52 protein-coding genes and 8 pseudogenes (2 of these 60 cut by a window edge) are annotated in these 115,343 nt (G+C 72.8%); 30 read left to right on the top strand and 30 right to left on the bottom strand.

From position 1 onward, the window contains the following. The 4 genes and pseudogenes from ACOBQU_RS09715 to ACOBQU_RS09700 all read right to left on the bottom strand — a co-directional run. A protein-coding gene (locus ACOBQU_RS09715; RefSeq protein ID WP_423625822.1) for a hypothetical protein crosses the window boundary here: on the bottom strand, positions 1-1,100 show its 5' portion. 289 nt of this gene lie to the left of the window's left edge; only the first 1,100 of its 1,389 coding nucleotides appear in the window; it begins with the start codon at positions 1,098-1,100; the stop codon falls past the left edge of the window. 214 nt (positions 1,101-1,314) lie between these two features. Continuing rightward, a complete protein-coding gene (locus ACOBQU_RS09710; RefSeq protein WP_423625821.1) occupies positions 1,315-4,800 on the bottom strand; it encodes a type ISP restriction/modification enzyme in 3,486 nt (1,161 codons plus the stop codon). A gap of 230 nt (positions 4,801-5,030) precedes the next feature. Then, positions 5,031-5,428 (bottom strand): annotated as a pseudogene (locus ACOBQU_RS09705) (DNA-binding protein). After that, on the bottom strand, positions 5,425-5,661 hold the full coding sequence (locus ACOBQU_RS09700) for a hypothetical protein (RefSeq protein WP_423634376.1): 237 nt from the start codon (positions 5,659-5,661) through the stop codon (positions 5,425-5,427). The pseudogene ACOBQU_RS09705 and the gene ACOBQU_RS09700 overlap by 4 nt, the downstream one beginning before the upstream one ends. Before the next feature lie 600 nt (positions 5,662-6,261). Between ACOBQU_RS09700 and ACOBQU_RS09695 the strand changes: the two genes are divergently transcribed. Further along, positions 6,262-6,714: a hypothetical protein gene (locus ACOBQU_RS09695; RefSeq protein ID WP_423625819.1), complete on the top strand. Its 453-nt coding sequence runs from the start codon at positions 6,262-6,264 to the stop codon at positions 6,712-6,714. Positions 6,715-7,116: 402 nt separating this feature from the next. On the opposite strand, the gene ACOBQU_RS09690 is transcribed toward ACOBQU_RS09695, so the two are convergent. Continuing rightward, on the bottom strand, positions 7,117-7,458 hold the full coding sequence (locus ACOBQU_RS09690; protein WP_423625817.1) for a hypothetical protein: 342 nt from the start codon (positions 7,456-7,458) through the stop codon (positions 7,117-7,119). Between the two features lie 671 nt (positions 7,459-8,129). On the opposite strand from ACOBQU_RS09690, the gene ACOBQU_RS09685 reads away from it, so the two are divergent. From ACOBQU_RS09685 to ACOBQU_RS09635, 11 genes and pseudogenes are all read left to right on the top strand, one after another. Then, complete coding sequence (locus ACOBQU_RS09685) at positions 8,130-9,395, top strand: DUF262 domain-containing protein (protein ID WP_423625815.1); 1,266 nt, start codon at positions 8,130-8,132, stop codon at positions 9,393-9,395. Continuing rightward, the gene (locus tag ACOBQU_RS09680) at positions 9,392-10,540 is read left to right on the top strand and encodes an AAA family ATPase (protein WP_423625813.1); all 1,149 of its coding nucleotides are present in this window, start codon (positions 9,392-9,394) and stop codon (positions 10,538-10,540) included. Before ACOBQU_RS09685 ends, ACOBQU_RS09680 begins: the two co-directional genes overlap by 4 nt. 30 nt (positions 10,541-10,570) lie before the next feature. Then, the gene (locus tag ACOBQU_RS09675) at positions 10,571-11,503 is read left to right on the top strand and encodes a hypothetical protein (protein WP_423625811.1); all 933 of its coding nucleotides are present in this window, start codon (positions 10,571-10,573) and stop codon (positions 11,501-11,503) included. A gap of 466 nt (positions 11,504-11,969) precedes the next feature. Beyond that, complete coding sequence (locus ACOBQU_RS09670) at positions 11,970-12,719, top strand: DUF262 domain-containing protein (protein WP_423625809.1); 750 nt, start codon at positions 11,970-11,972, stop codon at positions 12,717-12,719. 89 nt (positions 12,720-12,808) lie between these two features. Next, positions 12,809-13,795, top strand: coding sequence for a hypothetical protein (locus ACOBQU_RS09665; protein WP_423625808.1), 987 nt, complete (start codon positions 12,809-12,811; stop codon positions 13,793-13,795). Further along, positions 13,795-14,841, top strand: a complete 1,047-nt coding sequence (locus tag ACOBQU_RS09660; RefSeq protein WP_423625806.1) for a CBS domain-containing protein — start codon at positions 13,795-13,797, stop codon at positions 14,839-14,841. The genes ACOBQU_RS09665 and ACOBQU_RS09660 overlap by 1 nt, the downstream gene beginning before the upstream one ends. Positions 14,842-15,002: 161 nt before the next feature. Then, positions 15,003-16,223, top strand: coding sequence for a serine/threonine-protein kinase (locus tag ACOBQU_RS09655; protein WP_423625804.1), 1,221 nt, complete (start codon positions 15,003-15,005; stop codon positions 16,221-16,223). 134 nt (positions 16,224-16,357) lie between these two features. Further along, positions 16,358-19,570, top strand: a complete 3,213-nt coding sequence (locus tag ACOBQU_RS09650; RefSeq protein ID WP_423625803.1) for an SNF2-related protein — start codon at positions 16,358-16,360, stop codon at positions 19,568-19,570. Continuing rightward, positions 19,570-25,203 carry a hypothetical protein gene (locus tag ACOBQU_RS09645; RefSeq protein ID WP_423625802.1) on the top strand — a complete coding sequence of 1,878 codons (5,634 nt, stop codon included), beginning with the start codon at positions 19,570-19,572 and terminating at the stop codon, positions 25,201-25,203. Before ACOBQU_RS09650 ends, ACOBQU_RS09645 begins: the two co-directional genes overlap by 1 nt. Then, positions 25,200-32,018, top strand: a complete 6,819-nt coding sequence (locus ACOBQU_RS09640) for a DEAD/DEAH box helicase (protein WP_423625800.1) — start codon at positions 25,200-25,202, stop codon at positions 32,016-32,018. The genes ACOBQU_RS09645 and ACOBQU_RS09640 overlap by 4 nt, the downstream gene beginning before the upstream one ends. Next, positions 32,015-34,352: pseudogene (locus tag ACOBQU_RS09635) on the top strand (UvrD-helicase domain-containing protein). The gene ACOBQU_RS09640 and the pseudogene ACOBQU_RS09635 overlap by 4 nt, the downstream one beginning before the upstream one ends. Here the strand turns inward: ACOBQU_RS09635 and ACOBQU_RS09630 are convergent. From ACOBQU_RS09630 to ACOBQU_RS09620, 3 genes and pseudogenes are all read right to left on the bottom strand, one after another. Beyond that, a complete protein-coding gene (locus ACOBQU_RS09630; RefSeq protein ID WP_423625798.1) occupies positions 34,312-34,572 on the bottom strand; it encodes a DUF397 domain-containing protein in 261 nt (86 codons plus the stop codon). The pseudogene ACOBQU_RS09635 and the gene ACOBQU_RS09630 overlap by 41 nt on opposite strands. A 48-nt stretch (positions 34,573-34,620) precedes the next feature. Further along, the gene (locus tag ACOBQU_RS09625; protein ID WP_423625796.1) at positions 34,621-34,887 is read right to left on the bottom strand and encodes a hypothetical protein; all 267 of its coding nucleotides are present in this window, start codon (positions 34,885-34,887) and stop codon (positions 34,621-34,623) included. 336 nt (positions 34,888-35,223) lie between these two features. After that, positions 35,224-35,451, bottom strand: a pseudogene (locus ACOBQU_RS09620) (DUF2397 family protein); the annotation flags it as partial. Between the two features lie 237 nt (positions 35,452-35,688). On the opposite strand from ACOBQU_RS09620, the pseudogene ACOBQU_RS09615 reads away from it, so the two are divergent. Both ACOBQU_RS09615 and ACOBQU_RS09610 read left to right on the top strand, forming a co-directional pair. Continuing rightward, positions 35,689-36,336: pseudogene (locus tag ACOBQU_RS09615) on the top strand (TIGR02678 family protein). Then, positions 36,333-36,548, top strand: a complete 216-nt coding sequence (locus ACOBQU_RS09610) for a hypothetical protein (protein ID WP_423625794.1) — start codon at positions 36,333-36,335, stop codon at positions 36,546-36,548. Before ACOBQU_RS09615 ends, ACOBQU_RS09610 begins: the two are co-directional and overlap by 4 nt. Positions 36,549-37,419: 871 nt before the next feature. On the opposite strand, the pseudogene ACOBQU_RS09605 reads toward ACOBQU_RS09610, so the two are convergent. Then, a pseudogene (locus tag ACOBQU_RS09605) lies at positions 37,420-37,908 on the bottom strand (ABC transporter ATP-binding protein); the annotation flags it as partial. A gap of 964 nt (positions 37,909-38,872) precedes the next feature. Between ACOBQU_RS09605 and ACOBQU_RS09600 the strand changes: the two are divergent. From ACOBQU_RS09600 to ACOBQU_RS09590, 3 genes are read left to right on the top strand one after another with little or no spacing between them, the layout of a single operon-like run. Next, positions 38,873-45,535 (top strand): amino acid adenylation domain-containing protein, encoded by a 6,663-nt coding sequence (locus ACOBQU_RS09600; protein WP_423625792.1) that lies wholly within the window; start codon positions 38,873-38,875, stop codon positions 45,533-45,535. A 1-nt stretch (position 45,536) separates the two neighbouring features. Beyond that, complete coding sequence (locus ACOBQU_RS09595; protein WP_423625791.1) at positions 45,537-55,841, top strand: amino acid adenylation domain-containing protein; 10,305 nt, start codon at positions 45,537-45,539, stop codon at positions 55,839-55,841. After that, positions 55,796-61,948, top strand: a complete 6,153-nt coding sequence (locus ACOBQU_RS09590) for an amino acid adenylation domain-containing protein (RefSeq protein ID WP_423625789.1) — start codon at positions 55,796-55,798, stop codon at positions 61,946-61,948. The genes ACOBQU_RS09595 and ACOBQU_RS09590 overlap by 46 nt, the downstream gene beginning before the upstream one ends. A 144-nt stretch (positions 61,949-62,092) precedes the next feature. On the opposite strand, the gene ACOBQU_RS09585 is transcribed toward ACOBQU_RS09590, so the two are convergent. The 4 genes from ACOBQU_RS09585 to ACOBQU_RS09570 all read right to left on the bottom strand — a co-directional run bounded on the left by ACOBQU_RS09585 (position 62,093) and on the right by ACOBQU_RS09570 (position 64,942). Continuing rightward, complete coding sequence (locus ACOBQU_RS09585) at positions 62,093-62,650, bottom strand: flavoprotein (RefSeq protein WP_423625787.1); 558 nt, start codon at positions 62,648-62,650, stop codon at positions 62,093-62,095. Positions 62,651-62,813: 163 nt separating this feature from the next. After that, positions 62,814-63,368 carry a class IV adenylate cyclase gene (gene cyaB, locus ACOBQU_RS09580; protein WP_423625785.1) on the bottom strand — a complete coding sequence of 185 codons (555 nt, stop codon included), beginning with the start codon at positions 63,366-63,368 and terminating at the stop codon, positions 62,814-62,816. 358 nt (positions 63,369-63,726) lie between these two features. Then, the gene (locus ACOBQU_RS09575; protein ID WP_423625783.1) at positions 63,727-64,197 is read right to left on the bottom strand and encodes an NUDIX domain-containing protein; all 471 of its coding nucleotides are present in this window, start codon (positions 64,195-64,197) and stop codon (positions 63,727-63,729) included. Further along, positions 64,184-64,942: an XRE family transcriptional regulator gene (locus tag ACOBQU_RS09570; RefSeq protein ID WP_423625781.1), complete on the bottom strand. Its 759-nt coding sequence runs from the start codon at positions 64,940-64,942 to the stop codon at positions 64,184-64,186. Before ACOBQU_RS09570 ends, ACOBQU_RS09575 begins: the two co-directional genes overlap by 14 nt. Positions 64,943-65,259: 317 nt before the next feature. Here ACOBQU_RS09570 and ACOBQU_RS09565 point away from each other — a divergent pair, with 317 nt between their 5' ends. Then, positions 65,260-65,586, top strand: a complete 327-nt coding sequence (locus ACOBQU_RS09565) for a hypothetical protein (RefSeq protein ID WP_423625780.1) — start codon at positions 65,260-65,262, stop codon at positions 65,584-65,586. Then, the gene (locus ACOBQU_RS09560) at positions 65,583-65,762 is read left to right on the top strand and encodes a hypothetical protein (RefSeq protein WP_423625779.1); all 180 of its coding nucleotides are present in this window, start codon (positions 65,583-65,585) and stop codon (positions 65,760-65,762) included. The genes ACOBQU_RS09565 and ACOBQU_RS09560 overlap by 4 nt, the downstream gene beginning before the upstream one ends. Positions 65,763-65,837: 75 nt before the next feature. Here ACOBQU_RS09560 and ACOBQU_RS09555 read toward each other — a convergent pair whose 3' ends face one another. From ACOBQU_RS09555 to ACOBQU_RS09515, 9 genes and pseudogenes are all read right to left on the bottom strand, one after another. Beyond that, a complete protein-coding gene (locus ACOBQU_RS09555; protein WP_423625777.1) occupies positions 65,838-67,067 on the bottom strand; it encodes an alpha-hydroxy-acid oxidizing protein in 1,230 nt (409 codons plus the stop codon). Continuing rightward, the gene (locus tag ACOBQU_RS09550) at positions 67,064-67,906 is read right to left on the bottom strand and encodes a thioesterase II family protein (RefSeq protein ID WP_423625775.1); all 843 of its coding nucleotides are present in this window, start codon (positions 67,904-67,906) and stop codon (positions 67,064-67,066) included. The genes ACOBQU_RS09555 and ACOBQU_RS09550 overlap by 4 nt, the downstream gene beginning before the upstream one ends. Before the next feature lie 17 nt (positions 67,907-67,923). Then, positions 67,924-74,415 (bottom strand): annotated as a pseudogene (locus ACOBQU_RS09545) (type I polyketide synthase); the annotation flags it as partial. 150 nt (positions 74,416-74,565) lie between these two features. After that, the gene (locus ACOBQU_RS09540) at positions 74,566-88,395 is read right to left on the bottom strand and encodes a type I polyketide synthase (protein WP_423625773.1); all 13,830 of its coding nucleotides are present in this window, start codon (positions 88,393-88,395) and stop codon (positions 74,566-74,568) included. A 159-nt stretch (positions 88,396-88,554) separates the two neighbouring features. Then, positions 88,555-89,727 carry a cytochrome P450 gene (locus ACOBQU_RS09535; RefSeq protein ID WP_423625771.1) on the bottom strand — a complete coding sequence of 391 codons (1,173 nt, stop codon included), beginning with the start codon at positions 89,725-89,727 and terminating at the stop codon, positions 88,555-88,557. Between the two features lie 1,015 nt (positions 89,728-90,742). Continuing rightward, complete coding sequence (locus ACOBQU_RS09530) at positions 90,743-91,417, bottom strand: response regulator (protein ID WP_423625769.1); 675 nt, start codon at positions 91,415-91,417, stop codon at positions 90,743-90,745. Beyond that, the gene (locus ACOBQU_RS09525; RefSeq protein ID WP_423625767.1) at positions 91,405-92,703 is read right to left on the bottom strand and encodes a sensor histidine kinase; all 1,299 of its coding nucleotides are present in this window, start codon (positions 92,701-92,703) and stop codon (positions 91,405-91,407) included. The genes ACOBQU_RS09530 and ACOBQU_RS09525 overlap by 13 nt, the downstream gene beginning before the upstream one ends. Positions 92,704-92,932: 229 nt before the next feature. Then, positions 92,933-93,664 carry a sigma-70 family RNA polymerase sigma factor gene (locus ACOBQU_RS09520; RefSeq protein ID WP_423625765.1) on the bottom strand — a complete coding sequence of 244 codons (732 nt, stop codon included), beginning with the start codon at positions 93,662-93,664 and terminating at the stop codon, positions 92,933-92,935. Between the two features lie 204 nt (positions 93,665-93,868). Further along, positions 93,869-94,705: a hypothetical protein gene (locus ACOBQU_RS09515; RefSeq protein ID WP_423625764.1), complete on the bottom strand. Its 837-nt coding sequence runs from the start codon at positions 94,703-94,705 to the stop codon at positions 93,869-93,871. 422 nt (positions 94,706-95,127) lie between these two features. Between ACOBQU_RS09515 and ACOBQU_RS09510 the strand changes: the two genes are divergently transcribed. The 3 genes from ACOBQU_RS09510 to ACOBQU_RS09500 all read left to right on the top strand — a co-directional run bounded on the left by ACOBQU_RS09510 (position 95,128) and on the right by ACOBQU_RS09500 (position 97,882). Beyond that, complete coding sequence (locus ACOBQU_RS09510; RefSeq protein ID WP_423634374.1) at positions 95,128-96,273, top strand: MFS transporter; 1,146 nt, start codon at positions 95,128-95,130, stop codon at positions 96,271-96,273. Positions 96,274-96,620: 347 nt separating this feature from the next. Further along, positions 96,621-96,764, top strand: coding sequence for a hypothetical protein (locus ACOBQU_RS09505; protein WP_423625762.1), 144 nt, complete (start codon positions 96,621-96,623; stop codon positions 96,762-96,764). A 59-nt stretch (positions 96,765-96,823) separates the two neighbouring features. Continuing rightward, entirely contained in the window at positions 96,824-97,882 is a 1,059-nt protein-coding gene (locus ACOBQU_RS09500; RefSeq protein ID WP_423625760.1) for a sugar ABC transporter permease, read from the top strand. Positions 97,883-97,918: 36 nt separating this feature from the next. On the opposite strand, the gene ACOBQU_RS09495 is transcribed toward ACOBQU_RS09500, so the two are convergent. Next, complete coding sequence (locus tag ACOBQU_RS09495) at positions 97,919-99,073, bottom strand: acyl-CoA dehydrogenase family protein (protein WP_423625758.1); 1,155 nt, start codon at positions 99,071-99,073, stop codon at positions 97,919-97,921. 1,154 nt (positions 99,074-100,227) lie between these two features. Between ACOBQU_RS09495 and ACOBQU_RS09490 the strand changes: the two genes are divergently transcribed. Beyond that, positions 100,228-102,066 carry a CoA transferase gene (locus tag ACOBQU_RS09490; protein ID WP_423625757.1) on the top strand — a complete coding sequence of 613 codons (1,839 nt, stop codon included), beginning with the start codon at positions 100,228-100,230 and terminating at the stop codon, positions 102,064-102,066. 303 nt (positions 102,067-102,369) lie between these two features. Beyond that, a pseudogene (locus ACOBQU_RS09485) lies at positions 102,370-104,102 on the top strand (class I adenylate-forming enzyme family protein). A gap of 75 nt (positions 104,103-104,177) precedes the next feature. Here ACOBQU_RS09485 and ACOBQU_RS09480 read toward each other — a convergent pair. The 6 genes from ACOBQU_RS09480 to ACOBQU_RS09455 form a co-directional block, all read right to left on the bottom strand. Next, positions 104,178-104,999: a metal ABC transporter solute-binding protein, Zn/Mn family gene (locus ACOBQU_RS09480; RefSeq protein ID WP_423625755.1), complete on the bottom strand. Its 822-nt coding sequence runs from the start codon at positions 104,997-104,999 to the stop codon at positions 104,178-104,180. Then, positions 104,939-105,871: a metal ABC transporter permease gene (locus ACOBQU_RS09475; RefSeq protein ID WP_423625753.1), complete on the bottom strand. Its 933-nt coding sequence runs from the start codon at positions 105,869-105,871 to the stop codon at positions 104,939-104,941. Before ACOBQU_RS09475 ends, ACOBQU_RS09480 begins: the two co-directional genes overlap by 61 nt. Positions 105,872-106,004: 133 nt before the next feature. Continuing rightward, a complete protein-coding gene (locus ACOBQU_RS09470; RefSeq protein WP_423625751.1) occupies positions 106,005-106,643 on the bottom strand; it encodes an ATP-binding cassette domain-containing protein in 639 nt (212 codons plus the stop codon). 71 nt (positions 106,644-106,714) lie between these two features. Continuing rightward, complete coding sequence (locus ACOBQU_RS09465) at positions 106,715-107,245, bottom strand: copper chaperone PCu(A)C (RefSeq protein WP_423625750.1); 531 nt, start codon at positions 107,243-107,245, stop codon at positions 106,715-106,717. After that, complete coding sequence (locus tag ACOBQU_RS09460; RefSeq protein ID WP_423634372.1) at positions 107,242-109,548, bottom strand: heavy metal translocating P-type ATPase; 2,307 nt, start codon at positions 109,546-109,548, stop codon at positions 107,242-107,244. Before ACOBQU_RS09460 ends, ACOBQU_RS09465 begins: the two co-directional genes overlap by 4 nt. A gap of 35 nt (positions 109,549-109,583) precedes the next feature. Continuing rightward, positions 109,584-109,913 carry a hypothetical protein gene (locus ACOBQU_RS09455; protein WP_423625749.1) on the bottom strand — a complete coding sequence of 110 codons (330 nt, stop codon included), beginning with the start codon at positions 109,911-109,913 and terminating at the stop codon, positions 109,584-109,586. A 183-nt stretch (positions 109,914-110,096) separates the two neighbouring features. Between ACOBQU_RS09455 and ACOBQU_RS09450 the strand changes: the two genes are divergently transcribed. From ACOBQU_RS09450 to ACOBQU_RS09435, 4 genes are all read left to right on the top strand, one after another. Then, complete coding sequence (locus ACOBQU_RS09450; RefSeq protein WP_423625747.1) at positions 110,097-110,477, top strand: cell division protein SepF; 381 nt, start codon at positions 110,097-110,099, stop codon at positions 110,475-110,477. Positions 110,478-110,864: 387 nt separating this feature from the next. Beyond that, entirely contained in the window at positions 110,865-112,097 is a 1,233-nt protein-coding gene (locus ACOBQU_RS09445; protein WP_423625746.1) for an AAA family ATPase, read from the top strand. 4 nt (positions 112,098-112,101) lie between these two features. Further along, a complete protein-coding gene (locus ACOBQU_RS09440; protein WP_423625745.1) occupies positions 112,102-112,425 on the top strand; it encodes a nucleotide pyrophosphohydrolase in 324 nt (107 codons plus the stop codon). Positions 112,426-112,799: 374 nt separating this feature from the next. Beyond that, positions 112,800-113,288, top strand: a complete 489-nt coding sequence (locus tag ACOBQU_RS09435; protein WP_423625743.1) for a DUF6099 family protein — start codon at positions 112,800-112,802, stop codon at positions 113,286-113,288. 149 nt (positions 113,289-113,437) lie between these two features. On the opposite strand, the gene ACOBQU_RS09430 is transcribed toward ACOBQU_RS09435, so the two are convergent. Continuing rightward, complete coding sequence (locus tag ACOBQU_RS09430) at positions 113,438-113,686, bottom strand: hypothetical protein (protein ID WP_423625742.1); 249 nt, start codon at positions 113,684-113,686, stop codon at positions 113,438-113,440. A 262-nt stretch (positions 113,687-113,948) separates the two neighbouring features. Between ACOBQU_RS09430 and ACOBQU_RS09425 the strand changes: the two genes are divergently transcribed. Together ACOBQU_RS09425 and ACOBQU_RS09420 are read left to right on the top strand one after the other, a co-directional pair. Then, positions 113,949-114,872: an LLM class F420-dependent oxidoreductase gene (locus ACOBQU_RS09425; RefSeq protein WP_423625740.1), complete on the top strand. Its 924-nt coding sequence runs from the start codon at positions 113,949-113,951 to the stop codon at positions 114,870-114,872. Positions 114,873-115,326: 454 nt separating this feature from the next. Next, positions 115,327-115,343, top strand: a pseudogene (locus ACOBQU_RS09420) (3' terminal RNA ribose 2'-O-methyltransferase Hen1); it runs 1,524 nt beyond the window's last position.

The following is a 115,343-nucleotide window of genomic DNA, read 5'->3' as shown; positions in this document are numbered from 1 at the left end:
GCGGCGCGGGCTTCGTGCATGGCGGCTTCCCAGCGCCGCTGCCGCTCCTCGCGGGCTTGCTGGTCTGCGCGGCGTTTACGTTCCGCGGCTTCGCCGCGGAGGCCGACTTCCTGCGCGATTTCGGCGAGTTGGTCTTCCAGCGGCCGGTCGGGTAGGTCGGCCCATTCGCTGGCGCGGTGTGGGGAGCCGCCGCGGAGGATGAAACGCAGGCGGTTGGAGGGGGTGTAGTCGAAGCGAGGGATGCGCATCCAGGAGTGCTTCTTGGCGTCGGAGAGTTCCTTGTCGGTGGGGATGTGTTCGCTGCGGTCCTGTTCTTGCAGAACGAGGAAGCCGACGCTTTCGCCTTGGGCGGTGATGGTGAAGTGTGGCGGTGCACTGCGGCGTCGATGGGGTGGGGGAGCGCCTTGTGTGGGGCCGAGTGCCGCCTTATGGCCTTGTGCACCGGTGGCAGTGATGAGGGCCTGGATGATGCGTAGAGCTCGGCCTCGGATGGATTTGGTCAGGCCCATGGGCTGTGGCTGCTTTTCAAGGGCGGCCACGACGGCGTGGGGTTTGGTGAGTCTGGCGGGCACGTGAAGTGGGGTGAGTTCGGCTAGGCGCCAGGCGGGGATGTCGGCGAGCTTGATTTCGTAGCCACGGTGGGTGCGGTATCCGTAGAGCTCCTGCGTGTGGGGGATCTTGCCGGACTTGCGGGCAGCGTTGACCCGTGATCCCCAATTGACTGCGTGCGGGCCGGACTCGATGGGCTTGATGAGACAGCCATCGTTCGCGGCCAGTTCTTCGAGGAGTTGGTCCGCGTAGCTCGTACGGGCCTTCGGCCCTGTCTTGGGTCGTGGAGGTGCCGGTTTTCGGCGGGGGCGCTCAGGTGGTTCAGCGTTCTGCTCCACGGGGCGGATGCCGCGTTCGGTGAGATGCTGCCGCCCTTTGTCGGTGAGATGGGCGCTCCAGTGTCCGCGGCGTTTGGTGATTTTGACGAGCCCTCGGTTCTGCAGGGCTTGCGCGCTGACCTTGTACGTGCTGTCCGGCCAGACTCCGTCGGGGCATCCCTGGCCCACCCAGTCGAGCACGGCTTGCTGCCGTTCGTTGAGGGTCTGTTGCATGTGGTTCTCCTGCCCGGGCGTGCTGCCCCCTCCGGAGACAATGCCCGTCGCTTCCGAGACATGCGGGGCAGCTGTCGGGGACCATCGTTCGGATGAGGTGTGCTAGGCGGCTCGTCTACAGCTTTTCGATGAAGCATCGGACGGCTCGGCCAGAGGTGAACATCCAGTGAGCCATCGTTCCCACAGGCCATCTTCCTCGGCTGGGCTCCATCGGTCAGGCCGGACCGCGACGCCGCTGAGCGCGCCGGACGGGGTGTGTAGGGGAGTGCGCTGTGGGCGGCGTGGTATCTGCGGGGTCGTTCGGCAGGGACAGAGGCTCAACAGGGCCTGGCGGTTGGCCATCGACTGTGTCCATGCCGGGCAGAAATGCAGGGTCTGGACCGGTGTGAGCGTGCCGTGCGCGCTCGGGTACGGGGAGGATGTGACGTCGGGTGAGTTCAGCGACGTCGATCAAGGGGGCGGTGACAATGCGGTTGAGGATCTCTGCCTGTTGAGGTTCTAAGTCTGTGAGATGCCTGAGCACGGCAAGGACTTCAACGAGTTCCCGGCTCCAGTCGGGTTCCCAGCGCTCGGGGCGCTCACGGTCGAGTTCACTGGTTACTTTGCCGGCGGTGCGGTCACTGCGGTACGCGAGCCAGCTGTCGAGCACGTTCCGCCCGCCCGTGGAGTAGTCGCGCATGCGTGGAGTAACACCGGTGAAGATACCGCCCTCGATAACAAGGTGCTGGTGTTCGACGTCGTAGTTGACGGTCGATGGGAGGCAGTCGGATGCGATCTCCCGGGCGTACGTGATCTCGGGGTGTAGGCGTCGCCACCAGTTCCATGTGCCTGCCGGGCGGCCGTCGTCGGGGTCGATGCAGCGTGTGCCGAACGTTGAGGCCCACAAGACGTGGTGCCCAACGCTGATGGCCTCATGCCAGAGGTCGCGATTGGAGGTCAGAGGGACACGTACACCGAGGGAGTTGAGGTCATCCGCATACCGCTCAGTGAAAGCGGGGTGGGCAGTTACAGCGGCGATATAGGCGAGCAAATCCTCGGGGAAGACTTGCTGGAGGCCGTAGGAGTTCGCGAGGTGGGGCAAGAGCCCTGGCGTGATGTTGGGGGTTCGGTCGGCGTGCATGAGAGGTAGGACACGGCCACCGTTTCCGTTGAAGTAGTGCATGTCGGGGACCAGGGCCGTGAAAAGTAGTCCCGCACCTGCCTGCAGGCGTTGGGTGTGTTGTTCGACTACGAAGATTTGGCCGTTGATATCGGCTTGCCACAACTCGGGGCGGGAAAAGTCGATGACGCGGCCGTCGGGTATGAGCCATTGGCGATCCAGGGCTCTACGGGCAATGCGTATCGGAGTGGGACAGGGGCCTCGCTCGATGCGCATGCAGATCGGTGGGTGGGGATGGCCCGGGATCTGGAGGGCTTCCTTGTCCAGGGTACGGTCTCGTGTCTCTTTGAACAGTTCCTGTTTCGTTGTGGGGTCGCGTTCTTGGACGAGGCGGTTCCAGCGTCGTTGCAGGATGGTCTTGGACGGGCTGATGACCCAGTTCCGGTTGGTCTTGATGCCAGGCTTGCACCAGGGCATTAGCTCGGTGAGGGCGGGGAAAGTGTCCCAGCCGCTCTGAGGGGCAGGTGTGAAAGGGGCGAGCTTGACAGACCGGGAAGTGCGCCAGCCGGGGCCGCTGATATGCAGGTTGTGCAGCTGCTCCTCTTTGCTCTGGCGGGTCCCATGAACGGCTGCGTAGTGGACGGGTGCCAAGTCCTCCTGTCGCTTGCCTTGCCGGCGGACGAAGATGGCGATGGCCAACTCCTGCTGGACTCCAGGGAAGAAGCGGCTGTTGAGCGGAGGCCTCTTGGTCTCGGGTGTGAGGTCGATGACCCAACCCTCTGTGCAGGTGCGTCGCAGGTAGGAACGCATGCCCTGGAAGCCGGCACTGCGGATGAAGCCGCCTGTGCTGACGAAGCAGACGACGCCGTGACGGTGATCGCCGTACTGGTCGAAGACTTTGTGGGTGGCCCAGCGCCAGAAGTAGGTGCACAGGCTCTTCAGTTTGTTCTCATACACGCCTGCCGTTCCGCGCAGCCGAAAGTCGTCCAGAGGCGGGGCGCCGCGACCCGGTGAGCCCTTCTCAATCCATCCACCCTGACCCTCTGCCTGTTCGCGATGGGGAGGATTGCCGATGACGACGGTGATGCGCTCGTTGCGCTGGATCGTGCTGGCTGCCTCAGCGTCATCACGTAAGGGCCCCCACAAGGCGCCATAGCGATCGAAGAGTTCACTTGGTCGCCAGGGGTCGGCGAGAGTGTCGGCCAAGTGCAGGCGCATGTCGCGCAACCGGACTCGGGCATTGAGGTGCCGGAGCATCTGCCCCACACGCATCTGAGCGACGGCAAAGGCGCCCATCTGCTTTTCGAATCCGATCAGTCGGCTTGCGAGTTCTTGCACGGATTCGGCTCGGAAGCCTTCGTTGCCACCTTCGGACCGTTTGCGGGCGACGAGGTCGATGATGCCGGTGAGGAAGGTGCCGGTTCCCATCGACGGGTCGATGATGGACACACCGGGGTCGGCAAAGCCATCCGGGCAGTCCAGGGTGGTTGCCAATACCTCATCAACCAGGCGGATCATCTCTGTCACTAGCGGGGCCGGGGTGTAGTAGGTGCCGGAGTCCTTGCGCAGCTCGGCGTCGTACTCCTGTAGGAAGTGCTCGTAGAGATGGATGTGGAAGCCAGGTTCGCCAGCGAGGGCACTTCTCCAGTCGATGGCGTCAATGACGCGGACGAGCATGTCCAGGCTGTCGCGGAATTCCCCCTCGACCTGGTCGGTGAGGATCTGCAAGGCACGGCCCATGACGGAGTGCTCATCCCCGAGCCGTCGGCCTATCTCGTGCAGGCTCATGCCAACCAGTGCCGTGTCGTTGCCTTCCGTGGTGTCGGAACCGGCAAGCAGGAGAGCAAAGGTGACGGACTGTGCGTAGCGGTCAGCAAAGGTTGCGCGCTTGTCCCGGTCATCCGTGGTCGGGAAGAGATCAACTTCGAGTGTGGAGGCCAGGTCGGTGAACGGGCGTTGGTGGTGCGGAAGGCCCGCTTCGGCATCGAGGCGATCGTGAACGGCATCACGCAGAAGTGCGCACAGTGGGGCGACCTGGGAGACCACCTCCCGCATTGACATCAGCGGGTGGGGTTGCCAGCCGAAGAATGCGATAAGCATCGCCTCGAAGGCGGCCTCGCTTGCGACCGGCAGTCGCAGGCGGGAGCCAGCGCTGTGTAGATCACCCTCGAAGTGGATGGTGTCGCCGTACTGCCGACCCGAGCGGTACATGATCCAGATCTGGCCGTTCGTGTAGATCAGGTTGGGCAGTTTCGCCATGCCTTCCCATTGACGGCGATCACGCTGGTTCAGACCGGCTGGATGGATCGTGCTCTTGTCGGGGCTTTTCAGCTCGACATAGCCGACGATGTTGCGCGGTGTCTTTCCAATCCGCACCGCCAGGTCAGGGCGTATCCGGTGCGCGGCAATGGCCACCTCGGCATGGAGGACCGCTTGCAGCCCCAACACCCCTGCTGCGTCGACGAGAAGGGTTTCGACTGCTCGGCGGATCGCGGCTTCCTTCTGTCCGTGCAGCAACGCCTGTTTGCACGTCGCACCGAATTCGCTGACGATCCTCCGAAACCGTTCCTTGCGCTGCATCCAGCCCCCCAGCGTCAGCACACCTCCACGCCTTCGTCAACTCACGGTAACCATGGCATCACTTCTCGTCGAGGGTGCCTCTCAACCCAAGATGCCGAGTCTGGACAGCGCCTTCTGGTTCAGAGTGAGGACGTGAGTCGTCTCCGGCGAGTGCGCTGTGGGGCCCTGACTCAACTCAATTCCGTGGGGCTGGTGTTGCGGGCGGCGGGTACCGTCAGCGAAGTTCGGCACTGATGCTTGCTCTGGCGGCGCTAGACCCTTTCGGTCGCGATCCGCGCGTGGTCGGCGGTGAGCATGGCGATGTCCTCGACGTCCGAGGCCAGGATCGTGACGTGGCCAGGTGAGCGAGGGCTGTGGCGCAGAGCATGGCGTCGATGGCGTACCTGTGGCCGTGCAGTCCGGCCGTGCGTAGCAGGGTGGCGGCGGGCTGGGCGATGGCCTGGGTGACCGGCTCGACTCGCAGCCGGGGCAGCGTCCACTTCAGTGCCGCGTCATTGATTTTCGGGTGGATCACCTCGACGAGCACCGCCGCGGAGGTGATGACGGGTAGGTCTGCGTCCCTGGCAGCGGTGAGCCACTCGTGGACCTCGCGGTCGCGCTGAACGGCCTTGGCGAGGCCCTCGCTGTCCAGGACGAGGGAGCCGCTCATGCGGTTGCCCCGGTACCGGAAGTGGGGGTGGTCCCGGTGAGCTTGGCGCGCTTGGCGGCCACGGCGTCTGGATCGGCCGGGACGTTGACCTGGTCGAAGTCGGCGATCAGCTCGTCCAGGTTGTCGCGCTCGATCTGGCGTTGGGCTGCCCTCTCCAGGTACGCGGATACGCCGCGCTTGCCCACTCGCTCGCGGATCGCCTGGAGGGTGCCAGCGATGAGGGAGACGGAGATGCCCCTGCTGGGCCCGTCGCCGGGGGAGAAGTCGGTGTCGTCGTCAGCCGTGACGCGAGTATGGCATTTCTAATGCCATACGGCGACCCTCGGGGCTTGGGGCGTGCGTCAAGAGACCGCACGTAGCGGCTATAGCGCACGCAGTGCACATTGGCATCGGGTCCGTTTTGCTTCTAGTGCGCCGCTGGCCTGCGGTTTTCTTTCACGTGTTCTTGATTCACATTATTTCGATGACTCATCATGTGGAGTGTGGCGGTGCTTGAGCCTGCTGGCAAAGGTAGCTGAACTGCAGTTTTGTGCCCTCAGCGGGTCGCTCGACTCCTTTCCGGCACCGCAACAGGTGGAGTGATTTAGCAACTCCAAGATGAGGGACTGACCTGGGCTTTTCGGTCGTGGGGCACTCAGGCCTCCGTTGTCGCCAACACGGTGCCGAAGAATTCTTGACGCTCGTTCCGAGGACCACCCGGACTCCGCCGTCGGGCGGAAGGACTGGGCGCGGTTCGTGCGGTACCCGCCGGAAGTTGAAGCGTGTCTCGGCGGTCGCCCTGTTGCGGAACCGCCGGGGCCACCGACACGCCGAGATCAGTGGGCCAGGGCCATGTGCTCGACGTAGGCGACCTTCACAGACTTGATGTAGGACAGCTGGCGGCCGTCTTCGAGGGTGGTGTACTCGTCGAACTCGGTCTCGTCGGCGTCGGTCTTACCGGGGGCCAGGTGGGGCGAGCCGATGTAGGTCTGGCCGACGTAGTCGCCGTCCTCGTCGAAGGTGTTGAGGATGACGGAGTAGTTGGCGGGTTCGTACCCCTTGTTGGTGATCTTGTAGACGAACTCGCAGACCTCGTCCTCCGAGTCGCTGTAGTCGCAGGCGTTGTAGTCGAACTCGTCGGTGTCGTCGCGGTCCTCGCTGTCGCTGTACGAATCGCTGTCGTTGGTGACGAGCTTGCCGCCGGGGACCTCGCCGTGGTCGATCGGGTCGCCGTCGCAGGTCAGTGCCCACCAGGTGATGCCGCCGCGAGCAGGAGCGTGGTTGCGTCGGCTATCAGGGCACGCTGACGTCGACGGCCCGGTGAGATGGCGCTCCAGGGCACGGGGGTCGTGAGCGGCACCGGGAGCATCGGGGGAGCGAGGACCTCGCGGGTTCGGGCTCGGAGACGGTGGGCTGGGGTTCCGGCTGCTGGGACGCCTTGTCGTTCAACTTGTTCTGCCTTGACATGTGGAGTGGACGGGCTCGGGCGGGCGGATGCGGAGTCCGGTTCCGGCCAGAAGTAGCAGCGCGGCGAGTACGGAGAGACCGCAGGCGGCCCCGAACATGTCGGCGGCGGTGAGCGTGAGGAATACTCCGGCAGTTTGCCAGCCGATTCCGGAGGGCATCGGGCCCGGCCTGTGGCGGCGCCTGCGGGGGCCCCAGGCGAAGAAGCTCCGTCGTGGGAGCAAGGGCGACGAGCCGGGACGAGATCATGAGCCCGACAGGAGCGGTGTTGTTGGCGAGTTTGCCCACGCCGACGACGGTGGTGAAGCCGAAGTAGAGGATCGGCAGCAGCCACCGAGGCCAGCGCGGTCCGCGAGGGTGAGGGCGGGAGCCACATCGGTCTTGTCGGCGAGGTGCTCGAGGGTCTCGGCGTGGAGCTGCCCGGCCTCGCTGCGAGCGGTTTCGGCCGCGCAGGCGGTCTTGGTCAACTCCTCGCGCAGCCAGGTGCGTTCCGTCTCGATGACCTCGGAGATGCGGTGACGTTCGTCCAGGGGTATGTGCGGGGCACGGGCTTCGGCGCGGGCAAGTGCGGCCCGATGCCACTCCATAAGGGAGCGGTTGCGGTGCTGGCCGATCCCGTAGATGTGGATCGGGTGCCCGTCCGTGCGGTGGATGTAACCAGGTGGTTCTTCCCCTCGCCGCCGACGTACGAGCCAGCGCCGTCTCCGATACATCCGGGTCCGCCACCGTGGAGGCGATCGGATTCCTGGAGCTGCTGCTCATACCGGACCGGCGCTGGGCCCAGGACTCCGCGCTCGATGTCCACGGCAGGCAGCTCGGATGTCTCTGCAACGACCTGCGCGACCTGATCCGCCACCTCGCGGGGTGCCCTGCGGCACAGCTATCAGGCGCGCGCCGAACGGACGGCCTGGTGATCGTCGACATGCGGCTTCTCGCGGACGTGCCGGAGCCCAAGGAGGCGGGCGCCGCGGTCGAGCCGCTCAGGACCCGGCCATGGGCAGGAATGCGCAGGCTCACGGTTGCCACGGGGCTCCTCACCGGGGCAGGGAGCTTCTTGACGGCGGTTCGCCCGGCGTCAGGGAACCCGAGTCCGCGACCGGGGAGCCGAGCCGCACCTGGCACCCTCCCTGTCAGCGCCCTGCCCCCACTGCCCTGACCGATCGACCGTCACCGGCAGATCACCGACGGTAGGGTGAGGGGGCGATCGCAGCGGACGCGGTGATCCCCCATGGCATGAGAGGGAGGGCGACGAGACGACATGGCCGCGCTGGAGGAGAGTCAGGGGCGTACACGGGACCAACGGTCGGTGTTCGAGCGGTATCAGGACGCGGCGGCCGAGCCCGGGGAAAGTGATTCCTCTCTGTTCTCCGTGGAGGTCACCGCCGACGGCCGACCGACCGACATCGAGCGCGAGGAGGCCGAGGATGAGGTATTCGAACAGATCACCTCTCCCTTCGACCCTGAGCACATCGACATCGACACCCGGACGACGACGGTCGATCTGCTGCTGTCCCGGCTGCGCAACGAGATGATCGACCTCGCCCCGGACTTCCAGCGCAAGGCGGGCATCTGGACCGACGGCAAGCAGAGCCGTCTCATCGAGTCGCTGCTGCTGCGCATCCCCATCCCGTCCTTCTATGCCGCCGAGAACAAGGACGGCAGTTGGGCCATCGTCGACGGTATCCAGCGTCTGACCTCCATTGCCCGCTTCTTGGAGCCTCAGGCGGTCGGCGCCGACCCGCTGAAGCTGACAGGCCTGGAGTATCTGCGTAACTTCGAGGGGGCGAGCTTCGCGGACCTGTCCGGGAAGCTCCAGATTCGCCTGCGCGAGACCGAGGTCGTCGTCCACGTCATCCGGCGCGGTACGCCCGAGCCGGTGATGTTCAACGTCTTCGCGCGCATCAACACGGGAGGCGAGCCCCTCACTCGGCAGGAGATCCGGCACGCGCTCATTCCAGGACGGGCCCGCACGCTCCTCGCGGAGCTGGCGGAGACCGAGGAGTTCCGGCGGGCCACCGGCTACAGCGTCGTCGGCGACCGGATGGCCGACCGGGAGATGGTCCTTCGTTTCCTGGCTTTCCGGATGACCTCTCCGCACGCGTATAAGCCTGGTGACTTCGATGCTTTCCTGGCCGAGGCGATGCACCAGGTGAACCGTCTCGACAGCGCCGACGAGGGCCGCCTGCGGAGCGAGTTCCTCACGGCGATGCTCGCGGCCGAGGAGATCTTCGGCCACCACGCCTTCCGGAAGTACCGTCGGAACCAGCAGCGCAAGTCACCCATTAACAAGGCACTCTTTGAGGCGGTAGCCGTCAATCTCGCGAGTCTCGGCGGCAACGATCGCCAGAAGCTGCGGCAGATCGATGTCCTCGACGCCTTCGCGGAGCTCATGGAGGACGTCGAGTTCGAGCGCGCCATCTCTGTGGGCACCGGCGACGCCAGGAAAGTGCGGAAGCGGTTCGACGCCGTCAAGGAGCTCTTCGGGGACGCGCTCGGCAAGGGACGGAGCGGGGCCGATCAGTGATCAACCGCATCACGCTGATCAACTTCAAGGCGTTCCGGCGTCTGGAACTTCCTCTCGGTCCGCTGACGCTCCTCACCGGCCTCAACTCCTCGGGTAAGAGCAGTGTCTTGCAGGCACTGGGACTGCTCCGGCAGTCGTACGAGACGCAGATGCTCAGCCGGACCAAGCGTGCCGGGGGAGGGTTGCTGCTCAACGGAGATCTCGTGGCCCTGGGCACAGCACAGGACATCCTCCACGAAGACTTCGGGCTCGTGGAGGAATTCCCTGCTGACAGCGAGCCGCTCGTTGGCTTCGTCATCGAGGAGGACGGCGAGCAGCGCACGTGGGCCGCCGCGTACGACCTTCGTCATCCCGACCGGGACGTCATGCCCTTGGTAGAGGGGTCGGTCCGCGCGCACCTGGCCGAGCAGCCGTTCCAGTACCTGCACGCCGACCGCATCACCCCGGCGGTCACCTACCCCCGCTCCCACCAGATCGCCGTTGCGCGCGGGTTCCTTGGCGTGCGGGGTGAGCACACCGTCAACTACCTGCGGCACCATACAGATCAGGAAGTACCGACGGAGGTGCCCGACGGTCCGCTCCGTCATCGCGGCGCCAGCTCTCCCCAGCTCCTGGACCAGGCGGTCGCCTGGATGCAGGAGCTGTGCCCCGGCGTCAACATCGAGACGGACCCCATCGAAGGCACCGACTCGGTGCGCCTCTCCTACGGCTTCGGCGGCACCGCCGGCATCAACTCCACTCGTCGTCGGCGTCCCACCAACGTCGGCTTCGGCCTCACCTACGCGCTGCCCGTCGTAGTCGCCTGCCTCACCGCGACGCCCGAGAGCCTGATCCTGCTGGAGAACCCCGAGGCCCACCTCCACCCGAAGGGCCAGAGCAGGATGGCCGCACTGCTCTCAGCGGCCGCGGCCACCGGCGCGCAGCTGATCGTCGAGACGCACAGTGACCACGTGCTGAACGGTGTCCGCATCGCTGTGAAACAGAGCGTCCTGCAGCCAGAGGACACGGTCGTGCACTACTTCAGCGGCAATGGGGTGGGTGCCGAGGTCGTCACCCCCCGCATCGACAAGGACGGCATGCTCGAACAGTGGCCCGAGGGATTCTTCGACGAGTGGGAGCACTCGCTCGACCAGCTGCTGGACTGACGGCACAGCCCGACACAGGGGGAGGAAAGTGTGCCACTGCTGTTTCTGAACGAGAAGTCCTGGGGTGTGGCCTGTGACCCGGCGCGTGCCGAGCGGGCCATGGCCGACTTCGTGGATGCCGTGCGTGCTGCCGCTGCCGCGGGTGGATCGGGCACGGCGCTGGTGAGCGAAGTGGACGTCAAGATACTGGAGATCGCCGAGGGTTATCCCGTCAACAAGTGGATCGGCGCGAGTCCGCGCAACCGCGCCCTTTGGCAGCGCCTTCGGGGCTTGCAGGGCAGATCCCCCGTGCGGAGCGTCTTCCCAGCGGAGTACGCCGCCGACCATCTCGAATACCGCCACGACGGCGAGGTCGTCCTCGGACTGGGCGCCGCGCACTTCATGGACGGCATCGCCGTCAGTCTTCCGGTGGCCCGGCCGTGGCAGGTCGACCGCGTCAGCCTGGAACGTAGCGAACTCGTCGAAGACGACGACGGCACGCTGGAGATGCGGCACGAAACAGTCGACGTCCGGCATCTGTCCGCCGAGTCGCATCTCGACGGACACCTGGACTGGATCCGGGAGTCACGCCGGGAAGGCGTCACCACCGGTCCGCGGGTCTGGGACAGCCGAGCCGACCTCTACCCGCACCTCACGTTCCTGCCGCGCGTCGAGGGACAGCTCAGCGGCCTGAACCCACACTGGATCGTACCCGTACGGCGGACCCTGGAGCGGCTAGAGGAAGCCGTCGCCGCGTGGGACCCGGCGGCCATGGTCGAGCCCGAGTGGCGGACCAAGGTCAGCCCGGAGGGCGAGACCCGCAAGCGCGTGTGCCGGTTCACCGACCTGGACGGAAAAACACGCACCTTCGACATGCACGCCCGGTTCACCCCGGGTGCCGGGCGCATCCACTTCCGCTTGGTCCCGGAGGAACGGACGATCCGTCTGGCCCACATCGGCAGTAAGATCCGCCCGGACCTGTGACACTCCGCAGAAGGGGCCTCCTGGCCGTCCGGCATGTTCGCCTTTCTGTTTCTGGGCAGCGTTCACGGGGACGCCGCATCTTCGCCGATGTCTTCCAGCGCCTGTCGTTCTCCGCTCATCAGCCCACTCCGCCGCCGCATCGCGTCGGCCTGCGTGTGTCCAGGAACCTGGCCTCTGAGCGCTTGAGCGCCACTTGAAGAGCGAGGCGTTGGCGAGAAGAAGTAGATCAACCGTCCATCGTGCAAGCTGCAGGCAGGACGTCGTTCAACTGTGTTTGCCACTCGGTATCGGGTTTGCACCTGCGGAAGTCGAACATGCCATCTGGATGAGCCCGGCGCGGGACCCACTCTGTGATGGGTTTCAGCCCTGTCGGGATGTGACCTGACGTCAAGTAGACGTTGACGGGCGAAGTTTCCCTTGGTGCAATGCCTTGTCCGCGACGACGCGAGGGTGGGGAACGGGGCACGTGGCAGGGCTGGACAGTGCAAATCTCAAGACGCTTCTTGGTGACGTGGCCTCGGGAAGGCTGCAGCTCCCCGACTTTCAGAGGGAGTGGAAGTGGGAGGACGACCGTATCCGGGCCATCATCGCGACCGTGACGCTCGACTACCCCCTGGGTGTCACGATGACGCTGGAGACCGGCGGTGCCTCCCGCTTCCGTACTAGGCCGCTCACAGGTGCGGAATCAGCCGCTGAGCGGGAGCCCAGTCTCCTGCTGTTGGACGGCCAGCAGCGTCTCACGTCTCTCTTCCAGGCCCTGTATGTGGCCGATGCGCCGGTCCGGACCGTGGACACACGCGGCAAGTCGGTCCGCCGCTGGTACTACGTCGACATAGCGAAGGCGACCGGTTCACCGTCCGACCGCGACGAGGCGATCGTCTCTGTGCCGGAGGACCGGATCCTGCGCAGAGACTTCGGGCGCAAGGTCGTGCACGACCTGAGCGACACCTCTGGTGAATGCGCGGCGGGGCTGTTCCCTCTGCGGATCGTGTTCGACACGCAGAGGGTCAATGCGTGGCGTCGCGAGTACGAGAAGGTGGACGAGGCGCAAAACTTCGACTTGTGGATCAAGTTCGAGGACCAGGTGCTGCACCCCGTCAGGTCGTTCCAGGTCCCGATGATCAATCTGTCCTCGTCGACGTCCATGGACGCCGTCTGCGCTGTCTTCGAACGGGTCAACACCGGGGAGTCCCCCTCAACGTCTTCGAACTGCTGACCGCCACCTATGCAGGAGACCGTGAGTACACGAGTCGCACGGGTGATTACTACGACCTCCCCTCCGTCTGGCGTTCGATCAAGGAGCAGGTGGCGGAGCGGTATCCGGTGCTCGGCCGCCTGGAGGTGGACCTTGACGACGGCCTGGCCAACAGTGACTTCCTCCAGGCGGTGGCCCTGGTGCGGACGTGGAACCGCAAGCTGCTCGACTCCACGGTGGGCGTCTCCTGCAAGCGGCGCGATCTGCTGGAGCTTCCACTGCAAACCTTCCAGGAACTCGCTCCCCGCCTCCGGGACGCTTTCGAATGGGTCGGAGAGTTCCTGTTCACGCAATGCATCGTCCACGTCGCGGACCTTCCGTACCGAACCCAGGTGGTCCCTTTGGCCGCGGTCCGGGCGATCATCGGTGAAGCTCTCGACACCCCGGAGGCGACTCAGAAGATCACGCAGTGGTACTGGTGCGGCGTCCTCGGGGAGATGTACGGCGGCTCAACGGAGACCCGTTTCACCCGTGACGTGGAGCAACTGGTCGCTTGGATCCGCGACGACGGCGAAGTCCCCGACACTATCGCCGACTCCTTCTTCGACCCCCAGCGCTTGCTCACCCTCAAGACCCGCAACAGCGCCGCATACAAAGGCATCTTCGCGCTCCTGATCCGGCAGGGCGCTGTGGACTGGCATTACACCGACGGTCCGATGGCTCCGGGCACGCTGGTGGAGTACGGCATCGACGTGCACCAGATCTTCCCGAAGAACTGGATACGCCGGAACCTCGATGAGCGCTACCCGGCCAGCTCCATCATCAACAAGAGCCCGTTGTCGCTTCGCGCGGCCCAGGCCCTCAGCGGTGCCCCAGCCGCGTACCTGGAGCCCCTCGCGGCGGCGGCCGACATGCGTTCCGAGTGGTTCGACGATGTGATCGCGACCCATCTCATCGACCCGAAGGCCTTGCGAGCCAACGACTACGTCGCGTTCTTCGAGGCGCGTGCCGCCGCGCTGGAGGACCTGGTGTACCAGGCGATGGGCAAGCGCACCACGATCGTCCGTGGTATCGCGGACGGGGAGGGGGAGCGCTGATGAAGAAGCCGACAACGGCGGAGCTGATCGCCCTCAAAGGTGCGGAACTCGCTCTGTCCGAGCTGCTGGCGCTGTATGAGGTGCGGGTACGGCAGGCCGGCGTCATCCGGGAGATAAGCGAGTCGCTGGCCACCGCCGGGCTGACGACGCTCCCCGACTTCTCGACCTGCCCGACCCTCGCCCGAGTGCGGCTGGTACCGGTCGCGGCCACGACGATGGGCCCACCCACCGAGACGGACCCGGCGGTGCCCGCCGACCCCCTTCCGCCGGGAGCGCTGCCGCAGCGCCTGCTCCTGGGGGACCTGCCCTCGGCCGTGGGCGGCCTCCAGTGTGTGCCCCGCGGCGCCGAGCTGAGCCAGGCCACGTACCTCATGCGCTACGAGGGTTACAACCAGATCCCCGTGGTCAGCAACATGACCGAGCTCCACGGAGTGGTCACCTGGAAGTCGATCGCTCTCATGTATGAGAACGGCTGGGATCTGACTCTGGAGAATGCCATGCAGCAGGAGTCGCTGCCGGTGTTCGACAGCAGAGAGGATCTGTTCAGTTGTCTGCCCATGCTCGTCGATCATGGGTACGTGCTGGTCCGAGGGCAGGACGGCCGAATATCCGGAATTGTCACGTATCGGGAGATCATCCGCCGGTTCCAGAACACCGCCCGGCCGTTCTTCCTTCTCGGGGAGATCGAGTCGTTGCTGCGCCGCTGGCTGGGGGCCCGTCTGGACGCCGAAGCTGTTCAAGCGGTACAGGCGACCAACCGCAAGCCGGAACACCGCACCGGCAAGGTGGAGGACCTGATGTTCGGCGACTACGTCCTGCTCCTGGACGGCACTCAGCAGAAGAAGCCTGCCCTCGCGCAACGCGCGGACGCGAACTGGAACGCCCTGGGCCGTCCTGGACTGGACCGCGGCCAGTTCGTCCACCATCTCCAGCGCGTGCAGGCCATCAGGAACAGGATCGCACACTTCGACGACGATCCACTGCCGCCGGAGGACATGAGGGACCTGACCTCGTTCGCCCGGCAGCTTCGGGACTGCGTACGGTGAGTAGTGGTGCGAAGCGAGCTTCGGTCCTGGCCCGCTCCGCGTTCGCCGATGTCGGAGGCCGCGAACACGATGACGGCACTCCGGCCGCGGCGTTAAGGTGAACCTTCGGTGAAAGTGTGACGTGCCGGGACAGGTGGGCACGAGAGGGTGGCGCGGCATAGATGACTGAGGTGCCCACGCAGATCGGCCGGTACACGGTTGAGCGCAAGCTGGGCGCGGGGGGCATGGGACAGGTCTATCTGGCCTACTCACCCGGCGGCGACCCGGTCGCGGTGAAGGTGATCAGAAACGACAGACTCGACCAGGCGACCCGGGCACGCTTCGAGCGAGAGGCGCTGATCGCCCGGACAGTCGTCGGAACCAACCGGGTGGCCCGTTTCCTCGACGCGGACCCTTACGCCGACGAGCCGTGGATGGCTGTCGAGTATGTGCCCGGGCTGACCGTCCACGAACAGGTGGAGAGGGCAGGCACCCTCCCGGTGCCGCTGGTTGCCAGCCTCGGTGCTCTGCTCGCCGAGGGTCTGGAGGCGGTGCATGCCGTCGATCTGCTGCACCGCGACCTCAAACCGCAGAACGTGATGCTCGGTGAGTACGGCCCGATTCTGATCGATTTCGGGCTGGGCGCGTTCATGGACGCGGGAAAGGACACCCTCACACACGACGGCATGATCATCGGCACGGTCCGCTGCATGCCGCCGGAGCAGGCACTCGGCCGCTCCCGGGTGAAAACGCCGGCCGACGTGTACGGCCTGGGCACGGTCCTGTTGTATGCGGCGACCGGCCACTACCCGTATGACGGACCCGGCTGGCCGGCGATCGTCGCCCAGGTGACCGACGAGACTCAGCCGCCGGACCTCTCCGGGCTGCCCGAGGCGCTCGTCCCGTTGGTCACGGCGATGCTCGCCCACGCCCCGGAGGAGCGGCCCGCGCTCGCAGAGGTCACGGACCAGTGTGTGGCGCTCATGACAGGCGCAGGGTTCACACCCGTACAGGCGCGGTACGCCCTGATCGACGCCGTAGCTCCCGGCGGAGGAGACGGGCGCACCGGGCCCTCGCCGGTGGTGTGGGAGCACATCGCGGTCCAGTACGGCGACGCGCTCGACGTGCACACCCAGGTCGTGGATGAGGACGGTATTGACAGTCCACTGGACCACCCTACCCGCCTCGACCCGATCGGGGACGGGGCGCAGTCCGGCTCCTCCGGTGCGGAACGTGCGGACGAGGCGCACACGGGGCCCGCGGGCGTGTCGTCCGGCGCCGGTGCGGCTCGTACGGACGCTTGCCTGCCCTCCAAGCCTTCCCGCAGGCCCGGCCGGAAACCGGCATCGCAGAAGGTGGCCGAGGAGCTGAGAGCCCGGTACGCGATGCAATCGGCCCTGTGACATGTGGTGAGCAGGCAGGGCGGTCATGGGGAGACCGACGCGACGCGTCGGCACTTGCGGCGGTCGAGAACACCGGGAAGCGGCAGTAGCAACGTATGCGGGACGTCAGGGACGATGAAGGAACGGAGCGGTTCGTGAGCGGTGCGGGCGCGGGCGACAGCACGACGTCGATGAACCAGGGGACCTTCGATTCGGTGAACGGCCCGATGGCCCACCAGCGGACCGCACCGGATGCTCCGTCCGGTGCCGGGCCGCGCTCGCGCCGCCCCGGTTTCGCACCCGGCTCCCAGGTCGTGGTGCGCGACGAGCAGTGGCTGGTGAAGAAGGTCGCCGACACCAAGTACGACGGCTGGATGGTCGAGGTCACTGGCGTCTCCGCCCTGGTACGCGGCATGGACGCCGTCTTCTACGGGAAGCTGGACCACATCGAGCCGATCGACCCCGACAAGACCCGTCTGGTTCCCGACTCCTCGCCGAACCACCGCAAGGCGCGCCTCTACCTGGAGGCCGTCATCCGCAAGACCGCTCTGCCGCAGACCGAGCACGGGCTCGCACTGGTCGGCAACTTCCTCATGGACCAGCAGACGCACCAGCTCCGCCCCGCCGAGCTGGCCCTGTCGAAGGACAACCCCCAGCCGCGCGTGCTTATCGCGGACGTGGTGGGTCTCGGCAAGACCCTGGAGATCGGCATCCTGCTGGCCGAGCTGATCCGCCGGGGCCGCGGCGAGCGCATCCTCGTGGTCACCCCGGCGCACGTCCTGGAGCAGTTCCAGCGTGAGCTGTGGACTCGTTTCTCCATCCCCCTCGTCCGCCTGGACTCCACCGGCATCCAGCGCATCCAACAGGACATCCCGGCCGGCCGGAATCCATTCGCCTACTTCAAGCGGGCGATCATCTCGGTGGACACCCTCAAGAGCGACGTCTACGCCCACCACCTGGAGAACACCGAGTGGGACGCCGTCGTCATCGACGAGTCGCACAACCTGGTCAACCGCGGCACGAAGAACAACGACCTGGCCCGTCTCCTCGCCCGCCGCAGCGACGCCTTCGTGCTGGCCTCCGCCACCCCTCACAACGGGGACGCCGAGTCCTTCGCCGAGCTGATCGGCATGCTGGACGAGGCGGCGATCGCCGATTCGTCGTCGTACGACGTGAAGGACCTGGGGCACCTCTACATCCGCCGCACCAAAACAGATCGCGAGGTACGCGACTCTCTCAAGGGTGAGTGGGCAGACCGCGGCCCGTCCAGCCCCGTCCTCGCCAAGGCGACCGCGAAGGAGGAAGCGGTCCTGGAGGAGTTCGCCACGCGCTGGATCCCGCGCGACCCGGCCGCCTCCTCCGTGTGCGTGGACTCGATGGTCGCCTACAACCTGCTGAAGGCGTTCCTCTCCTCCCACCGCGCCTTCCAAGCATCCGTCGCTGCCCGGACCAAGATCCTCGAAAAGCCCCTGAAGGGCCGCAAGGGCCAGGACCCCGCGCAGCTGGAGGCAGCGCGGCAGATCGAGCGGAAGGCGATCGTCGACCTGACTCGGCTCGCGAACGACCTGGGCGACGACGATTCGTCCAAGCTCGAAGCCCTGGTCGATGTGCTCAAGGAAATCGGTGTCAAGCCCGGTTCGGACATCCGTGTCGTGGTCTTCTCCGAGCGCATCCCCACCTTGAAGTGGCTGGCTGAAACCGTCCCGGAACGGCTCGGCTTCCCGCGGACGACGAAGCTGGAGCAGACCGAGGAGGACTCTAAGCCCTGGAAGGCGTACGGCGGGGTCGTCGAGGTCATGCACGGCGACGCCACCGGTGAGGAGGAGCAGCAGCGCATCGTCGAGGGGTTCGGCCTGGCCACGAAGCCCGTCCGGCTCCTGTTCACCGGCGATGTGGCCTCGGAGGGCGTCAACCTGCACCAGCAGTGCAACGAGCTGATCCACTACGACCTCCCCTGGTCGCTGATCCGCATCGAGCAGCGCAACGGCCGCATCGACCGCTACGGGCAGAAGAACAGCCCCCGGTTCCGGGCGTTGGTGCTCACCAGCGACGTGGAGTGGCGTACCGATGACACGACCGGCGAGCCCCTGCCGCTCGACGACCGTCTCGTCGGCGCGAAGCTGCTTGCCCGCGAGGAGGAGGCCCACCGCATCGAGGGCACCGCGGAAGCGGTCACCGGGATCTACAAGGCGAAGGAGGAAGAGGACCGGCTCACCCGCGACCTCATCGCCGGCCGCACGGTCGAGGAGTCGATCAAGCAGTCGTCGTCGACGGCAGTCAGCGGAGTGAAGGCCATGCTCGCCAAGGCGATGGGCAACGTCGGAGCGAAGAAGCCGACGGACGACGTACCGCGTGCCACCGTGCCCAGCCTGTTCGGCACGGTCGGCAGCGCCACCGCTACCTCCGACTACTTCGACGAGGCCCTCCGCCAGGTCTGCCACCCCATCAGCCCCGACATCGCCCTCAAGCTCCGGCGCGAAGGTGACGGGACGATCGCCTTCCAGCCGCCGCCGGACCTCCTCCACCGTCTGAAAGCCCTGCCGAAGTCGTATCTCACCGAGCAGGAGATCCTCCCCACGGCGAACAGGGAGGCCCGCATCCGCCTCACCTTCGACAAGGGCCTCGCCGCCAAGCGCCTGAAGGTGGCCCGCGAGGAGTCCGACAGCCAGTGGCCGAACGTCAGCTATGTCTCCGACGTGCACCCCGTCCTGGACTGGGTCACCGACAAGGCACTAGCCGCCCTCCGGCACGACGAGGCGTTCGTGCTCGCCTTCGACCCGGACCGCGACAAGGCGGCCGACATCGATCCTGAGCTGCCCGCCGCGCTCGACGGCCCTGTCTACCTCCTCCAGGGCATCTACTCGAACAAGGCCGGACGTCCCACCGTCGTCGAGTGGATGGCCGTCACCGGCCTGCCCGGCGCCCCGCGCACCTACCGCATGGACAACGCCTTCCTCGCAGCCTGCCGGGTCGGCCCGAGCATGCCGGGGCGTGCCGCGCCGGTGAACAAGGACGCGCTCCAGCGCTGGGTGCCGACCGCGGTCGCCGAGGCGCGGCGGTTCCTGGAGGGCCGTGAGGCCGCGTACACACAGCAGATCGAAGCCGTACTCGAACCGTTCGAGAAGCGGGTCACCGAGTGGAAGCAGGCCGCGCTGTTCACCGCGGAGGCCCGCCGATCCCAGAAGAAGAAGAACGACGTGAACCTCACGGCCGACCGGCGCCGGACGCTGATCCGCTCCCTGCGGACCTCGGGTGCCCCGCTGCTGCGGCTGCTCGCCGTCCTGGAACCGCTGGACGCCACCCCCGTACCGCCCACCACCGGATCCGCCGCGACCGACCTGCCCGACGCCGGAGAGACGACCGCCTGATGAGCACCGACTTCGACTCCTTCTCCAACCGCGGCGAGTACCTGTCCGCCCACTACTTCGCCGAGCAGCTCGCCGACGGTCTGAAGAAGGGCGTGTTCGCGGCCTGGTCGGACCGCGAGTCCGACGAGAACGACAAGCGCCCGACACCGCGCGTCGCCCTGCGCGGCCTGCGCCCCGTCTACCTCGACGAGAAGTACCGCGGGTTCTTCGCAGAGCAGGCCAAGGCGGACGGGGAGGACGACGAGCACCCCGACAAGGAGGGCTTCGGAGAGCGCCTCAACACCTACGAGGACGAGGAGTGGCGCGGGCGCGTCGCCGAGTGGCACCGCAAGGTGCTCACCGCCCTCGGCTACCCGGGGGCCGGTGCCGAGGAGGGTCCGCGCGAGCTGACCGTCCACCGCGCCGGACGCGATCACACGGTGAAGGTCGCCTGGCACGGAGACGGCATCGTCGCCGTCGACTGCGGCTGGTCCGCGAGCAACGACACCGCCTTGGACGCCGACGGCTACGGTCGCCTGCTCCACCCGCTGCGGACGGTGGGCAACGGCGAGGCCTACGAGTCGGGGCACGCGCTCGCTACCTGGCTGTTCCAGAGCGAACTGGGCGGCGAGGGCGGCAGCGCCCCGCGCTTCGTCCTGCTGCTCTGCGGCGGCGTGATCGTCCTCGCCGACCGGCAGGCATGGGGCGAGGGCCGCTACCTCGCCGCCAACCTCGACGCCGCCCTGGAACGCTACGACCGCCGCCAGACCGGCGAACTGGCCACCATCGCCGGTCTGTTCAGCCACGACGCGCTCGCCCCGGCCGAGGACGGCAAGGGTCCCGCCATCGACGCCCTGGTCAAGGCGTCGCGGGACAACGCGGTAGGGGTCTCCGGCGAGCTGCGCCAGGGACTCCAGAAGTCCGTCGAGATCATCGCGAACGAGGTCCTGGCCCGGCTGGAGGAGACCGGCCTCGAACCGCGCGACCTTGAAGAGCCGGGGGAGCCCTTCGCCCGGCAGCTCACCCGCGAGGCGCTGCGCTACCTCTACCGCATTCTGTTCCTCCTGTATGCCGAGGCCCGCCCCGAGCTGGGCATCCTCCCGGCCGACGACGGCACCTACGAGGCCGGCTACTCGGTGGCCCGCCTCCGGGAGATCGTCGAGCGGGACGCCCAGCTCACGGACGAGACCGCCCGCAACGGCACCCACCTGCACGACTCCCTCGACCTCCTCTTCAACAAGGTCAACTACGGGCACCGCGAGTACGGCACGGAACCGTGGGATGAGCAGGACGGCGACGACGCCGAGACCCGGAAGAAGAAGGCCAAGCAGCGCAGTGAGGGGCGTGGGCTGCGCTTCGAACCGCTGCGGAGCGAACTCTTCGAACCGGCGGCGGTGAAGCTCATCGGCCGCGGCACCCGCGACCCGCGCCGCGACGAGGAGAGCCCTGAGGGCCCGGCCTGGCTCGATCTGCGTCTGCGTAACAGCGCCCTGCACGAGGTGCTGCGCCTGCTGACCATGAAGAAGGCCAAGCGGCGCGGTGAGCGCGGCGGCTTCATCTCGTACCGCAATCTCGGCATCAACCAGCTCGGTGCGGTCTACGAGGGGCTGATGTCGTACACCGGCATCATCGCCGAGGAGGAGCTGTCGGAGGTCGCGAAGGGCGGCGACCCGGAGAAGGGTTCCTGGCTCGTCCCCTCGCACCGGCTCAAGGAGTACGACGAGAAAACCTGGGTCCAGTACGACGAGCGGGACCGCGAGGAGAAGGGCCTGCGCGGGCCGAAGAAGTACCCGGCGGGGACGTTCGTCTACCGCCTCGCGGGCCGTGACCGGGAGACCTCCGCTTCGTACTACACCCCCGAGTCCCTGACCAAGGTCACCGTCGAACTCGCCCTGAAGCACCGCCTCGACCAGGAGAAGGACGAGGCCGGGAATGTCATCAAGACGCGGGCTTCAGAGCTGCTGAAGTACCGCATCTGCGAGCCGGCGCTCGGCTCCGGGGCGTTCCTCAACGAGGCGATCAACCAGGTCGCCGAGGAGTATCTGCGGCGGCGGCAGGATGAGTTGGGCCGCTCGATTCCGACCGCGCAGGCGTTGACCGAGAAGCAGAAGGTCAAGGCGTACATCGCGCTGCACAACGCGTACGGCGTGGACCTGAACCGGACGGGTGTCGAGCTGGCCGAGGTCTCGCTGTGGCTCAACACCATGCATCCCGGGATGCGGGCGCCTTGGTTCGGGCTGCACCTGCGGCGCGGCAACTCGCTGATCGGCGGGCGGCGGGCGGTGTACGCGGCGGAGGATGTATCGCCGCAGAAGGGCAGGCCCGCCTGGCTGAAGGACAAGGACACCCTGGCGCCGACGCGGCTGCCGTTCCGGGACAACGAGGCGGGCGGGCAGGAACTGCCGCTGCCGGACGGTGCGGTGCACCAGTTCCTGCTGCCGACGCCGGGCTGGGCGGCGGTGACACGGGCGGGCGGTGACGCGAAGAAGCTGCTCGGGCAGCTCGCCGGGGACGGCGTGCAGCAGCTGAAGGATTGGAAGAAGGGCATCCTCCAGAAGCCGGAGCGGAAGTACACGCAGTCCGGTACGCCGCGGATCGACCGGAAGACCGGTGACGAGGCCGCCTCCCAGTACACCCGGCTGCGGGACGCGGCGCGGCGCGCGGAGTTCCTGTGGCAGCTCGTCGTCAAGCGGATGGAGCTGTCTGAACGGGAGATCGCCCGCAGCATCGACGTCTGGGAAGCCGACCCGAAAGACGAGGAGTTCGCGTTCCTGCGCCGGGCCGAGAACGTCAGTGCGACACCGCAGTCGAAGGAGAAGGTCTACGCGGACCTCTTCAACGCTGTGGACACGCCGTACTGGCGGCTGAAGCAGGTGATGGACGCCTGGTGCGCGCTGTGGTTCTGGCCGGTGGACAAGGTTGGTCTGCTCGACGGTACGGACGGGGAGTACGCGGCGGAGTCCGTCGACGTGGAGGAGTTGCTGGGCGGGTTCGGGGAGCCGCAGATGCCCCAGGTAGCGGCGGAGGAGGCGCGGCCGAGCAGCGAACCTGCGCCTGCTCCTGCCGCGAGCAAGCCCGCGCCCCGGTTCGCTCAGGCGGGGCTGCTCTTCCAGATGGCCGGTGATCAGCCCTCCCTCGACGACGCAAACATGGAGGCTGAGGGTGACTACTTCTACGAGGTGCAGAAGGCCGGCGGCGCCCCGAAGCAGCGCAAGAAGCCGACCGGCCCCGCACCGAAGCGCCGCCGCCCTGTCATCCCGCTCAAGGACCTGAACGACTGGCTCGACTTCCTGGAGTCCATGCTCGGGGTGGGTCCGGTCCCCGACGGCAGTATTGGATCCGACCTCGACAACCTCAAGGACTTGGGGGAGTACGAGAAGCTGCTCCTGGACGAGATGTGGATGGACCGCACCGACCCGGAGGCGCGATACCCCTGGATGGGGGTCGTGAGGGAAATCGCGGAGGAGCAGGGCTTCCTGCATTGGGAGTTGGACTTTGCGCTCGCCTTTGCCCAGGGGGGCGGGTTCGATCTGCAGGTAGGGAATCCACCTTGGGTGCGGCCTGAGTGGAAGGAGAACTCTGTTATCGCGGAGTTCGAGCCGTGGTTCATGTTGACGGAGAAACCTCCGGCGGCCGAGAAGCAGCGGCGGCGCACGGTTGAGCTGGCCAAGGCTGAGGTGGCAGCGTACGTCCTGGGTGAAGTGACTGCTACGACGACGCTTGCCGATTATCTGGCGGCGCCACAGGTGTATCCGCTGGTTTCAGGAACGAAGCCAGATCTCTATCGCGCATTCATGTGCCAGGTGTGGGACCACACTGCGGCATTCGGCAGCACCGGGCTGGTTCACCCTGACACGCATTTCACCGGCGTGAAAGAGGCAGCGCTCCGTGAGGCGGCCTATAGTCGGTTGCGAATGCACGGTGACTTCGTCAACGCCGGTAATCGATTCTTTCCGCCGCCCGTTGGTAGGTCCAGTCACTTCGGCGTGCACATCTATGGCACCCACGGGAAGATTGACTTTAAGCACCTTTCTTGGCTCTTCTCCGTAGAGGCACTGCGACTTTCCGAGGCGCACGACGGTAAGGGTGACGCGCCGGGTGTGAAGTTTGACGGTGATTGGGACGAGCGACCGCACAGTCAGCGCGTCTTCCAGGTAGTCACGGATACTCTGTCGCATTGGCAGAAGCTTTCTGGAGAACAGAATGTCCCCGCCGAACAAGCGCGACTACTTACTCCGGTGAGCACGGCCGAGAATCCGGCTATTGAAGTGCTCGCGAGCTATCCCCTGCGGCTCGGAGCCCTGCCCCAGATCACCGTTGGGTTCGACGAAGGTGCATCGAAGAAGCCTCTATATGGCCCCGGCAAGAACCAATCATTGATCGACTACAATAGGAACCTTCAGAGTCGAGAGGATTTCCAAGTAGCTGCTTGGGGAGAAGTTATCCTCAAGGGTCCGCAGATCGGTGTCGCTAACCCGTTCTTCAAGCAGCCCAGTCAGGGAGGTGGCGAAGTGCGCGGTCTTAGTCACCTTGAGCTGCCGTCGGATGCGGTCCCGGAGTCGGAGTACCGGCGGGCTGCAGACGAGGTCACGTACAAGAATGAGCAAGATTTTTGGTTGGATCACGCCGAGCTGGAGCGGTTGCGAGTTTCCGAAGAGGTTATTCGAGCAGTTAAGGAGAATTTGGCGGAGAAGCTGGCTTGTCGGCCCAAAGATATTTCACACGAGTCAGTGTACGAGCAGCTTGTGGTTCAGGCGACGAAGCCGTTTACGGCGTTCTATCGACTTGCGTGGCGTAAGATGATTGCTCCTGATACGGAACGAGCGCTGTATGCGGCCCTATTGCCGCCGAAGGTTGCTCACGTTGACGGACTCTTCAGTCTGGCCATGCCGACGAATGAAGAGACGGCGCTCGTGTCTGGTTTCTGGGCTTCTCTCCCTCTCGACTACTTCCTTCGCACAACGAACCGTTCGCAGCTTCAATTCGCTGGAGCTAGGTCGATGCCCGCACCTGCCTCGGGCCACCCCCTAGCCCCCGCCCTCCTCCTCCGCACCCTCCGCCTGAACTGCCTCACCACCGCCTACGCCGACCTCTGGAAGGAACTCCACGACCCCACCTGGGCCGACCGCGAGCCCTGGGCGCGCCCCTGGCCCCTGATGTCCACGAAACTCAACGAGACCACCCCCACCTGGCAGCGCGACACCCCCCTCCGCACCGAGTACGCCCGCCGCGCAGCCCTCGTCGAGATCGACGCCCTCGTAGCCGTATGGCTCGGCATCGACGCCGACACGCTCGTCACTATGTACCGGGCCCGCTTCCCGATCATGCAAGACTTCGACCGCGTGACCTGGTTCGACGCCGCCGAGCGCAAGATCGCCGGTGACCGCTACACCTACGGCCACGGCCAGGACAAGGACCACTGGAAGCAGTTCGAGAAGTACCAGGCCGACCCCGCCTTCAAAGCCCACCAGGTTGACCCGGAAAACAACCCCGCCCCCCAAACCCCCGTCCCCGACGGCTACACCGCCCCCTTCTACAAAGCCGACCGCGAGACCGAGATGCGCGAAGCGCACGCCTACTTCCAGAAGCGGCTGGATGAGGCCGTGGCCGCAGGCAAGTGGGACCCGGTCAAGCAGGAGGTGCCGAAGCCGTGAGGCCGACGCTCGAAGCGGAAGGGCTGAAGGAGAGCCTGCTTCAGTACCTCTCCACCACCTACGCGCTGACCGACGAGGGTGCGCGGAAGGCGCTGCACCGGTTCCTGGGGGACGACAACTCCGGTATGTTCCGGGGGCCGTTCCTCCGCCTGCGCACGCCATTCGTCCCGGCGGACCCGTCCTGGGAGCAGTATCTCGACTGGCGACGCACAGACGGCTGGACGCCGTACGCCCACCAGGCCGTGGCCTTCGAGCGGCTGTCCTCCGCAGGCGGCCGGACACCCCGGCCGACCCTCGTCACCACTGGCACCGGATCCGGTAAGACGGAGTCCTTCCTCTACCCGGTGCTCGACCACTGCGCCCGCGAACGGGCCGCCGGGCGCGGCGGGGTCAAGGCCGTGTTCCTGTACCCCATGAACGCCCTTGCCACCGACCAGGCGCAGCGCATCAACGGGCTTCTTACCGATCACCCGGAACTCAGCAAGGTCCGGGCCGGTCTCTACATCGGTGAGCGCGCGGCCACCCGGTACGGGCGGGTGTACACAGACCGGTACGACATGCAGGTCACGCCGCCCGACATTCTCATCACCAACTACAAGATGCTGGACCTCCTCCTCCAGCGTGCCGAGGACGCCGCGATGTGGACGGGCTCCGACATCCGGTACGTCGTCGTCGACGAGTTCCACACCTACGACGGTGCGCAGGGCACCGACGTGGCGATGCTGCTGCGCCGGCTCGCCTCCGCCGTCGGGGCATCGGAGAAGGGGCGCCCCCTCGGTCACATCTGCCCGGTCGCCACCTCCGCGACCCTCGCTTCGGGGACGGACGCCGACGGAGCGCGGCAGTTGCTCGACGTGGCGACCCAGGTGTTCGGAACGGAGTTCACCGCCGATGCCATCGTCGGTGAACAGCGGCTGACTGTGGACGCGTTCGTGCCCAGCGACGACTTCGACCCGATCCTGCCCGTGCCGACCCCCGACGAGCTGGCCGCCCTGCCCGACCCCACCCTCGGTGAGGAGGAGTTCGCCGCTCTGGCGGAAGTCGTCACTGGTAGCAGAGATACCGCTCCGTTCACGCTCGGCCGGGTGCTGAAGCGGCACCCACTGACTGCCGCAGTGCTGCACGCCCTCGACGGGCAAGTGCGGTCCATGCCGGAGGTCCTGGACCTGATGTGGCGCCGGGGCGCCCAGGCATGGGGCCGGACCATCACCCTGCGCCCCGACGTGGCGGCGAAGGCACTCGCCCGCTTCGTCGCGCTGCTCTCGGTGGCCCGTGACCCGGCGTCCACGCCCAAGGAGCCGCGTCCCTTCGTGCAGGTTGAGGTCCACCAGTGGGCCCGGTCGGTGTCCCGTCTCGTGCGGGGAGTACTGCCGTGGCCCAAGGCCGAGTTCCAGTGGGACGCGGCCAGCGCGCCCGAGACCTCTGCGGAAGCCGCGGCCCGCACCGCGCCCGTCACCACCGCCACCGAGGGGCAGTCGGCGAACCTGTTCCTGCCCGCTGTGTACTGCCGTGACTGCGGGCGTTCCGGGTGGGCGGTCTTCACCCCGGAGTCCGACGACCTGGCCGTCGAGGTCGACTCGCACAAGATCCGGCGGGCCTCGGTCAGCCAGGACAAGATGCGGGTGCGTAATCTCATCGCCGCCACCGACGGTGAGGCGCGGGAGGGCTCCGGAGCCGCGCCCATGGAAGGGGCAGGCCGCGCTGCCCAACGCGCCGACGCCAACGCGCTCAGCGTGGCGGGGGCGGGACAGCTCCGCGTCCTGGACGGCCCGAAGCGCAGGCTGCGGCTGCCCGACCCGGTGGCCGACTACGACCTGGAGACCGGGAGCCCCCGGCTGGCCGGTGCCGACTCGGCATTCGTCCTCGTCTACCTGGGGGAGACCGCGACCACCGCCGCCGAGGAAGACTGGTGCCCGGCCTGCGGCTCGCGCAACACGATCCGCTTCCTCGGTACCGGCGCCGCCGCGCTCACCGCCGCCTCCATCACCCAGCTGTTCACCGGCGGGGAACTGGACGAGAAGCAGGGCGAGACGAAGACCCTGATGTTCAACGACTCGGTGCAGGACGCCGCGCACCGCGCCGGGTTCGTCGCCAGCCGCTCGTACACGTTCTCGCTGCGCGCCCTGTTCAAGAGCCACCTCTCCGAGGACACCCCGACCGCGCTCAACGACCTGATCGCCGACGTGGTCTCCGCGACCACCGACCGAACGACGCTCGCTGCCGTCGTGCCCACCGACCTCCACGACATCAAGGGCGTCAAGAAGCTCCTCTCCGGCCAGGGCCGGGGAGGGGACTACAAGACCTGGCAGCTGATCGGGGAGCGCTTCGCCTTTGAGGCGTTGATGGAGTTCGGGTTCCGGTCCCGCAACGGCCGCACCCTCGAACTCACCCGTACCGCCGCCGCGCAGGTGCGCATAGCGGACCCGACCGCCGCCGTCGAGATCGTCCGCACCGCGCACGCCGCCCCGTACGGCAAGGGCGGCCAGCTCCCCGTCCCCGACGCACTGAACGACGACCGGTATCTTGGGTTCCTCCGGATTTTCCTGGAGCGGCTGCGGACCCGCGGCGCCATCGGCCATCGCTGGCTGGACGGCTACCTGAAAGAAGCCGGAACCAGCCGCTACTTCATCTGGGGCAAGCGGCCCGTGGGTATGCGGGCCTTCCCCAAGGGCATCGCCGCGCCCGTCTTCCTGCTGAGCGCGCCGAAGGCGAGAAGCGAGTTCGACTTCGCCACCGGACGCCTTTCCTGGTACGAGCGGTGGGCCCAGCGCAGCCTCGGCCTGCCCCGCGAGCAGGCCGCAGAGTTCTGGTCGCGGCTGTTGCCCGAACTCGTCGCCGCCGGGCTGCTCGCCGCGCGCACGCCCGAGGACAGCAGCCTCAGGGTCTACGGGCTCAAGCCGGGCGCCGTCGACGTCCAGCTCCTGAAGGACAGTGAGGTCAACGAGGCGTTCGTCCGCTGCCCGAACTGCTTCTGGGAACAGACCGTCCACCCGTCCCTGCTCGGCCAGTGGGACGGTCAGAAGTGCCCCGCCTACCGCTGCCGCACCGGCCGTCTCGTCGCCGGAACCCGGCCGGAAGGGCTCGGCCGGCACCAGCGGGACCGCGACTACCGCGAGGACTACTACCGTCGGCTGTACCGCAAGGCCGGCACCTACCAGGTGATCACCGCCGAGCACACCGGCATGCTCACCCGCCCGGAACGCGAGCGGGTCGAGGCGGCGTTCCGGGACGGCAGCGGGTTCAAGGACCCCAACGTGCTGTCCTGCACGCCCACCCTGGAGATGGGCATCGACATCGGCGACCTGTCGGCTGTCGTGCTCGCCGCCCTGCCCCGCCGCGCCGCCAACTACGTCCAACAGGTGGGCCGCGCGGGACGGCGTACCGGCAACGCCTTCCTTCTCACCATTCCCGACCGCAGTCGCCGGGACCTGTACTACCTCGACCAGCCCCGCGAGATGATCGCCGGGCAGATCGTGCCGCCAGGCAGCCATCTGTCGGCCATCGAGATCCTGCGTCGGCAGTACCTCGCCCACCTCCTTGACCTCGCCGCGCAGGGTCGGCTGAAGCGCGCCGACGGGCGGACGCTCGCCGCGATCCCGCGTGAAGCGCCCGCCCTCTTCGGCCCTACCGGATACCTCGAAGACCTCGTGGAGGCCGCGCTCGTCGGCGCCACCGAGCACGTGGAGGCCTTTCTCGGCCTCTTCCCCACCGGTGTCAGCCCTCAGGCCGCCGACGAACTGCGTGATTACGCCAAGCGCGAGCTGCGCGGCACCGTCGAGGAGGCCGCACGGCAGTGGAAGCGCGGGGAGGAGGAACTGCGGCGCAGGCTCACCTTCATCGACGAGGCCGTCCGTGAACTGCACGAGGACGACGACGAGCAGCGCGTCCGCAAGGCCGAACTCGAAGCGGAGCACCGGGCCGTCGGCCGGAGCCTGATGAAACGCGGAAACGTGACCGCCCAGCAGGCCCTCTGCGACCTCGGCCTGCTGCCGAACTACGCCCTGCTCGACGCTGTCACCACGCTCAATGCCACGCTGTACTGGTTCGACGGCACCGACCCTAAGACCGGGCGGGAACGCTTCGACTCCAAGATGCGCCCGTATGAGCGGCCTCAGCGTTACGCGCTGTCCGAACTTGCGCCCGGCAACACGTTCTATGTCAACGGCTATAAGCACCAGATCACCGGCATCGAGATCGGCAGCTCCACCCGGCCCGACTGGACGCCCTGGCGCTTCTGCCCTGAGTGCGGCTACGTCCGCACCGAGAACGCCGCCGAGGACCGCAGCCCGTGCCCGCGCTGTCACAGCACCGGCATCGCCGACGACGGCTCCTGCCTTCACCACGTGATCGAACCGACCGTCGTCACCTCCCGCGACAAGCGCGACGACGCCCGGATCAGCGACGACAAGGACGACCGCGAGCAGCGCTTTTACACGGTCATCGACGCGGTCGACTTCCCGGCTAAGCACATCCAGGCCAAGGCGTCCTGGCGCCACACCCGCGAGACTTTCGGTGTCGACTACTCTCGCAAGGCGGTCATCCGGAGGATCAACGTCGGTCCGCTCCGATTCGACGCCCGCGCCGAGGAGCAACTGTCCGGACACGACGTACGGCTGGCGCCTTTCTACGTCTGCACCGCCTGTGGGGCGGCGAGCGCCGACGGCAAGCCGGTCTTCGACCACGACACCGATGCCCTCGACACCTCCGCCGTACGCAACCCCGCCGTCAAGCACCACCAGCCCTGGTGCCCGCTGCGCCGGGGCAAGAGAGGGCCAGACGCGCCGAAGCAGGAACCGGTGCTCCTCGCCCACCAGCTCACCACCGAGGCTCTGCGCATCCTGCTGCCGGCCGCGACCGTCCTCGTCGACGAGAAGGTCCACTCCTTCCGGGCCGCCCTGAGACTGGGCGTCGACCGGCACTTCGGCGGCGACCCTGTCCACCTGGACACCACCCTCGCCACGATGCCCGACGCGGCCACCGGCGAGAGGCGGCACTTCCTCGTCCTGTACGACCGGCTGCCGGGAGGCACCGGCTACCTGGACCGGCTCAAGAAGCCCGAAGCCTTCCGCGACACCCTCGCCGAAGCACGGCAGATGCTGATCGCATGCCCCTGCAAGGAAGAGGGGCGGCGCGCCTGTCACCGCTGCCTGCACCGCCACGCGGAGGAGCGCCACCAGGAAGTGGTCTCGCGCAAAGACGCGCTGGAGATCATCAACAGTCTGCTCGGTCCCGTTGACGAGGACGGCCATCCGCTCACCGACGACGAGGGAAACCCGGTCAGCCACTGGGCCACCAAGGAGATTCCGACGACCGAGGCGATCGGCCTGGACCGGCAGGTCGAGTCCGACCTGGAGGCCCGCTTCCTCGCCGCCCTGCGTACTTGGAGCACCGGCCAGGACGACGCCGCTCTGGAGGAGAGCGGTGCGCACAGCGGCCTCCTGCGGTTCGCGGGGGCCACGGCATGGCGTATGACCGCCCAGCGCGACGAGGAGTTCACCAGGACCGACTTCACCTTCGAGAGGACCGACGGCACACCCCAGAACGTGCACGTCTTCCTCGACGGCCACCGCTTCCACGCGACCCGCACGCACAACCGGATCGCTTCGGACTGCAAGAAGCGGGACGAGCTGCGCGCTGGCGGAGCACTCGTCTTCCAGGTCACCTGGGACGACCTCGAACTCTTCGAGAAGGGCGAACGTGCCAAGGCCCGCCCGGTGTGGCCGCCCTACCGGCGCACCGGCCAGGACACCGCCAAGGACTGGTACGAGGAACTCGGCGGCGACCGCGTCGACCTCGCCGACGCCGTCTTCGCCAACCCCATCGACACGCTCCTCGGCTACCTCCGCGACCCCTCCCGCACCCGCTGGGGGCGACGAGCCCAGGCGCTGGTCGGCGGGCTCCTCAGCGCGCCCGAACCGCTGGCCCAGAACGTCAACCCCGCGCAGGCCCGCGCAACCGTGCGCAGCGCCCTGGGCTCCCTCGCGAAGGGCGGGAACCCGGCGGCCGACCTCGAACCCGTCACCGGGAACGGCGAAATCCTCGTCCTGTCCGCCACCGACGAACACGGTCTGCCGCTGCTCTACACCGTCGACCCGTCCGGCGGACCGGACGGCACCGCCGGGGTCGGCTGGGGCGCCCTCGCCGTACTCGACGACCAGGACCAGGACCAGCTCGGGACCCCCGCACACAAGCTCCGTTGGCGCTCCTGGCTCTATTGGTCCAACCTCCTCCAGTTCCTCGCCTTCACCGGCGGCGACGGCGTGCAGCTCGCCGGCAGCCTGGCCGCCGACTTCGCCGTGGAGGCACTGCGGGTCTCGGGCGGCCCCGGGGAGCTGGAGACACTCGTCGCGCGGCTGCGCCCCGAGACGGCAGCCACCGGCGCCACGGCTCCTGCGGACGTCACAGAGCCGACACCGGTGGTCCGGTCCACCGCCTCCTCCTCTCTGGAGCAGGCGGTCGAAGGACTGCTCCGGGACGCGGCCTGGGACGAGGACATCCTCGAACTCCTCGAAGAGGACGAGCCCGACTCCGACCTCACCCGGCTGGCCAAGGCACTCGCCGCACGCGGCAAGAAGGCCCCGGTCTTTGGCTACGAGCTGGGCGACCGTGGTTGGCAGGCCGACTTCGCCTGGCCCGGTGCCACCAAGGTGGCGGTGTTCGTCGACCCCGACGCCCACGACAGCGAGGAACGCAAGAAGCGGGACGACGCCTACACCGGCGACGGCTGGACCGTGCGTACGGCAGCCGACTGGCTGCACCACCTCGACACCCTGCTCACCCTGCTCCCGGACACGGAAGGCACCACCCACCGATGACCGCACGGCTCAGCCTGTACGAGAAGGCCGAACAGGAGCTCTACAAGCTCGACCGCTCGGTCAAGGGCAAGTTCTACGACTTCTGTCACCGCTTCCGGCAGAACCCGAACCACCCTGGTCTCGACCTCAAGCCACTCAAGGGCGACGGCCGCGTCTACCGCGCGAAGGTCGATCAGTCCTACCGCGCGCTCCTCGCCAAGATCGGCATCGACGGTGCCGGCCGCGAGAAGTGGCTGGTCGTAGCCGTCCGGCACCGTAAGCACGTCTACGAAGAACTCTCCGTCGCGATCAACCGCATCACCGGCGAGATCGAGTTCGTCGACCTCTCGGTGGTGGGCCAAAGCGTCCTCCAGCGGGCAGGGATGACGCTCACGCCGGCCGAGCAGCCCGAAGCCACGGACGAGCGGGAGCCGACCGCCCCCGCGCCGGCCACCACCGAAACCGCGGACGACACGACCGCCATTTCCCAGGCCGAGCCGCTCCTCACCGGCGTCACCGCCGAAGACCTCCGTGACCTCGGCGTCGCCGATCAGCTCATCGACCTCGCGCTCGCGGTCACCGAGAGCACCGAACTCGACGCCCTCGTCTCCGGCGCCCCCTCCTCACCAAGGACATCCTGTACGGCCTCGCCGCCGGTCTGTCCATCGAGGAGGTACGCAAGGAGATCACCGCTCCCGTCGAAGTGAAACTCGACGAATCCGACCGGCACGACCTGGACGCGGCGCTCGCCCGCACCACGGTCACCACCATCGACGACGCTCTCAAGGACATCATCGAAGAGGGCGACTTCCGCGCCTGGAAGGTCTTCCTCCACCCCGCCCAGGCCAAGCTCGTCGACCGCCGCTACAGCGGCTCGTTCAGGGTGTCCGGCGGACCCGGCACAGGCAAGACCATCGTCGCCCTCCACCGCGTCAAGCACCTCGCCGAACAGCTGCCCCTGGTCACAACAAGCCGATCCTGCTCACCACCTTCACCAAGAACCTCACCACTGACCTGCGCGCCCGCCTGGCGTCCCTGCTCGAACCCGAACTGCTGGCCCGCGTCGACATCACGCACATCGACCAGCTCGCCGCCCGCGTCCTCAACGAGAACACTGTCGCCGGCGCCGGGAAGCAGCGCATCTACGACAACGTCGCCCTGAACACCCTCCGCCAGGTCCTCCTCGAACTCGACGAGAAACGCTGGGACGCCGAATTCCTCTACGAGGAATGGGAGCAGGTGATCCTCGGTCAGTCCCTCGGCACCCGCAAGGCGTACTTCGAAGCGCGGCGAGCCGGACGCGGGCGTTCCGTCAGCCGACCCGACCGGGCACAGATCTGGAAGATCCTGGAGCAGTTCACCACCCGCCTCGACAAGGAGGGCCGCGAGACCTGGGGCCAGGCCGCCGAGCGCGCTGCCCGCTTTGAGATGCAGCGCGCCGCCAAGATCGAGCAACGGCAGCAGTACAAGGACGAGATCGGTGGCAGGGACCTCATCCACCGCGACGACAGTTCCGGCATGTACTACCTGGGCCACCGGTACAAGCACGTCGTCGTCGACGAGGCGCAGGATCTCAGGCCCGCCCACTGGAAGATGCTCCGGGCCATGGTCGCGTCGGGCGAGGACGACATGTTCATCGCCGGCGACACCCATCAGCGCATCTACGACCAGCAGGTCACCCTGGGGACCGTCGGCGTCCATATCCGCGGTCGCGCGGCGCGCCTCACCCTCAGCTACCGCACCACCCGCGAGATCCTGAACCGGGCCATGGAAGTGGTGAACCCCAAGAGCGATCAGATTTCCTTCGACGATCTCGATGACGGCACCGACACCCTCGACGGCTACCGTTCGGTTCTGCGTGGCCCTGCTCCTGAGTTCGTCCGCTGCGAGAGCTGGGACGACGAACTCGCCCAGCTCGCCACCACCCTGCGGGCCTGGCGCCAGGAACTCGCCACCGGCGGAGCCGACGGCAAGGTCCGCGATCCTCGCGGCAACATCGCGGTGTGCGTCGCCGACCGCGAGGCCGTCAACCAGGTCATGTACTACCTGGCGACCGAGGCCGAGCTGACCGTAGCCGAACTCACCAAGGAGGGCGTCAAGGGAGACGGCGACATCCACGTCGGCACCATGCACCGCTTCAAGGGCCTCGAATACCAGAAGCTCGCCATCGTCGGTGCCCGCGACGGCGTCATCCCCCGGGCGTCCGTCGTCCAGCGCTACCGCGACACGGACCCCCGGCGTCTCGCCCGTGAGGAACTGAAGGCCCGGTCACTGCTGTTCGTCGCGGCCACCCGCGCCCGCGACACCCTGCGGATCAGCTGGTACGGCAAGCCAAGCCCTTACCTGCCCAGGTAGCGGGTGCGTGAGCCCTGCCGTCCTTGATCGGGCGGCCGGGCTCACGCTTGACGTACGACGGTCGGGCCTCCTCGACGAACTCCGCCCACGCCTCACGTGACACACGGGTGATGGGTCCGGTTACGGTCTTGGAGTCCCGGATGTGTACGACTCCCGTGTCGGCCGCGACCCTCGACGCACTGGCCCACCCTCGACTCTGCTGTGGCTGCTCTTGAACCAAGCGAGGCCAGAAGCTACGGCTGAGGACTCAGAGCTGTTCGGAGTGATCTCAGCCCACCTTTCCACGAAGTCGAGCGACTCTCGCGATGGGAGAGCCTGCGATCGGATGAACCGTGCTTGCGCACGACGCCACCGTGGACGCCGAGTATCTGATCCGCCGTCCGAAGTCCTCGCGCTCCAGGCTCGCCCGCACCCGCAGCGTCTTCATCGTCTGCCCGAACGCGGTGACCACGGTCTGGCCGGACGTGTCCGCCGTCGCCTGTCCCGCGTCGTCTGCCACCAGGGTCTCGGCCCCTGCGTCGGTCCCCTCGGTCATCGCTACGGCCCCCTGGCCCAATGTCGTCCCGACGGCCTCGTCATGCCGCGCGTCTCGTACCCGTACCGTCACCGCGCGTACAACGGGCCGCGCCGGTGCGTCAGCACTGGTCACGCTATGCGACCGAGGGCGCCGTTGACGGCATGGCGAGTCGACTCCCCAGCTCCCTCGGCGCATCCAACCCATGTGTCCCAGCGATGAGGTGAGTCGCACATCGAGATGCGATTCACCTCCACCCCACGGGGCGCCTGCCTCGCCCACCGACTGGCCGCAAACCGGTTGGACGCGTGGAGCATCCTTGTACAGCACCGATCCGCAGGCGGTCGGAGTCGCTGATCATGCCGTCGGGGTGCTCACTTCGGCCGTCAATCCGTCGTTGAGGGCGGTCAGCCGGATCTCCATCGAGCTGTCCCCGTCGGCGGCCGCGGTGGTGGTCGTGCCCGGCCGCCAGGTGGCGAGCGCGTCGCCGAGCAGCCGCAGAAACAACTGGGAGGTGAGCAGGCCGAGTTCGCCGAGCCGCGAGAGCCGCATCGGTCCGCCCGATACGAGACTGTCCCGGGCCCGCCTGGTCTCCTCCGTCTACCGGGCGGCGATCTCGGCAAGCCGACGTTTCGCCTTGCCCCGGTCGGTGCCTCGGCGCGGCCTGCCGCGGCGTTCGTAGCTGCTGGTGCGGCGCAGCTGGGGGCTGATCCGTAGCGGTCGCGCCGCACTCCACGGAGCGACCACGTAGCACCGGCATCGGTGTCTGTCCCCATCCCCGTCCCCCGATCGGGGCGGCGCTCCCCAGCGCGCGGAGGACCGATGAGCGGCCCCCTCGCCGAGGTCCTTGACGGCCAGCGGCAGTCCGACCTCCAGAAGGCCGGACGCGCCCTGCTGAAGGAGCCGCTGCTCACTGCAGAGGGACCGTCCGCCGATGAGGTCCGGCTGGTTCGCCGACATGCTGCCGGACTTCGGGAGTGGTTTGAACGTCACGTCGGCTGGACGCTGCGCACGGACGCCGACGCCGCACGGCTGCGCAAGACGCCGGGCACCCTCACTGACGCCATGCACCCGGCGCGTGAGGCCGCCCGCAGCGCCCTGCCCTTCACCCGCCGCCGCTACGTTCTGCTCTGCCTGGCCCTGGCCGCACTGGGACGGGGCGAGTCGTAGGTGGTGCTCGGACGTCTCGCCGAGCAGGTCGTCCTGACCGCCGCCGATCCCGAACTCGTAGCCGTCGGGATCACGTTCACTCTGGAGCGGCGCGACGAGCGCCTCGACCTCGCCGCCGTCCGCCTGCTGCTACGGCTCGGGGTGCTGCGGCAGATGGCCAGCGACAAGGGCGCCTATGGCAGCGGATCGGGCGACGTGCTGTACGACGTGCGGCGGCGCGTGCTGGCCAGGATGCTCGCGTCCCTGAGGGCCCCTCCATGGTCGAGGCCGAGGGCTTCGAGGGGCGTCTGGCGGAGATGACCGCGTGGACCGCCCTCGATAGCGACGAGCTCAGGTTCCGGGAGGTCCGCTGGAAGCTGACCCGTATCCCCCTGGGCGACTCGGTCCTGTACTACGACGACCTGAGCGACGTCGCGCGTCTGCTCGCCTCGATCGGGCTGGCCGCGGTCGGTGATGACGGGCTCGGCGAGGTGGTGTCCTGGGAGGCCGGTGGCCATGACACCTGGGTCTGAGCGGACGGTTGCTTCCGCGTCGGGGCGCTTACCGGCAGCGGTGCCAAGGAGAGCGCACACTACGTGGGGGGAGGAGGAGCGCGGGAGCGGGAACGTCTCGCCCGGAGCGCGGAACTGCGCGCCGAGATCGCCTGCTTGACGGCGGAGCGGGAGCAGCTGGCCGAGGAGTCCCGCGCCGTGGCCGGGCGCCCTGCCGCGCCGGACGCCGAACTCGCCGCACTGCCTGGCGACGACGACCTGCGGTACGCCCACGCACGCGTCACCGCCGCGGCCGAAGCTGTCCGCCGCGCCCGCGCCCGGCGACACGGAAGGGCCGTGGAACTGGCCCCGGCGGCTCGACGGGCCGAGCGCGCGGCGACCGAGCTTGCTGACACTGCGGCCGCCCTGAACCTCCCCCGACCAGACGACACTGGGTGCCGTTCGCCATGCGCTCGCCGACCACACCGCCCTCCTGATGGCCCTGTGGCCTGCACTGCGTGAACGCGCAGAGGCCGAGCGCGAGGAGACCGGCCGGGCGACCTCCTCGTGTCCGAACGCGCCGAGCGCGCCATGGAGGTGGCTCGGGTGGCCGCGGCAGCGGACGAACACCTCACGACGCTCCGCTCCACCCTCGGAGCGGCCGTCGCCGAGCTTCAGCAGCAATTGGAGGAGACGGCCCAGGCGGCTCGGGCCTGTGAGCAGGAACAGCGACAGGTCCGGGCGCAGTCCGGTGACGCCGACCGGCGGGCCAGCCGCGCCGAGGGAAGCATCGAGCGGCTTGCCGAGGACGTCACCGAGGCGACCGCCGCGCGAGAGGAAGCCGTTGCGGCGCTAGAGTGGTTCGCCGCGACGGGGCTGCTCGCCGTGGCGTTACGGACCGCGCCCTACATTTGTGGCGGCTGCGCGGGTCGAGGCCGGTGGTCGGCTCGTCGAGGGAGATGATGCGCGGGCCGCCGACCAGCGTCATGGCGATGTCCAGGCGGCGCCGCATGCCGCCGGAGTAGCTGGCGGCGGGCTTCCGCGCGGCCTCCACTAGGTCGAAGCGCTCCAGGAGCGAGGCGGTGACGCGGCGCCCCTCGGCGCGCGGCAGGTGGTGGAGGTCCGTCATCAGGCGCATGTTCTCCTCGCCGGTGATCAGGCCGTCGACGGCGGAGAACTGCCCGGTGACCCCGATCGCGGCCCGCACCGCCCGAGGGTCGGAAGCCAAGTGGTGGCCGTCCACCCACACCTCGCCAGCGTTGGCGGTGAGGTACGTGGTGAGGATCTTGACGACGGTGGTCTTGCCCGCGCCGTTGGGGCCGAGCAGGGTGTAGACAGTGCCGCGCGGCGCGTTCAGGTCCATGCCGTCGTGGACCGTCTTCGAGCCGTAGGCCCTGCGCAGGCCGGTGGTCGCGAGGGCGGCGGGGGCCGTGGGGTGCTTGGGCGGTGTCGGGGGTGGGGGGCGGTGTCCCTGGGGCTGGCTGGGGCGGCGGGGTCGGTGGCGTTGGCGTGCTGTTCATGCCGGACAGCAGGGTGCGGCGGGGTGGCTTCAGAGCGCCTTCAGGGGGCCTTCCATACGGTTTCAGGGGGGGCTTCGACGGGTTACGGGTTTCAAGGCCCCCGGACTCCAGCTGCCCCAAGGGGCTTTAAGGCGGAATTGGGTGTTCCGTTCAGGGGGCGGGGCGGCTCGGGTGTCGTTCCGCGGCCGGGGGGGCCGTCGCCCCGCCTTGTCCTGGCGACGGGACACGTTCCGCGCCGGTCACGGCCGTTCCGTCGCCCCGCCTTGACAGCTCCCGGCGGCGGCAATTCGACGGCTTGGGGGCGTTAAAGAGTCCTTACGGGCCGCCCCTTGGTCGCTCCTTGCTCTGGATCGGGGCCGCTTCTAGGCTCGGTGCGCGGGATGGAGGGGGAATTCACACCCGCTGCCCGACCCGCGGGCGCCGTAGCGGGAATCCGCGAATCGCTGCCGCATTTCGCAGTGGAATTCCGGCAGCATTCCGTGCTCGACCGCCTCGGTGGCCGCCGCGCGTGCCGGGCGGCGACCTTTGGATGACGTGGCGATGACCTGGGAGAGGCCGTAACTGGGGCGATCTTGACGGCAGTTGACTCCGTGGCGCGAAGGCACGAGCCTGTTCGGGCGCCAGGAGCACCGGAGCTGCCCGGCGAGCGAAGTGGCTGTTCAGCCGAACCGGACACGCGCTGTGGGCGCCCTCATTGCAGGGGCGCGGCGGATATGCGCCGCCGCCGACACCTGCGCGCCCCGCGCTTTGCCGCCGCGGCGCGGATTCACCAGTCCTGGCTTCACGTACAACCGCGTACATCGTTCAACCGCGTACATCGCTAAACCGCTGTGGGGGATGGTTGCTTTGCGTTCGTTTGAGGAGGGTGTGCTGCCGGGCGGGCCCGAGGGCACCGAAGTTCCGGTAGGGACGATTCCCGAGCTGTTCGAGCAGCGGGTCGCCGCCGTGCCCGACGCGACCGCCGTGGTCTTCGGCGACGCGGCGCTGAGTTACCGCGAACTCGACGCGCGCGCGAACCGTGTGGCCCGCCTCCTCGTCGAGCGCGGGGTCGGCCCCGAGACCGTCGTGGGCGTGGCGCTGCGGCGCACCCCCGAGTGGTGCGTGACCGTCCTGGCGGTCCTGAAGGCGGGCGGCGCCTACCTGCCGGTCGACCCGGCGTACCCGGCCGACCGCATCGCGTACATGGTGGCGGACTCCGGTGCCGCCCTCGTCCTCGTCGACGCGGGCACCGCCGCCGAGCTGCCGGAACTCTCCGTTCCCACCGTGCGCCTGGACGCCCCGGACACCGTCGCCGCCGTGGCCGCGCACAGCGCCCGCGCCGTCGGCGACGCCGAGCGCACCCGCCCCCTGACGGTCGCCAACGCCGCGTACGTCATCTACACCTCGGGCTCCACCGGGCGCCCCAAGGGCGTCGCCGTCACGCACACCGGCATCGCCAACCTCGTCGGCGCGATGCGCGAGCGGATGCGGGTCACCCCGCAGAGCCGCGTCCTGCAGTTCGGCTCGCCCAGTTTCGACGTGTCCGTCGGCGAACTCGGCATGTCCCTGCTGTCCGGTGCCACGCTCGTCATGGCCGACAAGGAGCAGCTGGCCCCCGGTGCCCCGCTGGTGGAGACCGTCAACCGGCACGCCGTGACCCACGCGGTCCTGTCGCCCGCCGTGCTCGCCGCCCTGCCCGTCGGCTCGCTGCCCACCGTGTCGAGCCTCGCCGTCGGCGGCGAGGCCAGCGCGCCCGAGCTGGTCGCCGCCTGGTCGGCCGGACGCCGGATGATCAACGGCTACGGCCCGACCGAGACCACCGTCAGCGTCACCCTCAGCGAGCCCCTCGTCGGCGACGGCCAGGTCCCGCCCATCGGCGCGCCCCTCGCCAACACCCACGCGTACGTCCTCGACGACGAGCTGCGGCCCGTCCCCGACGGCACCCCGGGCGAGCTGTACATCGCCGGTGCCCCGCTCGCCCGCGGCTACCTCGGCCGCCCCGCGCTGACCGGTGAGCGCTTCGTGGCCTGCCCGTTCGGCGCGCCGGGCGCCCGCATGTACCGCACCGGCGACCTCGTCTCGCGGGGCGCCGACGGCCAGTTCCTCTTCCACGGCCGCGTCGACACCCAGGTCAAGATACGTGGCCTGCGCATTGAACTGCGGGAGATCGAGGCCGCGTTGATGGCCCACCCGCGCGTCGCGCACGCCGTCGTGACCGTCCACGAGGGCGTCGGCACCGGCAAGCAGCTCGTCGGGTACGTCGTCCCGGCCGGGGCCGGTGACACGGACGCCGCCACGGCGATCCAGGGCGGCGGCACCGGCCATCTGGCCTTCGACTCCGGCTTCTCCACGGGGGAGCTGCGGACGTACTTGGGGCAGCGGCTTCCGGACTTCATGGTTCCGGCGGCGGTCCTGGTGGTGGACCAGCTGCCGTTGACGCCGAACGGGAAGGTGGACAAGAAGCGGCTTCCCGAGCCGGAGTTCCGGGGCGCGGCCTACCGGGCGCCGCGCACCGAGGCGGAGACGGTCCTGGCGGCGGCGTTCGCGGCCGTCCTCGGCCTCGACCGGGTCGGCGTCGACGACGACTTCTTCGCCGTCGGCGGCGACAGCATCCAGTCGATCCAGGTGGTGTCGCGGGCGCGGGCGCAGGGCGTGGAGGTCAGCGCGCGGGAGGTCTTCGAGGCCCGCACGGTGGCCCGGCTCGCCGAGCTGGCCGCCGCCCGGCAGACGGACGCCGTACCGGTCCTGGAGGAGTGGGACGGCGGCGGTGTCGGGGAGATGCCGCTGCTGCCGATCGCGCGGCTGGTGCGGGCGTGGGGGCCGGGCTTTGAGCGGTTCCTTCAGGCGATGGTCCTGGACCTGCCGTCGGACATCGACCGGGACGGTCTGGTGCGCACGCTCCAGGCGGTGGTGGACCGGCACGACCTGCTGCGCTCGCGTCTCGTGGACGGCCCCGACGGCCCCGACGGCCCCGACGGCCCCGACGGCCCCGACGGCGACGGCGGGCTCGTGGTCGCGCCCGAGGGCGCGGTGGCGGTGGCGGGGCTGGTGCGCCAGGTGGAGTGCGACGGCAGCTGGGACGACACCTGGCGGGAGAGCCTGCTGGGCGAACTCGACGCCGCAGCCGCCCGGTTGGAGCCTCACGCCGGGGTGATGGCCCAGTTCGTGTGGTTCACTCCCGCCCAGCCCGGCCGGGGCGGCCGGTTGCTGGTGGCGCTGCACCACCTGGTGGTGGACGGCGTGTCCTGGCGGATCCTGCTGCCGGACCTGGCCGCGGCCTGGGAGCACCTGCGCGAGGGCCGCGCCCCGGAGCTCGCGCCCGTGGGGACGTCGGTGCGGCGCTGGGCCCACGCCCTGGCCGAGGACGCCGTGCGCGCCGAGCGCGTGGCGGAGCTGGACCGGTGGCGGGCGATCGTCGAGGGCCCCGACCCGCTGCTGGGCGCGCGGCGCCTCGACCCGGCCCGCGACACCATCGCCACCCTCACCGAGACCCGTATCGAGCTGCCCGCCGATATCACCGAGACCCTGCTGACCGCCCTGCCGACCGCCTTCCACGGCGAGGTCAACGACGGTCTGCTGGCCGCGCTCGCCCTGGCCCTGTCCCAGTGGCGCCGCACCCGGGGCATCGACGAGCCGTCCTCCCTGATCCGCCTGGAGGGCCACGGCCGGGAGGAGGCCGCCGCGCCGGGGGCGGACCTGTCGCGCACGGTGGGCTGGTTCACCAGCGTCTTCCCCGTCCGCCTGAACGTGGCGGGCACCGACCTGGACGACGCCCTCGCGGGCGGCCCCGCCGCCGGGCAGGCCGTCAAGGCGGTCAAGGAGCAGCTGCGGGCCATCCCGGACAAGGGCATCGGCTACGGCCTGCTGCGCCACCTCAACCCCGAGACCGGCCCCGTACTGGCCGCGCACGGCCTGGGGCAGGTCGGCTTCAACTACCTGGGCCGCTTCACCGCCGGGGCCGCTCGCGCCGGGACCGCTCACGCCGGGACCGCTCACGCCGGGATTCGCGCCGGGACCGCTCACGCCGAGACCGCGGGGTTCACGCAGGTCACCGGCATACCCGAGCTGGAGGCCCTGGACGCGGGGCAGGACGCGCGGATGCCCGCCCCGGCCGAGGTCGACATCAACGCCAGCGTCACCGACACTGCCCAGGGCCCGCGGCTGGGCGCGCTCTTCACCGCGCCCAGCGGCATCCTCACCCCCCAGGAGCTGACCGAACTCGCCGAGTTGTGGGTCACCGCCCTGACCGGCCTGGCCCGGCACGCCAGCGCCCCCCGGGCGGGCGGTCTGACGCCTTCCGACGTTCCCCTCGTCACGGTCACCCAGGCCGACCTGGATGCCTGGCGCACGTCCTACCCGGGCCTGTCCGACGTCTGGCCCGCCTCGCCCCTCCAGGCGGGCCTGCTCTTCCACACGCAGATGGTGGAGGACGCCCAGGGCACGGCGTCGGCGTTCGACGCCTACCAGGTGCAGTACGCGATCCAGCTGTCCGGCGCCATCGAACCGGAGCGGATGCGGGCGGCCGGGCAGGCCGTCCTGGACCGGCACCCGGCGCTGCGCACCGCCTTCGTACGCGACGACGACGGCGACCTCGTCCAGCTGGTCGTGGACGGCGTCACGCTGCCCTGGCGGCACGTCGACCTGAGCGGCACCGGCACCACCGGCTCCGACGCGGCCTTCGAGGCGTTCATGGCCGACGACCTGAAGGTCCACTTCGACCCGGCACGGCCGCCCATGCTGCGGATGACCCTGGTCAAGCGGGACGCCGAGCGGCACGAACTGGTGCTGACCGCGCACCACGCCCTGTTCGACGGCTGGTCGCTGCCCGTGCTCATCCAGGAGGTGCTGCGCTGCTACGGCACCGGCGGTGACGCCTCGGGCCTGCCGCCCGCGCGCTCGTACCGCGACTACCTGGCGTGGCTCGCCCAGCAGGACCCGGAGGTCTCCGCGCGGGCGTGGCGGCGCGAGCTGGACGGCGTGGACGAGCCGACGCTGATCGCGCCCGGCGCCACGACCGGGCGGCACAGCTCCGGCATCGGGCAGGTCGACGTGCCCCTGACCCCGGCCGAGGCCACCGCCCTGACGCGCGGCGCCGCCGACCTCGGCGTCACCCTCAACACCGTGGTCCAGGGCGCCTGGGGCCTGCTCCTCGCCCAGTTGACGGGACGTCAGGACGTGGTGCTGTCCGCCACCGTCGCCGGACGGCCGCCCGCGCTGCCCGGCGTGGACTCGGTCGTCGGCATGTTCCTCAACACCGTTCCCGTACGCGTCCGGTGCGCGCCCGGCGACACCCTCGCCGACCTCCTCACCGGCCTCCAGGAGCGGCAGGCCGCCCTCCTCGACCACCACCACTACGGCCTCAGCGACGTCCACGAACTCACCGGCCTGAAGGCCCTGTTCGACACGCTCGTGGGGTTCGAGTCGTTCCCGCTGGACCGCGGCGGCCTCGCCGAGGCGAGCGCCGGGGCCGGGATCGCGCTCACCGGCATCCGCGCGTTCACCGCGAGCCACTACCCGGTGACCGTCTTCGTCTACCCCGACGGGCCCCACCCCCGCCTGACCGTGCAGTTCCAGCGGGACGCCTTCGACGAGGCCGGGGCCACCGCGCTCGCCGAGCGCTTCGGCCGCGTCCTGACGCAGGTCGCCGCCGACCCGGCGCGGCCGGTCCGGTCGGTCGACGTGCTCGCGCCCGCCGAGCGCGAGCGGCTGCTGACCGGCCTCAACGCCACGGCCGCCGAGACCCCTGCGCTCACCCTGCCGGGCCTCTTCGAGCGCCAGGTCGCGGCCACGCCGGACGCGATCGCGGTGACCTGCGGCGACATCTCGTACACCTACGCGGAGCTGGCGGCCCGAGCCCACCGGCTCGCCCGCGAGCTGGCCGACCGGGGCGCGGGCCCCGAGACCCTCATCGGCCTGGCCCTGCCCCGCACCGCCGACCTGATCGTGGGCCTGCTCGGCATCCTCACCTCCGGCGCCGCCTACCTGCCCATCGACCCCAAGTACCCCAGCGGGCGCCTCGACCACATCCTCACCGAGGCCCGCCCCCACCTGATCCTCACCGACACCACCACCGCCGACGTCCTGCCCGCCACCGGCACACCCGCCCTGCACCTGGACGAACTCGACCTCACCGACGGGCCCCACGGCCGAGCCCTGAAAGCCACCCCGCACCCCGACCACGCGGCCTACGTGATGTACACCTCCGGCTCCACCGGACGGCCCAAGGGCGTCGTCATCACCCACGCCAACGTCGTCAACGGCGTCATCCGGCTCATCGACCGCGTCGGCGGCGGGCCCGGCTCGCGGATGCTCGCGGGCACCTCCGTCAATTTCGACGTGTCCGTCTTCGAGACCTTCACCACCCTCGCGACCGGCGGCACCGTCGACGTCGTACGGGACGTGCTGGTGCTCGCCGAGCGGGAGCGCTGGGAGGGCGGTGTCATCAGCACGGTGCCGTCCGTGTTCAGCGAACTCCTCGACCAGATAGCCCCCAAGGTCCGCGTGCAGACCCTGGTGTTCGCCGGTGAGGCGCTGCCCGCCTCCCTCGTGCGCCGCATCCGGCAGACCCTGCCGGAAGCGACCGTCGTCAACGCGTACGGGCAGAGCGAGACCTTCTACGCCACCACCCACACCGCCGGGCCCGACGGCACGTGGGGCGGCGCGGCCAGCGCCCCCATCGGCACGCCGCTGGGGAACATGCGCACCTACGTCCTCGGCCCCGGCCTGACCCCCGTACCGGCCGGAGTCGTCGGCGAGCTGTACGTCGCCGGGAACATCGGCCGCGGCTACCTCCACCGCCCCGACCTCACCGCCGACCGCTTCGTCGCCGACCCCTACGGCCCGCCCGGCGCCCGCATGTACCGCACCGGTGACCTGGCCCGCTGGAACGCCGAGGGCCAGCTGGAGTACGTCGGCCGCGCCGACACCCAGGTCAAGGTCCGCGGCTTCCGCATCGAACCCGGCGAGGTCGAGGCCGCGCTCACGGCGTTCCCCGCCATCGCGCAGGCCGCGGTCGTCGCGCACGACGGCGGCGAGGCCGTCGGCAGGCGGCTCGTGGGCTATGTGGTGCCCGCCGAACCCGACGGGGGCGGCGGCATCGACATGGTCAAGCTGCGGGACTTCGTCCTCGGCAGGCTGCCGGAGTTCATGGTGCCCGCCGCCGTCGTCGTCCTCGACCGCTTCCCGCTCGCCCCCAACGGCAAGCTGGACCGCAGGGCCCTGCCGGAGCCGTCGTTCGCGGGCGCCGAGTACCGCGCGCCGCGCACCCCGCAGGAGGAGACCCTGTGCGCGCTCTACGCCGAGATCCTCGGCGTCGAGCGGGTCGGGATCGACGACGACTTCTTCGACCTGGGAGGCAACTCCCTGCTGGCCACGCGGCTCATCAGCCGCATGGGCAAGGCACTCGACGTCAGCGTGCCGATCCGGGCGGTCTTCGAGTCGCCCAGCATCGCCGAACTCTCGCGCACGGTGAGGAACGCGACCGCGTCCCGCCGCCCCAAGCTGCGCCGGATGAACAGGAGTGGACAGTAAAATGATCCCGTTGTCTTTCGCGCAGCGGCGGCTGTGGTTCATCAACCGCTTCCAGGGCCCCTCAGCGACGTACAACCTGCCCTTCCTGCTGCGCATGAGCGGCGACCTCGACACGGCCGCGCTGCACGCGGCGGTCCGCGACGTCGTGGAGCGCCACGAGAGCCTGCGCACCCTGATCGTGGAGGACGCCGACGGCGTCCCCGGCCAGGAGGTCCTTGGCGTCGAGGCCGCCGCCGTCGACATGCCGGTCATCGAGGTGGCGCCCGAGGACCTGGAGGCCGCCATCGCCAAGGAGGCCGAGTACGTCCTCGACCTCGCCACCGAGATACCGCTGCGCGCGACCCTGCTGCGCTCCGGCGCCCGCGAGCACGTCCTCGTCCTGCTCATCCACCACATCGCCAGCGACGGCGAGTCCATGGCGCCGCTCGCCCGTGACGTCGCCGCCGCCTACACCGCCCGCCTCAAGGGCCGCGCCCCGGACTGGGAGGAACTTCCCGTCCAGTACGTCGACTACACCCTGTGGCAGCGCGAGCTGCTCGGCGACGAGAGCGACCCCGAGTCCGTCCTCGCCTCCCAGGTCGACTACTGGCGCGGCGAGCTGACCGGCGTGCCCCAGCCCATCCAGCTGCCCGCCGACCGGCCGCGCCCGCCCCGCCCCAGCCACCAGGGCGAGGGCACCAGCCACGAGGTCGACCGCGCGCTCGTCGCCAGGATCGAGCACCTGGCGCGCGACCGCGACGTGACCGTGCCGATGGTGATGCAGGCCGCCCTGATGGTGACGCTCCAGCACCTCGGCGCGGGCGACGACATCGCGCTCGGCTCCACCATCGCGGGCCGCACCGACGACGACCTCACCGACCTCGTCGGCTTCTTCGTCAACACCTGGGTGCTGCGCGGCGACCTGTCCGGCGCCCCCACCTTCGAGCAGCTGCTCGCCCAGGTGCAGAACAAGGCCCTCACCGCGTACGACAACCAGGACGCGCCCTTCGAGCGGCTCGTGGAGATCCTCAACCCGGAGCGGTCCACCGCCTACCACCCGCTGTTCCAGGTCATGTTCACCTGGGAGACCGAGGTCGGCACCGCCCTCGACCTGCCGGGCCTGACCACCCGCATGGAGATGCTGGCGACCACCACCGCCAAGTTCGACCTGGAGTTCAACTACTTCCACGACCCGGCGAAGCAGTCGATGCTGGTGTACCTGGAGTACGCCACCGACCTGTTCGAGCGCGCCACCGCCGAGGCCATCCTCGCTCGCTACATGCGGGTCGTGCGCCAGCTCGTCGACGACCCCGCCCGGCCCGTCGCCCTCGTGGACGTCCTGGAGGCCGACGAGCGCGACTTGGTCCTCACCCGCTTCAACGAGACCGCCGCGCCCACCCCGGAGCTGACCGTGCCCGGCCTCGTCGAGGCCCAGGCCGCGCGGACCCCGGACGCCCTCGCCGTCGTCTCCGAGGACCGCGAACTGACGTACGCCGACCTGGACGCCCGCGCCAACCGGCTCGCCCGCGAGCTGATCGGCCGCGGCGTGGGCCCCGAGACCGTGGTGGGCCTCGCCCTGCCGCGCTCCGCCGACCTGGTCGTCGGCCTCCTCGGCGTCCTCAAGGCGGGCGGCGCCTACCTGCCGATCGACCCCAAGTACCCCAGCACCCGCCTGGACTTCATCCTCGCCGACGCCCGCCCGCACCTCATCCTCACCGACGCGGGCACCGTCGGCGTGCTGCCCGACGCCGAGGCGCCCCGCCTGCTCCTCGGCGACGTCGACCTCGACACCGGCGACGGCTCCCCGCTCACCGACGCCGACCGGACCGCCCCGCTGCGGCCCGCGCACGTCGCGTACGTGATGTACACGTCCGGCTCCACCGGCACCCCCAAGGGCGTGGCGATCACCCACCACAACGTCGTCAACGACGTGACGCGCCTCGCGGACGCCGTCGGCGTCACCGCCGGGACCCGGCTCCTCGCGGGCACCTCCATCAACTTCGACGTGTCCGTCTTCGAGACCTTCACCACGCTGTCCACCGGCGGCACCCTCGAAGTGGTGCGGGACGTCCTCGTCGTCGGCGAGCGCGGCGGCTGGAGCGGCGGCGTCATCTCCACCGTGCCGTCGGTGTTCTCCGAACTCCTCGACCAGGTCGACGGGAAGATCACCGCCGACGCCGTGGTGTTCGCCGGTGAGGCGCTGACCGCGCCGCTCGTCCGCAAGGTCCGCGAGGCCATCCCCGGCGTGCGCGTCGTCAACGCCTACGGCCAGAGCGAGACGTTCTACGCCACCGCGTTCTCCGTGTCCGGCACCGACGCCTGGCACGGCACCGGCAGCGCCCCCATCGGCGGCCCCCTCGGCAACGTCCGCGCCTACGTCCTCGGCCCGGGCCTGGAACCCGCGCCCGTCGGCGTGCCCGGCGAACTGTACGTCGCGGGCGTCGTCGGCCGCGGCTACCACCGCCGCCCCGACCTGACCGCCGACCGCTTCGTCGCCGACCCCTACGGCCCGCCCGGCGCCCGCATGTACCGCACCGGTGACCTGGCCCGCTGGAACGCCGAGGGCCAGCTGGAGTACGTCGGCCGCGGCGACGCCCAGGTGAAGGTGCGCGGCTTCCGCATCGAGCCCGGCGAGATCGAGGCCGCGCTCACCGCCCACCCCGGCGTCGCCCAGGCCGTGGTGACCGTCCACGACAGCCGCGGCAGCAAGCAGCTCGTCGGCTACGTGGTGCCCGCCGCGCCCGACGCGGGCGCGGGCGACGTCACCAGCCTCGGTGACCTCGACGTCGACCTGTCCATGGTGGTCTCCGCGCGCGAACTGCGCCGCTTCGCCGCCGCCCGCCTGCCGGAGTTCATGGTCCCCGCGGTGTTCGTCCTCCTGGACAAGCTGCCGCTCGCCCCGAACGGCAAGCTGGACCGCAGGGCGCTGCCCGAGCCGGAGCCCACCGGCAGCGCCTACCGCGCCCCGCGCACGCCCGCCGAGGAGATCCTCACCGGCGTGTACGCCGAGGTCCTGGGCCTGGACCGGGTCGGCGTCGACGACGACTTCTTCGCCGTCGGCGGCGACTCCATCCGCTCCATCCAGGTCGTCTCCCGGGCCCGCGCCCAGGGCGTCGAGGTCAGCCCCCGGCAGATCTTCGAGTGCCGCACCGTCGCCGAACTCGCCGAGGTCGCCTCCGCCGGGGACCAGGCCACCGTCCTGGAGGAGCTGGACGGCGGCGGCGTCGGCCGCATGCCGCTGCTGCCCGCGGGCCACTTCCTGAAGGAACTCGGCGGCGGCAGCGACCGGTTCTCCATGTCGATGGTGCTCGACCTGCCCCAGGGCATCGACGAGCCGGGCCTGACCGCCACGCTCGCCGCCGTCTTCGACACCCACGACATCCTGCGCTCCACCCTCCTGACCGACGGCGACCGCGGCGACGGCGGCGGCGACGGCCTGGAGGTCGCCGCGCCCGGCACCGTCGACGTGGCGCCGCTGATCCACCGCGTCCCCTGCGACGGCGTCTGGGACGACGCCTGGCGCGCCACCGCGCTCGCCGAACTCGACGCCGCCACCGCCCGGCTCGACCCGAGGGCCGGGTCCATGGCCCGCTTCGTCTGGTTCGACGCGGGCCCCGACCGGCCGGGCCGCCTGCACGTCGTCCTGCACCACTTCGTCATCGACGGCGTGTCCTGGCGCGTCCTGCTGCCCGACCTCGCCGCCGCCTGGGAACAGGTCAAGGCGGGCAAGCAGCCCCGGCTCGCCCCCGTCAGCACCTCCGTACGCCGCTGGGCGCACGCCCTCGCCGACGAGGCCAACAGCCCCGGGCGCACCGCCGAACTCGACCGGTGGACCGAGATCGTCGCGGGCCCCGACCCGGTCCTCGGCAGCCGCCTCCTCGACCCGGCCACCGACACCGTCGCCACCGTCGACCACCTCCTGGTGCGGGTCCCCGTCCCCGTCACCGAGGCGCTGCTCACCAAGGTGCCCGCCGCCTTCCGCGGCGGCGTCAACGACGGCCTGCTCGCCGCCCTCGCCCTCGCCGTCACCCGCTGGCGCCGGGCCCGCGGCGTCGACGAGCCCACCGTGCTGCTGCGCCTCGAAGGCCACGGCCGCGAGGAGCAGGCGGTGCCCGGCGCCGACCTGACCCGCACCATGGGCTGGTTCACCAGCATGTTCCCACTGCGCCTCGACATCACCGGCATCGACGTCGACGAGGCCTTCACCGGCGGCCCGGCCGCCGGGGCCGCCGTCAAGGCCGTCAAGGAGCAGTCCCTCGCCGTGCCCGACAAGGGCCTCGGCTACGGCCTGCTGCGCTATCTGAACCCGGAGACCGCCGACGTCCTGCGCCGCCACTCCACCGGGCAGATCGCCTTCAACTACCTGGGCCGCTTCTCGACGTCCTCACAGTCCACGGACATCCCCGAGCACCTGCGCGGCCTCGGCTTCAACCAGGCCGACGGCACCGCCGACCTCCTCGCCGACCTCGACGCGGACATGCCCGCCCTGTCCGTCTTCGACGTCAACGCCCTCGTCCTCGACGCCGACGAGGGCCCGCAGCTCAACGCCCGCATCGGCTTCCCCACCGGCGTCCTCTCCGCGGCCGAGGTGCGCGAGCTGGCCGACCTGTGGCGCGAGGCCCTCGAAGGGCTCGCCCGGCACGTCGAGCAGCCCGGCGCGGGCGGCCTCACCCCGTCCGACGTGCCGCTGGTGCGGGTCGGTCAGGGCGACATCGAACAGTTCGAGCGGCGCTACCCCGGCGTGTCCGACATCTGGCCGCTCACCGCCGCCCAGTCCGGTCTGCTCTTCCACACCATGCTGGCCGACGCCGAGTTCGACGCGTACCAGATGCAGCTCACGTTCCACCTGTCCGGCCGCGTCGAGCCCGACCGGATGCGCGCCGCCGGGCAGGCCCTCCTCGACCGGCACGCCAGCCTGCGCACCGCCTTCGTCACCGACAGCGACGGTCACCAGGTGCAGCTCGTCCTCGACGAGGTCGCCCTGCCCTGGCTGCACGTCGACCTGGGCGGCCTGCCCGGCGCCGAGCGCGACGCCGAGCTGCGGCGGCTCCTCGCCGACGACCACGCCCGGCACTTCGACCCGCTCACCCCGCCCATGCTGCGGATGACCCTGATCACGCTCGGCGACGACCGGGCGGACCTCGTGTTCACCGCCAACCACGTCCTGTTCGACGGCTGGTCGGTGCCGCTGCTCCTCACCGACCTGCTGCGCCTGTACGGCTCCGGCGGCGACCCGGCCGGACTGCCGCGGGCCCGCGCCTACCGCGAGTTCCTGGCCTGGCTCGGCCAGCGGGACCACACCGCGGACACCGCGGCCTGGGCCGCGGAACTCGCCGGGGTCGACGAGCCCACGCTGCTCGCCCCCGCCGCCGCCCCCGGCGCCAAGCCGCTCGGCATCGGCCAGGTCGACGTACCGCTGAGCCCCGAGCAGGCCCGGGACCTCGCCCGGCGCGCCGCCGAACTCGGCATCACCATGAACACCGTGGTGCAGGGCGCGTGGGGCCTGCTCCTCGGCGAGCTGACGGGCCGCCGCGACGTGGTGTTCGGCGCCACGGTGTCCGGCCGCCCGCCCGTGGTGCCGGGCATCGACGACATCGTCGGCCTGTTCATCAACACCCTTCCGGTACGGGTGGACCGGGCGCCCGCGCGCACCCTCGCCGACACCTTCACCGCCCTGCAGAACAGGCAGGGCGCGCTCCTCGACCACCAGCACGTCGGCCTCAGCGACATCCAGGGCGCCGTCGGGCTGCCCTCGCTGTTCGACACCATCGTGGTGTTCGACTCGTACCCCGTGGACACCGTCGGCATCACCGACGCGTACACGGCGGCGGGCCTGTCCGTCACCGGCATCAGCCCGCACAGCGGCACCCACTACCCGCTGATCGTGTCCGCCGACGCCGAGCCGTACCTGCGCCTCGGCCTCCAGTACCAGCACCACCTGTTCGCCCGCGAGGACGTCGAGGCGATCGCCCGGCGGTTCGCCCGCGTCCTGCTCCGCCTCGCCGAGGCCCCGGAGAGCGCCGTCGGCCACGTCGACGTCCTGGACGCCGACGAGCGGGACCTGGTCCTGCGTGCCTTCAACGACACGGCGGCGCCGACGCCGGACGTCACACTGCCCGCCCTGTTCGAGCGGCAGGCGGCGGCGACCCCGGACGCCCTCGCGGTCGTCTTCGGGGACGTGGAGCTGTCGTACACCGACCTGGACGCCCGCGCGAACCGGCTGGCGCGGGAGCTGATCGGGCGCGGAGTGGGTCCGGAGTCGGTGGTGGGCCTGGCGCTGCCGCGCTCCGCCGAGCTGGTCGTGGCCCTGCTCGCCGTCCTGAAGGCGGGCGGCGCGTATCTGCCGATCGACCCCAGGTATCCGAGCACGCGCCTGGATCACATCCTCGCGGACGCGCGGCCGACGCTGCTGCTGACGGACGTGGACACGGTCGGTGTGCTGCCGGAGAGCGATGTGCCGCGCCTGTTCGTGGGCGATGTCGACCTGACGTCCGGGCCGGGCGCGCCGGTGTCCGATGCCGAGCGCCGTGGGGTGCTCAGGCCGGATCATGTGGCGTACGTGATGTACACCTCTGGCTCGACGGGCACGCCGAAGGGCGTGGCGGTCACCCACCACAACGTGGTCAACGGCGTCACCCGGCTCGTGGACCGCGTCGGTGTCGGCTCCGGAACGCGCATGCTCGCGGCGACGTCGATCAATTTCGACGTGTCGGTCTTCGAGACGTTCACGACCCTGTCGACGGGCGGGACGCTTGAGGTGGCCCGGGACGTGCTGGTCGTGGGTGAGCGTGGCGGCTGGAGCGGCGGGGTGGTGTCGACGGTGCCGTCGGTGTTCGCCGAGCTGCTTGAGCAGGTCGAGGGCCAACTGGACGTGCAGTCGGTGGTGTTCGCCGGTGAGGCGCTGCCCGCCTCCCTGGTGGCGCGGGCGCGTGAGGCGATTCCGGGTGTGCGGGTGGTCAACGCCTATGGGCAGACGGAGTCGTTCTACGCGACGACGTTCGCGCTCCCGGCCGGGCAGGAGTGGGAGGGTCGAGGCAGCGCCCCGATCGGCGCTCCGCTGGGCAACATGCGCACCTACGTCCTCGGGTCCGGGCTCGCGCCCGTGCCGGTGGGGGTCGTGGGGGAGCTGTATGTCGCCGGGAATGTGGCGCGTGGCTACTTCGGGCGGGCTGACCTGACGGCGGACCGGTTCGTCGCCGACCCCTACGGCCCTGCCGGGTCGCGGATGTACCGCACCGGTGACCTGGCGCGCTGGACGGCTGACGGGCAGATCGAGTACGTAGGCCGGGGTGACTCCCAGGTGAAGGTGCGGGGCTTCCGCATTGAGCCGGGTGAGGTCGAGGCCGCGCTGGTGGCGCACCCGGGTGTGGCGCAGGGTGCCGTTGTTGCGCAGGGCGCGGCTGACAAGCGTCTGGTGGCGTATGTGGTGCCCGTGGAGGGCGCGGTGGATGTTACGGAGCTGCGGGCGTTCCTGGGTGGGCGGTTGCCGGAGTTCATGGTGCCGTCGGCGTTCGTGGTGCTGGAGAGGCTGCCGCTGGCGCCGAACGGGAAGCTGGACCGCCGGGCGCTGCCGGAACCGGAGTTCACCGGCACGGTCTACCGGGCCCCGCGCACCCCGCAAGAGGAGGCCCTGTGCGGCCTGTTCGCCGAGGTACTGGGCCTGGAGCGGGTCGGCATCGACGACAACTTCTTCACCGTCGGCGGCCATTCACTCCTTGCGACGCGGCTGGTGAGCCGCATCCGTACGACGTTGGGCGCCGAAATTCCCATCCGGGTGGTGTTTGAGTCGCCGACGGTGGCGGAGCTGGCCGGGCACCTGGGCCAGGGCGACAGGGTGCGTCCGCAGCTGGCGCGGGTGGAGGAGCGTCCTGAGACGGTGCCGTTGTCGTTCGCGCAGCGGCGGCTGTGGTTCATCGACCGTTTCGAGGGGCCGTCGGCTACCTACAACACACCCTTCCCGCTGCGCTTGTCGGGTTCGCTGAATGTGGCCGCGCTGGAGGCGGCGGTCAACGATGTGGTGGCCCGCCATGAGAGCCTGCGCACGCTGATCGTCGACGACAGTCAGGGGGTGCCGTTCCAGCGGGTGCTGCCCGCTGGTGAGGTGCGCGTTGAGGTGCCGGTGGTGGAGGTGGCGCCGGAGGGTGTGGCGGACGCGTTGGCGGAGGCCGCCGGGTACCGCTTCGATCTGGCGGGGGAGGTGCCGACCCGGGCCACGGTCTTCCGGTGCGGGCCTGAGGAGTATGTCCTGCTGCTGTTGTTCCACCACATCGTCAGCGACGGCGTGTCCATGGGCCCGCTGGCCCGGGACCTCGGCACCGCCTACACCGCCCGCGTCCAGGGCCAGGCACCCACCTGGCCGGAACTCCCCGTCCAGTACGTGGACTACACGCTGTGGCAGCGTGAGCTGCTGGGTGACGAGGACGACCCGGAGAGTGTGCAGGCGGCTCAGGTCGACTACTGGCGTGCGGAGTTGGCGGGGGTGCCGCAGCCGTTGCGGCTTCCTGCCGACCGGCCGCGTCCGCCGCGGGCCAGCCATCGGGGTGCGACGGTGGAGTTCCGTCTGGACCGGGCGGTGATGGACCGGGTCGAGGAGCTGGCCCAGCGCCGGGGCGCGACCGCCTCGATGGTGCTTCAGTCGGCGCTGACGGTGCTGCTGCACGGCCTGGGCGGCGGCGATGACATCACGGTGGGCTCGCCGATCGCGGGCCGCACCGATGACCTGCTCGCCGACCTGGTCGGGTTCTTCGTCAACACCTGGGTGCTGCGCGCTGACCTGTCGGGCAATCCGCGGTTCGTGGACCTGCTGGACCAGGCGCGGGAGAAGTCGGTCGCGGCGTACGACAATCAGGATGTGCCGTTCGAGCGGTTGGTGGAGGTGCTCAACCCGGAGCGCTCCACGGCGTATTCGCCGTTGTTCCAGGTGATGTTCGCCTGGCAGAACTTCAACCGGGACGACTTCGCGCTGCCTGGTCTGGAGGTCAGCTTCGAGCGGATCCGCAACGAGAGCGCGAAGTTCGACTTGTTCTTCAACATGGCCGACATCCCCGGCTACGGCGTGGTGGGGCAACTGGAGTACGCCACCGACCTGTTCGACCACACCACCGCCCAGACGATCACCGATCGGTTCCTGCGCGTCGTGGAACTGCTGGCCGCCGACCCCGAACAGCGTGTCGGCGCCGTCGAACTCGTCGAGGCCGACGAGCGGGACCTGGTGCTCCGCGGCTTCAACGACACCGCCGCCGAAACCCCCGACCTCACCATCCCCGGCCTGTTCGAGCGCCAGGCCGAGCAGACCCCCGACGCGACCGCCCTGGTGTACGAGGGCGTGGAGTGGTCGTACGCCGAACTCGGCGCCCGCGCCGACCTGTTGGCCCGGGAGCTGATCGGGCGTGGGGTGGGCCCGGAGTCGGTGGTGGGTCTGGCGCTGCCGCGCTCGGCCGACCTGGTCGTGGCGTTGCTGGGCGTGCTGAAGGCGGGCGGCGCGTACCTGCCGATCGACCCGAGGTACCCGAGTACGCGCCTGGACCACATCCTCGCGGACGCGCGGCCGACGCTGCTGCTCACCGACGCGGACACGGTCGGCGTGCTACCGGAGAGCGATGTGCCGCGTCTGTTCGTTGACGACCTCGACCTTGAGCCGAAGCCCGGCGCCCAGAAGGTCACCGACGCGGACCGGACCTCCGTACTGCGGCCGGACCATGTGGCGTATGTGATGTACACGTCCGGCTCGACGGGTACGCCGAAGGGCGTGGCGGTCACCCACCACAACGTGGTCAATGGCGTCCTGCGCCTCGCCGCGTCGGTGGGCATCGACTCCCGTACCCGTATGCTCGCCGCGACGTCGATCAACTTCGACGTGTCGGTCTTCGAGACGGTGACGACGCTCAGCCAGGGCGGCACCGTGGAGGTGGCCCGCGACGTCCTCGTCATCGGTGAGCGCGGTGGCTGGAGCGGCGGGGTGGTGTCGACGGTGCCGTCGGTGTTCGCCGAGCTGCTTGAGCAGGTCGAGGGCCAACTGGATGTGCAGTCGGTGGTGTTTGCCGGTGAGGCGCTGCCTGCGTCTCTGGTGGCGCGCACGCGTGAGGCGATTCCGGGTGTGCGGGTGGTCAATGCCTATGGGCAGACGGAGTCGTTCTACGCGACGACGTTCGCGCTTCCCGCTGAGGCCGCGTGGGATGGTCAGGCCAGTGCGCCGATCGGTGCTCCGCTGGGCAACATGCGTGCCTACGTCCTGGGTCCGGGCTCGCGCCCGTGCCGGTGGGGGTTGTGGGGGAGCTGTATGTGGCGGGGAATGTGGCGCGTGGCTACTTCGGGCGGGCTGACCTGACGGCGGACCGGTTCGTCGCCGACCCTTACGGTCCTGCCGGGTCGCGGATGTACCGCACCGGTGATCTGGTCCGGTGGACGGCTGAGGGGCAGCTGGAGTATGTGGGGCGGGATGACGCGCAGGTGAAGGTGCGCGGTATCCGTATCGAGCCCGGTGAGGTGGAGGCGTGCCTGGCCGGGCACCCGGGGGTTGCCCAGGCCGTGGTGACGGTCGTGGAGGGGCGCGGCAGCAAGCAGCTGGTCGGCTATGTGGTCCCCGCGGGCGAGCTGGTTGAGGATGTGAACGCCGATATTGACCTGACGGCTGGGGTGTCGGTGGAGGAGTTGCGCCGGTATGTGGCGGGGCGGCTGCCGGAGTTCATGGTGCCGTCGGTGTTCGTGGTGCTGGAGAGGCTGCCGCTGGCGCCGAACGGGAAGCTGGAGCGGCGGGCGCTGCCGCGGCCGGAGTTCACCGCCGGGGAGTACCGGGCGCCGCGCACCGAGGAGGAGCGGGTCCTGGCGGGGGTGTATGCCGAGGTTCTGGGCCTGGGCCGGGTGGGTGTGGATGATGACTTCTTCGCCGTGGGCGGGGATTCCATCCGCTCGATCCAGGTGGTCTCCCGGGCCAAGGCCCAGGGTGTGGAGATCACCCCGCGGCAGATCTTCGAGCGCCGCACCGTGGGCGAGCTGGCCCTGGCGGCGGTGGAGAACCGCCTCGCGGGTGCAGGCGCGGTCCTGGCCGAGCTGGAGGGCGGCGGGGTGGGGTGGATGCCGCTGCTGCCCATCGCCCGCTATATGACCGGCGAACTGGGGGAGAACACGGACCGGTTCTCCATGTCCACCGTCCTGGACCTGCCCCAGGGCATCGATGAGGCGGGCCTGATCGCCACCCTCACCGCCGTCATCGACGCCCACGACGGACTGCGCTCGCGGCTGCTCACCGACGGCGAGGGCACCCTGGAGGTGTCTGAGCCTGGCACGGTGGACGTCGCCGCGCTCCTCCACCGCGTGGAATGCGACGGCGCCTGGGACGCGGCGGGCTGGAAGGACCGCGCCCGCGCCGAACTCGATGCCGCGACCGGGCGGTTGGACCCGGCCGCGGGCGTGATGGCGCAGTTCGTGTGGCTCGACGCACCCGGCGCGGCGGGCCGACTGATCGTGGTCCTGCACCACCTCGTCGTCGACGGCGTGTCCTGGCGCATCCTCGTACCGGACCTCGCCGCCGCCTGGAACGACCTCACAGCAGGCCGCACCCCCAGGCTCGACCCCATCGGCACCTCGCTGCGCCGCTGGGCCCACGCGATGCGCGACGAAGCGCTCACCGAGGCCCGCACCGCCGAACTACCGCTGTGGCAGAGCACCTTGGCAGGCCCCGACCCGGTCCTCGGCTCCCGCCCCCTCGACCCGGCGGTCGACGTGACCGCCACCGTCGAGACCGTGCAGGTGAAGCTGCCGGTGGCGGTCACCGAAGCGGTCCTCACCAGCGTCCCGGCCGCCTTCCACGGTGGCGTGAACGATGGTCTGCTGGCCGCGCTCGCGCTGGCGGTGACACGCTGGCGCGCCGAGCGCGGCGTGGAGGAGTCGACGACGCTGATCCGGCTTGAGGGCCACGGCCGTGAGGAACAGGTGGTCCCCGGCGCGGATCTGTCCCGCACGGTGGGCTGGTTCACCAGCATGTTCCCCGTCCGGCTCGATGTGGCCGGGTTCGATGTGGCGGACGCCTTCGCGGGCGGCAGCGCGGCGGGTGGGGTCATCAAGGCGGTCAAGGAACAGCTGGCAGCTGTCCCCGACAAGGGCATCGGCTTCGGCCTGCTGCGCTACCTCAACCCCGACACCGCCCCCGCCCTCGCGGGCCGTTCGACCGGGCAGATCTCCTTCAACTACCTGGGTCGCTTCTCCGCCGAGGACATGCCCGAGGAGCTGCGCGGCCTGGGCTGGAGCATCGCCGCCGACACCGACGACCTGATCGCCGACCTCAACGCCGACATGCCCGCCCTGGCCACCGTGGACTTCTCCGCGTACGTCGCCGACACCGCCCAGGGGCCCGAACTGGCCGCCAGCATCGGCTTCCCCACCGGCGTCCTCACCCACGACGACGTCCAGCACCTCGCCGACCTGTGGCGCGACGCCCTCCACGGCCTCGTCCAGCACACGGCGCAACCCGGCGCGGGCGGCCTCACCCCCTCCGACGTCCCCCTCGTCAACGTCGACCAGGCCGCGATCGAGGCCTGGGAGCGGACGTACCCCGGCCTGTCGGACATCTGGCCGGTCACGTCCATGCAGTCCGGCCTGTTGTTCCACAGCCTGCTGGGCGCCGCCAGCGACGCCGAGGCCCGGGACGCGTACCACATCCAGCTCGTCCTGCACCTGTCCGGCGGCGTCGAACCGGACCGTCTGCGCGCGGCCGGGCAGGCGCTGCTCGACCGGTACGCCAACCTGCGCGCCGCCTTCGTCAACGACCCGCGAGGCGAACTCGTCCAGCTCATCGTCGACGGCGCCGAACTGCCCTGGCGCGAGATCGACCTCAGCCACCTGCCGGAAGCCGAACGCGATGCCGCGTTCGAGGCCGTCCTCGCCGAGGACCAGGTCACCCACTTCGACCCGGCGGCCGCGCCCCTGCTGCGGATGTGGCTCGTCAAGCTCGACGACCACCTCTCCGAGCTGGTCTTCAGCGCCCATCACGTGCTGTACGACGGCTGGTCCTTCCCCATGCTCATCCAGGACCTGTTGCGCCTGTACGGCACCCACGGCGACCCCACCGCCCTGCCCCGCGTCCGCAGCTACCGCGAGTTCCTCGCCTGGATCGCCCAGCAGGACCCCGACGCCGCCGCCCGCGCCTGGGCCGACGAACTCGACGGTGTCGAAGAGCCCACGCTGCTCGCGCCGGGCGTCACCGACGCGCAGGGGGCGCTGCGCATGGTCGAGGTGCCGCTGCCCGCCGACGACGCCCGCACCCTCGGCCGCCGCGCCGCCGAGCTGGGCATCACCGTCAACACCCTCGTGCAGGGTGCCTGGGGCCTGGTCCTCGGACACCTCACCGGCCGCGGCGACGTCACGTTCGGCGCGACCGTGTCCGGGCGCCCGCCGTCCGTGAACGGCGTCGACTCGATCGTGGGCCTGTTCATCAACACCTTGCCCGTACGGGTCGACGCGGCGCCCGGCCAGACGCTGGCGCAGCTGCTCACCACGCTCCAGGAGCGGCAGGCCGCGCTGCTCGACTACCACCACCACGGCCTCGCGGACATCCAGCGGGCGACCGGGCTGAGCACGCTGTTCGACACCATCGTGGTGTTCGAGTCGTTCCCCGTGGACCACGCGGGCATGAGCGACGCCAACGCCACCGCGGGCATCGCCGTCACCGGCCTGCGCTCGTCCAGCGGCACCCACTACCCCCTCATCGTCGGCGCCGACGCCTCCCCGCACCTGCGCATGGGCCTCCAGTACCAGGACACCATGTACGACGAGGACCAGGTACGGCAGATCGCCGGGCGCCTCGGCCGGGTGCTCCAGCAGATCGCCGCCGACCCGGACACCCCCGTCAGGGACGTCGACGTCCTGGAGCCGGGGGAGCGGGACAGGATGCTCGTGGCGTACAACGCCACCGAGGCGGACATCCCCGACCTCACCCTGCCCGGCCTGTTCGAGCGGCAGGCCGCCGCGACGCCCGACGCGGTCGCCGTCGAGGACGGCGAGCGCTCCTGGACGTACCGGGAACTCGACGTGCGGGCCAACCGGCTCGCCCGGGAGCTGATCAGGCGCGGCGTCGGCCCGGAGACGGTCGTGGGCCTCGCCCTGCCGCGCACCACGCACCTGACCGCGGGCCTGCTCGGCATCCTCAAGGCGGGCGGCGCCTACCTGCCGATCGACCCCGCCTACCCCAGCGGCCGCCTGGACCACATCCTGTCCGGCGCCCGGCCCGCGCTGCTGCTCACCGACCGCGACACCGTGGGCGTGCTGCCGGACAACGACATCCCGCGGCTGTTCCTCGACGACCTCGACCTGGAGCCCAAGAAGCGCAACCCGAAGGTCCGCGACCGGGACCGGGTGGCGCCGCTGCGGCCGGACAACCTGGCGTACGTGATGTACACCTCCGGCTCCACCGGCATCCCCAAGGGCGTCATGATCAGCCACGCCAACGTCGTCAACGGCGTGACGCGGCTCGTCGACCGTATCGGCGGCGCGGGCACGCGGACCCTCGCGTGCGCCTCGGTCAACTTCGACGTGTCGGTCTTCGAGACCTTCGCGACCCTGTCGACCGGCGGCACCCTGGAGATCGCCCGGGACGCGCTGGTCATCGGCGAGCGCGGCGGCTGGAGCGGCGGCGTGCTGTCCTCCGTGCCGTCGGTGTTCGCCGAACTGCTCGACCAGGTGGGCGGCGACCTCGACCTGGAGGCCGTGGTGTTCGCCGGTGAGGCGCTGCCCGCGTCCCTCGTGGCGCGGACCCGCGAGGCGATACCGGGCGTGCGGGTCGTCAACGCCTACGGGCAGACCGAGTCGTTCTACGCCACGACGTACGCCGTGGAGCCGGACGCCGGGCCGTGGCACGGCACCGGCGGCGCCCCCATTGGCACCCCGCTCGGCAACATGCGCTGCTACGTCCTCGGCCCCGGCCTCACCCCGGTGCCCCAGGGCGTGGTGGGCGAGCTGTACGTGGCGGGCGCCGTCAGCCGCGGCTACCACGCCCGCCCCGACCTGACCGCCGACCGCTTCGTCGCGGACCCCTTCGGCCCCGCCGGGTCGCGGATGTACCGCACCGGCGACCTGTGCCGGTGGACGGCCGACGGGCACGTCGAGTACGTGGGCCGGGGCGACTCCCAGGTGAAGGTGCGGGGCTTCCGCGTCGAGCCCGGCGAGATCGAGGCCGCGCTGGTCGCGCACCCGGACGTGGCGCAGGGCGCCGTCGTCGCCCACGGGGCCGCCGACAAGCGCCTCGTGGCGTACGTCGTCCCGGCCGACACCCGGCAGGACCTCGACCTGTTCGACGTCACGGGCCTGCGCGCGTTCCTCAGCGGACGGCTGCCCGAGTACATGGTGCCGTCGGCGTTCGTCGCCCTGGAGAAGCTGCCGCTCGCGCCCAACGGGAAACTGGACCGCCGGGCGCTGCCGGAACCGGAGTTCACCAGCACCGCGTACCGCGCCCCGCGCACCCCGCGGGAAGAAGTCCTGTGCGGCCTGTTCGCCGACGTACTCGGCCTCGAACGGGTCGGCGTCGACGACAACTTCTTCACCTCCGGCGGGCACTCGCTGCTCGCCACCCGCCTCGTCAGCCGCGTCCGCACCACGCTCGGCGTGGACCTGCCGATGCGGGCCGTGTTCCAGCACGCCACCGTCGCCGAACTCGCCGACGTCCTGACGTCGGGCACGGAGTCGCTCGGCCACACCGACCCGTTCGGCGTCGTCCTGCCGATGCGGACCGGCGGCGCGGACGGCCCCGTGTGGTTCGTCCACCCCGGCATCGGCCTGTCCTGGGTGTACATGAGCTTCGCCGGGCAGCTCGGCGACCGGCCGGTGCACGGCATCCAGGCCCGCGGCTTCGACGGCTCCCCGCTGCCGGATTCCATCGACGAGATGGTCGCCGACTACCTGGAGCAGATCCTCGCCGTCCAGCCCGAAGGCCCCTTCCGGCTGGTGGGCCTGTCCATCGGCGGCACCCTGGCGCACGCCCTCGCCGCCCACCTCCAGCAGCGCGGCCACGAGGTGGCGCTGCTCGGCCTGCTCGACTGCGTGCCCGCCGAGTGGTTCGCGCGCGACGACCACCAGGAACTGGACATGGACGAGGTGTACGCGGTGCTCCACGAGCACCTGCCGTCCCTGGCCCCCGAGGGTCCCGCGGCCGGGGCGGACGGCACCGGCGACGGCGAGCGCGCCACGCTCGTGCAGAACTCGGCCGCCATCGCCGTCCGGCACACCGCCCTGATGGCCCACTACACCCAGCCCGTGTTCCACGGCGACGCCGTGTTCTTCAACGCCACCCTGAACCCCGACGACTCGTACGCCCCGATGTGGGCCGCGTACATCGACGGCACGGTGGAGGAGCACGACATCCACTCCACGCACATGGGGATGTACCTGCCGCGCCCGGCGGCGGAGATCTGCCGGATCCTCGGCGGACACCTCGACAAGGAGTAGCCGCCGCGGCGGCGAGGACCCGCAGGGGGGCGAGGCCGCTCGGCCTCGCCCCCCTGCGGGCTCCGATGCCCCCCCCCCCCCCCCCGCACGCGTCGGCCGCGGGTCGGCCCGGCCGCGCATGCGGGCGGTGGCACTGACCGGCGGCTACTGCCCCTCGTCGGCCCCCTCGGCCCGGCGCTTCGCGGCCGCCAGCGCGGCACCCCACGGATACTCCGTCGGCCCGCCTGAGCCCGGCGGGTTGGGCACGAAGCCGCCCTCCCCGTACAGGACCGTGACCCCCTGCTCGCGCAGCTCCGCGACGCTGCGGTCCAGTTGGCGGTGTTGGGCGTACGCGGAGTTCACGCACGGCATCGTCACCGTCGGGATGCCTTTGCCGATGCCCTCGGCGGCGACGCCCACCACGAAGGTGTGGGTGAGGCCGAGGGCCCAGGAGTTGACGCTGTTGAACGTCGCCGGGGCGAAGAGGATCACGTCCGCCCTGGGCCAGGCGTCCGGCTCGCCCGGGAGCTTGTACTCGCTGCGCACGGGATGCCCGGTGAGCGCGGCGAGCCCGTCGAGGCTGTCGTGCAGCCAGCGCGCCGCCGTCGGCGTCAGCCCGAGGCAGACGTCCCAGCCGTCGGCCTGCGCGGTCTCGATCACCTTCGCCACGTCGAACAGAGGCGGCGCGGCCGAGCCGAACAGGTACAGGGTCCGTGGGGTCATGGGGCCACCCCACCGCGAGGAGTCGATCACGCGCAACGGCCCCGCCCTACGCCTCGCGGCGCTCCGGGAGCAGCGGCGGCGCCGCGACCAGGCCGTCGGGCCAGGCGCCGGGACCCTGAAGCCGACAGCGGCTGGCACGGCGGTGCCCTCGTCGGGCGGAGGGTCAGCCTCGCCGCGCCGCCACGGCGCCCGTGTACGTCTCCCGCGTCAGGTCCTCCTGGCCGATGCCGAGTTCGGCGAGTACGGCCCGGACGTCGTCCAGGGCCGCGGCCACCTCACTCTCCTCCACCAGCGTCTCGACTTCCAGGAACGTGCCCTCGATCTCCGGCACCCGCACCAGCGTGGCGAGCATCCGTCGGCCGGACACCTCGAAGGCGTAGTTCCGGCACCGTTTCTCGAACGCGATCAGCACCACGTGCCCGAGTCCGCGCAGGATCGCGTGTGCCTGGTCGGCGTCCTCGACCCGGGTCTCGTACTCGGGCTTCGACCCGGACTCGTCGTCGACCGCCGCGCCTTTGTACGTGAGTACGGTGCGCGAGCCGTCCGCGCCCCGCACGGTACGCACCCGCAGCTCCTGGCCCGCCTCCTCCAGCGAGCCGTCCGGCCGGTCGTAGTACGTGTCCTGATACACCTCGACCCGCGCCACCGCGCGCGCGTCCAGCCGCCGCACGACCTCTTCCGGCTCACGGACCCGTGCCTTCAGCTCCGCTTCGACCACCTGCGGTTCCCTCCTCGTCAGTCCACCGCCGTCAGACCACGCGCCGCGCGCCGTCGATGACCGCCTCGAACATCCGCCGAAATCCCAGGTACAGGGGGCCGTGCGGGGTCTCCACACCCGCACCAGCGGGCCTGCTCCGCCTGGTCCGACCAGGGCACCCGGTGGTGTGACGCAGAATGTGTGACAGTGTCGCGGTGAGTGTCGCATTTTCGCGGGTGGATGGTTGGGGCACGGCGGTTTCGCCGACGGCGTCGCACCGCGGCGGCCGTTTCTCGTGCCCGAGCGGGTTCCGCGGTCAGGGCCTGCGTTGCTGCTCCGCCGTCACCGGACCGCGCGGGTGCGATGTCGCGGGCCGGTCCTAGCCCAGATGGGGTGCGGGGCGGTCTTCGAGGAAGTGCTGTAGGCGGAGTCGTTGCGTGTGGTGCATCGGCAGCTCCGGCAGTTCGTCCGGGGCGACGAAGCGCAGGTCGGTCGACTCGTCGGAGAGGGTCAGTTCGCCGCCGGTCACGCGGGCGGTGAAGCACACGTTGAACTGCCTGCGCACCTCGCCATCGGAGTACGCGATGACGTGCTTCGGATCGGTGTACGTGCCGACAAGCCCCGTGATCTCGACGTCGAGGCCGGTCTCCTCCCGCACCTCCCGCACCGCCGTTCCGGGCAGCGAGTCGGTCATGTCCATCCCGCCGCCCGGCAGGGCCCACAGACCGTTGTCGCGGCGCCGCTGGAGCAGGATGCGGCCCTGTTCGTCGGTGACGACCGCGGAGGCCGCCACGACGAGCGAGTTGGGCGCGGGCGCGTCGGGGTCGTCGTAGTACTCAGTACGGGCCACCGGGCCGCTCCTCTACGGGCTGGGCCGTGTCCCACACGGCGTCGAAGCTGGTCGTGTACGTATCGAACATCCCGCCGTTCTCGGTGCGGCGGATCAGCCACACGGGTGCTCCGTAGGCGTTGACGCCCCATACGTGGCTGTTCACGAGCATCTGATCATCCGCCCGGTACAACGAGTTGTAGAGCGTCGTCCCGTGGGTGCGGACCTCGATGCCTGCGACCCGGAGGAGTGGCCGGTAGTGCAGCAGTGCCAGACGGCAGCGGGATTCGATGCCGTGCCCGTACTGTTCCTCACGTCCGCGTGCCTGCACGTTGACGCTTTCCGCGTCGCCGAGTGCGATGCGTACCCTGCACCCTTGCGCTGCCCGCTGCATGAGCAGTTCGTTCCAGCGGGGGAATGCCTCGTGCAGGTAAACGGCTGCGTAGACCAAGACGTCGATGTGCTCGCGGGCCTGTCCGACGAGGTCGGCATAGGCCGATATGGGCAGTTCGGCGCGCTGGGGGTAGAGCGCGACGAGTTCGGGGCTGACGGCTCTCGCTTTGCGGGCCTGGCGGAGTGCTGGCCACAGGGCGTGGACGTCCTCGTCGAGGTGCTCGGCGGCGAGCAGGGCGGTCGCTCGTCGCGGTACCCGGTCGAGATTGACCCATCTTTCCACGCTCTTGGGATCGACCCGCACCTTCTCGGCGAGGGTCTCGTAGGTCCAGCCTTCGGCCAACACCGCTGCCCGGAGCCGCTCGTTCGGCATGCCTGGCTCCTTCCCTACGGACGCTCCCGAGGGACGTTGTACCGCCCGTAGGACGTCCTGAAGTGGTGGATGGCGGAGGTTCCTCCGTCCCGGGCACCCCCACGACGATCGCGGGACACGTACAAGCGACCCCGGCGACCGCGCGAACGGTCCCGGGGCGTGGCCGACTGATGAGGAGTCGACATGGACGAGACTACGACAACCCCCGCCGCCCTCACCTGGCTTACAGAAGCGCGGGCCGACGTCCGCAAGGCGCTCGCCGCCTGGGATCGCGCCGAGCTCGCGACCGTCGCCGTGGGGCGGGCCTGGGACGTCGTGTGCATCCCCCAGCGCGTCGGCTGGAGCACCATCCACCGGCTGCGGGCCGAGGGCGCGCCGCTGGGGCCGGTGCTGCACACCGCCACCCACGTCGAAGTCCTCGTACCCCGGGCACCGCCTCGTCCTGGTACGCCGAGCAGGCCGCGACCCTCGGCCCCGGCGACTTCGTCGCGGCCCCGGACCCGGCGGTCGTCGCCCCGCTGACCATCCGCGCCCGCTCCTGGATCGTCGCCCCCGCCGCGCCGTTGGTCCTCACCGACCCCGACGACCTGCGCGCCGCCTACCTCGCCCCGCACGAGGTGATGAAGAGGGTGACGAGGCGATGAACGCGGCAGCGGACCAGTACGACGCCTACCGGCGGCACCTCGCCACCTGCCCGCACCGGCACTTCGGGATCCTCGCCACCTGCGGTGAGGCGGCCCGGCTCCGCCGGGTGTGGTCGGGCGACGGCGGCGGCTTCGAGCCCGCGCCGCCCCGGGCGGGGACCACCGGCGATGCGTGACGTGAGCGGGGCGCTGCGGACCTCGGCGGCCCCGCGCCTGCCCGCGGGAGGCAGGCGCGGGGTCCGCTCCCGGCCTCAGTGCGCCAACGGGCCCTCCGGTGCCACCAGTTCGCGGGTGATGTCGGTGACCGCGCGGCAGCCCGTCAGGGTCATCGCCAGGTCCAGGTCCGCCAGCAGGCAGTTCAGGACGTGCTCCACGCCCGCCTGGCCGTCCAGGGCGAGGCCGTACACGTACGGCCTGCCCAGCAGGACGGCGTCGGCGCCCAGCGCCAGGGCCTTGACCACGTCCGTGCCGGTGCGGATGCCCGAGTCCATCAGGACCGGCACCTGAGGGCCGACCGCGGCCCGCACCGCGGGCAGCGCGTCCAGCGCCGCCACGCCGCCGTCGAGCTGGCGGCCGCCGTGCGTGGACACCACCAGCCCGTCCGCGCCCGCGGCCAGCGCCCGGCGGGCGTCGTCGGGGTGCTGGACGCCCTTGATGAGGATCGGCAGCGCCGTGCGCTCCCGCAGCCAGGGCAGGTCGTCCCAGGTGAGCGTGGGGTTGGCGGAGATCTTCGCCCAGTGGACCACGGCCGCCAGGTCACCGCCGTCCGCGGGGAGCTGGGAGCGGAACACCGGGTCGCTGGTGAAGTTGGCGATGCCCTCGCCGTGCACGAACGGGATGTACCCGTGGTCCAGGTCGCACGGCCGGTAGCCGAACGTGGGATTGTCCACCGTGACGACGAGCGCCGTGTACCCGGCGGCCTCGACCCGGCGTACCAACGACTCGGCGACGTCACGGTCGTTCGGCCAGTACAGCTGGAACCAGCGCGGCTCGGGCCCCGCCTGCTTCGCCACGTCCTCCAGGGAGTGCGAGGAGAAGCAGGACAGCGCGAACGGCACGCCCACTTCGGCGGCGGCCCGCACCGCTGCCAGCTCGCCGTCGGCGTGCGCCACCGTCTGCGCGGCCACCGGCGCGAGCAGCACCGGCGCGGCCAGGCGCTGGCCCAGCAGCGACACCGACAGGTCGCGCTCGCTCACGCCCCGCCACATGCGCGGCACCAACTGCCAGCGGTCGAACGCCGCCCGGTTGCGGCGGCCCGTCGCGCCGGTGCCCGCGTCGCCCGCGAGGTACGCGTGCTTCCGCGGCGGCAGCACGGCCCGCGCCGCCTCCTCAAGGGCCGTCAGGTCCGTGGACAGGGCGGGCTTGTTCCCCGCCATCCCGGCCAGGTAGATCTGCCGGACGAGTTCGGAGCGGGCCGGTGCGGGAGCCCCCGCCTGCGCGGGGGTGCCCGTGGTCTGGGGTACGGGGGTCGTCTCGGTCATGCCCGCCCCGCCAGGTCCTCGCGGATGGAGCGGATGAGCAGCGGCGCCGCCGGGGAGTTCCGCTCGGTGAGCGCGAAGTGCCCGCCGGGCAGCGGCTCAAGGCCGTAGCCGCCCGTCGTGTGCGCGGCCCAGCCCGCCATCTGCTCGGCGGAGTTCTTCGGGTCCTCCTCGGCGAGCAGCACCGTCAGCGGCGCGGCCACGGCGGCGCCGTCCGCGCAGCGGTAGCTCCGCAGCGCCTCGCTGTCGCCGCGCATCAGGCGCACCATCTCCGCGACCGTCTCCGGGTCGTTGAGCAGGGCCTCGGGTACGCCGCCGAGCCAGCGGACGTGCGCCACGACCGCGTCATGGCTGTCGTCCTCGTGCATCGGCGCGTCCCAGCGGGCCGACGGCGGCCAGGCCGCCGACGCGAACAGCCGCGCCGGAACCCCCTGCCCGGCCCGCTCCTCCAGGGCGCGGGCCGTCTCGAAGGCCACCAGCGAGCCGAAGCTGTGGCCCAGCAGGAACAGCGGCTTGTCGTCCAGCACCCCAAGGGCGTCCAGCGCCGTCGCCGCCCCGGCCGCGAGGGTCGCGACGTCCGGGGCGAACGGCTCGGCGCGCCGGTCCTGCCGCCCCGGGTACTGGACGGCCGCCAGCTCGACGTCGGCGGGCAGCGCCGCCGACAGGGCCGTGAAGGCCATGGCCGGGCCGCCCGCGTGCGGGAAGCACACCAGGCGGGCCGCCGCGTCCGGCTTCGGGTGGAACGTACGGATCCACGTGTTGCGGGCCGTGGGTGTCGTGGGTGTCGTGGGTGTCTTGGGGGTCGTGTGAGTTGTGTGGGTGGTGTGAGTCATGCGGGTCATGTCGCGGGTCCCCGTCCCTAGGAGCCGAGCTTGGTCAGCAGGGCGCGCAGCCGCTCGGACACGGAGTCGCGCACGCCGTCGCCGAGCTGGGTCTCGGCGAACGCCGACTCCAGCCTGGCCAGTTCGTCGAGCAGGGCCTGGGCGTCGCCCGGCTCCGCGCCGGACTCATCCTCGGCCTCCCCGCCCTCCGCGGGGAAGCCCTGCTCCGCCTTCAGGTGCGCCACCAGGTCCGCCGGGGTCGGCCAGTCGTAGATGAACGTCGCGGGCAGCTTCACGCCCGTCGCCGCGCCCAGGCGGTTGCGCAGCTCCACCGCGGTCAGCGAGTCGAAGCCGATCTGGTCGAAGGCGCCGTGCGGGTCGACGACCGCGCCGGACGCGTGCCCGAGGACCGCCGCGACCTCGCCGAGGACGGTGTCTAGGAGCCGGTCACCGGTCGCCGCGCCCTGCGCGGGCACCCCGGCCCCCGCCGCGACCGGGGCGGCCTTGGCCGCCGCCCGCGCGGGCACCAGGTTCCGCAGCAGCGGCGGGACGGGCGCCCCGCTCGCCGCCGCCTCGCGCAGCCCCTCCAGGTTCCACGCGGCGGCCACGGCCACCGCGCCGTCCCTGCGGACCGCCGCGTCCAGCAGCTCGATGCCCCGCTCCGACGTCAGCGGCGCCACGCCGATGCGGCCCATGCGGGTGATGTCGGTGTCGGTGAGCCCGGCGCCCATGCCGCCGACGCCCTCCCACAGGCCCCACGCGATGGACACGCCGGGCAGGCCCACCGAACGCCGGTACTCCACCAGGCCGTCCAGGAACGAGTTGCCCGCCGCGTAGCCCCCCTGTGCCGCCGAGCCCATGGTCCCGGCCAGCGACGAGAACAGCACGAACGCGTCCAGGCCCAGGTGGGCGGTCAGCTCGTGCAGGTTGAGCGCCGCGTCCACCTTCGGGCGCAGCGACCGGTCCAGGCTCCGCGGCGTCAGCTCCGCGAGGATGCCGTCGTCGAGGACCCCGGCCGCGTGCACCACGCCGCCCAAGTGCACGCCGTCGGCCGCGAGCGCGTCCAGGGCCGCGGCGAGCGCCGCCCGGTCCGCCGCGTCGCACGCCACCACGCGCACGTCCACGCCCCGGGCGCGCAGCTCGTCGATGTCCCGCTGGGCGTCGTCCTTCGGCGCGCCCCGGCCCATCAGGACCAGGCTGCGGGCGCCGTGCCCGTCCACCAGGTGCTTGGCCACGAGACGGCCGAGCCAGCCGAGGCCGCCGGTGATCAGGGTGGTGCGGGTGGTGTCCCACGGCTCGTCCGCGTCGGCCAGGGCGAGGACGACCTTGCCGATGTGCCGGGCCTCGCTCAGGTACCGGAACGCCTCCGGGGCGCGGCGGATGTCCCACACCGAGATCGGCGGGGCCTGGAGCGCGCCCTGCTCGAACAGGTCCAGGAGTTCCTGGAGCATGCCCTGGATGCGGTCCGGGCCCGGCTCGCGCACGTCGTACGCGCGGTAGTCGACGCCCGGGTGCGCCGCCGCGACCTCCGCCGGGTCGCGCCGGTCGGTCTTGCCCATCTCCAGGAACCGGCCGCCGCGCGGCAGCAGCCGCAGCGACGCGTCGGCGAACTCACCGGCGAGGGAGTTCAGGACGACGTCGACGCCCTTGCCGCCGGAGGCGTCGAGGAACGCACCCTCGAAGTCCAGGGTCCGCGAGGAGGCGATGCGCTCGTCGGCCACGCCCGCGGCCCGCAGCGCCCCCCACTTGCCCTGGCTCGCCGTCGCGTACACCGTGGCGCCCAGGTGCCGGGCGATCTGCAGCGCGGCGGTGCCGACGCCGCCCGCGCCCGCGTGGACCAGCACCGACTCGCCCGCGCTCAGCTTCGCGAGGTCCACCAGGCCGTAGTACGCCGTCAGATACGTCACCGGCACCGCGGCGGCCTGCTGGAACGACCAGCCCTCGGGGATGCGGCACACCAGGCGGTGGTCGGTGACCGTGTTCGGGCCGACGCCGTTGATCAGGCCCATCACGCGGTCGCCGGGCTTCAGACCGGTCACGCCGGGCCCGACCTCGACGACCACGCCCGCGCCCTCACCGCCGCCGCCGTTGTCGGAGGCGTTCACGTCCACGGAGGCGTGGATGACGCCGAGGGCGAGCAGCGCCTCGCGGAAGTTCAGGCCCGCCGCGCGCAGCCGCAGGCGGATCTGGCCCTCCTTCAGCGGCTCGGCGACCTCAGGCCACGGCTCGAACGACAGGTTCGCGAAAGACGACTTGGCGACGTAGTCCAGGTACCAGTTCGGCTCGTTCAGCGGCGGCCGCAGCGTGCCGCCGGGCTGCGCGGTGGTCAGGGCCGGACGGTAGGCGGTGCCGCCGCGCAGCGCCAGCTGCGCCTCGTCGGCGGCGACCGCGGCCGTCAGGGCGGCGTGCGCGCCCGCCGTGCCGTCCTCGTCGAGCAGCGCGAACCGGCCCGGGTGCTCGGCGTACGCCGACCGCAGCAGACCCCACACGGCGCGCAGGCCGAGCCGCGCGGTCGGCTGCTCGCCGTCCACGGCGACCGCGCCGCGCGTGACCGCCACCAGGCGCGTCGTGGACAGCCGGTCGTCGGAAAGGACGAGCTGAGCCGTCGTCAGAACGTGGGCGAGGGCGGCGCGGACGGCCGCCGGGTCGGGCGTCTCGTCGGCGGCACCGGCCGCGACGGGCAGCAGGATCACCTCCGGCGCCTCCTCGCCCTCGTCCAGGGCGGTCGCCAGGGACGCCTGGTCGGCATAGCGCCGGGGGACGACGCCGTGCAGCGCCTCGTCGGCGAACTCGCCGAGCACCACCCACGCGTCCAGATCGGCCTCCGCGGGCGGCGCGGGCAGCTCGGCGAGCGGTTCCCACGTCGGCACGTACAGGCCGTCCCGGTCGCCCGCGGTGGCCGCGGCGGCCGGGCGCAGCGCCAGCGACGCGATCGACGCGACCGGCGTGCCCGCGGCGTCGGCGACGTCCACCGAGATCGCGTTGCGGCCCGCGGGGGCGAGCCGCACGCGCAGCGCCGCCTGAGCGGTGCCGAGGGTGCGCGCCCCGTTCCAGGCGTACGGCAGCAGCGTCCTGCCGCCCGCCTCGGTCAGGCCGCCGAGCGACGACGGGTGCAGGGCCGCGTCGAGCAGCGCCGGGTGCAGCGCGTACGAGCCGGGGCCCGGCTGCCGCTCGTCGGGCAGCGCCACCTCGGCGAACACCTCGTCGCCGCGCCGCCACACCGCCCGCACGCCGCGGAACACCGGGCCGTACGTGAGGCCCTTCGCGGCGAGGTCGGCGTACAGCTCGTCCAGGTCGACCGGCAGCGGCTCCGCGCCCTGCGGCGGCCACTGCGCGAGGTCGGCGGGGGCGGCGTCGCCGGTGGACTTCGCGACGGTGCCGCCCGCGTTGCGCAGCCAGCCCTCCGAGGCGTCGGTGGCGGCGTCCGCGCGCCGCGAGTGCACCGTCACCGCGCGGCTGCCGGTGGCGTCCGGGGCGGCGAGGAACACCCGCAGCTGGACCTCGTCCGCGCCGTCCGCACCGCTGTCGGGGACGATCAGCGGCGCTTCGAGCAGCAGCTCCTCCACCACGTCGTAGCCCGCCTCGCGCGCGGCGCGCGCCGCCAGGTCGAGCAGCGCCGTGCCCGGCACGAACACCTGGTCGCCGACGCGGTGGTCGGCCAGCCACGGATGCGTCGCCAGCGAGACGCGGCCGGTCAGCAGCAGGCCGTCCAGCTCGGGCAGTTCGGCGGCGGCCGTGAGCACCGGGTGGTCGAGCGCCACCAGGCCCGCCGCGCGCACGTCACCGGAGACCACCGGCTTGTCCAGCCAGTACGGGCGGTGCTGGAAGGCGTACGTCGGCAGCGCGACGCGGCGCGCGCCCTGGCCCGCGAAGACCGCGGCCCAGTCGACCTCGCCGCCGCTGACGTGCGCCCGGGCGAGCGCGGCCAGCAGCGTGCGCGGCTCGGCGTGGCGGCGGCGCAGCGCGGGGATCAGCTCGTGCGCGGCGCGCCCGGCCCCCTCGGCGGCCAGGCAGTCGGCGGCCATCGCCGTCAGGTCGCCGGACGGGCCCATCTCCAGGAAGCGCACGCAGCCGTCGGCGGCCAAGGCGCGCACCCCGTCCTGGAAGCGCACCGCCTGGCGCATGTGCCGCACCCAGTAGTCGGGGTCCGCCAGCTCGTCGGGCTCGGCGGGGCGGCCCGTCAGGTCGGAGACCACCGTCAGCTCGGGGAAGCGGAACTCCAGGCTCGCCGCGAGGGCGCGGAACTCGGCCAGCGCGGGCTCCATCAGCGGCGAGTGGAAGGCGTGGCTGACCTTCAGCCAGGTCGCCTTGCCGCCCGCCTCCTCGAACGGCCTGATCGCCGCCGCAAGCGCCGCCTTCTCGCCGGACAGCACCGTCGCCGCCGGGCCGTTGACCGCCGCAAGGGACACCGAACCCTCGTACCCGGTGAGGAGCTGGACCGCTTCCTCCTCGGAGGCGCGCAGGGCCACCATCGCGCCGCCCTCCGGGAGGCGCTGCATGATCCGGCCGCGCGTGACGGCGAGCTGCGCGGCGTCCTCAAGGGAGAGGACCCCGGCGGCGTGGACGGCCGCGAAGGCGCCCACGGAGTGCCCGAGGACCGCGTCCGGGCGGACGCCCCACGACGCGAACAGCCGGAACAGGGCCACCTCGACGGCGAACAGCGCGGGCTGGGTGTACTCGGTGCGGTGCAGCAGGTCGGCCTCGGGGGTGCCCTCGGCGGCGAACACCACCTGGCGCAGCGGCGTCGCCAGGTGCGGGTCGACGGCCGCGCACACCGCGTCGAACGCCTCGGCGTACGCGGGGAACGCCTCGTACAGCTCCCGGCCCATGCCCGGGCGCTGGGAGCCCTGACCGGCGAACAGGAACGCCGTGCGGCCCTCGGCGGCCTTGCCGCGCACGGCGTCCGGGCCCGGCGTGCCGTCGGCGAGGGCGCCCAGCTGGGCGAGCAGGTCGGCGCGGTCGGCGGGGAACAGGACCGCGCGGTGCGCGAGGTGGCCGCGGGTGGTGGCGAGGGAGAAGCCGAGCGACGCCAGGTCGGCGCTCTCGTCGGCGGTCACGTGCTGGCGCAGCCGGTCCGCCTGGGCGCGCAGCGCGGCCTCGGAGTTCGCGGACAGGGCCAGCGGGACGGCGGGCAGCGGGGCCCGCGGCTCCTCGGCGGGCGCGGGCGCGGCCTCGGGGGCCTGCTCCAGGATGACGTGCGCGTTGGTGCCGCCGATGCCGAAGGACGACACGGCGGCGCGGCGCGGCCGGTCGACCTCGGGCCAGGCCCGCGCCTCGGTGAGCAGCGACAGGGTGCCCGTCGACCAGTCGACGCTCGGGCTCGGCTCGTCCACGTGCAGCGTCCTCGGCATCAGGCCGTGCTGGAGGGCCAGCGTCAGCTTGATGAGGCCGCCGACGCCCGCGGCGGCCTGCATGTGCCCGATGTTCGACTTCAGGGAGCCCAGGTACAGCGGGTTGTCCGCGGTGCGGGCCGCGCCGTACGTGGCGAGGAGGGCGCCCGCCTCCAGGGGGTCGCCGAGCGGGGTGCCGGTGCCGTGCGCCTCCAGGAGGTCCACGTCGGCGCCGGTGAGCCCGGCGGCGGTCAGGGCCTGCTTGATCAGGGCCTCCTGGGCGGGGCCGTTGGGCGCGGTCAGGCCGTTGCTGGCGCCGTCCTGGTTGACGGCCGAGCCGCGCACCACCGCGAGCACCGGGTGGCCGAGGCGCTGGGCGTCGGAGAGGCGCTCCACGAGGAGCAGGCCCGCGCCCTCGGCCCAGGCGGTGCCGTCGGCGGACGCCGCGAAGGACTTGCAGCGGCCGTCCTTGGACAGGCCGCGCTGGCGGCTGAACTCCACGAACGAGTTCGGCGTCGCCATCAGCGTGGCACCGCCCGCGAGGGCCATCGTGCACTCGCCGCGGCGCAGCGCGTTCACCGCCAGGTGCAGCGCCACCAGCGACGACGAGCAGGCCGTGTCGACCGTGATGGCCGGGCCCTGGAGGCCGAAGGTGTACGACACGCGGCCCGAGGCCACGCTGCCGGTGCTGCCGATCGTCAGATACGCCTCGTACTCCTCCGGGGCGGGGGACAGGCGGGCGGCGTAGTCGTCGTACATGGTGCCGACGAACACGCCCGTGCGGCTGCCGCGCACCGTCGCCGGGTCGATGCCCGCGTTCTCGAAGGCCTCCCAGGCGGTTTCGAGCAGCAGCCGCTGCTGCGGGTCGATCGCGTGCGCCTCGCGCGGGCTGATGCCGAAGAACTCGGGGTCGAACTGGGCGGCGTCGTAGAGGAACCCGCCCTCCTCGACGTACGAGGTGCCCGCGTGGTCCGGGTCGGAGTCGAAGAGGTTCGCCAGGTCCCAGCCGCGGTCGGTGGGGAACGGGCCGACCGCGTCGACCTCGTCGACGACGAGCTGCCACAGCTCCTGCGGCGAGGTGACGCCGCCGGGGAAGCGGCAGGCCATGGAGACGATCGCGATCGGCTCCTCGTCGCGCTGCCGGGCGCGGGCGTGCGCGGCCTTCAGCCGCTCGTTCTCCTTGAGCGCGGCCCGCAGCGCCTCGACGACCTGCTGGGGTGATGTGGACGCCATCGTGTCTCTCTCCAAAGTTCCCTGTGTGCGTTCGCTGTGTGCGGGCGGTGGTGTACGAGCGGTTGTACGAGCGGTGGGTACGGGGCGGAGGGCCGCGGCCGGTGGCCGCGGCCGGGGTCAGGACTCGCTGTCGCCGAGGGCCAGGCGGACCAGGTCGTCGGCGGTCATCCCGTCCAGGAGGCTCTCGCTCTCCGACAGGTCGGCGGCGAGCAGCGCGTCGTGCGGGGCGTCGGGGCCGTCCGCCGCCTCGTCGGCGGCGGGTTCGGGGGCCAGGGCGGTCAGCAGCCGCTCGGCGATCGCGCCGGGCGTGGGGTGGTCGAAGACCAGCGTGGGCGGCAGCGTGACGCCGGTCGCCGCGATCAGCCGGTTGCGCAGCTCGACCGCGGTGAGCGAGCTGAAGCCGAGGTCCTGGAAGCGCCGGTGCGCCGCGACCTCGTCCTCGGCCCGCCCGAGGACGGCCGCCACCTGCGCGCGCACCGTCCCGAGCAGGATGTGCCGGTGCTCGCGCTCGGGCGCCCGGGCCAGCCGCTCGCGCAGCACGGCGGCGGCGTCCTCGGCGGGCCCGTCCCCGGCGCGGCGCGGCGCCAGGTCCCGCAGCACCGCCGGGGCGGTCGCCGCGTCCAGGGCCCGCGGGTCGAGCACCACGGCCGCGAGGTACGGGGTGCCGTCGGCGAGCGCCGCGTCGAACAGGGCGAGCCCCGCGTCGGCGGACAGCGCGCCGATGCCCGAGCGGCGCAGCCGCAGCAGGTCGGCCTCGCTGAGGCCGCCGGTCAGCGCGGACGCGTCCGCCCACAGCCCCCACGCCACGGACAGGGCGGGCCGCCCCTCGGCGTGCCGCTGCCGCGCCAGGGCGTCCAGGTAGGCGTTGGCCGCCGCGTAGTTGCCCTGCCCGGGGGTGCCCAGGGTCCCGGCGAACGACGAGAACAGGACGAACGCCGACAGGTCCAGGTCCCGGGTCAGCTCGTGCAGCAGCGCGGCGCCGGTCACCTTGGGCCGCATCACCGCCTCCAGGCGCGCGGGCGTCAGCGCGTCGAACAGCGCGTCGTCGACGACGCCCGCCGCGTGCACCACACCGGTCAGCGGGTGCGCCTCGGGCACGGAGCCGAGGACGGCGGCGAGCGCGGCGCGGTCGGCGGTGTCGCAGGCCGCGACGGTCACCTCGGCGCCCGCTGCCCGCAGCTCGGCGGTGAACTCCGCGGCGCCCGGGGTGCGTTCGCCGCGGCGGCCGGTCAGCAGCAGCCGCCGCACGCCGTGCGCGGCCACCAGGTGCCGGGCGACGAGGCGGCCCAGGGTGCCGAGTCCGCCGGTGACCAGGACGTGGCTGTGCTCGTCGAAGGCCCGGTCGGCGGCGCCGCCCGGCTCGTGGGCGCGCAGCGACGGGGTGCTCACCCGCCCGGCGCGCAACGCCAGTTGGGGCTCGCCGGACGCCACCGCCTGCACCACGCCGGGCACCGACTCGGGGCGGCCGTCGGTGTCGACGAGGGTGAAGCGGCCCGGGTTCTCCGTCTGCGCGCTGCGGACGAGGCCCCACACCGGCGCCTCGGCGAGGTCGGGGCGCTCGTCGTCGGCGACGGCGACGGCCCGCTCGGTCAGCAGGGCGAGCCGGGTGCCGTCCAGGCGGGCGTCGCCGAGCACGCCCTGGGCCAGTTCGAGTGCCGTGCGGGCGGCGGCCACCGGGTCCCGCCCGGGTCCGGCGGCCGGGGCGGCGACGACCACGGCGGGCGCCGCGGCACCCGCGTCGAGCGCCGCCCGCAGCTGTGGCAGGCCGGGGTGGGCGTCGACCGTGACGCCCGCGGCGCGGAGCACGCCCGCCAGGCCGGTGGTGTCGGCGCCGAGCACCGCCCACCGGCCCCGCGCCGCGGCCCGGGACACGTCCCGCTCGGTCCAGTCCAGGGCGAACAGGGCGGCCCCGTCGGCGGACGCGGCGGACGCGGCCGACGCCAGCGTCTCGGTGGGGACCCCGCGCACCGCGAGGGTCTCCGCGTCGAGGACCGGCGTGCCGGAGTCGTCGGCGATGTGCACGGAGAAGGTGTCCTTCGTTCGGAGGCGGGTGTGGGGGGCCGCGGCCTGGGCCGCGTGCTGGCGGATGCGCACGCGCAGCGCGGTCGCGCCCGGCGAGTGCAGGGTCAGGCCGCTCCAGGCGAACGGCACGACCAGGCGGCTGCCCTCCCCCTGTGAGCCGCTGACCAGGGCGTGCAGGGCGGCGTCCAGGGCGGCCGGGTGCAGTTGGAAGCCGCGGCTCTGCGCGTGCGCCCGCTCGGGCAGCACGACCTCGGCGTACAGGTCGCCGCCCGCCCGCCACACGGCCTTCAGGCCCTGGAACGTCGGCCCGTACGCGTAGCCAAGCTCCGCCAGTTCGGCGTGCAGGCCGTCGATGGGCACGGGCGTCGCGTCCCGCGGCGGCCACAGCGTGAGCGCCGCCGAGCCGTCCGGGTCGACGCCCTCACCCGGCTCGATCTCCTCAAGGACGCCGGTGGCGTGGCGCGTCCAGTCCTCCTTGGCGGCCGACCGGGGCCGCGAGTGGAGGCTGAACGGCCGGGAACCGTCCGCTTCGGCGGGGCCCACCATGAGCTGGAGCGCCACCGGCTCGGCGAGCAGCAGCGGCCGCTCCAGGGTGAGGTCGCCGACGCGCTCGGCGCCGCAGGTGCGGCCCGCGTACAGGGCGAGTTCCGCGACGGCCGGGCCCGGAAGCAGCGGCTGGCCCACCAGCGTGTGGTCGAGCAGCCACTGGTGGGCGCCCGGGTCGACCTCGCTGCTGAACAGCCAGCCCTGGCCCCCGGCCAGCTCCACGGCCTGGCCGAGCAGCGGGTGCCCGACGGTGTGCGGCGCGGGCGCGGTGCTCGGCGCGGTCAGCCAGTAGCTGTCGCGCTGGTAGGCGTACGTCGGCAGCGGCACCGTGCGCCCGCCGCCGAGGTAGGCGCCCCAGTCCACCGCGACGCCGTGGGCGTGGGCCTCGCCGAGGGCCAGCGCGAACCGGGCGGCGCCGCCCTCGCCGCGGCGCAGCGACGCGAGGGCCGCCACGTCCCGCCGCCCGGCGCGCGCCGCCGTCTCGGCGACCGCGGGGCAGAGCACCGGGTGCGGCGCCGCCTCCACGAACGTCTGGTGGCCGAGGCCCACCAGATGCCCGATGACCTCGTGGAACGCGACCGGCTCCCGCAGGTTGCGCACCCAGTACGCGGCGTCGAGCCCGGCGGGGTCGACCACCTCGCCGGTCACCGTCGAGTACAGCGGCACCCGGGCCGTGCCCGGCGTGATCTCCCCGAGTACGCCGAGGAGTTCCGCGGCGGCCTCATCGGCCAGGCCGGTGTGCGGGGCGTGGTCGACCGCGACGCGGCGCGCGGCGATGTCCTCGGCCGCGCAGTCGGCGAGCAGCGCGTCCAGGGCGCCGGAGGAGCCCGCGACTAGCGTGTGCGCGGGGCTGTCCACCGCGGCGACGGCCAGGCGCCCCCCGTACGCGGAGATCCGGGCCTCGGCGGCGGCGCGCGGCAGGCCGAGCGCCACCGCGCCGCCCGTGCCGGACAGGCGCAGGGCGAGCGTGCGGGCCCGTAGCGCCACGATCCGCGCCGCCTCCTCGACGGGCAGCGCGCCCGCCACGGTGGCCGCCGCCAGTTCGCCCGCGCCGTGGCCGACGACGGCCGCCGCCGCCACGCCGTGCGCCCGCCACAGCTCGGCGAGCGCCACGGACACCGCCCACGTCAGCGGCTGCGCCACCTCGGTGCGGTCCAGGGGCCCGGCCAGCTCGGCCCGCACGTCCCAGTCGACGTGCCGGGCCAGCGCCGTCAGGCACTCCTCCAGGCGGGCGGCGAACGCCGGTGCGGTGCGGGCGAGTTCGGTGCCCATGCCCGTCCAGTGGGCGTCGAGGCCGGGGAAGACGAACACGGCGTCACCGGCCTGCTGGGCGCGGCCCGTCACGGTCAGCGGGCCGCGCGCGCCCCGGCTGACCGCGTCGAGCCCGGCGAGCAGCTCGTCCCGGTCGGCGCCGACCACCACGGCCCGGTGCTCCAGGGCGGAGCGGGTGCGCACCAGCGACGCCGCGATGTCCACCGGCGCCAGCTCGGGCCGCTCGGTCACATGCGTCCGCAGCCGCTCGGCCTGGGCGCGCAGCGCGGCCCGGGTCCTGCCGGACACCACCCACGGCACCACGCCGGGGGCCGTTGGGGCGTCGGGGGCCGCAGGGGCGTCGGCGGTCTCGGGGGCCTGCTCCAGGATGACGTGCGCGTTGGTGCCGCTGACGCCGAACGACGACACCGCGGCCCGCCGCGGCCGGTCGACGTCGGGCCAGGGGCGCGCGTCGGTGAGCAGCGCCACCGCGCCCGCCGACCAGTCGACGTGGCGGGTCGGCTCGTCGACGTGCAGGGTGCGCGGCAGCAGGCCGTGGCGCATCGCCATGACCATCTTGATGACGCCGCCGACGCCGGACGCGGCCTGCGCGTGCCCGATGTTCGACTTCAACGAGCCCAGGTACAGGGGCCGTTCGGGGTCCCGCTGCCCGTACGTGGCGATCACCGCGCGCGCCTCGATGGGGTCGCCGAGGCGGGTGCCCGTGCCGTGCGCCTCCACGGCGTCGACGTCGGCGCCGTCGAGCCCGGCGAAGGCCAGCGCGTCACGGATGACCCGCTCCTGCGACGGGCCGTGCGGGGCGGTCAGGCCGTTGCTCGCGCCGTCGTGGTTGACGGCCGAGCCGCGGACGACGGCCAGGACCTCGTGGCCGTTGCGGCGCGCGTCGGACAGCCGCTCCAGGAGCAGCACGCCGACGCCTTCGCTCCAGCCGACACCGTCCGCGGACTTGGCGAACGACTTGCACCGCCCGTCCTCGGACAGGCCGCGCTGGCGGCTGAACTCCAGGAACGTACTCGGCGACGACATGATCGCGACGCCGCCCGCGAGCGCCAGGTCGCACTCGCCGCCGCGCAGCGCGTGCGCCGCCTGGTGCAGCGCGACCAGCGACGACGAGCAGGCCGTGTCGACGGTGACGGCCGGGCCCTGGAGGCCGAAGGTGTACGACACGCGGCCGGAGGCCACGCTGGGGGAGTTCCCCACGAACCGGGACGCCTCCACGTCGTCCGGCGTGACGGTCAGGCGCGAGGTGTAGTCGCTGTACATCACGCCGGTGAACACGCCGGTGCGGGTGGAGTGCAGTGACGTCGGGGCGATGCCCGCGCTCTCCACGGCCTCCCAGCTCGTTTCGAGCAGCAGCCGCTGCTGCGGGTCCAGGCGGACGCTCTCGCGCTGGGTGAGGCCGAAGAACTCCGGGTCGAACCGGTCGGCGTCGTACAGGAACCCGCCGTGCCGGGTGTACGAGGTGCCGATCCGGTCGGGGTCCGGGTCGTACAGGCCCTCCAGGTCCCAGCCGCGGTTGTCCGGGAACGGGCCGATCGCGTCGGTGCCGGACTCGACCAGGCGCCACAGGTCGTCGGGGGTGCGGGTGTCGCCGGGGTAGCGGCAGGCCATGCCGACGATGACGACGGGGTCGTCCTGCGCGTCGGCGGGGGCAGGGCCGCGCCGCCCGGCACCGGTCTCCGTGCCGGTCTCCGCGCCGGTCCGCGGGCCCGCTTCCGCCGCGATCTCCGCCAGCAGGTGGTCCACGAGCGCGCCCGGCGACGGGTGGTCGAAGACCAGCGTGGCCGACAGCGGGACGCCGGTGGCCGCCCCGAGGCGGCCGCGCAGTTCGAGCGCCGTCAGGGAGTCCATGCCGAGGTCCTTGAACGCGGCGCCCGCGGCCACGGCGGCGGGCCCGGCGAGCCCGAGCACGGCCGCCACCGTGGAGCGGACCAGGTCGGTGACGGCGCGCCGCCGCTCGGTGTCGGGCAGCGCCGCGGTGGCCTCGGCCCACGAGGAGCCGCCCGCCGAGCCGCCCGCCGGGGCGCTCACGCGGCGGCGCGCCGGGCGCACCAGACCGCGCAGCAGCTCCGGGGCCGCCGCGGCGCGGTCCGGGTCGCGGAGCGTCGCCAGCTCCAACTCGGCCGAGAGCAGCACCGGTTCACCGGTGGCGAGGGCCGCGTCGAACAGGGCGGCGCCCCGCTCGGCGGTGATCGGCGCGAGCCCGGCCCGCCGCCAGCGCGCCAGGTCGCCCTCGGACAGCGTGCCCGCCATGCCGGTCGTGCCGTCAAGGCCCCACAGGCCCCACGCGAGGGACGTGGCGGGCAGCCCCTGCGCGCGCCGGTGCTGCGCGAGGGTGTCCAGGAAGACGTTGGCGGCCGCGTAGTTGGCCTGCCCCGCGTTGCCGATGAGGCCCGCGACGGACGAGAACAGCACGAACGCCTTCAGCGGGGCGCCCGCCGTCAGCTCGTGCAGGTGCCAGGCCGCGTCCGCCTTCGGCCGCAGCACGGTGGCGACGCCGTCGGCCGTGAGGTTGGCGAGGGTGGCGTCGCCGAGGACGCCCGCGGTGTGCACCACGGCGGTCAGCGGGTGCGCGGCGGGCACCGACGCGAGCAGGTCGGCGAGCGCGGCGCGGTCGGCCACGTCGCACGCGGCGACGGTGACCTCGGCGCCCAACGCGCCGAGCCGGGCGGCCAGTTCACCGGCGCCCTCGGCGGCGCGGCCCCGGCGGCTGGTCAGGAGCAGGCGCCTGACGCCGTGCCGGGCCACCAGGTGCTCGGCGAAGAGGGAACCGAGCGCGCCCGTCCCGCCGGTGATGAGGACGGTGCCGTCCGGGTCGAGGGCGACAGCGGGGTCGCTGGTGCCGCTCAAGGCGTCGGAGCCGTTGGAAGCGCTGGCGTCGCCGGAGGCGATGGAGGCGCGGCTGAGGCGCGGGGCGTACACCTCCGCGTCGCGCACGGCGAGTTCGAGGCCGTCGGCGACCGCCGCGAGCACCGCGGTCAGCGCCCGCTCGGATACGGCCGCGCCGTCGACGTCCACCAGGGCGAAGCGGCCCGGGTGCTCGGCGCGGGCCGTGCGCAGCAGACCGCGCGCCGCCGCGCCCGGCAGGTCCCGCACGCCCTCGCCGGGCAGCGCGGCGAGCGCGCCGCGCGTGACCAGGAGGACCTTGCTGTTGGCCAGCCGCTCGTCGGTCAGGGCCGCGCGGACGACGGCCAGGGCGTCGGTGGCGGCGGTGTGCGCGTCGGCCGCCGGGTCGGCGCCGGGCTCGGGCCGGGTCAGGACGACGACGTCGGGCACCGCCGCCCCGTCGGCAGCCCCGCCGACCGTCCCGCCAGCCGCCCCGCCCGCCGCGAGCAGCGCCGCCACGTCCGCGTGGGACGCGCAGCGCGCCCCCCGCAGGCCGAGTGCCCGTGCCAGGCCGAGCGGGTCCGGGCCGAGCACCGCCCACCGCCCCGTGGCGGCGGCGCCGTCGGCGACCGGGAACGGCGCGAAGCCGTACCGGTAGAGCCCGTCCTGGTGCGTCGCCGCGCCCTGGTCGAGCCGGTCGGCGGGCAGCTCCCGCAGCGTCACCGACGCGATGGACACCACCGGGTCACCGCCCGGCGTGGTCGCGGTCAGGGCGGCGCCGCCGCGGCCCGTGGGGGCGAGCCGCACCCGCAGCGCCGTGGCGCCCGCCGCGTGCAGCGTTACGCCGTCGAAGGAGAACGGAAGCCGCAGCGCGCCCACCTCGCCGCCGTCGTCGTCCGGCAGCAGCAGCGCGTGCAGCGCCGCGTCGAGCAGCGCCGGGTGCACGCCGTACCCGGCGGCGTCCGCGTGCCGCTCCTCGGGCAGCGCCACCTCCGCGTACCGCTCCTCGCCCCGCTGCCAGGCCCCGGCCAGGCCCTGGAAGGCCGGGCCGTACGCGTAGCCCAGGTCGGCCAGGCGCTCGTACACACCCTCCGTGGCCAGCTCCCGCGCCCCCTGGGGCGGCCAGGGCTCCACCGCCCCGGGAGCGGCGGCGCCGTCGGCGGCGAGGACGCCCGACGCGTGCCGGGTCCACTCGCCCTCGTCCCACGGAGCCGCCGTGTGCGCCGCCTCCCGGCGCGCGTGGATCGCCACGGTCCGCTCACCGGAGGCGTCGGCCGCGCCGACCGTCACCTGGATGCGCACCGCCCCGTCCTCGGGCACCGTGAGCGGCGCCTCCAGGACCAGCTCGCGCAGCCGGTCGCAGCCCAGCCGGTCACCCGCGGCCACCGCCAGTTCCACCATCGCGGTGCCCGGCAGCAGCGCCGCGCCCGCGACGACGTGGTCGGCGAGCCACGGGTGGCCGCTCAGCGACAGGCGGCCGGTCAGGAGCAGCCCGTCGCCGTCGGCCGCGTCGGCGAGGCTCGTCATGCCGCCGAGCAGGGGGTGCCCGGCCGACGTGAGGCCGAGCGAGGCCGCGTCGGTGGCCTGGGCGGGCGCGTCCAGCCAGTAGCGCTCGCGCTGGAAGGCGTACGTCGGCAGGTCGGCGCGCCGGGCGCCGGGGAACAGGCGCGCCGGGTCGAGCGCGGCGCCGCGCAGCGCGGCGTGCCCGAGCGCGGCGGCGACGGTGGCCGCCTCCGGGCGGCCCTTGCGCAGCACGGCGACGGGCGCGGCGGCCCGCGCCTCCTCCTCGCCGAGGCAGCCCCGCACCATCGCCGCGAGCACGGCGTCCGGCCCGAGTTCCACGTACGCGGTGACACCCGCGTCCCGCAGCACCCGCACCCCGTCGCGGAAGCGGACCGTGCCGCGCAGGTGCCGCGTCCAGTACTCGGGCGACGCCAGCTCGGCGGCGGTGGCGACGGCGCCGGTCAGGTTGGACACGACCGGGATGCGCGGAGCGGCGTACGTCAGGCCCGCGGCGACGGCGCGGAACTCGTCGAGGACGCCGTCCATGTGGTGCGAGTGGAAGGCGTGGCTGACCTTCAGGCGCGAGGTGCGGCGCCCCTTCTCCTTCCAGGCGGCGGCCAGTTCCACGGCGGCGTCCTCGTCGCCGGTCACGACGGCGGCGCGCGGCCCGTTCACGGCGGCGACGTCCAGGCGGCCCGCGTACGGCGCCAGCGCGTCGCGCACCTCGTCCTCGTCGGCCTCGATCGCGACCATCGCGCCCCCGGACCGCGCCGCCTGCATCAACCGGCCGCGCGCGGCGACCAGGGCGCAGGCGTCCGCCAGGCCGAGCACGCCCGCGACGTGCGCGGCGGCCAGCTCGCCCACCGAGTGGCCGAGCAGGTAGTCCGGCGTCAGACCGCACCGCTCCAGGAGCCGGAACAGCGCGACCTCGACGGCGAACAGGGCGGCCTGCGTGTACCGCGTCTCGTGCAGCAGCGCGGCGTCCTCGGACCCCTCGGCGGCGAACACCACGTCCTTCAGGGGGCGCGGCAGACGCGGGTCCAAGTGTGCGCACACCGCGTCGAACGCCTCGGCGTACGGCGCGCACGCCTCGTACAGCTCGCGGCCCATCCCCAGGCGCTGGCTGCCCTGGCCGGTGAACAGGAACGCCGTGGCGCCCAGGGTGGCGCGCCCGGTGACGGCCTGGGTGGGCGGCGCCGCCGGGCCCTCAAGGACGTCCGCCGACGACTCGCCCGCGGCGAGCGCCGCCAGGCCCCGCAGGAAGCCGTCGCGGTCCTGGCCGACGACGGCCGCCGTGTGCGCGAACCGGGTGCGGCCGGACAGCAGCGTGCGCCCCACGTCGGCGAGTTCAAGGTCCGGCCGCTCGGCCACGAAGTCCCGCAGGCGCGCGGCCTGCGCGCGCAGCGCCCGCTCGGTGCGGCCCGACAGCAGCCACGGCGCCGCGGGCACGGGGGAGGGGGCGCGCTCCGCCGCGTCGGCGGCGTCCTCGGCGGGCGCCTGCTCCACGATCACGTGCGCGTTGGTGCCGCTGATGCCGAACGAGGAGACGCCCGCGCGGCGCGGCCGGTCGACGTCGGGCCAGGGGCGCGCCTCGGTGAGCAGCGACACCGCGCCCGCGCTCCAGTCGACGTGGCGGGTCGGCTCGTCGACGTGCAGGGTGCGCGGCAGCAGACCGTGGCGCATCGCCATGACCATCTTGATCAGGCCGCCGACGCCCGCGGCGGCCTGCGCGTGGCCGACGTTGGACTTCAACGAGCCCAGGTACAGGGGCCGTTCGGGGTCCCGCTGCCCGTACGTGGCGAGCAGGGCCTGCGCCTCGATGGGGTCGCCGAGCCGGGTGCCGGTGCCGTGCGCCTCGACCGCGTCGACGTCCGCGACGGTGAGGCCCGCACTGGCGAGCGCGTCGAGGACGACCCGCTCCTGGGAGGGGCCGCTGGGCGCGGAGATGCCGTTGCTGGCGCCGTCCTGGTTGAGCGCCGAGCCGCGCACCAGGGCGAGCACCTGGTGGCCGTTGCGGCGCGCGTCGGACAGCCGCTCAAGGAGCAGCACGCCCGCGCCCTCGGCCCAGCCGGTGCCGTCCGCGGCGTCCGCGAACGCCTTGCAGCGCCCGTCGGGGGACAGGCCCCGCTGGCGGCTGAACTCCATGAACAGGCCGGGGCTCGACAGCACGGTCACACCACCGGCGAACGCCAGGTCGCACTCGCCGTCGCGCAGCGCCCGCGCGGCCAGGTGCACGGCCACCAGCGAGGACGAGCAGGCCGTGTCGACGGTGACGGCGGGCCCTTCCAGGCCGAAGGTGTACGAGGCCCGCCCGGAGACCACGCTGGTGAAGTTCCCGGTGATCAGATAGCCGCTCGCGGTCTCGTCGGCGGCGTCGAGACGGGGGCCGTAGTCCTGCTTGATGGCGCCCATGTACACGCCGGTGCCGCTGCCGCGCAGGGCCGCCGGGTCGATGCCGGACCGCTCCACGGCCTCCCACACCGTCTCCAGGACCAGCCGCTGCTGTGGGTCCATGCCGGTGGCCTCGCGGGGGCTGATGCCGAAGAACTCGGCGTCGAACAGGTCGGCGTCGTGCAGGAAGCCGCCCTCGCGGGCGTAGGAGCGGCCCGCGCGGTCCGGGTCGTCGTCGAAGAGGGCGTCGAGCGGCCAGCCGCGGTTGGCGGGGAACGAGGACACGGCGTCCCGCTCGTCCGCCACCAGCCGCCACAGGTCCTCCGGCGAGGCCACGCCGCCGGGGAAGCGGCAGGCCATGGAGACGATCGCGATCGGGTCGTCGTCGGCGCCGCGGCCCCTGCGGGCACCGGCCCGCGGCGCGGCGGCGGTGCCGGTCAGGCGGTCGGTGACGCGCTCGGCGATCGCCCGGGGCGTGGGGTGGTCGAACAGCAGCGTCGCGGGCAGCTTCAGGCCGGTCGCGGCGACCAGGCGGTTGCGCAGCTCCACGGCGGTCACGGACTCGAAGCCGAGGTCGACGAAGGCGGCGTCGGGGTCGACGCCGGTGCCGCCGGGGCCCAGGACGAGGGCGGCCTCGGCGCGCACCAGGTCCAGGACGCGGGCCAGGGTCTCGTCGCGGTCCGCGCCGCGCAGCCCGGTCTCGTCGGGCTCGTCGTAAGTGCCGTACGAGGTGGCGGTGGTGGCCGTGGGGTACGCGGCCCGCGCGGCGTCCGGGCCGGGCGCGCCGGGGGCGGGTGCGGTGGCGGTGGGCCGCTGGAACGCGTACGTCGGCAGCTCCACGGCGGTCGCGCCCTCGGGGAAGGCGGGGCGCCAGTCGACGGGCACGCCCGCGGTGTACGCCTCGGCGGCGGAGGTCAGGAACCGGCGCGGCCCGTCCTCGCCGCGGCGCAGGGTGCCCACGACGGCGGCGTCGGAGCCGGTGTCCTCGACGATCTGCTGGAGCGCCATGCCGAGCACCGGGTGCGGGGTGATCTCGATGAACGCGTCGTGGTCGGCGGTCAGTCGGCGCACCGTGCGCTCGAAGTCGACGACGCCGGTGAGGTTGCTCATCCAGTACGCGCCGTCGAGCACCGGACCGTCGACGCGCTTGCCGGTGATGGTGGAGTACATCGGCAGCGTCGGCGTGCGCGGCTCGATCGGCTTGAGCAGGGCGAGGATCTCCTCGCGCAGCACCTCCATGCGCGCGCAGTGCGGCGCCAGGGCGATCGGGATGCGCCGGGCCTGCGCGCCCTCGGCGGTCAGTTCGGCCTGGAGTTCCTCGATGGCCTCGACATCGCCGGAGACGGTGAACAGCCGGGGCCCGTTGACCGTGGACACGAAGAGGCGGTCCGGCCAGGCGGCGAGGCGCGGCGCGACCTCCGCGACCGGCAGCGGCACCGACAGCATGGTGCCCTGCCCGACGACGCGCAGCATCGCCCTGCTCCACAGCGCCACGACGCGCGCGCCGTCCTCCAGGGACAGCGCGCCGGACACCACGGCGGCGCTGATCTCGCCGTTGCTGTGCCCGACCACGGCCGTGGGCTCGACGCCGAAGGACCGCCACAGGGCCGCGAGGGACACCATGACGGCGAACAGGGCGGGCTGGGCGACGTCCTCGCGCTCCAGCGAGGCGGCGCCGGGCGCGTCGCGCAGCACGGCCTCCAGGTCCCAGTCGACGTGCGGCGCGAGCGCGGCGGCGCACTCCGCGATACGCGCCCGGAACACCTCGGAGGCGTCGAGCAGGTCGCCCGCCATGCCGGTCCACTGCGGGCCCTGCCCGGGGAAGACGAACACCACCCGCTCGCGCGCCGTCGCGGCCCCGCTGATCTGCGCGGCCGTACGGCGTCCCGCGGCGAGCGCGGCCAGCTCGGCGGCGAGCGCGTCGCGGTCGGCGCCGAGGACGACGGCGCGGTGCTCGAACGCGGTGCGCGTGGTGGCGAGGGACAGGCCCAGGTCGGCGTCGGACGCGGGGCTGTGCGCGACGTGGGCGAGCAGCCGCTCGGCTTGGGCGCGCACGGCGGCGGCGGTGCGCCCGGACACCAGCCACGGCAGGGCGCCCGCCCGCAGCCGGGTCGTCGCGGCGACCTCGGCGGTGTCGGGGGTATCGTCGGGCCGCTTCGGCGCGGCGGCCAGCACGACGTGGCAGTGGGTGCCGCCGGTGCTGAACGACGAGACCCCGGCGAGCCGTTCGCCCTCGGGCCAGTCGCCCACGGTGTCCTGCACCCGCAGGTGCGGCCCGGCCAGCGGCGCCGCGGCGGCGGGGCCCGGCGGCAGCTGCCCGTGGGTGAGCGCCAGGACGACCTTGACCAGACCGGCCACGCCCGCGGCGGCGCCCAGGTGCCCGAGGGCGGCCCGGGCGGAGCCCACGCGCAGCTCGGCCCCGGCGGGGCGCCCGGCGCCGAGCACCGCGCCGAGCGCGGCGGCCTCGGCCGGGTCGCCGTCCGCCGTGCCGGGGCCGTGCAGTTCGACGTAGCCGACGGCGGCCGGGTCGGCACCGGCCCGCTCGTAGGCGCGGCGCAGCAGGTCGCGCTGGGCGTCCTCGTGCGGGGCCGCGGGGTGCGCGCCGCCGTTGGTGACGGCGGAGCCGCGCAGCACGGCGTGCACGCGGTCGCCGTCGGCGTGCGCGCGGGCGAGGGTCTTGAGGACGACGACGGCGCCGCCCTCCCCGGCGGGGGCCGTCTGGTCGGCGGTGTCGCGCGGCGCGACGCCGCCCGCGAGGGCCACGTCCGACTCGCCGTTGCGCAGCGACTGGCACGCCATGTGGACGGCGACCAGCGACGAGGCCCCTCCGGCGTCGACGGTCAGGCTGGGGCCGCGCAGGCCGAGGGCGGCGGAGACGCGGGGGGCGATGAGGCCCCGCTCCGGGCGGTCCGCGGCCTGGTCGTGGGCGCCGGGGGCGTCGGGCGCGGGGTGCGCGGCGTCGGCGTCGGCGTGTGCGGGGGTGGCGTGCGCGGCGTCGGTGTGCCCGGGGGAGGTGTGCCCGGCGGAGGTGTGCGTGGGGGTGGCTGTGCCGAGGAAGACGCCGGTGTCGGCGTCCTTGAGGTGCGCCGGGACGATGCCCGCCCGCTCCAGGGCCTCCCAGCCGAGTTCGAGGGCGAGCCGCTGCCGCGGGTCGAGGAGGGCGGCGTCGCCCGGGTCGACGCCGAAGAAGTCCGCGTCGAAGGCGCCGACGCCGTCGAGACCTCCGGGGCCGCCGCCGTGGCCGTCCGCGACGGCCGCCGCCCCGTCCACCAGCAGCCGCCAGTACGCCTCGGGGTCGGCGGCGCCGGGGAGGCGGCAGGACATCCCGACGACGGCAATGGGTTCCCCGGCAAGCCCAGCATCGCTGCGGGTGTGGTCAACAGACATGCCATTCCTCACTGAAGACTGAAGGTCAAGCGGTGGTGGGGGACAGCTCCGGTGGAGGGCGGAGCACCGGTGCCACGGCGTCGGGGCACAGCAGGGCGACGAAGGGGCGTACGGCGGGCGCCCCTGGGGGCGCCGGGAGCGCTGCGGGCGCCGGGGCGCCTACCAGGCGACGAGGAGGCGGGACAGGCCGCGGGTGCCCATGCCGTCCTTCCAGACCGCGGGCTCGGGGACGTCGGCGAGGCGCAGCCCGGGGAAGCGGCGCACCAGGCGGGCGAAGACGATCTGGAGCTGGACGCGGGCCAGCGGGGCGCCCAGACAGCGGTGCAGGCCGTGGCCGAAGGTGAGGTGGACGCTGTCCCGGCCCTCCGGGGCCAGGAGGTCCGGCTCGGGGTAGACCTTGGCGTCGCGGTTGCCGTTCAGGAGGGAGACCATGACGGCGTCCCCGGCCTGCACCAGGGCGCCGCCGAGCCGCACCGGCTCGGTGGCGACGCGCGAGAAGCTCAGCGGCGTGGTGGGGGAGACCCGCATCAGTTCTTCGACGGCGGCGTCCACCCGCTCGGGGTGCCCGGCCAGGTCGCGGTAGGCGCCCGGCTGGGAGAGCAGCACGTGCGCGGAGGTGGCGATCTGGCCGACCGTGGTCTCGTACCCGGCCATGAGCAGGGTGAGCCCGAGGGTGATCAGCTCGCCCGGCGACAGCTCGCCGCGGTCCTGCGCCTGGATCAGGGAGCTGAGCAGGTCGTCCTGGGGTGCGGCGCGCTTGCGGGCGAGCAGGTCGGCCATGTACGCGCTGAGTTCGAGCCGCTTGCGGCCCTTGACCTGCGGGGAGCTGGCGGAGATGTCGAAGAGCACCTCGACCCAGTCGCGGAACTTCGCGCTGTCCTCCAGGGGCACGCCGAGCAGCTGGCACAGCACGTCGAGCGGCAGCGGGTTGGCGAGGCCCTCCATGAGGTCGGCGCCGGGGCCCGCCGCTTCGAGCCGGTCCAGGTAACGGTCCGTCAGGCGCTCGATGTCCGGGGCCATCGCGGCCATCTTGCGGGCGGTGAAGTGGCCCGTGACGGTCTTGCGCAGCCGGGCGTGCTCCTTGCCGTCCATGCTCATCATCGACTCGGGCACGGGCTGGGCGTCGTTGAACGTCGGCGCGTCGGGCCGGACCGCGGCGGCGCGGCTGAACCGCTTGTCCGCGAGCACGAGACGGCCGAGCGCGTAGTCGCGCACCAGCCACATCTTGTCGCCGGTGGGCGTGACGATCCGCCGTACGTCGTCGGGCTCGGCGCCGTCCGGCGCGAAGAACTCCGGCAGTGGGCCCAGGTGGTGGTACGGGCACTGCGTCATGGGTGTGCTTCCTCCCCGTGGTTGTCGGCTGACAGGCAGCCGGAATGCAGCGCTCCGCCTGCTGCGGAGCCTCGGTCTCCCGGTGCGGCGCCGCACGTACGGGCCCCGGGCGCGCGCGGGGTCGCCGCCGCGGCGGGACGGCCGCTCGTGGCCGGATCGGCCGGGCCGTTCGCGACCGGCCCGGCAGGGCCGCTCGTGACCGACCTGGTCGGGCCGCCCGTGACCGGCTTGGTCGGGCCGCTCATGACCGGCACGCTTCGGACCCCGTGCCGCGGCCTCGCGGCACCGCCGGGGGCTGCCCCCTTCACCCTCACCTCATACGCCCTGTGCGAGCGCCCGGTCCGGCCGCCCGGGATCTTGGCTGCTTTCCCTTCAGATAAAGGCCGCCGATGACAGGGGTGTCAACTCCATGAGGCACTCCATGAGACACCGGAACGGGCCGAACTCCCCCTTTTTCTCCTGTGTCACGAAGAGGGCTTCGGGGAGGCGCCGGACGAACTCCGACGGTGAGCCCGAACATACCCTCCGGCCGGGAAAGGGTGAACCGAAAGCCGCCGACTACAGGGGTAGTTGGGGGTGTGATCCCGGCCGCCACCGGGCCAGGGCCGTCCCGTCAAGTGTCCCGTCGGCGTTGTCCTGTCAACGGGACACACGGCGGACGCGTCGGGGGTGCGCCACTCCCGCGGCATTCGTTGAATCCTCAATTCCGTGGGCGCCGTCGACGGGAAATCCTTGACGCTCCCATAACGGCCCCCGCTTTCCGCGTTCCGCGCGTTCCGGCGATTGCGCCGCGCGTGTACGGCGGTGTTCTCCAGATGGCCGCCGAGCCGTTTACGGAACGGCTACGGAACGGCTACGAACTCCTGTGCCGTCAGATGTGTCGTCAGCCGCGCCGCCAGAAGGGCGCGTTCCGCAGGCGGCGTTCCGCCGGGGTTCCGCCGGGGTCCTGTCAGGGTTGCGCCCGGGTACCGTCAGGGGCCCGCCCGGATACCATCAGGGCCTGTCCCGGATCCCGTCAGGCGCGCGGCGGTTCGCCCGCGCCGCGCAGATGGGCCAGCACCGCGAGGACGCGCCGGTTGCCGTCGGCCGGGTCGAGTTCCAGCTTGGCGAAGATGTTGCTGGCGTGCTTGACCGCCGACGCCTCGGTGACGCCGAGCCGGTGCGCGATCGCCTGGTTGTTCAGGCCCTGCGCCATGAGGGCCAGTACCTCGCGCTCGCGCGGCGTCAGCCGGTCCAGCGGGTCGCCCTGCGCCTTCCGCGCGAGCAGCACCCGGACGACCTCCGGGTCGATCACGGTCTCTCCCGCGGCGACCCGGCGCAGCGCGTCCAGGAACTCCTCGACCTCGCCCACCCGGTCCTTCAGGAGGTACCCGAGCCCCGCGACGCCCGCCGCGCCACCGCCGAGCAACTGCGTGGCGTACGCCGTGGCGACGTACTGCGAGAGCACCAGGACCGGCAGCCGCCCGTGGCGGGCGCGCAGGTCGAGTGCGGCGCGCAGCCCCTCGTCGCGGAAGCCGGGCGGCATCCGCACATCGGTGATCACGACGTCGGGCCGCTCGTCGTCGACGGCGCGCGCGAGGGCCCCGGCGTCGCCGACGGCGGCGACCACCTCGTGCCCGACGCGCGTCAGCAGCTCCACGAGCCCCGCCCGCAGCAGCACGGCGTCCTCGGCGAGCACTACTCGGAGCACGGCACCTCCACGCGCAGTTCGGTCGGCCCGCCGTCCGGGCTGGACAGGGTCAGACGGCCCCGCAGCACGGCGAGCCGGTCCGCGAGGCCGGTCAGGCCGGTGCCCCGGGCGGGGTCGGCGCCGCCGCGCCCGTCGTCGGTGACGGCCAGCGTGAGCCGCTCGCCGTCCAGCCTGCCGACGACGGTGACGCGGGAGGCGCCGCTGTGCTTGGCCGCGTTGGCGAGGGCCTCGGTCACCGTGAAGTACGCGGTGGTCTCCACGGCGTCGGGCAGGCGGCGCGGCAGGTCGATGTCGACGGTGACGGGCACCGGGTGGCGCAGCGCGACCTCCGTGACGGCGGCGGCCAGGCCGTGGTCGGTGAGCACCTGCGGGTGGATGCCGCGCACCAGCTCCCGCAGCTGGTCCAGGGCGCGGCGGGCCTCGGCGCGGCCGCGCTCGACGAGTGCGGCTGCCGCGGGGTGCGCGTCGCCCAGCTCCATCCGGGCCAGGCCGAGCGTCATCGTCAGGGCGACGAGCTGCTGTTGGGCGCCGTCGTGCAGATCGCGCTCGATGCGGCGCCGCTCGGCCTCGAAGGCGTCGGCGAGTCGCACCCGGGACCGGGTCAGCTCCAGGACGCGGCGGCTCAGCTCCTCGCGCGGCCCGAGCAGGAACCGCGCCGAGGCGACCTGCGCGCCGGTGAGCAGCCCCGCCGCGTACGCGGCCACCGCGAGCAGCGCGACGCCCGCCACGCTGAACGGCAGCCCCGCCAGCGCGTTCGGCACCGCGCGCCCCGGGATGATCATGACGGTCTCCGGTGCGAGCGCCGCCACGAGGACGGGCGTCGCCACCAGGGTCCCCGCGAGCGCCACGAGCAGCGTCACGCCGAGCCCCGCCGCCGCGAAGACGCCCGCGAGCAGCCAGGCGTAGCCCAGCTCCCGCCAGGTCGCCCGCTCCCGCAGCCGCGCCCGCAGCCACCCCCGCACGCCGCTCGCGGTCAGCGGAGGGTGCGGATCCGCGACCGGCGCGGGCTCCACGAGCCGCAGCCGCCGCCGCTCGAACCGTCCCAGGGGTACGCCGCTGACGGCCACCCCCACCAGGACGGCGAGCCCCACGCCCACGACCGAGAGCAGCACCCCGGCCGCGCTCAGCACGACCAGCGCCACCAGCAGCCCGAAGCCGAGCAGCGACCCGCTGAACAGGAACGCCCAGCACCGCACCGGCCACGACGACCACAGGAACCGCCACGGCCCGCGCATCGCCCGCCACACGGCGGTGCCGCCCTCATCCCCTTGGGGCTCCCCGGACATCGCCGTGCCTCCCGAGAAACCGCTTGCCATGGACCGTCGGGAAGCGTAGCCGACCCTTCCGCACACCCGCAGCCGCGGACGGCGGGCGAGCTGGGCGAGGGGCGTTCCCCTTGGTCCAAGGGTCACGGGTGGGCGGGTGGGAGAGAAACCCGCCGCGCCAGCGGCGGGAACCCCCCACAACCCGCACCCGGAGGGTCACGGCACCCGGAGGGTCACCGCACCCGGAGGCTCACGCGGCGGCCAGCGCCTCCATCAACGTGGCCCGCGCCCGCGCCACGCGGGACCGCACCGTCCCCACGGGACACCCCATGGCCGCGGCGGCCTCCGCGTACGGCTGCCGGAGGACCTGCGTGAGCACGAACGCCTCCCGCCGCTCGGCGGGTATCGCGTCGAGGAGTTCGGCGAGCGCGATGCCGTCGTCGAACCCGGGCAGCCCGCGCGGCTGCGCCCGCTCCGCCGCGGCCTGCCAGTCGTCGCGGTCCGCGAGCCGCGGCCGGGCGGCGGCGTGCCGCAGGCTGTCCACGACGGTGCGCCGCGCGATGGACAGCAGCCAGGTCCGCGCCGACGAGCGCCCCTCGAACCGGTGCAGGCTGCCGAGCGCCCGCAGGAACGTGTCCTGCGCGAGGTCGTCGGCGGCCTGCGGGTCGGCGCTCAGATGTGCCACGTACCGCAGCACGTCGCGGTGCAGGGCGCGGACGAACCGGTCGACGGCCTCCGGGTCGCCGTCGCGCGCCGCGAGCGCGAGCCGGGTGACGGACTCGTCGGCGGCGTCGGTACGCCGCCCGGTGCCCGGTGCGCCACCAGCGGAGAAGCCACCCGCGGCCGAGTCACCGACGGCCGAGTCACCGGCGGCCGAGCCACCCGCGGCCGAGCCACCGGCAGTCGAGCCCTCACCACATGAAAAATCATCACTTTTCGCCGTCTTCAGGGCAGGAGAAACCGCCACAGCAGAAGCCGTCACCAGATGTCCTTCCAGAGTCCTTGCGGAAATCCGAGTTCGGGATCCGGCCGCGCCGTGCGGGGCGCGGCCGGTGAGAGGTGCCGTACGGCCCGCCGCCGGAGAGGGCGGCACGGGCCGACGCCCGGTGCGCGCACGGCAGGCACCGGTACGGCGCGCGACGCGCGCCGTACCGCCGGTGGCCGTGGCGGGCCGGGATGCGGGCTGTCAGACGACAGCGGTCCCGAGGGGCGGACCCCGTGAGGTGATGGCGTGGACGAGGAGCAGCCTGCGCGCGGTTCGGGCGCCGTGGTCGCGGCGCGGGCGCAGGCGGGGCCGGTGCGGGGGCGGCGGAAGCCGCAGCGCGAGCCGCAGCGGCGCGGCGAGCCAGCCCGCGACGGCCCGCCCGATGCGGAACGCGGCGCGCTCGCCGTACGCGAGCCAGAGCCCGCACAGCAGGGCGGCGAGCAGGTGCGCGGCGAGCATGCCGAGCGGCGACATGCCGCCCATGTCGTGCCCGCCGTGCATGCCCGCCATGCCGTCCATGCCGTCCATATCAGGCATGCCGGGCATGGAGTGGCCCATGGCGGCCATGTCGTGCCCGCCGGGCCCCGAAGTGACCGTCTCCTGCATGCCCATGGAGTGCCGGACGTGCCCGGCGGCCTCGTGCAGCCGGTCGCCGAGGCCCGCGTCGGTGACGGCGCGCACGGCGTCCGCCTCGGACATCGGTACGTCGCCGCCCGCCCCGCAGAGCAGATGGCGCGCCCACTGCTGGGCGAGCGAGGCACCGCCGCTGCCGGGCGGCCGCGTCGCGGCCTGCGCGAGGGAGAACCACGCGTGCAGGGCGGCCTGGGCGACGACGGAGGCCGCCGTCACGGCGCACACGCCGCGCTCGCGCCCGGCGAGGAACCAGGCGCCGCCGAACGTGCCGCCGCCCGCGGCGGTCAGCGCCCACCAGGGCAGGGGGGACGCCGACATCAGCGCGTGGCCGGTGGCCGCGAGCAGCACGCAGGCGGCCGCGAACACCGCAGCCCGTACCGCGCGACAGCTTCGGCCCCCAGTCATGGCGGGGCTCATCTTTGCATCCCGCCGCACCACCCCACGGCCGGGCCCGGAGTATCCCGCCTCCCACCCATCCTGTGCCTCACGTCACACCAATCCCCGGGAACTGACCCGAACATGCCTCCGACTCCTGCTCCGCCCGGACTGCCCGGAGACGCCCCGAGGGGGTGTCCACCGGGAGTGCGGGCATGCCGCAAGGGGTGCCGGGCGGCGGTCGACCGGCCAGGGCTCGGGGCGGGCCCCGCACGATGACGGACAGTCCGACGCACGCGTGGTGAGGGAGAGGCCGAGTGGGGAATCGGGACGCGGGACCCGGCGAGGGCCACCGGGCGGCGGGCGGCGGGACGACCGGTGACCGGGCGGTCGGTGGGGGCGTCACCGCAGGCCGGGGCGCCGGTGCGCCCACCGCGTTGCTCACCTGCGCCATGGCGTTCTCGATGCTCCAGCTCTTCCTCCTTGGCGCGCTCGGCCCGCGCCTCGTCGACGACCTCGACGTCGCACCCACCACCCTCGGCCTGACGACCACGCTCGGATTCGGCACGGCCGCCGCGCTGTCGCCCGTGGGCGGGCGGATCGTCGACCGCGTGGGGCCGCGCCGCGCGCTCGCCGCGCTGCTGCTGCTCTCCGCCCTGGCGCTGGCGCTGATCGGCACGGCTCCGGGCCCGGGTCTCCTGCTCGCGGCGGTCGCCCTGGGCGGCGTGCCGCAGGCGCTCGCCAACCCGGCCACGAACAAGGCGATCCTCGCCACCGTGGCGCCCGCCCGGCGGGGCGCGGTGACCGGGGTCAAGCAGTCGGGCGTGCAACTGGGCGCGTTCGCCGCGGGCCTGCCGCTCGCGGCACTCGCCAGCTGGCTCGGCTGGCGCGGGGCGGTGTGGACGGCGGCGGCCGCGGCCGCGCTGACGGCGGCTTGGTCACTGCGAGCGCTCCCCCCGCCGTCCGTCAAGCCCCTCGCCGCCGCCACGCCGCCCGCGCGCCCTGTCGAGCCGCCTCCACGGGGCGGGATCGCCGGGCTCGCGCTGTTCTCCCTGCTCCTCGGCTGCGGGATCGCGTCCGTCAACACGTACGTGGCGCTGTACGGAACCCGCCGTCTGGACCTCGGCCCGGGGGCGGCGGCCGCGCTCGTGGCGGTGCTCGGCGTGGCCGGGATCGTGGGGCGCGTCGCCTGGTCGCGGGCGGCGCGGCCCGGGCTCGCCGAGTGGCTGCCGGGGTGGCTCGCGGCGGGCTCCGTCGGCGCGGCGCTGCTGCTCGCGGCGGCCGAACAGGCGCGGCCGCTGGTGTGGGTGGCCGTGCTGGCCGTCGGCGGCTGCGCGGTGTCGGCGAACGCGGTCTCCATGGTCCTGGTGCTGGCCCGCGCGGCGCCCGGCCGGGCGGGCCGCGACTCGGCGCTGGTGTCCGCGGGCTTCTTCACCGGCTTCGCCGTCGGCCCACCCCTCTTCGGCCTGCTGGCCGACGCGGGCCACTACGGCCCGGGCTGGGCCCTGGTGGCAGCGGAGTTCGCGGCGGCGTGCGCGGTGGGCCTCCACTGGGCACACCAGCACCGCGCCCCCCGCCGGGAAGCCTGCGCCCCCTAGCACGAACGGCCGCGCGGCACGCACCACGGATGCGCGTACAGGTACCGGAGCCGGATGCGCTGCCACCGGGGAGAGCCCCTGAAACCGCTCGTCAGGCAGACCAAAGACCTCACGGGTCGTGAGCGGGTGTCGGCCAAAGCGCAGACAGGGGCCCCGCTCGGTGCGGCGGACACGTAGCGGACACATAGACGAGTCCGCCGTCCACGGTGCGGCGCTCTTCTACGACGACCTCAACGGCCCTCTCTGGACGGCGTACGCACGGAGTCCCCGTCCCCGAGCCGGGAAGCTCCGAGAGGCACATTCCGAGAGGCACATTCTGAGAGGCACATGGGGAGAGGAGACAAGACATGGTGGCGACTCACCGCACCGCCCCCGTGGTGGACATCCGCATCGGCGGGTGCCGCTTGACCATTCAGCGCGTTCCCGTATGGCTCATCACGCTGGTCACGACGGCAACGGGAACGGGCGTGGCCTGGTGGACGCGCCACTGAGCAGGGTAGCCGCCGTCATCCGCCACCACCCCACCCCGCCCCAAGCCCCCAAGGACCCCATGACCACCCCCACCTGGGCCCACACCGCCCTGGCCTCCGTGCTGGCCCGCGCCGCCCGCACCCACACCGAAGCAACCCCCCGCTTCCCGCTGTCCGCCGCCCCGGACACGGGCCGGTGGACGACGACGCGGAACGGGTCGTGGACCGGTGGCTTCTGGGCCGCCCTCCTGAGGCTCCGCGCCCGCCACACCCGCGCCGCCTCCGACCGTGCGGCAGCGGCGGACTGCACCGCGCGCCTCGCCCGGTGGGCCACCGCCGACACGGCGACCAGGGGCCTGATCCTCTGGTACGGAACCGCCCTCGCCGCCGACGACCCGGCCGCCACCGCCCTGAAGGCCCGCGCCGCCGAGGCCTGCCACGCCGCCTACGACCCCGAACTGGGCCTCGTCCCCTGGGGCGAGGCCTTCGGCGGCCCCCGCCACGTGGCCCGCGCCGACGCCGCCCCGGGCCTCGTGCCGCTGCTCGCCACGGCGGGCCCGCGCCCCGCGGCGACCGCCGCCGCGCACCTGCGCCGCCACCTGGTCCTGTGCCGCGCCGGTGCCCTCGCCTGGCGCCACGAGCCCGCGACGGGCTGGCGCCCCCTCACCGACCCGCCGCCCGGCTGGAGTCGGGGCGAGGCCTGGCTGCTGCTGGCCGTCGCCGACGCCCTGCTGCACCTGCCGCCGCGCCTCAGCGACCGCTTCCACGAGGAGGCCCGCCGCCGCACCGCCGCCCCCGGGGCCCTCGTCCCGCCCGCCGACCGGGCCGACCCCGACGGCCCCCTCGACACCTCCGCCGCCGCGATCACCGCGGTCGCCCTGCTCAAGCTGGGGCACCTGCCGGGACCGGAGGGCGCGGCCCACCGGCGGCGCGGCGAGGCCGTCCTGCGGAGACTGGTGGAGGCCCACCTCACCCGCGGCTCCGCGAACGGCACGGCCCGCCCCGCCGGAATGCTCCTGGACGGCTGCCACGACGCCGCGTCCGGCACCGCCGTCCGGCACGAACTCATCTGGGGCGACTTCTTCCTGGCCTTGGGGCTCGCCCTGCTGACGGGCCTGGTGGACGCCCGGGAGATCTGAGGACCCGGCACGGCGGGCGGCCCCCGGGCCCCAGGGCTAGCCCCGGGACTCGTACGCGTCCAGGATGCGCCGCGCCACCGACGTGATGTGCACCTCGTCCGGCCCGTCCAGGATCCGCGCCGCGCGCCCCGTGCGCAGCAGCGCGGGCAGCGCCGTGTCGGGGCCGAGTCCGGCCGCGCCGTGGATCTGCACGGCGGCGTCCACGACCCGTTCCAGGGCCCGGGCCGCCGCGACCTTGGCGAGGCCCACCTCCACGTGCGCGTCCTCGCCCGCCGCGAGCCGGGCCACCGCCTCGTGCACCAGCGGACGCGCCGCCCGCAGGGCCAGGAGCGACTCGAAGACATGACCCTGTACGAGCTGGTGGCCGCGGAGCGGACCCCGTGAACCGCCGCGCGTCACGGCCCGCTCCGCCAGCAGGTCGAAGGCCCGCTGGGCCTGCCCGAGCCAGCGCAGCGCGCGCAACGTCCGCCCCACGGCGAGCCGTTCACCGGCGACGGCGAGGCCCGCGCCGCGCTCGCCGAGCAGATGGTCGCCGGGCACGCGCACCCCCTCCAGCGCGATCTCCCACTGGCCGCCCGCCCCGAGCACCGGCAGCTCGCGCACCACGCGGAAACCGGGGGACCGGGTGGGTACGACGAACAGGGAGAGCCCGGTGCGGTCGGGCGCCGTCCCGTCGGTGCGGGCGAGCACGGTCACCAGGTCGGCGCGCGCGGCACCGGACGTGAACCACTTGCGCCCGCTGACGACCCAACTGCCGTCGGCCCGCGGCGTCGCCGTGGTGGCGGTGAGGTACGGGTCGGTGCCGGGGACGTCGGGCTCGGTCATGGCGTAGCAGGCGCGCAGCTCGCCCGCGACGAGGCGGGCCGGGTACGCGTCGCGGACCCGCGCGCTCCCGTGCCGCCACAGCATCAGGACGTCGAGCAGCGAGGCCGAGCCGAGCGCGGCGGGCCCGTGGTCGCTGGCGCCCTCGGCCTCCGCGAGCGCGGCGTACGCCGCCAGGCCGAGCCCCTGCCCGCCCAGCTCGGCGGGCAGCGGCAGCGCCCACAGGCCCTGCGCCCGCGCCCGCTCCTGAAGCTCCCGCAGCGCGCGCTCGGCGCCGTCCCCGCCCGCGTCGAGGACGCTCTCACGCGGGAACACCCACTCCCGTACGAACCCCGCGACCCGCGCCCGAAGCCCATCCCCCGACCCCACTGCCCCAACCGCTTCCGTTGCCACCACCACACCCCTCGTCTCCGCCGCGGCCGTTCCTTCCGCTGTCCGGCTCGTCTCCCCGGACGCCTCGGGCTCCGCTGGCTGCGTTGCCCTTGCGGCAGGCTTCGGCTCTGCCGCGGCCGTTCCTTCCGCTGGCCACGGCGGCGCCCCGGTCGGCCCCGGCCCCTCAGCCCGTGCCGTCCTGTTCGCTCTGACCGCACCTGCCGTTCCCGCAGCTTCCTCTGCCCTTGCGGCAGGCTTCGGCTCCGCCGCGGCTGTTCTTTCGGCTGTCCGGGTCGTCTTCTCGAACGCCTCGGGCTCTGCTGTCGGCGCTGGCCTGTTGGCTGTGGCTGCCGCTGTTTCGGCTGCCTCTGCGGCTTCCGCTGGCTCCGCTGCTCTTGCGGCAGGCTTCGGCTCTGCCGCGGCTGTTCTTTCGGCTGTCCGGGTCGTCTTCTCGAACGCCTCGGGCTCTGCTGTCGGCGTTGCCCTGTTGGCTGCTGTCGCTGTTTCGGCTGCCCCCGCGGCTTCCGCTGGCTGCGTTGCCCTTGCGGCAGGCTTCGGCTTCGCCGTGGCCGTTCCTTCCGCTGGCCAGGACGTCGCCCCGGTGGGCCCCGGCTCCGCAGCCCGTGCCGTCCTGTTCGCTCCGACCGCACCTGCCGTTCCCGCAGCTTCCTCTGCCCTTGCGGCAGGCTTCGGCTCCGCCGTGGCCGTTCCTTCCGCTGGCCAGGACGGCGCCCCGGTCGGCCCCGGCCCCGCAGCCCATGCCGCCCTGTTCGCTCCGACCGCACCTGCCGTTCCCGCAGCCCCCGCAGCTCTCGCGGCTTCCGCTGCTCCTGCCGCAGGCTTCGGCTCCACCACGGCCGTACCCCCTGGCCCCGCGACCCCGGCCGACCCCTCGGCCGCCCCCGCCCTCGCCGAGTACCCGGCCCCCGCCGCCGACCCCGTCAACCCCGCCGTCTCCGCGCCCTTCCCCACCCTCTCCACCCTCTCCACCCTCTCCACCCTCTCCTCGACCTTCTTCTCGGCCTTCCGCACTTTCCCCGCCTTCTTCATGAACCCGGGAACCCGGCGGCCCGGGCGCCCGACTGTCTCTCGGAGAACTGGTCGGGTGCCGAGGGCACCGGGTTCCCGCTGGGAGAGGAGAGGCGACGTACATGACGGACACAGCGTCACAGGCCCTTGCCGTACGGGCCGTCGCGCGGCCCCTGGAGGGGCTTCGGTGCGAGGTCGGCGGGCCGCCCGCGCTGACCGGGCTCGTGGGTGAGCACCTGCGGCTGCTCGGGGCCACCGAGGCGCGGGGGCGGCGGGACGGGGAGGCGGAGGGCCGCGTGACCGTCGCCGGGGGCGGCTTCGGCCCGGTCACGGCACGCGTGTCGTGGGCGGACCCGGCGCTGGGGCCGTCGCGCGACGCGGTGGCGGCCGGGGCGCCGCCCGCGGCGGTCGACGGCGTCCACGACGAGGCCACCGCCCAGGCCGCCACCGGCGTGATGGCCGTGCACGGCCGCCGCGACGGCGCCCCGCGCGGCCTCGCCGCCGACTACACCGCCACCACCGCGGGCGTCCTCGCCGTACAGGGGCTGCTCGCGGGGCTCCTCGCCGAGGCCCGCGGCGGCACGGCGGCAACGCCGACCGTCACCACGAGTGCCACCCGCGCCGGGCTCCTCGCCGTCTCCCAGTACCTCGCCGCCACCGGCGCCGACGAGGGCGAGGCCGCCGAACTCGCCCCGGGCGGACCGCCGTTCACGTCCGCCGACGGCACCCTCTTCGAGCTGGAGACCCTCGACCCGGGGGCCTGGGCGGCGTTCTGGCGGGCCCTGGACGCCCCCGCCGACGCGATCCGCGCGGGCTGGCGGCCCTTCCAGTTCCGCTACGCCACCGCCTGCGCGCCCTTCCCCGACGCCCTGCACGCCACCACCCGTACGGCCGCCTGGAGTCGGATCCGGCAGGCGGCGGCCGCGTCCGGCGCCGAGGTGTGCGCGCTGCGGACGCTCGCCGAGCGCGCCGCCGAGCACGACGGGGCGCCGCCGTGGACGTTCACCCCGCACGGCCCGGTCGCCGCCACCCCGGCCCGCCAACCCGCTCAGCCCGGGCGGCCGTTGGCGGGGCTCACCGTCCTGGAGGCGGGCCGCCGCATCCAGGCCCCGCTCGCCGCGCACCTGCTGCGGCTGCTCGGCGCCGACGTCGTACGGATCGAACCCCCGGGCGGCGACCCGCTGCGCGGCATGCCGCCCGCGTGCGGCGGTACCTCCGCCCGCTGGCTCGCCCTCAACCGCGGCAAGCCCGCCGTCGAGGTCGACATCAAGGCCCCTTCCGGGCGCCGCCGCCTGCGCGAACTCGTCGCGGGAGCCGACGTGTTCCTGCACAACTGGGCCCCCGGCAAGGCCGCCCGGCTCGGCCTCGACGCCGCCGACCTGGGGCGCGTGAGCCCCGGCCTGGTGTACGCGTACACCAGCGGCTGGGCCGACCGCGTCGACGACGCCCCCATGGGCACCGACTTCATGGTGCAGGCCCGCACCGGGGTCGGCGCGGCGGTGCGGCCCGCCGACGAGCCGCCCGCGCCCTCCCTGATGACCCTGCTCGACGTGCTCGGCGGGCTGCTCGGCGCGGAGGCCGTCCTCGCGGGCCTGCTCCTGCGGGAGCGCGCGGGCGGGCGCGGGGTGCGGGTCGACTCCTCGCTGCTGGGCGCCGCGGACGTGCTCACGGGGCCCGCGCTGCGCCGTGCGGAGCGGGCTCCCGCCGGGTTCCGGCGGCCGCTGCGGGCCGCGGACGGGTGGGTGGTGGCGGGCGACTCCTGCGCGCGGGCCGCCGCCGCGTACGACGTACGAGGGCTGGGGGCGGGGGAGGCGGTGGAGTTGCTGCGGGGGCACGGGCTGGTGGCCACCGCGGTCGTCGCCGACCTGGCGGCACTGGGCGCCGATGCCCGCTTCGCGGGCGCGATCGCCCCCGACGCCTTCGGTGCCCCCACGGTCCCGGACCCCTGGACCTTCGCCTGACCGTACAGCGCCCTGCCGGGGGCTCCCCGACCCCGCCCCTTCCCGAAACCAAGGGGCTTTGCCCCTGGCACCCCCGTAAGTCGGCCTTCGGCCTCGTCCTCAAACGCCGGACGGGCCAAAACGTGCCGGTCGCGGCAGAGTTCCAGCCCGTCCGGCGTTTGCGGACGAGCCGTGAAGCGGCAATGAAGCGGGGTGCCAGGGGCTGGCCCCTGGTTTCGGAGAAGGGGCGGGTCTGGGGCGCACCCGCGAGGGACCACCACCCGCACACACCCACCAACCCTCCACCCACCCCAAGGACCCCTCATGCGCCTCCCCGACCTGCTCCCCACCCCCCTGCGCCGCACCTGGGCAGCCACCGGCACCTGCCCCGACCTGGACCTCTACAGCCTCTTCCGGTCACGCCAGATCGCCGACCCCCACCGCACCGCCGTCATCGACACCAAGGGCCCGCTCTGCTACACGGCCCTGGACCGCAAGGTCCGATGTCTGGCCGTCGGCCTCAGAGGGCTGGGCATAGGCCCGGGCGACGTGGTCGGCGTGCAGCTGCCCAACGGCCGCAACGCGGTGATAGCCGACCTGGCCTTGGCGGCCCTGGGCGCCATCGCGCTGCCGTACCCGGTGGGCCGCGGCACCCCCGAGGCCCTGAGCCTGCTGCGCCGAGCCGAGGCGACAGCCGTCATCGCGGCGGCCGAACACCGCGGCGCCCGCCCCGCCGAGTCCCTGGCAGAGGCCCTGCGAGGGCCCGCCGCGCCGCCCGCCTTGCGGCACGTGATCGCCGTGGGTCCGGGCCCGGTGCCCGAACGGGCCACCGCGTACGCGGAGTTGCTGCGCCACGACCCGGCCGCGTTCACCGCCGAGCGGCCGGACCCGGACGGGCCCGCGCGGATCCTGGTGTCTTCGGGCTCCGAGGCGGAGCCGAAGATGGTCGCGTACTCCCACAACGCGCTCGCCGGGGGCCGCGGCAACTTCTTCGCCTCGCTGATGCCCGACAAGGACACCCCGCCGCGCTGCCTCTTCCTCGTGCCGCTGGCCTCGGCGTTCGGCTCCAACGGCACCGCCGTCGCGCTCGCCCGGCACGGCGGCACCCTCGTCCTGCTCGACCACTTCACCCCGGGCGCGGCGATCGCCGCGATCCGCGCGCACGCGCCCACGCACGTCCTCGGCGTACCGACGATGGCCCGCATGATCCTGGACCACCTGGAGGCAGAGGCAGAGGCAGAGGATGGGGCAGAGGCGGAGGATGGGGCGGAGGCGGCGCCGGGGCGGGAGCGCGACGGCGGGCCCCTGCCCGCCCCCACGGCCCTGGTCCTCGGCGGCTCCCCCTGGACGCCACCACGGCCGCCCGCGCCCGCCGCGCCCTCGGCTGCCCGGTGGTGAACCTGTACGGCTCCGCCGACGGCGTCAACTGCCACACGGGTCTTGACGGCCACCCGGAGCACGACACGGCGTACGGAGTCGTCGCGGGCCGCCCTGACCCGCGTGTCGCCGACATCCGCGTCGCCGACCCGGCCACCCACGAGCCGCTGCCGGACGGCTCCGTCGGCGAGATCGTCGCCCGCGGCCCGATGACCCCGCTGTGCTATGTCGGCGCCCCGGAGCTGGACGCCCGCTACCGCACTCCCGACGGCTGGGTCCGCACCGGTGACCTGGGCCTGATCGACCCGGACGGCGTGCTGCACGTCGTGGGCCGCCTCAAGGACGTGGTGATCCGCGGCGGCGCCAACATCAGCCCGGCGGAGGTGGAGCGGGAGCTGACGGCGCATCCGCTGGTGCGGGACGTGGTGTGCGTCGGCGTACCGGACCCGGTGATGGGGGAGCGGCTCGCGGCGTGCGTGGTGCCGGGCCCCGGCGCCGCCGACGGCGGCCCGCTGACCCTGGAGTCCCTGGGCGCCCACCTCGCCCGGCGCGGCCTCGACCGCGCCAAGCACCCCGAACGCCTGCTCCTGGTCGACGAGTTGCCGCTGACCCCGGCGGGCAAGCCGGACCGGTCGGCGCTGCGGGAGCGGGCCGCGGCGGCCGTACCCGCCGGGGCGTGACGCGCGCGGCGCGCAAGCACGGAGGGGCGCTCCCGGACCAGGCCCGGGGGCGCCCCTCGCGCGTGGCGCGGCCGACTACTCGGCCTTCATCGCCTTCTTCAACTGCGCCGCCGCGTCCCGGTACACCGGCAGCAACTCCAGGTCGTCCTTCGGGTAGTTGACGATCCGCAGCTGCTCGGCGCCGGTTCCCGGCAGGACCGTCCCCGTCGACATGTGGGCGTTGTCGAGGACGAACGCGGGCTTCTTGCGGGCGAGTTCGGCGACCTGGGAGGCCTTCACCGGCTCCGGCCCGTAGGTGCCGACGGTGCGGGCGCCCGCCATGCGCGCGGACCACGTGGTGAACACCTGGCTGACCACCGCCGGGCTCCTGCCGTCCGGCCAGGCGGACTTGAGGTCCTTGGACAGCTTCGCGTACTCCCGCTCGAAGGTCTTCGTCCACTTCTCGGCGGCGACCTCGGTGCCGAACAGCCCGCCGAGCCGCGTCACTTCGCGCACGGCCTTGGGCGCGTCGTTGTCCAGGTTCACCTGGACCAGCTCGGCGTCGGAGCCCGCCGCCTCCTTGATCTTGTCGGCGTACGGCTCGAACGGCGCGTACAGCACGAAGTCGGCCTTGGCGACGGCCGCCAGGTCGGAGGGCTTGGGGTCGTAGTCCGGCGCGTGGTGCGTGGACGGCGGCACCAGGACGGTGACGTCCTTGGCGCCCGCCGCCTTGGCGAACGCGCCCTCCCACGTGGTGGTGGCGACGACGACGGGCCCGCCGCCCTCGCCCGCGTCGGTCTTCTTGGGCTGGTTCTCGTCGGCGCAGGCGGTGGCCGTGACGGCGAGCACGGCCGCGCTCAGGGCGAGGGCTCCGACGCGGACGGTTCGGTAGGGGAGGGGGACGCCGGTGCGCGGCATGAGGTGAGGCTCCGTTCGACGGTACGAGGGTTGGGGGAACCGCGGAGAACGCGGGAAACGAAGGGCACGAGGTGCACGGCGAGGACGACCGCCCCCGCGAGCAGGACCAGGACGGGTCCGGGCGGCCAGTCGAGCCAGAGGGCCAGCAGGAACCCGGAGGTGTTCACGGTGACGCCGATGGCGACGGCCCACAGCGCGATGGTGGTGAGCCGGTTGCCGAGGCGGCGCGCGGCGAGGGCGGGCAGCAGCGTGAGCGCGTCGACGAGCAGCGCGCCGGTGAGCTTGATGGCACCGGCCACCGCGACGGCCACCAGGACCAGGAGCACCAGGGTGAGGCGGCCGACCGGCACGCCCGAGCACTGGGCCAGCTCCCGGTCGTGCAGCAGCAGCGCCAGGTCGCGCCGCCGCCACAGGAACAGCACGGGCACGACCACGGCGAGGGCGCCGACGACCAGCAGGTCGGCCTCGCCCACGGACAGGATCGACCCCCACAGCAGCGCGAACGCGCCGGAGGCGTTGACGCCGGACACCGACAGGACGAGCAGCGCGGCCGCGATGGCCACGCTCATCAGCAGGCCCATCGCGCCGGACAGGCCGTCCGGCGTCGCCGCGAGCGGGGCGACGCCCGCGCCCGCGAGCGCGCACGCGCCGAGCGCGCACAGCATCGGGTCGAGGCCGGTGAGCAGCCCCACGGCGACGCCGAGCAGCGCGACGTGCATCATCGCGAACCGCACCGGCATGATGTCGAGGCCGACGATCACCACGCCGATCACCGGCAGCCCCACCGCCGCGAGCGCCAGCGCCGCCGCGGCCCGCCGCACGGGCAGCAGCTCCCACATCACCCCGAGGTCAGCCGTGGCGAGCGCGTTCACGGCGCCACCTCTGGACACGGCCCGTCCGGCGTTCGAGGACGAGCCGCGAAGCGGCGATGAACGGGGGTCCAGGGAGCGGAGCCCCTTGGTGTCGGGAAGGGGCGGGCTTGGGGGCCACCCGGCAGGGCACCGCTCACGCCCGCACCTCCCGCAGCCGCCCCGCCGCCATGTCGAGGACCCGGTCGCACCGCCCCGCCAGCGCCCGGTCGTGCGTGACGACGACCAGCGTGACCGGCAGCGCCGTCAGCGCGTCCGCGGCCTCCTCCTGCCCGGCGAAGTCAAGCGCCGCGGTGGGCTCGTCGGCGAGCACCACGCCCGCCCCGGCCGCCACGCAGCCGATCGCCCGCGCCAGATACGTACGCTGGAGCTGCCCGCCGGACAGCGTGTGCAGCGCCTGGCGCCGCAGCGCCCCCACGCCGAGCCCCGCCGCGGCCTGTGCCGCCGCCTGCGGCGCCCCGCTGGAGTCCAGCAACTCGCCCGCGAGCAGCGGGAACCGTCCCGCCACCGGCTTCTGCGGCACCCACGCGCAGACCCGCCGCCGCCACGCCCGGTCGGCGGCCGACGCCAGGCCGCGGCCGTCGACGAGGATCGTGCCGGAGCCCGGCCGGTGCAGGCCGAGCAGGGCGCGCAGCAGCGTGGACTTGCCGGAGCCGTTGGTGCCGGTCAGCGCCACGCGCTCGCCCGCCGCGACGTCCAGGTCCACGCCGTCGACGGCGACGACCCGCCCGTGTCCGCAGGTCAGACCCCGCACGCGTACGTCGAGACCGCCCATCGGCCGTCACCCGCCTTCCCTGCCTTCGGAGGTTGTGGTGTTCGAAGGCAGTAGTCGGACGGGCGGCGCCGTCAGTTCCCGGGTCTGACCACCACGGCCGTCACGCGCACCTCCCCGCTGTGCCGGAACCGCAGCACGAACGGCATCCGCTCGCCGAGCCGCGGGGCCCGCTTCGGGCGGAGCATGACGTCGAGCCCGTCGGGCCGCATGGTGATCCGCCTGCCCGCGGGGATCGTCGCGGAGTCCACCATCCGCATCGACTCGACGTTGCGGCCCGGCCGCTCCACGGTCCGGCTGAGCATGACGTCGTCGGCGCGCGGCGACCGCACCGACAGGAGCACGTCGTCGGACGTGCCCGAGTTGGCGATCCGGAAGAACGCGGCGGTGTCCTTGACGCTGCCGTACGGCAGGAAGACCCGCCCGTCCGTGACGGAGATCCGCGCGGGCCCGCCCGCGGCGCCCGACGCCACCCAGGCGCTGAGCCCGCACAGCGCGACGGCACAGGCGAGCACCGGCGCGAGGACCGGCGCGAGCACCCCGGGCAGCGCGCCCCGCGCCCGCGCGTACACCCGCCCGTACGCTCGTTCGTACCGCGAGGTCACCGGAGCGCACCCCCTCGCGCAGCCCGAGCCCGAGCCCGAGCCCGAGCCCCAGCCCCCGCCCTCGTCCGCGCCCCCGCCCGCTCCCGCGCGCCCCGCGGCACCGGCTCCCACGTACGCAGCCGCAAGCTGTTCGCGACCACCAGCAGCGAACTCGCCGACATCGCGACGGCGGCCGTCATCGGGCCGAGGCGGCCGACGGCGGCGAGCGGCACGGCGAGCGCGTTGTAGCCGAACGCCCAGACCAGGTTGGCGCGGATCGTGGCCAGGGTGCGCCGGGCGAGCCGCACGGCGACGGCCGCCGCGCCGACGTCGGAGCCGACGAGCGTCACATCGGCCGCGCCGATCGCCGCGTCGGTGCCGCAGCCCATGGCGATGCCGAGGTCGGCGCGGGCGAGCGCCGCCGCGTCGTTCACGCCGTCCCCGAGCACCGCGACCCGGCGGCCCTCCTGCCGCAGGCGGCGTACGAGGTCGGCCTTGCCCTCGGGGGTGCAGCGGGCGTGGACCTCGGTGATGCCGAGTTCGGCGGCGACGGCGTGGGCCGTCGCGGGGCGGTCCCCGGTGGCGAGCACCGGCTCCACGCCGAGGCGCCGCAGCCGGTCCACGGCCCGGAAGCTGCCGGGCCGCAGCACGTCGCCGACGGCCACGACGGCCTGGTCGACGCCGTCGACCCGCACCAGGACGGCGGTCCGCGCCGCCGCCTCGGCCGCCTCCACGGCCTTCGCGAGCGCGCCGGTCAGCGCGTCGCCGGGCACGCACACCTCCACGTCGTGGCCCGCGACGGTGCCGCGCACCCCGTGCCCCGGCGTGGCGCGGAAGCCGGTGACGTCCGGAAGCGGGGAGCCGTCCGGCGCGGCTTGTTCGGCGTACGCCGTCAGCGCGCGCCCCAGCGGATGCTCCGAGCCGCGCTCCACCGCCCCGGCGAGCCGCACGACCGTCTCCGCGCCGAGGCCGCCCTCGGCGGCGGTGACGTCGGTGACGGTCATCCGGCCCGTCGTCAGGGTGCCCGTCTTGTCCAGGACGACCGTGTCGACATGGCGCAGCGTCTCCAGGGCGCGGGGGCCGCTGACGAGGACGCCGAGCTGGGCGCCGCGGCCGGTGGCGGCCAGCAGCGCGGTGGGCGTGGCCAGGCCGAGGGCGCACGGGCAGGCGACGACCAGGGTGGCGACGGCCGCGGTGACGGCGGCCTCGGGGTCCGCGCCCGCGCCGAGCCAGAACCCGAGGACGGTCACCGCGAGGGTGAGGACCACCGGCACGAACACGCCCGCCGCGGCGTCCGCGAGCCGCTGGGCGCGCGCCTTGCCAGCCTGGGCGTCCGTCACCATGCGGGTGATGCGGGCCAGTTGCGTGTCGGCGCCGACCGCGGTGGCGCGGACCACGAGCAGGCCGCCCGCGTTCACCGCGCCGCCCACGACGGCGTCGCCGGGCCCGGCGTCCACGGGCTCGCTCTCGCCGGTGACGAGCGACAGGTCGAGCGCGGAGCCACCGGACACCACCACGCCGTCCGTGGCGACCCGCTCCCCGGGCCGCACCGTGAACTCCTGGCCCACGCGCAGCTCGGCGACCGGCACGCGTCGCTCCGCGCCGTCGGCGCCGCGCACCGCGACGTCCTTGGCGGCCAGTTCGGCGAGCGAGCGCAGCGCCGCGCCGGTGGCGCCCCGCGCCCGCGCCTCCAGGAACCGCCCGGCGAGCACGGACAGCGGCACGCCGACCGCCGCCTCCAGATAGACGTGCGCGGTCCCGCCGCCCGCCGAGGGCAGCACCTCGAACGGCATCCGCATCCCCGGCTCGCCCGCGCCCCCGAGGAACAGCGCGTACGCCGACCAGGAGAACGAGGCCACGACGCCCAGCGACACCAGCGTGTCCATGGTCGCCGCGCCGTGCCGAAGCCCCCGCAGCGCCCGCCGGTGGAAGGGCCACGCACCCCACACCGCGACCGGCGCGGCCAGCGCGAAGCACAGCCACTGCCAGTTCCGGAACTGCCAGGCGGGCACCATCGACAGCGTGAGCACGGGCAGCGAGAGCAGCGCGGCCACGACCAGCCGCGTCCGCTCACTACCCGCGCGCTCCCGCTCCGCTTCCGGACTCCGTGCGCGATCCGGTACCGGATGCGGTACGGGTTCCGGGGGCGGCGGCAGCTCGGCGGTGTACCCGGCGCGGACGACGACGGCTACCAGGTCGTCCGGCGCGGTGCCCGCGGGATGCGTCACGCGGGCGCGGCCGGTGGCGAGGTTCACGCTGGCACTGACGCCGTCCAGCCCGCCGAGCTTCTTCTCGACGCGGTTCACGCAGGCCGCGCAGGTCATGCCGCCGATGACGAGGTCGGTGGTGGTGTCGCCCACTAGTGCCCTCCGTGCCCGCCGTGCGACCCTCCGCCGCCACTGTCGCCGCCGTCGCCGCTGTCGCCGTCCGGTGAGGAGGACCGCATGCCGGGCGCGACGGGCCCGACGGACGACCCGACTTGGTACGAGACGGCGAAGACCACCAGGAGCAGCACGAGGAACCCGAGCAGCGCGGGCGGCGGGCGCCACGCCCGGGCCCTGTCGGGTGGGGCGGACGAAGCGGGCTGAGCGGATGAGGCGGGCTGAGCGGATGAGGCGGGCTGGGCGGACGAGGCGCGCTCAGCGGCGGACGGGGGCTGGGCGGACGGGGGCGGCGGCTCGGCAGGCATGGCCAGGTGGTCGTACGCGCCCGCCCGGAAGTTCCCGGAACCGTTCGGCGCTGACCGGGCGTCAGCAGGCGTACGAGAGATGTCCCACTCGCGTCGCGCACGTGTCGCGGTTGGGCCGAACGGGTGAGTTGGGTCAGAATTGCCTGGCCAGACGTTGAGAACGAGCCAGGACGGGGTTGCTCTGTGACCAGCAACGAAGCCACCGACGAGCAGTGGGAAGGGCTGGCCCAGGTCGTACCGCTGCGCGGGCGCAACGAATGGCCGTCGTGGCCGGGGCACCGCTCCCTGCCCGACGCCGAGACCGAGGCCCGGCGCCGCTTCATCGTCACCCGCGTCAACGTCTTCGCGGACGCCCGCGAGGTCGCCGAGTACCTGATGTCCCGGACCCCGGTCCTGCTCGACCTGAGCGGCGCCGAGGCCGAAGTCGCCAAGCGCGTCCTGGACTTCAGCAGCGGTGTCGTCTTCGGCCTCGGCTGCGGCATGCACCGCGTGGAGAAGAACGTCTTCCTGCTGTCCCCGCCGGACACCGAGGTGCAGGGCCTGGTGGAGGCGGCGACCGTCTGACGCCGGGGGCTTTCGGGGGTCGCTTCCCGGCCTCGCCCGCGGTCCGGGCTCGGCCCCGGTGCGCGCCCGCCCGCTGGCTGGCTGACGCGGGAGGCCGCTCCGCTCCGCTCGGCGCCGAGGGGCGCGGCCTGGGGCCGGTCGGCTGCCGCCGCCGTGCGCCCGGCCGGGTGCCGATGGCCGCCGCCCCGCGCCGCGGGTGCCCACCGCTCGGCGCCGACGGCCGCCCCGCGCCACCTGTCGGCATGGCGTCGGCGGCCGACCCGCGCCGCCCTTCGCCGCCGGTCAACTGGCCGACAAACGTACCGCGTTGGCCGGTGATCGCCCGATCGGGCGAAGGTCGCTTGGCCAAAACGGTTCGTCTGATCCACCGGCCCATAGCGTCCGGCCATGACTGTGCACTCCCGCGGGGCGCTCGCGCGGGTACCAACGGGCAGGGACAAGCCGTGCGTCACCGAGCTGCGGCTCTCCGCCTTCGCCGGACACCGGGCCGCCGCCTTCCCGCTCGGTCCCCTCACCCTCTTCGCCGGGCCGAGCGGCAGCGGCAAGACCAACGCCCTGCGGGCCTACGAGGCGCTGGCGCGGCTCGGCGGCGGCGCGGACCTCGTGGAGGCGTTCCCGCAGCCCGCCCGCTGCGTGCCCGAGCAGGCCCGCGCCGACCGCCAGGCACGGCGCGGCTTCCGCATCGGCTGCACCGTCGACGGCCCGGCGGGCCCGGTCCGCCTCGACCTCGCCGTCCAGGCCGAGCCGGAGCTGCGGATCGCGGGCGAGCGGCTGACCCGCGACGGGCTCACACTCCTGGAGACGGCCCTGCGCGACCCGGGGCGCCGTACCGTCCAGGCCTCCTGGCACACCGCGGGCGCGGCGCCCGTGACGCGGGCGCCGCTGCCCGACGACCGGCTCGGCACGGCGCTGCTGCCGCTGCGGGTCGCGGGCAAGACCGACGGCCAGCGGCTGGTGCTCGCCGCCGCCGAGCAGGTGGTGGTCGCGCTGCGCTCGGCGTTCGCGTGCGACCCGAGGCCCGGCAGCATGCGCGACCCCCTGCCCGCGGGGCGCCGCGGCGAGGGGCGGCTCATCGGCGACTGCCACAACCTCGCCGAAGTGCTCTGGCGCACCCGCTCCGAGTGCGGCCACCGGCACGCGCAGCTCGTCGCGGCCCTGCGCGCCGGGTGCGCCGGGCCCGTCACCGACGTGCTCGCCGAGCAGACCCGGGACGGCGGCCTGCGCGCCGTCCTGGACCGCGGCGACGGCCAGCGCACCTGCGCCGGGCGGCTCGGCGACGGCGAACTGCGCTACCTGGCGCTGGCCCTGGTCCTGCTCACCGGCCCCCGCGTCCTGGAGGTCGACCCCGTGGCGGAGGTCCCCGAGGCGTACCAGAACCTCACCGTCCTCGCCGACGGGTTCGACCGCTGCCTCGACCAGCGCCAGAAGCGGGCCCTGGCCGACCTGGCCGCGCGGGCCTGCGCCCGGGGCCACATCCGGTTGATCGGCACGGTGGCCGACGCCGCGTGGGCCGCGGCGGCGGACGGCGTCACGGTCATCGACCTCGACCCCGCCCCCTCCGCGGCGGTGCGCCCCCGGCAGGGCCACGCCCTCCGCCCCCGCCCCCATGTAGTTGACTGACCCCGTGACCGATCTAGACGTAGCGGGACTGCAGCGCAGGCTGGCCGAGTTCGCGGCAGCCAGAAAGTGGCAGCCCTACCACACCCCCAAGAACCTGGCCGCCGCGCTCAGCGTGGAGGCCTCCGAGCTGGTGGAGATCTTCCAGTGGCTGACCCCCGAGGAGTCGGCCCGCGTCATGGCCGACCCGGACTCGGCCCACCGCGTCACCGACGAGGTCGCCGACGTCCTCGCCTACCTCCTCCAGTTCTGCGAGGTGCTGGGCATCGACCCGCTGAAGGCGCTCGCCGAGAAGATCGACCGGAACGAGGAGCGGTTCCCCAAAGCGTGACGGCGAAGCGCCCCAAGCCGTGAAGGCGAACCGCCCCGCGCGCCCCCGCGACCACCGCGCCGCTCCCGAGGCGCTCGGCCCACGGGCCGCCCGGCGCACGCCCCGTGGGCCCCGGTCACCGCGCGCCCCGGGCGCCCGCGGGGCCCAGCCGCCCCGCGAGTCCGCCGTGTCACCACCCGCTGGACACTCCAGAAGCCCCGCAAAAACACCTTCTTGTCACTCTAAGTAGTGGATGCATTGTCCACAACCGGCTTTCTGTCCACAGATTTCAGGCTTCCTCTGGCTTTTCGAACCGAAGGCGCTCACTGTGGGTAGTGAACAAGGGAGTGCGGTGTACGTGCCGCGAGTGGGCGCGGGATGAATGGGGACGGCGCATGGATGCGATGCGGCTCATCGAAGCGACCAGGTGCGCCCTGGCGCGGAGTCAGGACCCCGCGGCCACCGTCGCGGAGGTATGGCAGTCGCACGCCCTGGCCCAGGCGATAGGCGGCCGCCTGGCCGTCGGCGGGCCACCGGAATTACGGGGTGAGGCGCTGGGCCTGAGCGAGCTGAGCGGCAGAGGCTGCGGCCTGCTGGACCCACCCCCGCCCGGCACGCGGATACGGGCGGGGTGTCTCACGGGCATAGCGGACGCCCACGACACCCTGCTGAGCCTGGGCGCCCTCCTGGGGGAGGCCGGTATCTCCCTGGTGTCCGTGGCCATGAGCGCCGACGACGAGGGGCTGTACTGGCAGTGCATGGAAGCGATCGACGCCGCCGACGAGTCCCGCGACCGGGTCCTGGAAATGCTCCGCCGCCTGGCGGCCCGCGAGCGCAACCTGTCGGGGGAGGGGGCGTGCGGAAGAAGCGGGGGACCGGCGTGACGCCGGACGGGCGGCGCCGGGCCCGCCGCTCCGGGACGGGGGCAGTGCTCCTGGCGGGCCCGGCCTCGTCTGCCCCGCCTTCACGCGCCGGGCGTCGCCCCCCTCGGACAGGTCCCGCCCTCCGCGGGGCGAGCGCCCCCTCCGGTGATTCAGGACCGCCCGGGCTCCTCCGCCACCGCCGCCCCCCGGCCGCCCGCGGACTGCTGGAGGTCCGCGTCGAGCTGCGTCAGGTCCGCGTTGAGCGCCGCCATCAGCTCCTCCATCTGCTGGAGCAGCCCCTTGGGCGCCCCCGGCTGCCCGCCCGGAGGGTGGGGGCGGGCCTGCTCGGGCACGCCCTGGTCGCGCACCGGCTCCGCGAGCGGGTCGTGCGCCTGCTCGGGCACGGCTTCCTGGGACATCACGGCCTCCTCGGCCCGCGCCCCGCCAGGCCGGAACGAGCGGGCCGGACAGGGCAGTTGGTGCTGGGGGCGCACCGGCATCGGCCGCCGGCGCGGGCGCCGGGCGGTCCGGCTCCGCGGAGCCAACGATCACCGGCGCGGGCCGGTCACTGGCGGGAACGCGCCCCGGCCGCCGGGTTGACGGTTTTTCACCCGACCGGGGCGGGCCGGGATCGGGGGAAACGGTGAGGTTGACGGGCGTTCGACCGTGCAGGATGGGGGCATGGATCTGCGTATCTTCACCGAACCCCAGCAGGGCGCCACCTACGACACGCTGCTCACCGTCGCCAAGGCCACCGAGGACCTGGGCTTTGACGCCTTCTTCCGTTCCGACCACTATCTGAGCATGGGCTCGGTGGACGGTCTGCCGGGCCCCACGGACGCCTGGATCACGCTGGCCGGGCTCGCCCGGGAGACCCGGCGGATCCGGCTCGGCACGCTGATGACCGCGGGCACGTTCCGGCTGCCCGGCGTCCTCGCCATCCAGGTGGCGCAGGTGGACCAGATGTCGGGCGGGCGCGTGGAGCTGGGCCTCGGCGCGGGCTGGTTCGAGGACGAGCACCGGGCGTACGGCATTCCGTTCCCGAAGGAGAAGTTCGCCCGCCTCGAGGAGCAGCTGGAGATCGTCACGGGCCTGTGGTCGACGGAGGTGGGCAAGACGTTCACCTACGACGGGACGTACTACCAGCTGGCGGACTCGCCCGCGCTGCCCAAGCCCGCGCAGGCCAAGGTGCCGGTCCTGATCGGCGGCCACGGCGCCAAGCGCACGCCGCGCCTCGCCGCGCGGTACGCGGACGAGTTCAACATCCCCTTCGCCTCGGTGGAGGACAGCGAGCGGCAGTTCGGCCGGGTGCGCGCCGCCGCCGAGGAGGCCGGGCGCGCGGGCGACGACCTGGTGTACTCCAACGCGCTGGTGGCCTGCGTCGGCAGGACCGACGCGGAGGTGGCGCGGCGCGCGGCGGTCATCGGCCGCGAGGTGTCCGAACTCAAGGCCAACGGTCTCGCGGGCTCCCCCGCCGAGGTCGTCGACAAGATCGGCCGCTACGCGGACATCGGCGCGACCCGCGTCTACCTCCAGTGCCTGGACCTGGACGACCTGGACCACCTGGAACTGATCGCGTCCCAGGTGCAGTCCCAACTGCGCTGACGGTCACCATGGGCCTGGCCCGGTGAACAGGGCCGTGCGGAACCGCACCTCGCGGTTCCGCACGGCCAACGGCCGACCGCGGGGCGGCCGCTCCGCCCTCGCGCCGGGGCGGCCGCCGCGGGGACGAGGGCGCGCAGAGGGGGCGGGCGGCGCGGTGGGGCTTCGCTTCCTGGGGTGATGGGGCGGTGGGGCGGTGGAAAAGCCCGGGTGCGAACGCGGTGTTCGATGTACGTTTGTGCAGGCGTGACGGGGGAGGGCGACGCACCCGTGTGCATAGGGCGCCGGGCAGGGCCCGGAGCCGTGGTCGCCCCAGCACGCCCCTTCGCTGCCGCGTTCCGGCGCGGCGTTCCGTTGCCCGGTTCCCTCACGGCGGCAGCCGCCGCGCGCGGGCGGAGCGGGCCGCACCCATCCGTACCCATCCGTAGCTCGACAGTCCTACCAAGGCAGACCCACCGTGTTCCTGACGATCAG

It is taken from the genome of Streptomyces sp. G45 (assembly GCF_049542095.1).
GTDB lineage: Bacteria > Actinomycetota > Actinomycetes > Streptomycetales > Streptomycetaceae > Streptomyces.
The sequence above is the reverse complement of the archived record's forward strand: the minus strand, read 5'-3'. Positions and strand labels throughout refer to the sequence as shown.

What these genes read in the sequence shown, in the direction of transcription:
- ACOBQU_RS09610 (WP_423625794.1), top strand. Translation starts at nt 36,333, where the DNA reads ATGACCGCGTGGACCGCCCTCGATAGCGACGAGCTCAGGTTCCGGGAG.
- ACOBQU_RS09555 (WP_423625777.1), bottom strand. Translation starts at nt 67,067, where the DNA reads ATGACCGAGACGACCCCCGTACCCCAGACCACGGGCACCCCCGCGCAG.
- ACOBQU_RS09525 (WP_423625767.1), bottom strand. Translation starts at nt 92,703, where the DNA reads ATGTCCGGGGAGCCCCAAGGGGATGAGGGCGGCACCGCCGTGTGGCGG.
- ACOBQU_RS09515 (WP_423625764.1), bottom strand. Translation starts at nt 94,705, where the DNA reads ATGACTGGGGGCCGAAGCTGTCGCGCGGTACGGGCTGCGGTGTTCGCG.
- ACOBQU_RS09570 (WP_423625781.1), bottom strand. Translation starts at nt 64,942, where the DNA reads ATGCCGAACGAGCGGCTCCGGGCAGCGGTGTTGGCCGAAGGCTGGACC.
- ACOBQU_RS09480 (WP_423625755.1), bottom strand. Translation starts at nt 104,999, where the DNA reads ATGCCGCGCACCGGCGTCCCCCTCCCCTACCGAACCGTCCGCGTCGGA.
- ACOBQU_RS09510 (WP_423634374.1), top strand. Translation starts at nt 95,128, where the DNA reads ATGGCGTTCTCGATGCTCCAGCTCTTCCTCCTTGGCGCGCTCGGCCCG.
- ACOBQU_RS09595 (WP_423625791.1), top strand. Translation starts at nt 45,537, where the DNA reads ATGATCCCGTTGTCTTTCGCGCAGCGGCGGCTGTGGTTCATCAACCGC.
- ACOBQU_RS09540 (WP_423625773.1), bottom strand. Translation starts at nt 88,395, where the DNA reads ATGTCTGTTGACCACACCCGCAGCGATGCTGGGCTTGCCGGGGAACCC.
- ACOBQU_RS09505 (WP_423625762.1), top strand. Translation starts at nt 96,621, where the DNA reads ATGGTGGCGACTCACCGCACCGCCCCCGTGGTGGACATCCGCATCGGC.
- ACOBQU_RS09490 (WP_423625757.1), top strand. Translation starts at nt 100,228, where the DNA reads ATGACGGACACAGCGTCACAGGCCCTTGCCGTACGGGCCGTCGCGCGG.
- ACOBQU_RS09460 (WP_423634372.1), bottom strand. Translation starts at nt 109,548, where the DNA reads ATGACCTGCGCGGCCTGCGTGAACCGCGTCGAGAAGAAGCTCGGCGGG.
- ACOBQU_RS09690 (WP_423625817.1), bottom strand. Translation starts at nt 7,458, where the DNA reads ATGGAGTGGCATCGGGCCGCACTTGCCCGCGCCGAAGCCCGTGCCCCG.
- ACOBQU_RS09430 (WP_423625742.1), bottom strand. Translation starts at nt 113,686, where the DNA reads ATGTCCCAGGAAGCCGTGCCCGAGCAGGCGCACGACCCGCTCGCGGAG.
- ACOBQU_RS09500 (WP_423625760.1), top strand. Translation starts at nt 96,824, where the DNA reads ATGACCACCCCCACCTGGGCCCACACCGCCCTGGCCTCCGTGCTGGCC.
- ACOBQU_RS09625 (WP_423625796.1), bottom strand. Translation starts at nt 34,887, where the DNA reads ATGACCGAGGGGACCGACGCAGGGGCCGAGACCCTGGTGGCAGACGAC.
- ACOBQU_RS09560 (WP_423625779.1), top strand. Translation starts at nt 65,583, where the DNA reads ATGAACGCGGCAGCGGACCAGTACGACGCCTACCGGCGGCACCTCGCC.
- ACOBQU_RS09645 (WP_423625802.1), top strand. Translation starts at nt 19,570, where the DNA reads ATGAGCACCGACTTCGACTCCTTCTCCAACCGCGGCGAGTACCTGTCC.
- ACOBQU_RS09435 (WP_423625743.1), top strand. Translation starts at nt 112,800, where the DNA reads ATGGATGCGATGCGGCTCATCGAAGCGACCAGGTGCGCCCTGGCGCGG.
- ACOBQU_RS09585 (WP_423625787.1), bottom strand. Translation starts at nt 62,650, where the DNA reads ATGACCCCACGGACCCTGTACCTGTTCGGCTCGGCCGCGCCGCCTCTG.
- ACOBQU_RS09685 (WP_423625815.1), top strand. Translation starts at nt 8,130, where the DNA reads ATGGCCGCGCTGGAGGAGAGTCAGGGGCGTACACGGGACCAACGGTCG.
- ACOBQU_RS09470 (WP_423625751.1), bottom strand. Translation starts at nt 106,643, where the DNA reads ATGGGCGGTCTCGACGTACGCGTGCGGGGTCTGACCTGCGGACACGGG.
- ACOBQU_RS09535 (WP_423625771.1), bottom strand. Translation starts at nt 89,727, where the DNA reads ATGACGCAGTGCCCGTACCACCACCTGGGCCCACTGCCGGAGTTCTTC.
- ACOBQU_RS09445 (WP_423625746.1), top strand. Translation starts at nt 110,865, where the DNA reads ATGACTGTGCACTCCCGCGGGGCGCTCGCGCGGGTACCAACGGGCAGG.
- ACOBQU_RS09425 (WP_423625740.1), top strand. Translation starts at nt 113,949, where the DNA reads ATGGATCTGCGTATCTTCACCGAACCCCAGCAGGGCGCCACCTACGAC.
- ACOBQU_RS09655 (WP_423625804.1), top strand. Translation starts at nt 15,003, where the DNA reads ATGACTGAGGTGCCCACGCAGATCGGCCGGTACACGGTTGAGCGCAAG.
- ACOBQU_RS09455 (WP_423625749.1), bottom strand. Translation starts at nt 109,913, where the DNA reads ATGCCTGCCGAGCCGCCGCCCCCGTCCGCCCAGCCCCCGTCCGCCGCT.
- ACOBQU_RS09660 (WP_423625806.1), top strand. Translation starts at nt 13,795, where the DNA reads ATGAAGAAGCCGACAACGGCGGAGCTGATCGCCCTCAAAGGTGCGGAA.
- ACOBQU_RS09550 (WP_423625775.1), bottom strand. Translation starts at nt 67,906, where the DNA reads ATGACCCGCATGACTCACACCACCCACACAACTCACACGACCCCCAAG.